Here is a 110,061-nt window from a genome sequence, read left to right as displayed (position 1 = left end):
GGGCGCCGCTCGACTCGCGTCCCGCTCCGCTCCGGTTCAGGTCGATCGTGCTGTTCGTCCTGGGGCTGGCGGCGGTCACGTTCCTGTGGCGGTTCCCGGTGCCGACCGGCAGCTACGTGCCGGTGCTCGGGCTGCCGACGCCGAACTTCCTGCCGCAGTACGTCGCCATGTTCGCGCTCGGGTGCGTGGCCTTCCGGCGCGGCTGGTTCGAGACCCTGCCGGCGCGGGCCGGGCGGCTGGGGCTCGTGGCGGCGGGCGTGTCGAGCGCCGTGCTGCTGCCGCCCGCGTTCATGACGAGCGGCGCGGTGGCCTCGGCGCTGACGGCGGCCTGGGAGTCGGCCTTCGCGGTCAGCCTGGTCATCGGGCTGTCGGTGCTCTTCAGGGAGCGGTTCGCCGAGCAGGGGCCGCGTGGCCGGTTCCTGTCCGACCACGCCTTCACCGTCTACATCATCCACCCGCTCGTGCTCGTCGCCGTCGGCTACGGGCTACGCCGGCTCGACGCGATCGCGATCGTCAAGTTCGCGATCATGGCGGCCGTGGCGCTGCCGCTGTGCTGGGCGCTGGCGTACCTGGTGCGGTCGCTGCCGGGGGCTAAGCGAATTCTCTGATCATGTCGGGAAGCGGGGCGGCCCGGCCGTCGCGCACGCACACGTACGTGATCGTGCCGACGGCCACCAGGTCGCCCTCGCTCCGCATCGTGAACGTCATCGTGATCGAGGTCGTGCCGACCCTGGCCGGCGCGCTCTCCACGGCCAGCACGTCGCCGAGCCGGGCCGGGGCGTGGTGCTCGCACCCGCTCGCCTTGACCACCAGGTCGGCGCCCTCCCGCCGGAGCCGGTCGTAGCCGCCCCTGGCGCCGAGCCAGTCGAGGAAGGCGTCCTCGAAGTATTCGTAGTACCGGGCGGCGTGCATCATGGCCTGCGCGTCGCAATGCCTCGGGCGCACCGGGAGATGGGAGATCACTCCCGGAACCCTACGCCTCGTAGAAGGCGTCGAGCGTTCGGCCGTGGCGCTCCTCGACCGCCTTCCGCTTGATCTTGAGACTGGCCGTCAGCTCGCCCGTCTCCACCGTGAAGTCCTCGGCCAGGATCGCGAACTTCTTGACCGTGGCGTAGCTCGCCTGGTCCGCGTTGACCTGGTCGATGGCCCTCTGGACCTCCTCGCGCATGCGCGGGTGCTCGCGCAGCTTCTCCGGGTCCTCCGGCAGCGACTCCGACCGCGCCCACGGCCCTGCCACGTCCATGTCGAGCGTGATCAGCGCCGTGACGTAGTTGCGCCGGTCGCCGTGCACGAACACGTGCGAGGCGTACGGGCAGGCCGCCTTGATCCGGCCCTCCAGGTACGTCGGCGCGACGTACTTGCCACCCGAGGTCTTGATCAGCTCCTTCTTCCGGTCGGTGATGCGCAGCCGGCCGGCGGAGTCGAGCTCGCCGATGTCGCCCGTGTGCAGCCAGCCGTCCTCCAGCGCGCCGGCCGTCTCTTCCGGCAGCCCGTGGTAGCCGCGCATGATGCCGCGACCGCCGATGAGGATCTCGCCGTCGTCGGCGATGCGGACCTCGGTGCCCGGCAGCGGCGGCCCGACCGTCCCGAACTTCACCGACTCCGGCAGGTTGAGGAAGCTGCCCGCCGACGACTCCGTGAGGCCGTACCCCTCGAGGATCGTCAGGCCCGCCGCGTCGAAGAACTCGGCGATGTCCATGGACAGCGGGGCGGCGCCGGAGATGAAGAAGCGGATCCGGCCGCCGAACCGGTCGCGGAGCTTGGCGAAGACCAGACGGTCGGCCAGGGCGTACTCGACCCTGGTGGTGAGCGGGATGGGCGCCTCGCGCTGCCGGGCGCGGCTGACCCTGATGCCTGTCTGCCGCGCCCAGTTGAAGATGCGCAGCTTGACGCCGCCCTCGCGCCGCACGGTGGCCACCACGGTGTTGTGGATCTTCTCGAAGATGCGCGGCGCGGCGGCCATGAACGTCGGCTTGAGCTCGCCCAGGTTCTCGGCGATCTTGTCGAGGCGGCCGTCGATCGCGGTCGGCACGCCGATGTCGATCATGATGACCTCCAGCAGCTTGCCGAACGAGTGCGACAGCGGCAGCCACAGGAAGTGCAGGTCGGTCCCGGAGAGCAGGTTCAGCCGGCGCACGCCGCCCACGGCGTGGAGCCAGTTGTCATGGGTCAGCTCGACGCCCTTGGGGCGGCCGGTGGTGCCGGAGGTGTAGATGAGCGTGGCCAGGTCGTCCGGGGCGATGGCGTCCACCATGCCGTCGTAGTCGCCGTCTTCTGGGCCGTGGAGAGAGTCGAGCCTGACCACCCAGCCGTCGTCGCTCGGCGTGCCGTCGATGACCACCACGTGGGTGACGTCGGGCAGCTCCTTCTGGACGGATCTGAGCTTGGCGACCTGGTCGTCGTTCTCGGCGATCACGATCGTGCTGCCGGAGTCGGTGATGACGAACGCCGCCTCGGCGGCCGTGTTGGACGGGTAGATCGTGGTCGTGGCCGCCCCCGTGGCCAGCACCGCCAGGTCGGCCAGGATCCATTCGAGCCGGGTCGAGCAGAGGATCGACACGCGCTTTCCGGGCCCGGAGCCCAGTCCGGCCAGGCTCAGGGCCAGCCCGCGCACCTGCTCGCCCACCTCCCGCCATGTCAGCGAGGTCCAGCCGCCGTCCGAGGGAGTTCGGTACGCCTCGGCGTCGGGGGTCGCCGTGATCCGGTCTCGCAGCAGGGACGGAATGCTGGACATGCCTGGCCTCCTGGACGGTGTCTGAGCCCGACTCTAAGAGCAATCCCACGATTTGGGATAGACGTCGGGGTGGACCGCGGCTCGCCCGGCGCCGCCTCAGGGGCGTTTGAAGGCGGACAGGAGCCGGTCGGCCGCGAGCGAGGGGGTCAGCTCGCCCGCGAGGACCTCCCGTTCCACCTCCGCCGTGATCGCCGCCACCTCGGGGTCGTTGCGGAGCTCGGACAGCAGCCGGTCCCGTACCAGCGTCCACGTCCAGCCCACCTGCTGGCGGCGGCGCTTGGCGGCCAGATCGAGCGAGTCCTGGTGGGCCAGCACGTGCCGCCAGAGTTTCTCCAGCCCGTCGCCGGTGAGCCCGCTGCACGTGAGCACCGGCGGGGGGAGCGAGTCGGAGCGGAGCATGCGCAGCGCGCCCGCGAGCTCCCGCGCGGCCTTCCTGGCCGGCAGCTCGTGCTCGCCGTCGGCCTTGTTGACCGCGATGACGTCGGCCAGCTCCAGCACGCCCTTCTTGATCCCCTGGAGCTGGTCGCCGGTGCGGGCCAGCGTGAGCAGCAGGAACGTGTCCACCATGTCGGCCACCGCGGTCTCCGACTGGCCCACGCCGACGGTCTCGACCAGGACGACGTCGAAGCCGGCCGCCTCCACCACGACCATGGCCTCCCTGGTCGCCTTGGCGACGCCGCCGAGCGTGCCGGAGGTGGGCGAGGGGCGGATGAAGGCGGCGGGGTCGGCCGACAGGCGGGCCATGCGGGTCTTGTCACCGAGGATGCTGCCGCCCGTCCTGGTGGATGAGGGGTCCACGGCCAGCACGGCCACCTTGTGGCCGCGCGCGGTCAGCATCGTCCCGAGGGAGTCGATGAACGTGGACTTCCCCACGCCGGGCACGCCGGAGATGCCCACCCTGCACGCGTGGCCGGACAGCGGGGTGAGCTCGACGAGCAGCCGCTGCGCCAGCGCGATGTGGTCGGGCCTGGTCGACTCCACCAGCGTGATCGCGCGGGCGATCCACGTACGGGACCCGGCCCGTACGCCTTGGGCGTAGTCCTCCAGCGAATGCACCCGACTTACTCCTTTTCTTCCCAGTTGATCAGCCTAAGCTCTGACAAGTCTTGACTTTTGCCAGTAGGGTGCTGGAGTTCTAACCTCAGCCGTCACAGGAGTCACTCCCCTCATGCCCAACGTCGAACCCCTCCGCGAGGGCGACCCGGCAACGGTGGGACCCTACCGGCTGGTCGGTCGGCTCGGCGCGGGCGGCCATGGTGTCGTCTATCTCGGCCAGGCCCGCAACGGCACCCCCGTCGCCGTCAAGGTGCTGCGCGAGGGACTCGCCGGGGACGACCGCCTCGCCAGGGAGATCGCCGCCGCGCGCAAGGTCGAGCCGTTCTGCCTCGCGCAGGTGCTCGACGCCTCGACCAGCGGCGGGCCGTACATCGTGTCCGAGTACGTGGACGGGCCCTCGCTCCAGCAGGTGGGCCGGCAGGGCGGGGCGGAGCTGCAGCGGCTCGCCGTGTCCACCGCGACCGCGCTGGACGCCATCCACCAGGCCGGCGTCGTCCACGGGGACTTCAAGCCGTCGAACGTCCTGCTGGGGCCCGACGGGCCGCAGGTCGTGGACTTCGGCATCGCCGGGGCGCTCGGCACAGGCATGAAGGCGACCGGCACCTTCGTCGGCACGCCCGCGTACATGGCGCCCGAGCAGCTCGCCGGGAAGGCTGTGGGGGCCCCGGCCGACGTGTTCGCGTGGGCGTCGGTGATGGTCTTCGCGGCCATGGGGGTGCCGCCGTTCGGCGACGACTCGCTGCCCGCGGTGATCAACCGCATCCTGAAGGACGAGCCGCAGCTGGGCGAGCTGCGGGGGGTGGTGCGCGAGATCATGCTCGCCTGCCTGGCCAAGGATCCTGGCACCCGTCCCGCGATTCGCGACGTGCTGCTCCGGCTGACCGCGCCCTCGCGCCAGCCTGCCGCCTCGCCCCAGAGTCCGGCCCAGCACCAGACCCCGGTCCCGTACCAGACCTCCGACCAGGCTCCGCTCCCGCACCAGGCCTCCGACCAGTCCCCGGCCTCGTACGAGACCCTTGACCAGCCCGCGGCGGGCTGGCACCAGACGCCTGAGCCGGCTCTCGACCAGGACACGCCGCCGCGCCGGGGTCGCGCCCAGGCTCCGGGCGCCGACCTGCCGCGGCGCTTCCCGCCGCGCCAGAGCCCGGCCCAGCCCACGGCCCCGCAGCCCAGCCCGGCCGCGCACTACGGCCAGGAGCCGGCTGGGCACTACGGCCAGGAACCGGCCGGACACTACGCCCAAGAGCCGGCTGGACGCTACAGCCAAGAACCGGCCGCGCACTACAGCCAAGAACCGGCCGCGCACTACGGCCAGGAGCCGGTCGAGCGCTACGCCCAAGAGCCGGTCGGGCGCTATGGCCAGGACCCCGCGGCGTATCACGGCCAGGGTCCGGCGACGTTCCCGCTCGGTGCTCCGGTCGAGGCGCCGGCTCCGGCGGAGTTCGGGCTCACCGCTCCCGTCGAGCGTCCGGCGACCGGTGAGCAGCCGGTGCCCGAGCCGGCCATGGCCCAGCACTCGGCGCTGGTCGGCCTCCTCGCGCCGGGCGAAGCGCCGACCGAGGCACCGCCCAGGGCTCCCGCGCCGCCGCGGCGGTCCGGACGGCGGCGAATAAAGATCGTGCTCATCGCCGGCGTCTCCGGCGTCTGCGTGCTGGCGCTGGCCGCCGCCATCATGTGGCTCACCCCCACGACCCCCACTCCCAAGAACGTCTCGGTCGTGAGCAGCGCGCCCTCGACCTCGGAGGCCGCCGCCTCAACACCGTCGCGGCGGCCGAAGCGGTCGCGTACCCCGGGGCCGAGCCCGCAGAGCGACGGCACCCCGAGCTCGGTGCCGACCGGCGACACCACATCCACGGCGGAGCCCGTCACGGACGGGCAGCTCAGGCTCGTGTACGTCCGCGCGGGCGGCACCAGGAACGGCGACTGCTGGTCCGGAGGCGAGGTGACGCTCCAGGCGCTGGTGCAGCGCACCGGCCGGCCGCTGAACTTCAAGTACACGTGGTACATCGACCGCGCGCAGGTGGGCCGCTCGTCGGCGGTCATCTCGGAGAACGGCCAGCGCTACCTCGCCTCGCCGCAGAACCTCAAGAGCGAAGGGGGCGTCCACCGGGTCACGCTCCGGATCACCTCGCCGATCATCACCCAGCGGACGATCTCCGTCACGATGTGCCAGAGCGGGACTTACTGACGGTTCAGCAGCTGGTCCAGCAGGTCGAGGGCGGCGTCGGCGATCACCGTGCCCGGCGGGAAGATCGCGGCGGCGCCCGCGGCCCGCAGCTCGTCGTGGTCGCCGGGCGGGATGACGCCGCCGACCACGATCATGATGTCGCCGGCGTCGAGGTCGGCCAGCGCCCGGCGCAGCGCGGGCACCAGCGTGAGGTGCCCGGCGGCCAGCGACGACACGCCCACGATGTGCACGTCGGCCTCGACCGCCTGCCTGGCGACCTCTTCCGGCGTCTGGAACAGCGGGCCGACGTCCACGTCGAAGCCCAGGTCGGCGAAGGCCGTGGCGATCACCTTCTGGCCGCGGTCGTGGCCGTCCTGGCCCATCTTCGCCACGAGGATGCGCGGGCGGCGCCCCTCGGCCCGTTCGAAGTCGGCGCAGGCCCGGCGGACGCGCTCGATGTTGTCGGAGTGGCCTGACTCGTCGCGGTACACCCCAGAGATGGTACGTACCGGCTCGGCGTGCCTGCCGAACACCCGCTCGAGGGCGTCGGAGATCTCGCCCACCGTGGCCTTGGCCCTGGCGGCGTCCACGGCCAGTTTGAGCAGGTTGTGGTCCAGGCCCGGCGCCGGGTTGTCGGCGGCCTTGGCGAGCGCGTCGAGCGCCCGCTGCACGGCGTCGGGGTCGCGCTCGGCCCTGAGGCGGGCCAGCTTGTCGAGCTGCTGGGCGCGTACGGCGCTGTTGTCGACCTTGAGCACCTCGATGGCCTCGTCGCTCTCGGCGCGGTACTTGTTGACGCCGATCACGGGCTGGCGCCCGGAGTCGATGCGGGCCTGGGTGCGGGCGGCCGCCTCCTCGATGCGGAGCTTGGGCAGGCCCGCCTCGATGGCTTTGGCCATGCCGCCGGCGGCCTCGACCTCCTGGATGTGGGTCCACGCGCGTTCTGCGAGGTCGTGGGTGAGGCGCTCGACGTAGTAGGAGCCGCCCCACGGGTCGATCACCTTGGTCGTGCCCGACTCCTGCTGGAGGAGGAGCTGGGTGTTGCGGGCGATGCGGGCGGAGAAGTCGGTGGGCAGCGCGAGGGCCTCGTCGAGCGCGTTGGTGTGCAGGGACTGGGTGTGGCCCTGGGTGGCGGCCATGGCCTCGACGCAGGTGCGGGCGACGTTGTTGAAGACGTCCTGCGCGGTCAGCGACCAGCCGGAGGTCTGGGAGTGCGTACGGAGGCTCAGCGACTTCGGATTTTTCGCATTGAATCCGGACACCAGCTTGGCCCATAGCAGCCGGGCGGCGCGGAGCTTGGCGACCTCCATGAAGAAGTTCATGCCGATGCACCAGAAGAACGACAGCCGCGGCGCGAACCTGTCGACGTCCATCCCCGCGGCGACCCCGGCCCGCAGATATTCGACGCCGTCGGCGAGCGTGTAGGCCAGCTCCAGGTCGCACGTCGCGCCGGCCTCCTGGATGTGGTAGCCAGAAATGCTGATGGAGTTGAATTTCGGCATCTTCTCGCTCGTATAAGCAAAAATGTCCGAAATAATCCGCATAGACGGCGTCGGGGGATAAATGTAGGTATTGCGGACCATGAACTCTTTGAGGATGTCGTTCTGAATGGTCCCGGCGAGCTGCTCCGGCGCGACACCCTGCTCCTCGGCCGCCACGATGTACAGCGCGAGGACGGGCAGCACGGCGCCGTTCATGGTCATCGACACCGACATCCTGTCCAGCGGGATGCCGTCGAACAGCTGCCGCATGTCGTAGATCGAGTCGATCGCGACCCCGGCCATGCCCACGTCGCCTGCGACCCGGGGGTGGTCGGAGTCGTATCCCCGGTGCGTGGCCAGGTCGAAGGCCACCGACAGGCCCTTCTGCCCGGCGGCGAGGTTGCGCCGGTAGAAGGCGTTGGACTCCTCCGCCGTGGAGAAGCCCGCGTACTGGCGGATGGTCCAGGGCTGGTTGACGTACATGGTGGGGTACGGGCCGCGCAGGTAGGGGGCCGCGCCGGGGTAGGTGCGCAGGAAGTCGAGCCCCTCGAGGTCGTGGGCGGTGTAGAGCGGCTTGACCCCGATCCCTTCCGGCGTCTCCCACACCTCGCCGGCGTGCTTCGGCTCCGCGGGGCCCTCCTTGGGCAGGGCGTTGAGCGGGATGCCGGAGAAGTCCGGGATCATCGGGTCACCTCCAGGTGGTCGAAGGTCTCGCGGAGCACGGCCAGCGCGTCGCAGCCCGCGTAGAGGTTTCCGTCCACGCCTTCGTACTCCCCCTTCCCCGCCAGCCACACTTTCCTCGCACCGGCCTTGCGCAGTGCGGCGGCGACGGCGGTGGCGTGCTGGGCGTACAGCTTGTCGGCCGAGCACAGGCAAGCCACGGCGGTCCCGCTCACGGCGAACGCGGTGGCGATCTGCTCCGGATCGGCCCCGGGACCGGCGGTCTCGGTGTCGAGCCCGCCCGCCTGGAACAGGTTGGCGGCGAACGAGGCCCGCGCGGTGTGGGCGGCGACGGGCCCGATGGTGGCGAGGAACACCTTGGGCCGCTCGGGCTGCGCGTCGGCCAGATCCCGCAGCTCCTCGAACGCCTCGGCGTACCGGACGCGCGGCAGCCCACCTCCCGTCGTCGCCGCCTGCGGCACGCCCGCCCTGGACGCTTCCCCGGATGCGGCGGCACTTCGCGCGCCCGCCTCCGGCCCGCCGGCTTCCGCCTCGGACGCGCCCCCACCAGCGGCGCCCTGGGCGTCCGGCTCCCAGACGGCATGTGCCCCACCGGCCCCTGCGGCATCACCGGAGGCGGCCGGCGCACCTGCGGGCGGCGCAGCGGCGGAAGGCGGGGCCGGGGGGCCGGCCGAGGCCAGGCCCGAGGTCCCGGCGGGCGACGGTGGGCGGACCGGCTTCTCGTGCACGTTGGGGAACTCGCTCACGCCTGTGATCGGGAACCGGCGGTGGGCGATGTCGTCGTCGCGGCGGGCGCGGGTGGCGGCGATCCGCCCGGAGACCAGTCCCCCGGCCTCCGTGATCCCGCCGGCCGCCTCGATCTCCTGGAACCACGCCCACGCGCGCTCAGCGAGGTCGGCGGTGCGGCGCTCGACGTACCAGGAGCCCCCGGCGGGATCGACGACGTGCCCGAGCCCCGACTCTTCCAGCAGCAGCGACTGCGTGTTGCGGGCGATGCGGCGGGAGAAGGCGTCCGGCAGGCCGAGGCAGGCGTCGAACGGCTGCACCGTGACCGCGTCGGCCCCGCCGACCCCGGCGGCGAAGCAGGCCAGGGTGGTACGCAGCATGTTCACCCAGGGGTCGCGGGCGGTCATCATGGCCGAACTGGTGACCGCGTGCTGCCGCTGCCCGCCGTGCTCGGGCGCCCCGCACACCTCGGCGACCCTGGCCCACAGCCGGCGGGCCGCGCGCAGCTTGGCGATGGTGGCGAACTGGTCGGCGGTGGCGGCGTACCGGAACTCGATCTGCCCTAGCGCTTGCTCAACGGAGAGCCCGCCGCCCGTGAGCGCCCGCAGCTCCGCGACGCCCTGGGCGATCGAGCAGCCCAGCTCCTCGGCGTCGCCGCCGCCCGCGTCGTGGTACGGCGTCGCGTCGACGGTGACGGCCGCGAGCCCGGGGAAGCCTGCGGCACAGCGCAGGGCCAGCTCGACCCCCGCGCCTCCAGCACAGGCAGAGGCCCCCAGGTTGCCCTTCACCGCGGCGCCGCGCCCGAACAGGACCTCGGCGGCCTCGCGTACGTGCCCCCCGGCCTCCAGCACGACCGGGGCCAGGTCGAGATAGACGTCCTTGAGCACCGCGCCCAGCGCGTCCACCGGGATCGCGCCGTCCCCCACCACCAGCCACAGCGACGTGACACCGTTCTCCAGGTCCGCCAGCACGGCCTCGGGGTCGGCCACCGCGTGCCGCTGCCGCACGTCCCAGCCGGCCACGGCCCGGGTCCCGCGCACGTACGGCGGCTCGCCGGGCAGCCCGGGATCGCCGGGCAGGTCGTCCTGGTCGTAGAGCGGCGCGACCGTCACCCCGTCATAGGTGGGGCTGGACAGCGCCTCCTCGGGCGAGCCCGTCTCGATCCCCGATTTGCGCAGGACCTCGACCGCCAGCGCCCGCCAGCCGTCTCTGGAGATGGACGCGAAACCCGCTGCCAGTTCCATGGTCGGATACTAGGCGGAGCTCCGGGAACACGGTAACCCCGGGTCCACCTCAGGCGGCGGGGGCCTCCCACGCCAGCCGCCACGTCTCCGGGCCCACGATCCCGTCGTCCGCGACGCCCTGCTGGCGCTGGAACCTGCGGCACACATCGCGCGACTCCGCGCCGTACGCCCCGTCCACGGTCAGGGCCCAGCCGCGCCGCTTCATCCGCGCCTGCCACGTGCGCACGTCATCGCCCTGCGTCACCGGCGGGTACGTCAGCAGCCGCCCGGGGAACGGCGGCGCGGCCGGCGTGGTCCTCCCGGGACGGGGCGCGCCCCGCCGGATCCACTCGTAGAGCGGCTCGCCTGGGCAGTCGGTCGAGTATCCGTCCCGGTGCCCCTTGATCTCCTTGCCCGCGTTGCCCTCGTCGCGCACGTACTGGACGGCGTCGAGGATCGCGTGCAGCACCCCGTCGGGCGGGCGGACGAGCCCCGAGTTGCCCACCAGCCCGAGCACGGCGTAGTGGCCCGTGTTGAGACCTGGGCCGTTCGCGGCGGGTAAGTGATGCAGGCCGCGCCCCTCGAACACCTTCTTGTGCGGACAGGACACGAACGAGTAGCCGATATCGATCCAGCCGTTGCCGTCCATGTGGAACGTCTGGATGGAGCGCACGAGCGCGACGCACCCGGCGTGGTCGGAGACGATGCCGGGATCGACTCTGCCGCCCGTGTAGTGGACTTTCACTCCGTTGGTGGAGTCGAGCTGGGTGTAGTCGCCACGCGGCGCGCGAGCGTTCCAGTCGCGCCGTAACACCAGGTCGATGGCCACGGTGAGCTCCGAGGGTCGCTGTCGAGACCACCGAGCGTAACGCGGGGGACGCGGACCGGTCCCGAAGATGGGGGATTTTGGCCTAAGGCCGGATCACCCGCTTGTCCGTCACGATCGCCGTGATGAGATCGTGCGGTGTCACGTCGAAGGCCGGGTTCAACGCCCGAGTTCCCTCAGGCGCCACGCGTACACCTCTGACGGCCACGACCTCGTCCGCTCCCCTGTCCTCGATCTCGATGTGCTCGCCGGAGGGGGTGTTCTGGTCGATCGTGGACTCGGGCGCGACCACCACGAACGGCACCCCCGCCCGCTCCGCGCCGAGCGCGAGCGCGTACGAGCCGATCTTGTTGGCGGTGTCGCCGTTGGCGGCGATGCGGTCGGCGCCGATGAGCACCGCGTCCACGTCGCCCCTGGCCAGCAGGTACGGCCCCGCGGAGTCGGCAATGAGCCGGTGCGGCGCGCCCATCCTGGCCAGCTCCCAGGTGGTGAGCCGGGCACCCTGCAGCAGCGGCCGGGTCTCCAGGGCGAGCACCTCGGCCAGCCGCCCGCGCTCGTGCAGCGTCTGCACGACGCCGAGCGCGGTGCCGCGTTCGACGGCGGCCAGCCCGCCGGAGTTGCACACGGTCATGATCCGCAGCCGGTCGCCTTCGAGCAGGTCGGCGCCGCGCTCCCCCATGGCCACGCAGGCGGCGATGTCGTCGTCGCGCACGCGCAGCGCGGCCGCGAGCACCGCCTCGCGGCCTTGGTGCAGGTGGGCGACGGCCTGGCCGACGCCCCACGCGAGGTTGACGGCGGTGGGCCTGGCGGCGCGCAGCCTGGCGATCTGCGCGGCGTCGCCGTCGGCCAGCACGACGCCGAGCGCCCCGGCCACGCCGAGCGCGGGCGCGCCGCGCACGGCCAGCCGCTGGATGGCGTCCACCAGATCGTCCACGGTGTGGATGCGCAGCATCACGCACTTGTCCGGCAGCAGGGTCTGGTCGACGAGCTCGATGGCGCCGTCCACCCAGTCGATGGTCCTCACACCGCAAATGTACGACTCAGCGCTCCGCCAGGACGATCACCGAGTCCCTCGCATGGAGCACGATCGACTCGGACTTGTCCGGGTTGAGAACGATGCCGTAGTGCGGGGGGTTGTTGCGTGCCTGGGCGCTGCGGTAGCCGATGGCGGTCTCGCCCCTGCGCCTGGCGGACTCGACGACCGTGGAGAACGTCACCCGCGTCCCCGTCTCCACGTATGAGCCGGCAGGACGGGGGTAGATCTCCGAGCCGCGCGAGTCGAACAGGTAGCCGAACACGTCGGCCAGGTGCCGGTTCTCGGCGAGCTGGGCGAGGAGCAGGCCGATGACGGTGTCGCTGATCACGATGTCGTCGGCCTCGGTGACCTCGGCCAGGGCGCGGTTGTTCTCGTCGTGCATCTCGCTGACGATCGAGTAGTGCTCGCCGAGCGCGCTCTGCATGTCGCGGAGCTGGAGCAGCGTCATGAGCGTGCGCGTGTCGGAGTGGCGGGGGTCGAAGCGGTCGTCGGAGAGCACGATGACGTGCTGGAAGAGGCCGACGCCGAGCGACTCGAGGGCGTACCTGTCGGTGGTGTCGCAGTCCTTGACGTTCACGGTGAGGTTGCGCAGGCCGGCGAGACCCGTGCCCGCCTTGGGGTGGTCGGCGGCGATCTCCAGGACGGAGCCGGGGGCGACGTAGCCGTCGAGGTAGCGGACGATCTGCTCGGCCCGGCCGTTCCAGTTGAGCAGCAGCGTGCGCTCGGGTTCGGTGGGCGACGCCTCCGCCTCGACGATAGCGGCCTCGTCCAGGGACGGCTTGCCGGCGGCCAGGCGGATGTGGGAGTCGTCGTGCGCGATGACGATGACCTGGTCGTCGGCGTTGACGACGGTGTCCATGGGCGGGTTCAGCACGACGCCGGCCGGCCGGCGCAGGCCGATGACGGAGGCGGTCTGGTACGCGTGCAGCGCCTCGCCGTACGTGATGCCGACGAGCTTCTTGGGGGTGCGCAGGTAGATCTCGCCGCCGTCGAAGTTCAGCAGGTCCATGCAGACGACGGACATGCCGGACTGCCGCGAGGACTGCACGATGAGCCTGGAGGCGGTGTCGTCGGAGTCGACCAGGTGCACGTCCGGGCCGCCGGCCAGGCGGGCGGCGGCGATGTTGCGGCTGGAGGTGAGGCCGGCGACCACCGGCGGGTGCATGCCGCTGCGCTTGGCCAGGGCGAGCAGGATCTTGATGACGTGCGCGTCCGGGTCCTCGCCCTCGGGCGAGAGCACGACGACGGAGCGGGCGGTGGCCAGGTTCATCAGCGCGAGGTCACGCGGCTCGGTGGGCCGCCCCGTGCGGCAGACCAGGCGGGTCCTGCCGAGGTCGCCGACGGCCTCGCGGATGTCCTCCTCCATGGCGAGTTTGTCACGTTCCGCCAGGATGGCGATGACCGAGCCCTTCTGGCTGGCGTGCGCCTTGACCAGCTCGGCCACGATCGTGAACACCTGGTCCGACCAGCCGAGCACCACCGTGTGGCCGGACTCGACGATGCGCGAGCGCCCCCTGCGCAGGCGGTCCACCTTCTGCTTGAGCCCGTTCGACAGCAGGCCCACGAGCATGCTGACGATGAACAGGCCGCCGAGCGAGCCGGCGAACATCACGGCCATGTACGCGGTCGAGCCCTTGTCGCTGGCGACCTTGCTCGGGGTCAGCGCGTGCATGAGCGCGATCCAGAGCACGTGCCCGGGGCCGTTCACGCCGTCCGGCTCGTCGGGCGCGAGCCAGAGCGTGAGCCCCGCCACGATCACGATCAGCGCCAGCGAGACCACGGCCAGCCAGCCGATCAACGAGGCGGTTCCCTTGGACATGGTGTTGTCGAACCAGTAACGCGCCCGTTCACGGAACGTAACCTTCGACACTTTCCCCGATACCTCCGCGTAAGGAGTGATTTAGCCCAGCGATCCAAGGTACCGGTCGATCTTGGTGTGCGCATGGAGACCGGTAACGTATCGGCCATGGCGAGCCCCCTGGCACCTGACGATCCGGCGTCCCTGGGCGGCTACCGTCTCTCCGGCCGGCTCGGGGAGGGCGGGCAGGGCGTGGTCTACCTCGCCCACTCCTCGCATGGCGAACCGGTCGCGATCAAGCTGCTGAGCGCGGGTGACAAGGAGACGCGGGCCAGGCTGGCCCGCGAGCTGGAGGCGCTGGAGGGCATCGCCTCCTTCTGCACGGCGCGGGTGCTCGACGTCTCGACCGGCGGGCCGCGGCCGTTCGTGGTGAGCGAGTACGTGGACGGCCCCTCACTGGCCGAGCGGGTGCGCGAACGCGGCCCTCTGCACGGAGGCGACCTCGAGCGGCTGGCGGTCGGCACGGCCACGGCGCTGGCCGCCATCCACGCGGCCGGGATCGTGCACCGGGACTTCAAGCCGGCCAACGTGCTGCTCGGCCCCGACGGGCCCAGGGTGGTGGACTTCGGGATCGCCCGGGCGGAGGGGGCGGCCACGCTGACGTCCGGCCTGATCGGCACCCCCGCCTACCTGGCGCCCGAGCAGATCAGCGGGTCACCGGCCGCGCCCGCCTCCGACGTGTTCGCCTGGGCCGCGTCGATGCTGTACGCGGCCACGGGCACGAGCCCGTTCGGGGCGGACACCGTGCCCGCCGTGCTGCACCGGGTGCTGCACGCGGAGCCGGACCTGTCGCCGCTGCCGCCACGCCTGCGCGGGCTGATCGCCTCCTGCCTGGCCAAGGACCCCTCCCGCCGCCCCACGGCCCAGCAGCTCATGGTGTCCCTGGTCAACCCCCACACTCCCGGGATCCAGGGCGGCACCACCCCACAGGCCCCAGGAGCCCGGCACGGCGACACTCCACAGGCCGCCTGGGCTCGGGGCGGCCGCCCTCCGGCGGCGCCACGTCACGACCAGCCGGGGCGGCGTCACCAGGAGATGGACACACGGGAGCCTCGGCGCGCCCGGTCGCGAGGCCTGCTCATCGGTGCCTTGGCGGCGGTGACGGCCCTGGCCGCGGCGGCCGTCGCCACGACCCTGCACCTCAACCGCACCCCGACCCCGCCCTCGCAGGAGGACGACCACTCGGCCTCGGCCACCGTGTCCTCCTCGCCGGCCACCGGCACCCCGGCCGTCAAGGCGGATCTCAAGATCCCCGCGTCATTCGCGGGGACGTGGACGGGCCATACCACCAGCACGAATCCCATGGACGCCGACGGCGCGGACAACACCGTGGCGCTGAAGCCCGGGGCGTCCTCCGCGTCGTGGAGCGAGAAGAACCCGCCCGACACCTGCCGTGGGACAATCACGCTGACCAAGGTGGAGGAGGCGCAGCTGACGTTCTCGCTGGGGGCGAACGAGGGCGGCTGCATCGCGGGTACCATCTGGCTCGCCAAGAAGGGCGACACACTGACTTATACGTGGCGGGACGACCCGGGCCTCAACGTCGTCACCCAAACCGGCACGCTCCAAAAGAGCCAGCCTTAAGCTGATTTTTCGACTAAAACCCTTCGACATGTGACGGCTAAAGATTGGATCATTACCGTTATGTCCGTGATTAGGGAGGTGCCGTTCCCCAGCCCGGAGTCTTCTGAACTCCCCATGAACATCTGGATCGACGACGCCGACTCAGCCATCGACGTCATCGACGCCCTGGCGCTGTCACCGTTCGCGACGGGCGCGCAGCCATGGTCCCGCCTGGCCAACCTGGAGCGCGTACGCCCCGACGCCCCGCTCAGCCCCGCCGGCGGGCGCGTCCTGCGTACCGCGCGGGTCGAGGACGGGTCGGAGTCGCGGCTCATCTGCGGCGACGGCTGGACCCTGCGCGTCGTGCGCCACCGCAACCGCACGGCCACCGTCAGCGTGACGGCGGTGAACGAGGATCTGGCCAAGAGCGTGCTGGCGGAGAGCATCGAGGGCGCCGAAGAGGCCATGCCGGAGGTCGACCACGTCGAGATGGGCTTCTGGTGGCGCGGCATGCACGGCGGCACCCGCTCGGAGAAGCCGATCACGGCGCAGGCCTGGGACGAGATCAACAAGAACTACTCGGCGAAGGTCCGCCCGGCCCTCGACAGGCTCATGTCGATCACCCCTGCCGACGTGAACGGCCGCCTCATCCTCCTGCACGGCGAGCCGGGCACCGGCAAGACCACGCTGCTGCGCACGCTCGCCAAGCAGTGGCACGACTGGTGCCAGGTGGACTGCGTGCTCGACCCAGAGCGCCTGTTCAACGAGCCCGGTTACCTGATGGAGGTGGCCGTCGGCTACGACTCGGACGAGGACACGCAGCGCTGGCGGCTGCTCGTCCTGGAGGACTGCGACGAGCTGATCAGCTCGGGCGCCAAGGCCCAGGCGGGCCAGGGCCTGTCGCGCCTGCTCAACCTGACCGACGGCCTGCTCGGCCAGGGCCGCGACGTCCTGGTGGCGATCACCACGAACGAGGACCTCGCCCGCCTCCACCCCGCCGTCGTCCGCCCCGGACGGTGCCTGGCGCAGGTGGAGGTGGGGCCGCTGACCAAGGAGGAGGCCGTCGCGTGGCTCGGCTCGCCGAAGGGGGTGAGCCCGTCGGGGGCGACGCTGGCGCAGCTGTACGCCCTGCGCGCGGGCCGCGAGATCACCTCCCAGCCGGGCGACGACTCCACCGGCCTGTACTTGTGACCCGTCGGCGGCCGCCCGCTACATCACCGGGCGGCCGCCCTCTCATGCGGTCACGGGGGCAGCGTGGTCACGCCGGCGGCGATCCTGGCCGCCGGCACGTGCTTGCGCGGCCCGCGCGCCCCCCGGTGGTCGTACCACTGGGGCTCGCGCACTCCCCCTCGGCGATCCGCACCCGCCGCACCCCGCCGTCCGTGGTCACCCCGGCCGTCTCGCCGAGCAGCCGCACGGCCCCCGAGTCCGCCGGCGCGCGAGCGGCGGTCAGGCAGGGGTTCAGCTGGGCCACCTGCTCCCTGTCGTAGGGCGGCTCCCGGTGGAAGTGCGCCTCCTCGTGCGGGTCGTAGCCGACCCGGCCGGCCGTGCCGAGCTGCGTGAGCGCGTCCGGTGGAGAGGCCCGAGCGGTCGGCGAGCAGCCCCAGCTCAGCACCGACGCAATCGGGCCGGTACGTAAACCATCCGATGTGCGACACGGAGTGCGAAACCACAATATGGCTGGTGCTCACCGTCGATCTGACCCACGTCGCCTTCGCCCGCTTCGCCGTACCCGCCGGCGATTCGTGGACCGGCGAGGAGCGTCAGATCGGGTTCCCCGCCACGCAGCTCGTGGCCTCGTGGACCGCGCGCACCCCACCGGGCTCCTGGATCGAGGTGGCGCTGCGGGCCAGGACCGCGCGGGGCGATCTCACCAAGTGGTACGTCATGGGCCGCTGGTCGGAGCACGGCGATCCGCGCACGTCCGTCCCCGGCCAGGGCGACGAGGACGGGGACGTGGCGGTGGACACGTTCGTGGCCCGGCGGCCGGTGGTGTCGTACCAGGCGCGGGTGGCCTTTCACGGCACGGGCGCCCGCGTGACGGGACTGGGAGTGATGGCCTCGGCCGTGCCGCAGCGGCCGGTCGTGCCCAGCGCCCCCGGCGCGGCGGTTCCGGTGGAGCTGGCGGTGCCCCGGCACTCGCAGTACGCGCACGCCGGGCACCACCCGCGGTGGGACGGTGGCGGCGCCAACTGGTGCAGCCCGACCTCGATGGCCATGGTGCTCGGTTTCTGGGGCCGCGGCCCCGGCCCCGCCGAGCTGGCCTGGGTAGGGGACGGCGACCCGGCGCCTGTGGTGGACCACGCGGCCATGGGCACGTACGACGAGAGCTACCAGGGCACCGGCAACTGGCCGTTCAACGTGGCGTACGCGGGGCGGTACGGGCTGGCCGGGTTCGTGACGCGGCTGCGGTCGGCGGCGGAGCTGGAGGCGTTCGTACGTTCCGGGATCCCGGTGATCACCTCACAGTCGTTCAAAGCACACGAACTGCCCGGCTCCTGCTACTCCACCAACGGCCACATCCTGGTCGTGACCGGCTTCACGGCCGGGGGCGACGTCATCGTGAACGACCCGGCCGCGCCGGACGACACCTCGGTTCGAAGGGTCTATCCGCGGGCAGCGTTCGAGAACGTGTGGTTGAGGAGCTCGGGCAGCGGGGGCATCGCGTACATCCTCCACCCGCCCGAGCATCCCCTTCCTCCATGTACCAACGGCAATTGGTGAGTTGATGAGCATTCGACCGATCGATGTGGCCCGTACCGACGGCGGCCCGCAGTGGGTGGAGGCCGTGGCCACGCCCTCCGGTGTGGAGGTCTGGTGGGACGAGCCGCGCCCGCACGAGGGCGGGCGGCGCTGCGTGGTGCGGCGCCTCCCGGACGGCTCCCGCATGGACGCGTTGCCACCGGGCTGGAACGCGCGCAACCGGGTGATCGAGTACGGCGGCCGCTCATGGCGCCCGCTGCCGGGCGGCGGCCTGGTCTTCACCAACTGGGCGGACCAGCGCCTCTACCGCCTCGACGGCCCCACCCCGGCCGCACACCCGGCTGGTCCCGGCACACCCGCTCCGGCCGCGCGGGCTGATGTCCTCTCGGAGACGAGTGGCACAGCGCAGGCGCCCAGCCCCGCCCATGGGACAGAGGGCGCCACACCGGCGGACGTGGCCGAGCCGTCGGAGAGCGCGGCGCCGGGAGCCGGGGCGGCGGGCGATGCTCGGGCCGGCGTGCCGGTGCCGCTCACCCCGGAGGGCCCGGCACGCTACGCGGACCTCTACCTCCCACCCGGCCGGAACGAGGTGTGGGCCGTGCGCGAGACCGACGACGTGCGCGACCTGGTGGCGGTGCCCCTCGACGGCGGCCCCGCCAGGGTGATCGTCAAAGCCCAGCACTTTCTCATGAATCCCCGTATCTCCCCCGACGGCCGCCATGTCGCCTGGATCGGCTGGGACCACCCGAACATGCCGTGGGACGGCACCGAGCTCTGCGTGGCCCCCCTTAGGGAGGACGGCACGGCGGGCGCGTACCGGGTGGTCGCCGGAGGCCCCGAGGAGTCGGTCGCGCAGGCCGAGTGGCGCGACGGCACGAGCCTGTACGCGGTGACCGACCCCACCGGCTGGTGGAACGTCCACCTCGTCCACCTCGACGGCTCCCCCTCCCGGAACCTCACGCCGATCGAGCAGGAGTTCGGCTCGGCGGCGTGGAAGCCCGGCATGACGTACCTGGCCATCGCGGACACGGGCGAGCTGGCCGTCGTGTACGGCACCCCCGACCACCGCCGCCTGGGCGTGCTGGACCCGGAGACCGGCGGGCTGCGGGAGATCGGCGGCCCGGCCACCTACTGGTCGTCCACCGTGTCGGTCGCGGGCGGCAAGGTGGCGGCCGTGGGGGCGACCCCGTACACGCCGCTGGAAGTGACCCTCATCGACCTCGAGGCCGGCGGCGCGCGCGAGATCGTGTCGCCCCCCAAGCCGCTCCCGGACCGCGACCTGCTCCCCACCCCGGAGGCCGTGACGATCGAGGGCGTGCACGCGCACCTCTACCCTCCGGCCGGCGCCGAGGGCCCCGGCCCGTACGTGATCTTCGTGCACGGCGGCCCGACCGGCAACCTCCCGATCGTGCTCGACCTGGAGATCGCGTACTTCACCAGCAGGGGCATCGGCGTGGCCGTGGTCAACTACGGCGGGTCGACGGGGTACGGCCGGGCCTACCGTGAGCGGCTGCGCCACCAGTGGGGCGTGGTGGACGTACAGGACTGCGCCAGGGTGGCCCGGGGCCTGGTCGAGCTGGGCCGGGCCGACGCCGCGAAGATCGCGATCCGCGGCGGCAGCGCCGGCGGCTGGACCACGGTGGCGGCGCTCGTGCACAGTGACGTGTTCGCGGGCGGGGTCGCGCACTACGCCATCACCGACCCGGAGAGCTGGGCGGCCGAGACGCACGACTTCGAGTCCCGGTACCTGGACGGGCTGGTGGGCCCGCTGCCCGAGACGCGGGACCGCTACACCGAGCGCTCGCCGCTCCTGAACGCCTACCGCGCCTCAGGCCCGTGCCTCATGCTGCACGGCTTGGAGGACGCGATCGTGGACGTGGGCCAGGCCGAGCGGTTCACCGCCGAGCTGGACAAACACGGCAAAGAGTGGGCCTTGCTCACCTACCCCGGCGAGCAGCACGGCTGGCGCAGGGAGGAGACTATCGTCGCGGTGCTGGAGGCCGAGCTGGCCTTCTACGGGCTGATCTTCGACATGGAGACGCCCGAGGTGCCGCCTCTGACACTGAAGGGAAGAGCGTGAAGAGCGTTGCCGAGATCTGCTCGGATCTCATCAGGTTCGACACCACCAATCCGGGCTCGGGCGAGCGCCCGGCCGCCGAGTACGTGGCCACGCTGCTGGCGGACGCGGGCATCGAACCGGTGGTGTTCGAGTCGGCGCCGCGGCGGACCACCGTCGTGGCCAGGATCGACGGCGACTCCCCCGACGCGCTGCTGGTGCACGGCCATCTGGACGTGGTGCCCGCCGACCCGGCCGAGTGGCGGATGCACCCGTTCTCGGGCGAGATCACGGACGGCTGCGTGTACGGGCGGGGCGCGGTCGACATGAAGGGCTCGTGCGCGATGACGCTCGCGACCGTGCTCGGCCTGGCCGCCCGCGGCGTACGCCCGAAGCGCGACCTGGTGGTGGCGTTCCTGGCGGACGAGGAGGCGACGGGCGACTACGGCTCACGGCACGCGGTGACCGAGCACCGGGAGCTGTTCGACGGCGTCACGGAGGCGATCAGCGAGTCGGGTGGCTTCAGCGTGGCCTCCGGCGAGCACCGGGTCTATCCGATCGCGGTCGGCGAGCGCGGCACCGCCTGGATGAAGCTCACCGCGCACGGCGTGGCCGGCCACGGCTCGCGGCCTCCCGTGGACAACCCGGTCGCCACGCTGGTGCACGCGCTGTCGCGGGTGGCCTCCCACCAGTGGCCGGTACGCCTGACGCCGTCGGTCGCGGCGCTCGTCCAGAGCCTGTCCGAGATCATCGGCCGGCCGATCGACCTCGACCGCCTCGACGAGGAGGCCGCCCGGCTCGGCCCGCTGGGCAGCCTGTTCAAGAGCCAGATCCGCAACTCGGCGAACCCGACGATGCTGGACGCGGGATACAAGGTGAACGTCGTCCCCTCGACGGCGCAGGCGCACGTGGACGGGCGCTACATGCCGGGGATGCAGGCGGAGTTCCTGGAGACGATCGACGCGCTGCTCGGGCCGAAGATCACCCGCGAGTTCGTCAACCTGGAGGACGCGCCCGACGCGCCGTACCCCTCGGCGTTCTTCGACACGCTGGCAGGCGCGCTCGTGGCCGAGGACCCGCTCGCCCGGCCGGTGCCGTACGTGATGGCCGGCGGCACGGACGCGAAGTCCTTCGCCAGGATCGGCATCAAGGGGTACGGCTTCGCGCCCCTGATGCTGCGGCCGGATCTGGACTACTTCGGGATGTTCCACGGCAAGGACGAGCGGGTGCCGGTGGAGGGCCTGGAGTTCGGCACCCGCGTCCTCACCCGCCTTCTCGCCTGACCGCCCACCGCCTCATTTCGGCGGGCCGAACCACGTGGTGAGCGCGTCGCCGATGCCGTCGCGCTCACCCGCCCAGGCGACGTAGCCGTCGGGCCGCACGAGCAGCGCGCACGCGGCAGGGCGTGGACCTGGAGGCGGACTTCGCACAGGCCCTGGACATGCTGATCAACGGCCTCGCGGCCGAGGCGGAGCTCTTCGGCGCCCGCCCCAACTAGTGGAACAAAGCATTCCGTTCTGCTATACTGAGGGCACAACGAAAGGGGCTCACCGATGAGCGACATCACCAGCGGCTGGGACGTACTGGACTCCGCACACGAGGCGCTGCGCCGGGTGGCCGGCGCCGTTCCCGCCGCCGCCTGGCACCTCCCGACGCCCTGCTCGGCCTGGGACGTCACGCAGGTGCTCCAGCACGCGGCAGGCGACCAGATCGGCTTCGCCGCCGCGCTCACCGGTGAGCCCGGCCCCGCCTTCAACCCGTTCGACCCGTCGGGCGAGCTGGAGGGGGACCCGGCGGCGTTCACGGAGGACGCGCTGGCCCGCTCGGCCAGGGCGTGGGCCGGCGTCGACCGGGACGCCGCGCAGGTGCCGACGCCGGTGCCGCCGCACAAGATGTCCCCGTGGTCGGGCTCGACGGCGTGCGCGCTCGACGCCGCCGTGCACGCCTGGGACATCGCGGTCGCCACGGGCCAGGCCTCGCCGCTGACGCCGGACCTGGCCCGGCCCCTGCTGAAGGTGGCCCAGGAGATCGTCGAGCCGCTTCGCGCCTGGGGCGCGTACGCCGCCGTGCTGGAGCCCGAGCCGGGAGACGACGACGTGGCGGCGCTCCTGCGCTACCTCGGCCGCGACCCCGGCTGGACCCCCTCCTCGTGAGGGGGCGGGCTCAGGAGAACTTGGTCTTCGGACGCTCCTCGAGCTCGCCGTCCACGTAGATCTCGAGCTTCTCGTTGTAGAACGCGATCAGCCCGGCGATCTTCTCGCTCTCCGGCAGCGGCGTCCGGTACGACCAGGCCAGGTCCTTCTTGCCGTTGACGGTCCAGTATTCCGCCGTGCCCTTGTAGGGGCAGTGGGTGGCCGTGTCGGTGTGCTCCAGCAGGTCGAGCCGTACGTCCGTCTTCGGCAGGTAGTAGCGGGCGGGCAGGCCCGTCTCGAAGAGGATGCGCGGGCTGCGGGAGTCGGCCACGGTCACGCCGTCCACCTCCACCCGCACGTGCCGCGAGCTCGCCAGGATGTCGACCCTGGTGTACGGATCGCGCGGGTGGACGTAGACCTCCTCGTCCTCCTCGAACCAGGCGTCCATGGCGTCCCACTCGAAGCGGACGTGGCCGCGGATCGCCTCCAGCGGCGAGTCGCGGTAGACCAGCGCCGCGTCGGCCGCCTCCGCCGTGCCCGAGGTGACGGTGTGGACGAGGCCGTCACCCCTGCTCGGGGAGTGCTGGCCGGCGCCGGTGGCCTTGAGCGCGGACTCGTCCACGTCTGCCAGCGGGAAGTAGTAGGTGGGGTAGTACGGGACCTCCCACACCAGGAGAGCGGAGGTGGTGTCGGCCACCACCCGGCCGCCGAGATAGGTCCTCACACGCTTGGCCGTGCGCTCTACGCGCACCCGGCCGCGGTTCGTGACATCCATGTTCGCGGCAACCCCGGGAGCAGCGCCACTATTCCGGTCAGCCCACTCCGAACGCGGCCAGCGTCCCCCAGGTCGCCAGCGTCCCGACCACCGCCCCAGCGGCCACCTGAGGCCAGGTGTGGTGCGTGAGGCGTACCCTCGCCCAGCACACCAGCGCCACGACGGCGGCCCCGGCGAGCGCGGTCGGCCAGGCGGGCAGCACGTGGGCGAGCACCACGACCGTGCCCGCGGAGACGGCGGCGTGGAAGGAGATCTTCCAGCGCAGCGTGACCGGGACGGTCACCGCCAGCGCGATCAACATCGCGGTCACGGTGGCGACGAGCAGCGTCGGCGCGCCCATCACGACCAGCAGCCCCAGCGCCACCAGCACGGCCGCCACCGCGGCGAGCAGTGGTCCGGTGCGGCGGGCGCGGTCCACGATGTGGTGCGAGTCGAGGCGGCCCGAACGCACGCCCAGCGCGATCACAGCCGCCGGCACGCCGCCGCAGAACGCCGAGGCCACCAGCCCCCACGCCGCCCCGCCCCACCCCTGGGCGATGAGGCCGACTGCCGGCGGCATGACGATCACCAGAACCTGCGGTGCCAGCAGGTTCGTCACGCGCTTCGCCACCAGATCGGCCGTCATGTCACGAGAGAGTACGCGATCATGGCCTTCCGCTCGCTCATCGACTCCGGCGCACGTTGCCGCCGTGTGGGGCGGGTCCGGCTTCTAACCCTTGCTCACGGCGTTCACGATCCGGGTCGTGGACCGGCCGGGGATGGAGGCCATCTCCCAGCACTCGGCCCCCAGGATGGCGGCCGCGGCGGCGCGGGCGCCCGCGTGCGGGTCGCCCGCCGTGTGCGCGAGCGCCCCCGGACGCATGGGAGCCAGCAGGTCGATGTAGTCCTCGGGCCCGTGTGCCTCGTGCGGCCCTGTGACGATGAACACGCCCGTCACGAAGCGGAGCGCGGCCAGCACCTCGGCCCGCTCCTCCGCGGGGTTGAGCGGACGGCTCGGCCCCTTCCACGCCCGCACCCGCGGATCGTCCTCGACGCCGACCACGAGCGGCAGCCCTCGTTCGGCCACCGACCGCAGGTAGCGCACGTGGCCCACGTGCAGGATGTCGAAGACGCCGGTCACGACCGCGGCCCCCGGCCGGTCGTACGGTTGCACCCAGACGGCCTCGAGGCTGCTCACGCGACCTCCCACGCTTTCCCCCACGGGTCTAGACGACTCGTCGATCGCAGCGTACTCGGTCGGCGTCCCCTGTCGCGCAGGCGACCATGGGCAAGGCCTTTCCTACCTTTTCGCGATAATCTCCGGTGCCCTGTCGGCGCGTCTCATAACGTCGCCGATTTGGGGGAGGTCGCCGTGGCACCGCCGGACTTTCATCGCCTCGACGGAAACGGCTCCAGGGACCTGGTGATCAGCCTGCCGGGTGTTCCGTCGCAGGTGTCCACGGCCAGGGGGCTCGTGACGGCCGCGCTCGGCCGCGACCATCCCCTCTACGACGACGTGGCGCTGCTCACCAGCGAGCTGGCCACGAACGCGATCCTGCACACCAGGTCCGGGGCGGGCGGCTCGTTCACGGTGACCGTGAACAGCTCCGAGACGGCGGTGCGGGTGCTCGTGTCGGACGCCGGGTCGGACGGGCCGCCGTGCGTGTGCCGTACGAGCGCGCAGTCGACCAGCGGGCGCGGCCTGCCGCTGATCGAGGCGCTCAGCCACCGCTGGGGCTTCACCCGCGAGGCCGGCACGACGACGGTCTGGTTCGAGGTGCTGCAGACGCGCGTCCCCGCCGGCGTGGCCGTCAGGGCGTGACGACGCATTTGACGAAGCCCGCGGGACGTTCGGTGAGATAGCCGAAGCCCCGGTCGACGTCGTCAAGGGAGACGGTGTGGGTGACCAGGGGCTCGAGGGTGAGCCGCCGGTCCGCCATTAGCCGCAGGCCTTCGTTCAGCGCCGCCATGACCCGCCGGCGGTCGCCGCTGAAGCCGTTGACGATGGTCACACTGCGATACCAGAGCTCGATGTCCAGCTCCCGCGGGCCGTCCTGGTGGTAGCCGGCCACGCACAGCGTGCCGTGCCGGGTGACCAGGTCGCCCGCCAGTTTCAGGCCGGGGGCCTTGCCGGAGAACTCAATGACCACGTCGAAACCCGCGGCGAAGTCGGCCGCCTCCTCTGGTGCGCGGACCTCGTCGGCGCCCAGAGCCAGCGCCAGGTCCCGCGCGTGCGGCAGCGGATCGACGCCGACCAGCCGGGCAGGTGCGTGGCCGGCCGCCACCTGCACCGCGATGAGCCCCATGAAGCCGAGCCCGACGACGGCGACCCGCTGCCCGGGGGTGAGCGCGCATCGCGAAAGCGCTTCGACGACGCAGGCCAGCGGCTCGCCGAGGGCCGCCAGGCTCGGTACGTTGGCCGGCACGGGAAGCAGCGCCGCGGCGGGGGTGTTCACCATGTCGGCGAAGGCCGGGGAGGCGAAGCCGGTGACCCGGTCGCCCACCGACCAGCCGTGCACCCCGGGCCCGAGCGCCACGACCTCACCGACCAGCTCGTGTCCCAGCCGCAGCGGCCGTGCCCCGTCGTGGCGTGCCCAGGCGGGCCCTTCCGAGGCGCAGACTCCGGACGCCAGGGTCCGTACCCGCACCTCGCCGCCGCCGGGCGGCAGGTCGGCGGCCTCGACGATCTCCGAGTGGCCGGCTGAGACCACCTGCGCGTATCGCACATGTCCTCCTCAAGTCCTACGGCGGGCCAGCTCGACTGCCCCGGCGACCGGTGGGGTGCGCAGCAACGTCGTGGCCACCCCAGGGAGCCGGACCGCCAGCTCCTTCTCGAATGCCGCGAAGAGCGTCGGCTGGGCGACGATCACCCCGCCCGCCGCCACCACGGCACCGGTGTCGGCGCCCCGGCGGGCCAGGCACTGCACCAGGTGGGCCAGCCCCGCGCCACCCCGGCGGATCACCTCCTGCGCCAGAACGGAGCCTTCGGCTGCGGCGGCGAAGACGGCGGGCGCGTGGCCGGCCCACGTCTCCACGCCGCCGTCCCAGCTCATCGCGGCGGCCAGTTCGGGCAGGCCGGGCACGCCGTAAGAGCGCAGCAGGGCCCGGCCGAGCGGTTCGAGCGGGGCACCGCCGTCGGCTCCTGCGAGTACCGCGCGGGCCGCATCGCGGACCAGCGCGGAGCCGGAGCCGTCGTCGCCGAGCACCCAGCCCCACCCGCCGGCCGACAGGCGGGCGGCGGTCTCGCGATGCCTGCCGACAGCCACCGAGCCGGTACCCGCGATCAGGCCGATTCCCGCGGTCAGCCCGGCCGCCGGGACAAGGAGCTCGGCGTCGTTGACCACGGTGACCGGCATGCCGAGGGCCGCCTCCAGCTCGCGTCCCAGCAGGTCACACTGCTCGGGGGTCTCGCAGCCGTGCGCTCCGGCCACGATCCGCACCACTTCGTCGCCGGGTCTCGGCACGGCGGCGACCCGCTGCGCCAGCCAGGTCGCGGCGCCGGACAGCGATCGGGTCTGCCAGCCGGTGCTCGGCACCGTACGGTCTCCGGCGACCTCGCCGGCGGCCAGGTCCAGGAGCCGCATCCGCGTCTTCGTGCCGCCGACGTCGACGCCGATCACGACCCGGCTCATCCGACGGGTTCCTCGATCTTGGTGTCGCTGTTGTGGAAGACGAAGTCCTCGATCTCGACCCCACGCGCCTGGGCCAGGGAGCCCGCCAGGCGCTGCAGCACGGCCTCGGCGAGGAGGACGCGCACCGGGAGCGAGGCCGCGGGCGGGATCGGCACTACGTGCAGGTGAGCAGAGGAGGCGAGGCCGGCCGAGGTGACGCAGAGCGTGTGGTGATCGGCCGCGGCCAGGCTTCTGGCCAGTTCCAGCTCCCGGCCGTCGCCGATGATCACGTGCAGGGTCTCGCCCGCCGACTCCATCTCGCCGTGCAGGTAGTTACGGGTGACCAGGGCGGAGGCGGGCACCCGGCACACCTCGCGCAGCAGCAGGGCGCCGGACTCGGAGACGGCGCGGAACGCCCCGGAGGAGACGACGTCGGCGGCCACCACGCCGGCGGCCTGGCGGGCCACCTCGTCCACCACCGGAGCCAGCGCGGCCTCGTGCCGCTCCAGCTCGGCCCCGATCCCGGTCCACTCCCCCTCGGCCTCGTCCGCCGGCACCCCGAGCAGCGTCCGCGCGATCATGGTGAGCGCGACCAGGGTGCCGGTATAGCCGATGGTGGAGGCGTAGCTGTCGGGCTCGTTGCCCAGGTCGACGCAGTGTTCCACAGCCTCGCTGAGGCGTGAGGGCACGACGTTCACCACCGCTGCCCGGCGACCGGCGGGCAGCAGGTCCAGCGCTTCGACGGTCTCCGCGCTGCGTCCCGATTGCGAGACGCCGAGCACCAGGTCCGCCCCGGTGAACGCGAGGCCGGAACCGGTCTCGCCGGCCAGCTCCCGCCGGGCGAGGATCCCGCCCTCGGCGAGCAGCGCGACCGGCAGGGCGAGCGCCGCGTAGCTGGCTCCGATGCCGACGAAGACGGGGCGTGACGCGGAGGCGAGCACACCGCCTTCCTCGCCGAGCTGGGCCGCGACTCTGGCCGCGACCCGCTCCAGCGCGGCCGGTTGGCCCGCTCGTCCTTCCAGGTAGGGGATTCTCGCCCCGGTCATGTCTTCCTCTCAAGGATCACACCGCTGCCATGTGTCCAGCGGTAATCACAAAAGCCACTTCAATACCACCAGATACCACAACATACCGTGAGGAGGCATGGCTGCGGTTGGTCTGGCGCGGTGTCCTTACCGCATCGACGTGAGGTCCTCGACTGCTGCCACGTGGGGGGCGTGGATCAACCGGCGAACAGCGCGAGACCTATCGATCCGTCAGGAGGTGCCCCCGGTGCCACCTCGCATGAACGAGGTGCGCAGCCGGTAGCGGTCGCCCCGGTACGTGATGGTCGAGACCAGCACGACCCGGCCCAGGGCGTCCGTCATGGACTGGTTCATGATCAGGACGGGATCGCCGGTCTTGAGCTCCAGCGGCTCGGCGAACTCCTCGTCGCAGCCCCTGGCCTCGATGGTGGACTCGGCCACGACCGGCTCGGCGCCCGCCGCGGCCAGCTCCTCCACCAGCGACGCGCGGGTGAAGTCGACGGAGGTGACCCCGGGGACCAGGCCGGCCACCACCCGGGAGGAGTCCACTGCTATCGGCACGCCGTCCAGCATGCGCACCCGTTTGAGGACGAAGAGCTCGGTGCCGGCCGCCACGCCGAACTCGTCCGCCTCGTCCAGGGACGCCTGCTCGATCTTGGCGTGCAGCACTCGGGAGGTGGGTTCCAGGCCCTTGCGGCGGGCCGTCTCGGTGAAGGATTCCAGGGAGTTGGGCCACTCGCGGTCGGAGCGGGCCGCGACGTACCATCCGCGGCCGTGCGAGGAGCGCATGACGCCGCGCTCGACCAGGTGCTGGAGGGCACGCCGGAGCGTCACCCTGCTGATGCCGAGCTGGGCGCAGAGCTCCCGCTCGGCGGGCAGCCGCCGGCCGGCGGGCAGGACGCCCTCCCGCACCCGGCGCTCGATCAGCTCAGCCGCCTGGACCCACAATGGCTCAGGATTGTCCGACGCGAAGAGGGACGTCTGAGAGGACGTGTCCACCCTATCCATGTCCTCCCCTGCCCCCGCTTCTGTCACTGGCGAACATTGTGGCATTCTCATCCCGGATCCGCGCCGGATACCATTATCCATCACAATCTCCGGCCAGACGGTCGAAGGCGGCGTCCAGCCCCGCGTCTACCTGCTGCCTTGACGAGTCCGCGTCGAACCATCGGAGAATCTCCCGGGCTCCCCGCTCGAATGGCACCAGAGCCGAGAAACCTGGAACGAGCTGCTTAATCTTGGAATTGTCATAAATCACCGAGTGCCGGAAATCCTCTTGCAGGACGGTGCCCATCCACTCGATTTCGCGGCCGATGTCCGCGCTGGACCGGTGCACGATGGCCGGTTCGACCCCGGCGGCCCGGGCGAGGCAGAAGTGAATCTCGTCCCAGGTGAGCAGTTCGTCGGAGGTGATGTGCACGCTCTCTCCCACGGCGGCCCGCCGGGCGACGATTCCGGCCAGCCCGCGGGCGAAGTCGCCGGCGTGCGTGAGGTTCCACAGCGAGGTGCCGTCCCCATGCACGATGGCCGGCCTGCCGCGCCGCCAGCGGTCGATGACCGTCCAGCCCGCCAGCGTGGGGAACACCGTCTCGTCATAGACGTGCGCCGCCCGCACGATCGTCGCCGGGAAACCCTCGTACCGGTAGGACCGCTCCAGCTCCTCCTCGCAACGCAGCTTCTGCGCGGGATAGTCGAAGGCGCCCGCACGGCGCGCCGACGACTCCCTGATCGGCAGGAGGGGCGCCGGGCGGGCGTACACCGAGCCGGTCGAGATGAACACGTACTGCCCGGTGCGGCCGCCGTACCGCGCCACGTCCGTGGTGATGTCGGCGGGGGCGTAGCCGACGAAGTTGACGACGGCGTCGAAGGTCTCCGCGCCCAGAGCCGCGTGCATGGACGCGTCGTCGTGCACGTCGGCGGTCAGCCTCCGCACGCCGTCCGGCAGCGGCCGCGAGTTGGTGCGGCCCCTGGTCAGGACCGTCACCTCGAAGCCCTCGGAGGCGAACCGGCGCGCGCAGGCGGCGCTGATCACTCCCGTGCCCCCGAGCAGGAGGACCCGTGGCCCGCTCATGGCGTACCGGCGGGACGCCGGCCGGTCGCGAGCCCGGCCCCGACGAGGAAGTCGTAGCAGGCACGCAGCAGCCCGTACATGTCCTGGCGGGAGCGGTCGGCCTCGACGATGTGCCATTCGACCGAGGGGTTGGCCCGCGCGGCCGCCGCCACGTCGACCGTCCCCTCGCCGAAGGGCACCATGTAGTCGTCCATGCCCGTGGCCGGCCCGTCCTTGAGGTGCGTGAACACCAGGCGGTCGCCGAGCCCGGCGGCCACCCGTGCCGGGTCCAGGCCGGCCGTGGCCACCCAGTACGTGTCCAGCTCCACGACCACCGCCGGGTCCAGCTCGCCGAGCAGGACGTCGTACGCCCGCCGGCCGTCGAACACGTTGACGAACTCGGCGTAGTGGTTGTGGTAGGCGATTCGCATGCCCCGTGCGGCCGCGTTGGCCGCTGCCCGGTTGATCCGCTCGGCCCCCGCGAGGACGCCGCCGAGCGTGGTGAACTCCTCCGGTTCCAGGCTCCACACCAGCGTCGCGACGCCCAGCTCCTGGCAGGTGTCCAGGATGGCCGGCGCGTCGTCTCCGGACGGGAACGGAACGTGCGTGCTGCACACGTCCAGGCCAAGCCGGTCCAGCGCGCCCCGTACGGCCGACGGCGCGTTGCCGTACAGGCTGATCGGCTCGACCGCGGCGTAGCCGATCTCCGCCACGCGTTCCAGCACGCCGAGCAGGTCCTTGGCGGCGTCCTCGTGCAGCGACCACAGCTGCGCCGCGACCGGCGGTGCGACGTGCCCGCTCATGTCGCGGCGCCGATGAACCGGGCATTGCCCAGCGGCCAGCGGGTGGACCAGGAGGCGATCATGTCATCGTCGACGCCCGCCGCCCAGAGCGTGGCCTGCCTGATGAGCTGGCGGAACCACGGATTGCCCCACGCCCGCGCGTCGTGGCCGAGGGCCGTGTAGCACACCCGGCCCGCGCCGTGCTCGCGCACGTAGGCGACCGGCTCGGTCCCTTCGTCTGCCGGCCGCTCGGCCAGCACCTGGACGTCCGGCGCGTAGTCCAGCACGTAGTACTCGTCGTCGATGGCGAAGTCATCCAGGTACCTGGTCACGGGGTGGTCCCCGCGCACCGTGACCTCGATCCGGCCCTCCGAGCCCGCGTCGCCGTGCGACACGTACCGGGAGCCCACCAGTTCATGCGCCGCCCGGTCCGCCGCCAGGCCGCCCGGCCCGAACCCGAACAGGTTGCTCGCGTGCACCGCGACCAGTCCCTTGCCGGCCGCCACGAGCGCCGACAGCGCCTCCTGCTGGGCCGGCTCGAAGGTGACCGATGAGCGGTACAGCACGTAGACGTCGGCCTCGGAGGTGGCCGGCATCGGGTCGACGAACCGGTCGAGGCCGACGGCGCGTGCCGCGGGCAGACCGCCCTCGATCACGATCTCCTGTAGCGCCAGCGCCGCGCCGAGCAGGTCGTGGTGGAGGTCGGTGCCCTCGACGATCACCAGCGCCGACGGCGAGTGTCTCAACTTCATCCGGATACCTTTCCGCAGTCCCCCGGTCCGCTCGTCAGCGTGCCTGCGCGTATTCCTTGGCCATCTGGTCGCCGCCCCCGCTCTTCCACTTCTGCACCGCGGAGGTCAGGCTGGAGGCCGGCTCCCGGCCGAGGAACACCGCGACGATCGCGTCCTGCATCTGCTTGTCCAGGGCGGCGCCCTTGGAGTTGAAGGTCTGCGAGTACAGGTGCGCGGCGGGATCGTCGAGCAGTGTCGGGACCACCTTCTGCTGCCAGTCGTAGTTCAGCTTGTCCACGCCCGGGGCGCCCTGCGGGTTGCACAGCACCTGGGGGCCGCCCGCGATGTAGGCCAGGCCGAGGTCCTGCTCGCGCTGCCCGCGGGTGGTCAGCACGGCCACGCCGTCCTTGACCGTGTAGTCCTCGCCCTTGACCCCGTAGCTCATGACGAACGACTCCCTGGCGCCGAACGGGGCCGAGATGTAGTCGAGCACCTTGAGGAACAGGTCGATCCTCTTCTTGTCGGTCGTCTTCTTGATCATCGTCATCGCGTAGGCGCCGTTGCCGGTCCAGTGCACGGCGTTCCCGCCGTCCTTGCCGAACGGCATCATGATGTCGAACACGAGCTTGTTGTCGTCGGCGACGATGCCGAACGCGCGGTTGCCGTCGTGGACCATCGCGAGCTTGCCCGACCGGAAGAGCGCGTCACGCTGCACCTTGTTGTCGATCAGCGTGGCCGTGTCCGGGTGGAAGACGCCGCTCTTGTACAGCGCGGCCAACTCGGAGACGGCCGGGATGAACGCCTCGTGCTCGTAGGCGGAGACGAAGGTGCCGTCGCTCTTGCGCGTCCACTTGTTGGGCACGCCGAACATCATCATCAGGAAGTTCGCGATGTTGCCGCCGAAGGCGTAGACGCCGGCCTTGGGGTTGGTGACCGCCTTGGCCAGGTCGCGGAACTCCTGGAGGTTCTTCGGCTGCGGGTTGGCGCCCGCCGCCTTGATGACGTCCGTCTTGGTGTAGATCTGCGTGGTGAACACGGGGTCGGACTTGGGCACGCCGTAGATCCGGCCGTTGAGGTAGCCGTTGAGCCAGCCCGCCTCCTGGATGCCGGCCAGGTTGGGGTACTTCTTGACCGCGTCGCCGGCGAGGAACTCGCTCAGGTCGGTGAACTGCGCCTCGGCCAGCTGCGGCAGGCGGGCGATGTTCTGGAACAGCGGCAGGGAGACGAACTCCGGCAGGTCGTCACCGGCGACCAGGGCGGGGAACTTCGTCGTGAAATCGGCGAAGGGCACCTGAACCGGCTTGACGTTGAGGTTGAGCTCCTTGTTCAGAAGCTGCCAGTAGACGTTCTCGCCCAGCGGCGGGGCCGGCTGCCCGAAGGTCATGATCATGACGTTGAAGTCGCTGCCGTCGCCGATCGGCCCCGTCACCGTCGCCGGCCCGTCCATGGGGAAGGACCCGTAGACGTCCATGACGCCCTTCGCGTTGCCCTCCAGCAACGGCTTGGGCTTGTTCGGCGGCACGTACGCCGGCATCGGCGCCGCCTTGCCCGCGTCGCCCGCGCCGGCCGGGCCGCCGCTCCCGCCCTCCGAACCGGAGCCGCACGCGGCGAGCACTCCGCCGACCGGCACGAGCGCCGCGGCCAGACCCGCGCTTCTCAGCAGCGACCTGCGGCTGAAGCCCTTTGAGGTATCCATGATGTGTTCCTTTACGTTTTCCATTAACCCTTGATGGCCCCGGCGAGCATTCCCTTGGACATGTGTTTCGTCAGGAAGGGATAGACACACAGGATCGGCAGCGTGGCGATGGCCACCAGCGCCATCTGCACGGACTGCGCGGGAGGTGCCACGTACCCGGGAATGGCCTGCGCATTGGTCGTGACGTTGTTGTCCAGTACGAACGTGCGCATGACAAGCTGTAGCGGCCACATCTGCGTGTCGTTCAGATACAGCAGCGGGCCGAAATAGTTGTTCCAGTAACCGACCGCGATGAAAAGGCCCACCACCGCGATGACGGCCTTTGAATTGGGCAGCACGATGGACCGGAGAATGCGCCATTCGCCGGCGCCGTCCATGCGCGCCGCGTCGAACAGCTCCTGCGGTATCGCCTGGATGAAACCACGGATGATCACGATGTTGAACGCGCTCACCGCGGTGGGGATGATCAGCGACCAGTACGTGTTGAGCATGCCCAGCTGCTTGACCATCAGGTACACCGGGATCATGCCGGGTGCGAAGAGCAGGGTGAACAGCACGAAGGACAGCAGGCCGCGCTGGAAGAGCGACCCTCTGCGACTCAGACCGTAGGCGGCCAGCACCGTGCACAGGAGGCTGACGGCGGTGCCCACCGTCGTCACTCCGACGCTGATCACGATGGACCGCGACACCTGCGTGCCGTTGAAGATCTGTTTGTAGGCCTCGAAGGAGATCTGCGTCGGCCAGATGACGTAGCCGCCGTTGGCGTCGATCTGCTGCTTGGTCGCCAGGCTCGTGGAGATGACGACGAGGAAGGGGAAGATGACCACGGCGCAGGTGATCGCGATGGCGAGCGCCTTCAGGGCGACGGCGACCGGCTTGGGTTTGCCCAGCCATACGGGACGGGTGTTCATCGCCGGTAAACGCCCTCCTCTCCGAGCCGGTGGGCGAGTTTGTTGGCGGCGAGCACGAGCAGGAGGCTGACAACGCCTTTGAGCAGGCCCGCGGCGGTCGCGGTCCCCCAGTTCCCGTCCACGACGCCGTTGAAGTACGTGAAGGTGTCCAGCACTTCGGCGGCTCCCGGGCCGACCGCGTCCCGCTGGAGCAGAATCTGCTCGAAGCCGACGGTCAGGGCGTCGCCCAGCCGGAGGATCAGCAGCAGCACGATGATCGGCCGCATCCCGGGCAGTGTGACGTGCCAGAACCGCTGCCAGGCGCCCGCGCCGTCGATGGTGGCGGCCTCGTACAGGCCGGCGTTGATGGCCGCGATGGCGGCCAGGAAGATGATCGTCCCCCAGCCCGCGTCCTTCCAGATGGCCTGCGTGGTGAGCAGCAGCTTGAAGGCGTCCGGGTTGGACATGACCTGCAACGGCGTCATCCCGTGCGTGACGAGGAACCTGCTCAGGACACCGTCTCCGCCGAGGATCTGCTGGAACAGCGCGACGATGATCACCCAGGACAGGAAGTGCGGCAGGTAGATCACCGACTGCACGAACTTCTTCACCATCGGCATCGCGATGGTGTTCAGCAGGACCGCCAGCAGGATCGGCACCGGAAAGAAGAGCACGATCTGCAGGAAGGTGATCTGCGCGGTGTTCCACAGCGCGTTCCAGAACGCGGAGTCGGAGAACAGTGAGGTGAAGTTGGCCCAGCCCACCCACTCCGACCCGGTGAAGCCCAGGAAGGGCACGTAGTCCATGAACGCGATCACGCTGCCCAGGAGCGGGACATACGTGAAGAGCAGCAAGATGATCACTGCGGGCGCGACCATGACGAGCAGTGGTGAATCCCGCCAGAGTCTGGCCAGGAACGGCACCTTCCGTGAGGTGCGGAGCTTGGTCTCGGGTGGGGGATTCACCCGAGGCAAGGTCTGATCGACCGCCATGATCACCTCTCCATGGCCTGTGGACCGCTGAGTACGCTCCCGACCAGGTGAAATACCAATGAAGTACCGGGAAGATACCACTTGCGCCAAACTAAGACAACTAGTACCTTCGCCGCCATAAGACGACCTGTCATGCGGTCTGGCAGGCCATCCGATTCGACGGTGGGAACGTGTCATGAACGCCTATTCCTCACTGCTGCCGCGCCCGGCGACGGTCGAGCCGCACCCCGGAATATGTCTTTTAAATGCGGAAATGCCGCTTAAGGTGATCGGGTCGGCCGAGGTGGCGTCACTCGCCCGGCGGTTTCTGTCCGGCCTTCGCCCAGCGGCACAGCCGGAGGCGAGCAGACCTCGAAATACCACTGAGACCGCCCGGCTGGTGGTGGAGGTCTCCGCCGGCCGGCCGCCCGGCGGCTACTCCCTCCAGGTCGCCGAAGAGGGTGTCATCGTGGAAGCAGGCGATCTCGAAGGCGTGGCCGGCGCGCTGACCACTCTCCGCCAGCTTCTCCCCGCGGAGATCTGGCGCAGCGCGGGCGCGCCTCCCGGCGGCTGGACCGTACCGTGCGGCAGGGTGATCGACGCTCCGGCGTACGGCTGGCGCGGCGCGATGCTCGACGTGGCGCGGCACTTCTTCCCCAAGCGCACCGTGCTGCGCTACGTCGACCTGCTGGCCCTTCACCGTTACAACCGGCTCCACCTGCACCTGTCCGACGACCAGGGCTGGCGGGTGGAGAGCCGCCTGCACCCGCGCCTGCACGAGGTCGGCGCCTGGCGCCCGGCCACCAGGCTCGGCCCGGACGGGGTTTCGGACGGCACCCCGCACGGCGGCTACTACACCCTCGACGACCTGGCCGAGATCTCGGCGTACGCGCGTTCCCAGGGGATCGTCGTGGTGCCCGAGATCGACGTGCCCGGCCACACATCCGCGCTGCGCGCCGCCTATCCCGAGCTGGGCCGCCCGGGCGAGGAGCAGGCCGTGCTGGACACCGTCTGGGCGGGCGGGTCCTCGATCAGCCCCACCGGGCCGGTGCTCTCCTTCCTCCGGGACGTGCTCGGCGAGATCCTCGACGCCACCGGCACGCCCTACCTGCACCTCGGCGGAGACGAGTGCGACATGAGCTGGTGGGCCGGGGACCCGGCGATCGCGGCGGAGATGGCGGCGCACGGGTACACCGAGGCCCGCCAGATGCACGGTCACTTCCTGCGTGAGCTGGGCGGTTTTCTCGCCGGGCGCGGCGTGCGCATGGTGGTGTGGGACGAGGCCTTCGTCACCGGCGGCGTGCTGCCCGACACGGTCGTCATGGCCTGGCGCGGCCACGAGGTGGCCGAACGCGCCGCGCGGACCCACGACGTGGTCCGCACCCCGCTGTTCCCCACCTACCTCAATTTCGACCAGTCCGACCTGCCCGAGGAACGGCGTTCGGAAGGCGGCCCGATCACCTTGGCCGACGTGGCCGCCTTCACCCCCGCACCGGCCGGATGGCCGGACGAGCGGCGGTCCCGGGTGCTCGGCGGCCAATGGCAGGTCTGGAGCGAGTGGGTACCCCACGAGCGGCATCTCGACTACCTGGCCTTCCCGCGGGCGTGCGCCCTCGCCGAGGTGCTGTGGAGCGGCGGCATCGCCGACCCCGCCGAGTTCGGGGCGCGCCTGAGGACCCACCTGGCCAGACTGGACGCCCTCGGCGTGGAGTACCGTCCACTCGCCGGGCCTCACCCGTGGCAGACCGGCGGGACGGGCGTCTGGCGGCGCTCCGGGCCCGGACGGATCGAGGAGACCAAGAAGTGGGTCGAGTCGATCTCACGCGAGCCGTGACCATTCCGATGCGAGGAGAGCACAACCGATGACACAGAAGTTCCTCTGGGGCGTGGCCACCTCGTCGTACCAGATCGAGGGGGCCATCGACGAGGACGGGCGAACCCCCTCCATCTGGGACACCTTCTGCGCCACTCCCGGGGCCGTGTCGGGCGGAGACACCGGCGCGGTCGCGTGCGACCACTACCACCGGATGCCGCAGGACGTCGCGCTCATGAAGGAGCTGGGCGTGGACGTGTACCGCTTCTCGCTGGCCTGGCCGCGAGTCCAGCCGGACGGGACGGGCCCCGGCAACCCGGCCGGGATCGCGTTCTACGACCGCCTGGTGGACGAGCTGCTGACGGCCGGCATCCTGCCCTGGGTCACCCTCTACCACTGGGACCTGCCTCAGGCGCTGGAGGACGCCGGCGGCTGGCCGGCCCGCGACACCGCCTACCGGTTCGCCGACTATGCCGGGATCGCCTACGACGCGCTCGGCGACCGGGTCAGCCAGTGGACCACCATGAACGAGCCGTGGTGCTCGGCCATGCTCGGCTACGTGTACGGCCAGCACGCGCCGGGCCGCAAGGACGCCCGCGCCGGTATGGCCGCGATCCACCACCTGCTGCTCGGGCACGGTCTGGCCACGAAGGTCATCCGCGACGGGGCCGCCGGCGCCGGCCGCGACGAGGGCCTGGAGGTAGGCATCACGCTCAACCTCTCGCACAAGATCCCGGCCAGTGACTCGCCCGCCGACCTGGCCGCGACCCGCTGGGACGACGGCATGAGCAACCGGCTCTACCTCGACCCGCTGCTGCGCGGGCAGTACCCCGCCGACATCGCGGGCAAGCTGGCCGACCTGGGCTGCCCGCTCCCGGTGCTGGACGGTGACCTGGAGCTGATCAACCAGCCGGTGGACGTGCTCGGCGTCAACTACTACACCTCGCGGGTCGTGCGGGGCGCGCCGGCCGGGGACAACGGCTGGCCGGCGTCCACGACTGTGGACCGCGACGTCGAACGCACCGCGATGGACTGGGAGGTCACCCCGGAGGCGCTGACCGACCTGCTGCTGCGCCTGGAGCGCGACTACCCCGGCCCCGCCTGGTACATCACCGAGAACGGCGCCGCCTATCCTGACGTCGCCGACGAGAACGGGTACGTGGACGACACCGACCGCGAGCGTTACCTGCGCACCCACATCGACGCCGCACTCGCGGCCCGCGCCAAGGGCGTCAACCTGCAGGGCTACTTCGCCTGGTCGCTGATGGACAACTTCGAGTGGGCCTACGGCTACGACCGCAGGTTCGGCATCGTGCGTGTGGACTACGACACCCAGAGGCGCACCCCGAAGCGGTCAGCGCGCTACTTCGCAGAGCGCATCGCGGCGGAGAAGGGCGCGTAGTGCTCAGCGTCCTGACCAGCCACCTCGGCTACAACGCCGCCGGATCGAAGAAGGCCGTCGTGCTCGCCCGCGGCCCCGCCGAGATCCGGTCGGCGTTCCTCGTCGGCGACGACGGCTCCAGGACGGAGCAGACCACCGGCCCCTTGCGGCGTGTGGACCGGTGGTCGTCCGGGCTGTTCGCCCGGCTGGACTTCGGCCACGTACGCGCCGCGGGCGGGTACCGGGTGGAGGTCGCCACCGACGACGGGACCTTCTCCTCGGCGCCGTTCGAGATAGGAGAGTGCCGGATCCACCACTCGACGCTGTCCGACGTGCTGTACTACTTCAAGGCGGTGCGCTCCAGCGGCGAGATCGAGCGCAAAGACCGGCACGCCCGGTTCTATCTCGACGACTCCGGACGCACGGTGGATGCACGGGGCGGCTGGCTCGACGCCTCGGGCGACCACAGCAAGTTCCTCAGCCACCTCAACTACACCCGGATGATGAACCCGCAGCAGACCCCGCTGTGCGCGTGGGCGTTCCTGGCCGCCCGCGACCACCTGCGCGCGCTCCACCCGGAGCTGTTCCGCACGCTGGGCGCCAGGATGCGCGACGAGGGGCTGTACGGCGCGGACTTCCTGGTGCGGTTCCAGGCCGAGGAGGGCTACTTCTACACGGCCATCTTCGACGCCCTCACCAAGGACCTCACCGAACGGGTGATCAACGCACCGCTGCAGGACAGCGTACGCACCACCCGCTGGCAGGCCGCCTACCGGCAGGGCGGCGGGATGGCCATCGCCGCGCTGGCCAGGGCGGCCACGCAGGACGACCACGGCGACTTCCCACCGGAGGAGTACTTCTCCGCCGCGTATCGGGGATTCCTGCACCTGGAGAAGCACAACGCCGAGTACCTCTACGACGGGCTGGAGTCGGTCATCGACGACTACTGCGCCCTGATGGCCGCCGCCGAGCTGGCCAACGCCGCACAGCACGGGTTCGGCGGCGAGCACCTGGCGGTGTTCGAGGAGGCGGCCGAACGGCGAGCCGCCTCGCTGGCCGGCCGATACACCGATTCCGGGCGGGGGTTCGGTTACCTGCGGGGTGACGTGGAGGGACGTCCGTTCTTCCACGCGGCCGAGCCCGGGCTGCCCGCGGTGGCGCTCATCCGCTTCGCCGAGGTGCTGCCCACGTCGCCGGTGGCGGCCCAGGCGCGCGAGCTGGCCCTCACACTGCTGCGCGACGCGGTCACCCTGGCCGACGAGGTCGCCAACCCCTTCGGCTACCCCCGCCAGTACGTGCAGCCGCTCGGTGCGGCGCCGATGACGAGCTTCTTCTACCCGCACGAGAACGAGACGGGCTACTGGTGGCAGGGGGAGAACGCGGGCATCAGCTCGACCGCGTACGCCGCGCTGCTCGCCGCCGGGCTGCCCGGCTGCCCGCCCGGTCTGCGCGACAGGCTGCACGTGCTGGCCGAGGACCAGGTGCAGTGGATCATCGGGCTCAACCCGTTCGACGCGTCCATGCTCCAGGGAAGGGGCAGGAACAACGTCGAGTACTCCACGGCCTTTCAGAACGTCCCGGGAGGCATCCTGAACGGGATCACCAGCGGCTTCGACGACGAGCACGACATCGCGTTCATGCCGCAGGAGCACCGCACCAGCGGGGAGTCGTGGCGGTGGGCCGAGCAATGGATCCCGCACACCGCGTGGTTCCTGCTTGCCGTGTCGGTGATGCGGTGATGGCAGTGATACGTCCCTTCGAACCGTTCGATCTGCCCGGCATGTACCGCGTGTGTCTCGAAACGGGGGACTCCGGGCGGGATGCGACGCGGCTGTACAAGGACCCTGACCTGCTCGGTCACGTTTACGCCGGGCCGTACCCCATCGCCGATCCCGGCCTCACCTGGGTCGCGTACGACGACCGGGGGTTGCTGGGATACATCGTCGCCACCGCCGACACCGCGTCCTTCGAGCAGTGGCTGGAGGAGGCGTGGTGGCCAGGCCTGCGCGCACGATATCCCCGGCGGCCGGCCGCCGGCCCGGGCGACGGCCCAGAGGACGGCACAGAGGACTGGCGGCGCATCGCCCACATCCACGAGCCACCGCGCACGCCGGCCGGTCTCCTCGAAGCTCACCCGGCCCACCTGCACATCGACATCCTGCCCCGAGGCCAGGGCTCGGGCCTGGGCCGCCGGCTCATCACGACCCTCGTCGACGCCCTGCGCGCCCGTGGCGTGCCCGGCCTGCACCTCGGCGTCGGCAGCGGCAACCCCGGAGCCTTCGCCTTTTATCTGGCCATGGGATTCCACGAGGCACACCGCGCCCCCTGGGGTTCCACGATGACCATGGACCTGCGTGCCTGAGGCCGCAGGGCGCCCTGACGTGGTGCGGCGGTGCCGCTAGAGGTCGAGGCGGCACAGGCCCTCGGCGAGGGCCTTGGTGGTGAGACGGGTACGGCTGTCGCAGCCGAGCTTGGCGAAGATGTGCTCCAGGTGGGTCGTCACCGTGCGGACGCTGACGACGAGCGCGGCGGCGATCTGCGGGTTGGAGTCGCCGGCCGCCACCCGGGTGAGCACGTCCACCTCGCGCCCCGTGAGGTCGTACGGCAGGAGGCACGGCCGCTCGGCCACGATGGCGCCCTGCAGCGCCCCCTGGAACCCGACACCGGCCCTGAGCAGCCGTAACTCGTGCCAGCGGCCGTCATGGCCGAGCCAGAGCCCGTGCCTGCTCAGCTCCCGGGAGTCGATGAACGCCCGGGCGAACGCGGCCACCGCCGGATCGTCCCACAGCGCTGCCGACGCCTCGTGCCCGGGCACCTGGCGCCGGGTCCCCACCCGGTCGAACGCGACCGCCAGGTAGTCCGGCGGCAGCCCCACCGGGTCGATCACGCACCTGGTCAGGTCGGTGACGTGCGCGAGCATCGGGCTGACCGCCGCGACCAGCGCCCCCGTGATCCGCGGGAAGGCGTCTCTCGTGGCCAGGTGCAGCAGCCCCGTGTAGCGGCCCTCGCTCAGGAACAGCGGCGCCGTCAGCCCGGCCCGCCACCCGTAGGGGGCGAGGTGGCGCCGGAAATAGCGCTCGGTGTCCGGCTCGGGCATGCGTACCGGGGCTCGGGTGGCCATGGCCCTGCGGTACGCGTCGAGCCCGGCGTACTCCTCGGCCGCGTCGTGATCGATGCGCCGGTGGCCGTCCGAGACGACGCTGTGGTGGCGACCCGTGGCCGGATCGAAGGCGACGAACTCGTACGCGTCGACCGGGACCACCCGGCGCAGCGCCGCCATCGCCCCGTGCGCGCCGCCGCCACCGCCCGCGACCTGGTAGCCGACCTCGGCGAACGCCCGCAGCTGGCAGACGTCCAGGGTGATCTCGGCCACCGAGCCTTTATATCATTTGCCAATCCTTGAGGTCTTCCTGAAACTTTTTTTCACGAGCGTCCGAATGCTACGGTGAGAGACATGCAGCGCGCCTTCGTCACGACGACGCCGGACACCGTCCCGGCGCGCTGAATCATGCTTCCCGGGCGGACGCCCGGGAGCTGGTCGTTCGCCCTTTCCATGAAAAGGACGATCATGAACGACCACCGCAGACTCGGCCGCGAGCTGGGCATCTTCGACACCGACCCACTGATCGGCTCGGGGCTCCCCTACTACCTCCCCGCGGGCGCCGCCCTGCGCAAGGCCATCGAGGACTACGTCCACGAGCTCGAACGCCGCAACGGCTACCAGCACGTCAACTCGCCCGTGCTCGGCAAACGCGAGCTGTACGAGAGATCGGGCCACTGGGCCCACTACGCGGAGGACATGTTCCCGCCCATGAACGTGGGTGGCGAGGAGTTCGTACTGCGCCCCAGCCTGTGCCCGCACCATGCGCTCATCTACCGCTCGCGCCGGCGCAGTCACCGCGAGCTGCCGCTGCGCCTGGCCGAGCTGGGCGGGCAATACCGCTCGGAGCTGTCGGGCGTCCTGGGCGGCCTCACCAGGGTGCGGGCCATCCAGCTCAACGACGGCCACGTGTTCTGCGCGCCCGAGCAGGCCGCCGCCGAGGTGGCGGCCGCGCTCGACCTGGTCGAGGCCGCGCACGCGCAGCTCGGCATCCGGGCCGCGCGCTATCGGCTCTCGCTGCGCGGCGACGGCGGCAAGTTCGTGGACGACCCGGGCCTGTGGGCGCGCTCCGAGGCGATCCTGCGCGACGTGCTGAAGGAGCGCGGCCGCGACTTCGACGAGGAACGCGGCGAGGGTGCCTTCTACGGCCCCAAGATCGACATCCAGATCGTGGACCCGGCGGGCCGTGAGAGCAGCCTGTCGACCGTCCAGGTGGACTTCTTCCAGCCGGAGCGCTTCGACCTGGGCTACGTCGGGGGTGAGCGCCCCGTCATGGTGCACCGCAGCGTCGTCGGCAGCATCGAGCGCCTGCTCGCGCACCTCATCGAGGTCCACGGGGGCGCGTTCCCCGCCTGGATGGCGCCCGTGCAGGCCGTGGTGCTGCCGCTGTCGGACGCCGAACTGCCCGCCGCCGCGAGCCTGCTGCGGCGCTGCCTGACCGCCGGTCTGCGGGCCGAGCTGGCGCCCGCCGACCGGGGCAGCCTCGGGGCCAGGATCAGGGCGCATCGGCTGGTGCCGTACCAGCTGGTCGTGGGGCCACGCGAGGCGGCGAGCGGCGGGGCGTCGGTACGGCTCCGCGACGGCAGCCAGGCGGGTGACGTGCCCGTGGAGCGGCTTGCGGAGAAATCGCGACCTTCGTTCCAGAACCCGGAATCGAAAGGGTAACGGAGTCTTCCCTCGGCGCGTAATGGACTCGTAAAGTCCGCTGCAACGCCGTGTCGGGGGAGGACGTTTTGACCGAGCTGAGCGACCGCGAGGCTGAGCTTGTTTCCGCTCACGAACAGGAACACCCGGCGCGGGAGCTCAGCGGAGGGCTTCGGCTCGGCGTGTGGATCGTGGGCGGGCTGTTGTCGGCCTATTCGCTGGCGGTGGTGTTCTGGCCGATCGAGGCACTCGAGCACCGGATGACGTTCCTGGCGGCGGCGCTGCCGCTGGTCTTCCTCTGCTACCGGTCGGGCGTGCCGTCGCTCCTGCTCAGGCGCCGCGACAGCTCTCCGGCCGGGAGCCCGCCCGTCAAGGCGCCCCCGGATGGCTCAGACGCTTCGGCGGCCGAGCCGGCGGGGGCGCGGCGCCCGGAACGGCCGACCGCCGCGGACTGGGTGCTGGCGGCGCTCGCGCTGGCCGTGCTCGTCTATCCGCTGCTCGACTTCGAGGCCTTCCGCGAGCGGGGCTCCGGCGCGGCGCTCACGGACCTGGACATCGCGGCGGGCCTGGCGCTGACGGTGCTGCTCCTGGAGGCGGTACGGCGCACCGTCGGCTGGTCCCTGACCATCATCTGCATAATTTTCCTGATTTATGCCTATTACGGCTCATATTTGCCGATTGACTGGACAATCGGCCACCGGGGGTTCGACCTCGAGCAAATCGTGTCGCAGCTCTACACCGGCACCGAGGGCTTCTTCGGCGTCCCCATGCAGGTGGCCGCCAGCTACATCATCCTTTTCACGATTTACGGCGCCGTGCTCGACTACTCGGGCGCCAGCAAGTTCTTCATCGACCTGAGCTTCGCCGCCTTCCGCAAGTCCCGCGCAGCCCCGGGCCGTACCGTCACCACGGCCGGCTTCCTGCTCGGCACCGTGTCGGGATCGGGCGTCGCCACCACGGTCAGTCTGGGCAGCGTCGCGTGGCCGGTGCTGCGCCGGGCGGGCTACCCGAAGGAGCCGGCGGGCGGCATCCTCGCGGCCGGCGGCATCGGCGCCATCCTGTCGCCGCCCACGCTGGGCGCGGCGGCGTTCATCATCGCCGAATACCTCCAGGTCAGCTACCTCGAGGTGCTCCTGTACGCGACGATCCCCACGATCCTGTACTACCTCGGTATCTTCCTGGCCATCGAGATCGACTCGCGCCGCTTCAGCACCCACGCCGTGGAGGTGGACGCGCCCAAGGCGGGCCGCCTGCTGCTGCGCTTCGGCTACCACTTCAGCTCGCTCATCCTCATCATCGTGCTGATGGCACTGGACAGGTCGGCGTTCCAGGCCGTGGTCATCGCCACCGGCATCGCGTTCGTGCTGTCGTTCCTCGACCCGGAGCGCCGGATGGGGCCGAAGCGCGTCGCGCAGGCGCTGGCCAAGGGCGCTCTCGAAGTGCTGCCGGTGACCGCGGTGTGCGCGGCGGCGGGCATCATCGTCGGCATCATCACGCAGACCGGCCTCGGGCTGAACCTCGCCGACATCATCGTGGACGTGGCCGCGGGCAACCTGATCCTGACCACGCTCATGTCCGGCATCGCGGTCATGCTGCTGGGCCTGGCCGTGCCGGTGACCGCCAGCTTCATCATCGCCGCGGTGATCATCGGCCCCGCGCTCTTCGCCCTCGGCGTCACCAAGGCCGAGGCGTACATGTTCGTCTTCTACTACGCGGTGCTGTCGGAGGTGAGCCCGCCCACGGCGCTGTCCGCGGTGGCGGCGGCCGCGATCACCGGCGGCAACACGTACAAGACGATGATGATGACCTGGCGGTACACCCTGCCGGCGTTCCTGGTGCCGTTCGCCTTCGTGCTGACGCCGAACGGGCAGGCGCTGCTCGGCCAGGGGCCGATCGGCACCGTGCTGCTGATGGCCGCCGTCTCGGCGATCGCCGTGGCGGCACTGGCCCTGTCGACCAGTGGGGCCACCGGCGGGCTGAGCCGCTGGCCGGAGCGAGTGCTGGCGGCGGTGGCCGCGGTGCTGCTGCTGTTCCTCGAGCCCATCCCCATCGTCGCCGGCCTGGCCGTCCTGGCCGTGGCCGTGGCCGTGCACCTCGTCAGAACAAGGAGAGTGGACCCAGCGTGAAGCGGATCTTTGCGATACTCACGGCCTTGGTTACGGGGACCGTCCTGACCGCGGGGTGCGGCGGCGGTGGCGCGGGCGGCTCGGGCAATAGGCTTTCGATCGCCACGGGCGGCACGACGGGCGTCTATTACGTCTACGGCGGCGGCCTGGCCAAACAGCTGTCGGCGAACATCGCCAACACCCAGGCCACCGCGTCGGTCACGTCGGCCTCCGTCGAGAACATCAAGCTGCTGGTCTCCGGCAAGGCCGACATCGGTTTCGCCCAGGCCGACACCGCGGCCGACGCGGTCAACGGCAAGGACACGTTCACCTCGAAGCAGCCCGTCAAGGCCATCGCCCGCATCTACGACAACTACGCACACCTCGTGGTCTCGCCCGGCGTCAGCGCGACCAAGGCGGCCGACCTGAAGGGCAAGCGCGTCTCGCTCGGCCCGGCCAACTCCGGCACGCAGGTCGTGGCCAGGCGCGTCCTTCAGTCCGCCGGGATCAACCCGGACACCGACATCACCAAGCAGCAACTGTCGATCACCGAGGCGGTGCAGGCCGTCAAGGACGGCACGATCGACGCGTTCTTCTGGGTCGGCGGCCTGCCCACGGCGGGCATCACCGACCTGGCCACGAGCAAGCCGGACATCAAGATCCTCGACACGAGCGACGTGCTGGCGAAGATGCAGTCCACGTACGGCCAGCAGTACACCTCGCACGACGTGGACCTGTCTCTCTACAAGCTGTCCGGCACGATCAAGACCGTCGTCATCCCGAACGTGCTGCTGGTGCCCGACGAGATGAACGAGCAGCTCGCCTACGACATCACCCGGACCCTGTTCGAGAAGAAGGCCGAGCTGGCGGCCGTGCACCCGGAGGCGAAGAAGCTCGACGTCAAGCTGGCCCAGCAGGTCGCGCCGGTCCAGCTGCACCCCGGTGCGGCCCGCTACTACAAGGAAAAGGCCTGACGAAGCTCCTGGTGGCGCTCGCGGCGATGGCGGCGCTCTGCCCCGGCTCCGGTGCCGGGCGCCTCACCGTGAACGGCCTGCCCGTCGTCTCCGGCGCCTTCTCGATCCTGTACGTGCATTCGATCTACAAGGCGCCCTCCGCGGAGGTGTTCACCGTGGAGGGGCGTCGTTTCACCATGCGGGCGGTCGTGTCGTCCAACGAGAGCGTCCTGGACTACTACGCGCTCGACGGGACGCGTACGCGCACCTCGGACGGCGCGTGGGTGCTGCGCCTCGCCGCGCCCGCCACGTACGAGGAGCTGTCCCTGCTCACCACCTCGATCGGCCGCAGGACCCTCGCCTCGGGCGGCCGCTGCCTGCCCCTCTACCCGGCGAACGGCGCCGCGCAGGTGCGGCTGGCCGTCGAGGCGCGGCCGGACGTGCGGAGCGAGCCCTGCCCGTCGCTCTACAGCCAGTCCTTCTTCTTGAAGACCGTGTACAGCCCCACGGACGTGACGGCCGTAAAGATCAAGGACGTCCAGAAGCCCCACGGCTGGCCCTCGCCCGGATAGGGCACGTTCTGGCCGTAGAAGCCGGTGATCGCGGTGGGGACGGCGATGATCGCGGCCCAGCCCGTGAGCCGTTTCATGATCTCGTTCAGCCGGAATCCCTGCTGGGAGAGCCGGGTCTCGCGGACGTTGGCCAGCATGTCGCGGATCGACTCCACCCATTCGGCCACGCGCAGCACGTGGTCGTAGACGTCGTCGTAGTACGGGATCATCACGGCGTCGGCGATGAGCTCCTGGTCGCGGCGGAGCAGAGTGCCGACCACCTCGCGCATCGGCATCGAGATCTTGCGCAGCCTGGTGGTGTTCTTCCGCAGCTCGTACATCTTGCGCTGCAGCTCCCTGCCGTCCCGCACCCCGCCTTCCTCGAAGAGCGACTCCTCCAGGGCCTCCGCCTGCGCGTCGAGGTCCTGCACCAGGTCGAACTGGCTGTCGACCACGTAGTCGAGCAGGCCGTGCAGCAGGAACGACACGCCGTGCTCGGCCAGGCGGGAGGCGGCGTTCCAGCGCTTGACCACCTCGCCGATGTCGAAGTGGTCACTCTCGCGCACGGTGACCAGGGCGTTTCTGGTGACGAAGACGTTCACCTCGACGGGGTCGAGCCGGCCCTCGTCGAAGTGCACGCCGTAGACCGTGATGAACAAATGGTTGTCGTAGATATCGACCTTTGGCCGCTGATGGTCGGAGAGCACGTCCTCGACCGCCAGCTCGTGCAGCCCCAGCTCCTCGCTGATCACGCCCAGGTCCGCGGGCGAGGGATGACACAGGTCGAACCAGACCGTGTTGCCCTGGTCCCCCACATAGTCGGAGACCTCCTCGATCGGGAACCCTTCCTTCTCGAGGACACCATTCCTATACAGACGTGTGTGCACCTAGACGAGTCTGGCAAATCTTCTCGCGTCACGCACAGCCGCTCCTTCAGGATCGTTGTTGAAATACACGTACACGTCCTGCCAGCCCGCCTCGTGCACGCGTCTCGCCCAGGTCTTCAGCGCGGTGTCGCCGTACGACCAGTGGGCCGGCCCTTCGTGCATGCGAACGTACCCCCACTCGGCGGTGCGCCACAGGGGATTCTGCGGCTTGCCCAGCCGGTCCGCCCAGCACAGGGCGGCCTCGTGCGCGTTGAGGATCTCGCGTATCTCCTCCGTCCACCAGGACTCGTGCCGCGGCTCCACGGCCACCCGCACGCCCGCGGGGAAGCAGCGCAGGCACCGGTCGAGCCTGCCCGGGTCGGCCTTCAGCGTCGGCGGGAGCTGCAGCAGGACGGGCCCGAGCTTGTCCTTCAGCTCCGACGCGCGGCTCATCAGCCGCTCCACCGGCTCCTCGGGATCGGCCAGCCGCTTGATGTGGGTGAGGAACCTGCTGGCCTTGACCGCCATCACGAATCCGGGGGGCGTGCGGTCCCGCCAGGCCGCGAAGATCTCGGGGCTCGGCAGCCGGTAGAACGCGTTGTTGCTCTCGACGGTCGGGAACTCCTCGGCGTAGGTCTCCAGCCAGAGCCGCTGCGGCACGCCCTCCGGATAGAGCACACCGCGCCAGTGCCTGTACTGCCACCCCGAGGTGCCCACCAGCCACGACATGCCTTACGGCTACCCAGCGCGGCGCCGTGCAGTACTGTCGTCCCCTGAGGAGGACGTCGACGTCAAAGGGGACTTCGAGTGGGCGCCAATCACACGCATCCCCCCAGCTCCCGGCGGACGGTGATGGCCGGCCTGGCCGTGCTGGTGCCGCTGGCGGTGGTCACGCTGGCGGCCCTGTTATGGCTCTGGCCGGACGGCACGACGGACATCGGCACCGCGCAGTCCAGCGTGCAGCGCGTGACCGGGACGGTCACCGGCATCCAGCTCAAGCACTGCCCCGCCGTCCCGGATGGCGCGCCCCAGCCGGACCCTGCCACCTGCGGCAACGCCGTGGTGCAGGTCGACGGCGGCCAGGTCGTGACGCTCCGGCTGCCCAGCGGGCCGGGCGCGCAGCGCTTCGCCGCGGGCGACGACGTGATCCTGCTGCGCGGCGCGGACGGGAAATACCAGATCTCCGACCACGACCGGACGGCGCCACTGTGGGTGTTCGGGGCGGCGTTCGCGCTGGCGGTCATCGCCTTCGGCCGCTGGCGCGGGGTGACGGCGCTGGTCGGGCTGGTGGTGACGTTCGTGCTGCTGCTGACGTTCGTCATCCCCGGCATCCTGGAGGGCGAGCCGCCGCTGCTGGTCGCCATCGTGGGGTCGTCGGCGATCATGCTGACCGTGCTCTACCTCACGCACGGCTTCTCGCTGTCCACGTCCGTGGCCGTGCTGGGCACGCTGGCCAGCCTGACGCTCACGGGCGTGCTGTCGTACGGGGCGCTGGGGTTCGCCCGGCTCAACGGCATCACCGACGACAGCGCTCTCGCGCTGGACATGAGCCTGAAGATCGACACGCAGGGGCTGCTGCTGGCGAGCATCATCATCGGCGCGCTGGGGGTGCTCGACGACGTCACGGTCACGCAGGCGGTGACGGTGGCCGAGCTGGCCCACGCCAACCCGTCGTACGGCTTCACCCGCCTCTACCGGGCGGCCGGCCGCATCGGCCGCGCGCACATCGCGTCGGTGATCAACACGATCATCCTGGCGTACGCGGGGGCGTCGCTGCCGCTGCTGCTGCTGTTCAGCATCGGTCAGGAGCCCTTGGGCGAGGTGCTGACGACGCCGGTCGTCGCCCAGGAGATCGTCCGCAGCATCGTCGGCACGGTGGGCCTCATCGCCGCCGTCCCGATCACCACGGCGCTGGCGGCCCTGACGGCCTCCCGCCACCACCCGGAGGACCACCATGCGGAGGAGGAGGCCCACGACGGGGGCTTCTTCGCGCCGCACGACGCCCAGGAAGACCTCTTCACCCCGTCGGAGCGGCCCGCCCGTCACCGCCGCCGTGCCCGTACATAGGGATCAGTAGGCCTCGATGCTGCCGTCCACCCGCAGCTTGCGCCGGGCCCGCTCGTAGAACGTGGTGCCCAGCCGGACGACCTTCGCCGCCCCGGGCCACGCGGCCACCGTGATGACGTCGCCTGGACACAGATGCGCCACCACGGCCCCGTCGACCTCCACCGCCAGCCTCCCGCTGGTGGACAGCACCTCCAGCGTCACGTCCTCGTCGGCGGGCAGCACCAGCGCCCGGTTGAACGCCGAGTGCGCGGCGGCGGGCACCACCAGCACCGCCTCGACCCGGGGCGAGACGATGGGCCCGCCGGCGGAGAAGCTGTAGGCGGTCGAGCCGGTGGACGTCGCCACGATCACCGCGTCGGAGGCGTAGCGCACGAAGTCGCTGCCGGCCGGGGTGACGGAGATCGCCGCCAGCCCCTCGCCCGGGATCCGGACGAGGGCGATGTCGTTGAAGGCGGTCACGTCCGTGCCGTTGATCCGGCTCCTGATCGCCATGCGCGGCTCGATCGTGTACCGGTGGTTGTCGATGGCCGACAGCGTGTCGGCCAGCTCGTCCACGTCGATCTCGGCCAGGAAACCGAGCTTGCCGAGGTTCACGCCCAGGATGGGTGTGGGCCGCCCGGCCAGCAGGCGCATGGTGCGCAGCATGGTCCCGTCGCCCCCGAGCCCGACCAGCAGGTCGGCCCGCTCGACGAGGGCGTCGGCGTCGACGGGCACGGCTGTGCAGTCGATGCGGCCCACCTCCTCGGGCAGCCCGAGGACGGTGACCCCCTTCTCACCGGCCCAGCGGAGGATGGTGTCTATCGCCTTCTTGGAGTCGCGCTGAGGATGCAGCACCAGCCCGACCGTCCCGACCATGCCCATGAGCCCACACTAGGCGAAGTGCCGCCCCGCTGATGGCCGAGGTCAGCGGACGAGGCAGGGACGTTTCGGGTCGAACGTCCAGCCCTTCACCAGGAACTGCATGGCCACGGCGTCGTCGCGGGCGCCGAGACCGTGGCGGAGGTAGAGCTCGTGAGCCTCCGCCAGGGCCGCGCGGTCGAGCTCGACGCCGAGCCCTGGAGCGGTCGGCACGTCGATCGCGCCGTCCCTGATCTGGAACGGCCGGGTCGTGAGCGCCTGCCCGTCCTGCCAGATCCAGTGCGTGTCCAGCGCCGTGATCTCCCCCGGGGCGGCCGCTCCGACGTGCGTGAACATCGCCAGCGAGATGTCGAAGTGGTTGTTGGAGTGCGAGCCCCACGTCAGCCCGAAGTCGTGGCAGATCTGGGCGACGCGGACCGAGCCGGCCATGGTCCAGAAGTGCGGGTCCGCGAGCGGGATGTCCACCGCGTTCGCCCGTACGGCGTGGGCCAGCTCGCGCCAGTCCGTGGCGATCATGTTCGTCGCCGTGGGCAGGCCGGTGGCACGCCTGAACTCAGCCATCGTCTCCCGGCTCGAGAAGCGGCCCTCGGCGCCGCACGGGTCCTCGGCGTAGGCCAGGACGCCGCCCAGCCCTCGGCACAGCCGTACCGCGTCGGCGAGCAGCCAGCCGCCGTTGGGGTCGAGGGTGACGCGCGCGTCGGGGAAGCGGCGGGCCAGCGCCTTGACCGCCTCGATCTCCTCCTCGCCGGCCAGGACCCCGCCCTTGAGCTTGAAGTCGGCGAAGCCGTAGCGCTCCTGCGCGGCCTCGGCCAGCGCGACCACCGCGTCGGGCGTGAGCGCCTCCTTGCGCCGCACCTGGGACCAGCGGTCGTCGCCCGCGTCGTCCACCAGGTAGGGAAGGTCGGTCTTGCCCGGGTCGCCGACGTAGAAGAGGTAGCCCAGCATCGGCACCCGGTCGCGCTGGCGGCCCTCGCCCAGGAGCTCGGCCACGGGCAGCCCGAGGTGCTGGCCGTGCAGGTCGAGCAGGGTGGACTCCAGGCCCGTGACCGCGTGGACGGTCGTGCGCAGGTCGAACGTCTGGGCGCCGCGCCCGCCGGCGTCCCGGTCGGCGAACCGCGCCGCCACCGACCGCAGCAGGCTGCGGTAGCGGGCCACGGGCCGGCCGATCAGCAGTTCGGCCGCCTCCGAGACGGTCCGGCGGATCGCCTCGCCACCGGGCACCTCGCCGAGGCCGGTGCGCCCGTCGGAGTCGGTGGTGATGACGACGTTGCGGGTGAAGAACGGGCCGTGGGCGCCGCTGAGGTTGAGCAGCATGCTGTCGTACCCGGCCACCGGGACGACCTCGACGCGCTGGATGGTGGGGGTCATGGCCTAGCTGATCTTGCTGATGAGGGCGGTCAGTTCGGCGAGCTCACCGTCGGTGAGGTTCTGCAGCGGCGGGCGCACCGGTCCGGCCGGGCGTCCCACGGCGGCCAGGCCCGCCTTGATGATCGACACGGCGTACCCCTTCTGGCGGTCGCGGATGTCCAGATACGGGATCACGAACTCCCTGATCCGCCGGTAGACGGCCTCCCGGTTCTGGGCCCGGACGTCGGCGTAGAAGTCGAGCGCGTACTGCGGCACGAAGTTGAAGATCGCCGAGGAGTAGGTGCTCATGCCGAGCTGGAGCAGCGGCAGCGCGAACGTCTCGGCCGTGGGCAGGCCGCCGATGTAGGCCAGGCGGTCGCCGACGGAGGCGTAGATGCGCGTGAGGTGCTCGATGCTGCCGACGCCGTCCTTGAACCCGACGAGGTTCTCGTTCCGGTCGGCCAGGGCCGCGACGGAGCGGTCGTTCAGGATCGCGTTGGCCCGGCTGTAGACGATGACGCCGAGGTTCGTGGCGCGGCAGACCGCGGAGACGTGCTCGACCAGACCGGCCTGCCCGGCCTCCGTGAGGTACGGGGGCATGAGCAGCAGCCCGTCCGCCCCGGCGGCCTCGGCGGCCTGGGCCTGCGCGACGGCGGTCGCGGTGCCGCCCGTGGCCGGGGCGACGACGGGGACCCTGCCGTTCACCTCGCCGACCGCCACCCGCACCACCTGGTCGATCTCGGCGGCGGTCAGCGAGAACCCCTCGCCCGTGCCCCCCGCGGCGAACAGACCGGCCACCGGGTACGTGCTCAGCCAGGACAGGTGGTCACGGTAACCCGCCTCGTCGAACTGCAGGTCCTCGGTGAAATGAGTGACGGGGAACGACAGCAGGCCACTCTTGAGCTGGGCGGCGAGCTCCTGGGGCGAGAAATTCGGCATGAACGTCCTCTGGTTTACACGCGGCCGTGGGATCCCCCAGCACCGCCGGTAAGGCTGACGCCGTCAGGCTAAGGAGGAGGGTGGATTCCTGTCCAAGTGCGTTTCTGTATCCGACGATACCGACAGGGCATCATGCCTGGGGCTCAGGGAGCAGCTCGAGCACGCGCCACAAGGCCGGGTTGGTCGAGCCGTGGTTCCAGATGACGTGCAGCTCGACCGGCTCGCCCGCGATGCCACCACCTTTTCCCGGGGCGCCGCCGTCCAGCGGATCGCCGCCGCCCCGTACCAGGTCGCAGAAGACGATGCCCTCGATGCCGAGCGAGCGCGCGCTGGCGGGCACCAGCGCCACGCCCCGGCCGGCCGCGACGAGGAGCGCGGCGGTGAGGATCTGATGCACCTGCTGCTCGATCCTGGGGTGGGCGTTGGTGAGGAACCGGACGGTCAGCTCGTGGAAGTAACGCGACTGTACGGGGTTGTAGCTGATGACCGGCAGGCCGTCGAAGTCGTCGGGGGCGAGCGGGCGGTCGAGGGCGGCGAGCGGATGCCCGACGGGCACGACGGCACACAGCGGCTCGCGGAAGACGACCCGGGAGCGCAGCGCGGCGATGTCGAAGGGCGGGCGGGCGAGGCCCATGTCGAGCTCGCCGCGCAGGATGCCGTCGACCTGGCCGGCGGTCACCCGTTCGTGGAGGATGACGTCGATCTCCGGCAGCTCCTCCGCGAGCCGGCGCAGGAGCACGCCGAGCATGCTGATGGCCGAGACCGCGGTGAAGCCGAGCCGTACGGTGCCCGTGGCGCCCTTCGCGATGCGGCGCGCCCGGTCGCCCGCGGTGTCGACGAGCGTGAGCATGCGCCGCGCGTCCTCCAGGAAGCCGCGCCCGGCGTCGGTGAGCACCACGCGGCGGTTGTCGCGTTCCAGGAGGGTCACGCCGATCGTGCGCTCCAGCTTCTGGATGTGGCGGCTCAGCGGCGGCTGCGTCATGCGGAGTCGATCGGCGGCACGGCCGAAATGGAGCTCCTCAGCGACCGCGACAAATGCCCGGATTTGATCGAGTGTAAGCATGATGCCCGCAGAGTATCACCTGATACCGAATTGAGCCTGGACAGGCATCGAGGCAGGTCCATAGTCTCCGGGGACTACAGAGCGGAAACAACCCCGTAACCTCCATAGACGCCGCTCGTATGAAGGAGAGAGTCCATGCCGACATCCCGGACGACCCCCCGCCGCATTCTCGTGGGTGTCATCGGTGCTGCCGCGGCGCTCGCGCTGACCGCGTGCGGCGGTGTCAAGACGACGTCCTCCGGTGGCGGTGACGGGAAATATCCGACGGGCAACATCGAGTTCAGCGTCGGCGCGTCCGCGGGCGGCTCGACCGACCTCATCACCCGGGCGCTGGCCCAGGGCATGAGCAAGGATCTCGGCGTCTCCGCGCCGGTGCTCAACAAGCCTGGCGCGAACGGCGCGCTCAACGCCAAGGAACTCCAGTCCGCGAAGCCCGACGGCTACAAGATCGCCATCCAGAACGCCTCCCTCTTCACCATCACGCCGCTCACGGTGTCGCCCGCCGAGGCCACGAAGATCGACTCGTTCGACGTCATCACCGGCGTCTCGCGCGACGACTACGTCATGGCGACCAACACCCAGTCCGGCTACAAGTCCATCGAGGACATGAAGAAGGCGGGCAAGACCATCCGCTACGGCACGACCGGCGTCGGCACGGGCGCCCAGCTCGCCTCCGCGCTGACGTTCAAGACCGCCGGCATCGAGGCGACGGCCGTGCCCTTCGACGGCGGCGCCCCCGCGCTGACCGCTCTGCTGGGCAACCAGGTCGACGTCTCGACCATGCAGATCGGTGAGGCCATCGAGAACATCAAGGCCGGCAAGCTCGTCCCGCTCGCGGTCTTCTCCGACAAGCGCATCCCGTACCTGCCGGACGTCAAGACGGCCAAGGAGCAGGGCTTCGACGTCCTGGTCACCCAGTACCGCTTCCTGACCGCGCCCAAGGGCACGCCCGAGGACGTCAAGACCCGCCTGCTCGACGCGGCCAAGAAGACGTTCGCCACGCCGGAGTACAAGAAGTTCAACGAGGACAACTCGCTCACCCCGATGGAGGTCTCCCCGCAGGAGGTGCTCACCTCCTTGCAGAAGGACACCGCCACCTACAAGGAGCAGCTGAGCAAGTACGGCATCAGCCTGGCCGGATAGTTCCCCGGACACTTCCAAGGAGCGAGCATGTCCATGTCTGACCCTCTCGAGGAGGTCGCCGGCATCGCCGACGAGACCCGGCCGCCGCACGCCGGCCCCGTCTCGCAGGTCGCGGCGGCCCTGGCGGCGCTGGCCGTCGGCGTCGCCGGGGCGATCGGATCCCTCGCGCTCGGGCTCGGCCGCCTCACCCAGCCGGGCCCCGGCCTGTGGCCGTTCGCCATCAGCGTCGTCATCGTCGTGCTGTCGGCGACGCTCGTCGTCACCGGCCGCGGGCTCGAGGACGCCGAGCGGTTCTCGAAGGCGAGCCTGCTCACCGGGATCGGCCTGGTGACGCTCATCCTGCTCGCCGTGCTGCTGCCGCTGATCGGCTTCGAGATCCCCTCGCTGCTGCTGGTCTTCGTCTGGCTGCGCTGGCTGGGCAAGGAGTCGTGGCGCTCCTCCATCGTGGTCAGCGTCGCGACCGTGGCCGCGTTCTACCTGCTCTTCGTCGTGCTGCTCCAGGTCCCGCTCCCGCGTCTCATCTGAGAAAGCCACATGGACATCTCCCCCATCCTCAACGGCTTCGGCGTCGTCCTGGAGCCGGCCAACCTGCTCTACTGCCTCATCGGCGTCATCATCGGCATGCTCATCGGCGTGCTGCCGGGGCTCGGCCCCGGCGCGACGATCGCCATCCTGCTGCCGATCACGTACGGCATCGGGCCGGTCTCGGCGATCATCATGCTGGCGGGCATCTTCTACGGCGCCCAGTACGGCGGCACCATCACCTCGGTCCTGCTCCGCCTCCCCGGCGAGGCGTCCTCCGTCGTCACCGTCTTCGACGGGTTCGCGCTGGCCAGACAGGGCAAGGCCGGCACCGCGCTGGGCATCGCCGCCATCGGGTCCTTCATCGGCGGAACCGTCTCGATCATCGGCCTGACGGTCCTCGCGCCGGTGGTGGCCGGCTTCGCGCTCGACTTCGGGCCGCCCGAGTACGCGGCCCTCGGCGTGCTCGGCGTGCTGCTGATCTCCTCGGTGGGCAACGGCAACAAGCTCAAGGCGATCATCGCGGCCTGCGTCGGCCTGTTCATCGCGACCGTGGGCCGCGACACCTTCACGGGTGCCGAGCGGTTCACCTTCGACAGCCTGAACCTGGCCGAGGGCATCGACTTCATCCCGATCGCCATGGGCCTGTTCGGCCTCAGCGAGATCCTCTACAACCTCGAGGAGCGGCACAACCAGGTGCACGCGCCGGCCAAGGTCGGCAACGTGTGGCCGTCGCGCCAGGACCTGCGCCAGTCCAGGGGCGCGATCGGGCGCGGCTCGCTCATCGGTTTCATCCTGGGCGTGCTGCCCGGCGGCGGGGCCGTGCTGTCGTCCTTGGCGGCGTACGCGTTCGAGAAGCGGCGCGCCAAGCAGCCGGAGCGCTTCGGGCAGGGCGCCGTCGAGGGCGTGGCCGCGCCGGAGACCGCCAACAACGCCGCCGCCACGTCGTCGTTCATCCCGCTGCTGACCCTCGGCATCCCGGCGAACGCGACCATGGCCCTGATGTTCGGGGCGCTGCTCATCCAGGGCATCCAGCCGGGGCCGCAGCTCGTCACCGAGCACCCCGACGTCTTCTGGGGCGTCATCAACTCGATGTACATCGGCAACATCCTGCTGCTCATCATGAGCATCCCGATGGTCGGCGTCTTCGTGAAGATCCTGCGCGTACGCCCCGCGATCCTGGCCCCGATCACGGTGCTCATCACGCTGCTCGGCGCCTACACCGTGAACAACCAGGTCTACGACATCTTCCTGGTCATCGCCTTCGGCCTGCTCGGCTACCTGATGAAGAAGTTCGGCTTCGAGCCGGGGCCGCTGGTGCTGGCGTTCGTGCTCGGCTCGATGATCGAGAACTCGTCGCGGCAGGCGCTGCTCATCTTCGGCGGCGACCCGACCGGCTTCTTCACCCGCCCCATCTCGGGAACGGTGCTGGCCCTGGTCGTGCTCGTAGCGTTCCTGCCACTGATCCGCAAAGCCGTGCGCCGTAAGACCTCCGCTCCAGTCGAGGCTCCAGTTGAGGAGAAGACGTCATGACGATCCTCGTCGGTTACCTGCCCACGCCTGAGGGTGATGCCGCGGTCGACGCGGGCCTGCGCGAGGGCGCGCTGCGCTCCGAGCGCGTGATCATCGTGAACTCGCCGCGCCGCGGTGCGCCCGTCGACGAGCACAAGATCGACGACAAAGCCTCCTCCGCGCTGCTCGCCCGCGCGCGGGCCGCGGGCGTGGACGCGGAGGTACGCCAGCCGCTCCACGACGACGACCTCCCGGAGACGTTCGAGGCGCTCATCGAGGAGACCGGCGGGACGCTCATCGTCATCGGGCTGCGGCATCGGTCGCTGGTGGGCAAGTTCATTCTCGGCAGCGAGGCGCAGCGCATCCTCATGGAGGCCAGCGTCCCGGTCCTCACGGTCAAGGCGGCGCAGTGAGCGCGCGTGACGGCGGGCGCATCAGCCGGGTCACCGTCACCCCGGTCGCCTTCCATGACCCTCCGCTGCTCAACGTCGTCGGCGTGCACCAGCCGTTCGTACTGCGCACGATCGTCCAGGTGCACACCGACTCGGGGCTGGTGGGGCTGGGCGAGACATACGCCGACCAGGCCCACCTCGACCGCCTCGACGCCGTCGCCGCGGCCCTGCCCGGCCTGGACGTGTTCGACGCCCACGGGCTCCGGCGCGTCGCCGAGGAGACGCTCGGCGCGTCCACCGGCGGCGCGGGCGCCAGCTTCGGCGGCATGCTGGAGGTCTCCAGCGCCGTCGACACCGTGGCCTCCCCCTTCGAGGTGGCACTGCTCGACCTGCAGGGCAAGGTGCTCGGCCGCCCGGTGAGCGACCTGCTCGGCGGCGCCGTACGCGAGCGGGTGCCGTTCTCCGCGTACCTCTTCTACAAGTGGGCCGGCCACCCCGGCCAGGACGAGGACTCGTGGGGACAGGGCCTCACGCCCGACGAGATGGTGGCCCAGGCCCGGCGGATGGTCGCCGACTACGGCTTCACCGCCATCAAGCTCAAGGGCGGCGTCTTCGAGCCCGGCCACGAGGTCGAGACCGTCGAGGCGCTGGCCGCCGCCTTCCCCGGCCATGCGCTGCGCATCGACCCCAACTGCGCCTGGACGGTGGAGACCTCCATCAAGGTGGCGCACCGGCTGGCCGGCGTCCTGGAGTATCTCGAGGATCCGACGCCCGGCATCGACGGCATGGCGGCGGTCGCCCGGCACACCGACCTCCCGCTCGCCACGAACATGTGTGTCATCGCCTTCGAGCACCTCAAGCCCGCCGTCGCGGCCGACGCCGTACAGGTCGTCCTGTCGGACCACCACCTGTGGGGCGGGCTGCGGCGCTCGGCACTGCTGGGGGGCATCTGCGAGACGTTCGGCATGGGGCTGTCGATGCACTCGAACTCCCACCTCGGTGTGAGCCTCGCCGCGATGACCCACCTGGCGGCCGCCACCCCCAACCTCACCTACGCCTGCGACACCCACTATCCGTGGAAGACCGAGGAGGTCATCAAGCCCGGGGCGCTGGAGTTCCGCGACGGAAGCGTGGCCGTGCCCACCGGCCCCGGCCTCGGTGTGGAGCTGGACGAGGACGCTCTGGGGGCGCTGCACGAGCAGTATGTGCGGTGCGGGCAGCGCGGGCGTGAGGACACGGCCTACATGCGCACGGTGGTCCCGGACTTCACCCCCAACACCTCCCGCTGGTAACCCGCTCGGGCCCTACGGGGCCTGGAGCCGGGCTCGGGAGTTGGACAGGTGGAGCCGCATCGCGGCACGTGCCGCCGCCGCGTCCTGGTCGGCGATGGCCCGGAAGATGTTCTCGTGTTCCAGCGTCACCCTGGTGAAGTGCGTCGCGTTCGACACCGTGTACGCGTGCTCCAACCGCGTGCGCGGCAGCATGATCACCATCGGCCCGAACGACGCCAGCAGGTCGGAGTAGAACCGGTTGCCCGAGGCGAGCGCGATCTTGAGGTGGAACTGGAAGTCGGCCTCGACGGCGCCGCTGGGCTGCTCACCAGAGCGCCCGAGATCGACCAGGGCCCGTTCGATGGCCTTGAGCTGCAGGTCGGTACGGCGCTCCGCGGCAAGCCCAGCCGACTCCGACTCGACGCCGATCCGGAAGTCGATCATGTCGAGCACGTCGCGGTGCGTGCGGATCTGCGAGGCCTCGACGGAGAAGGCCGTGGAGGCGGGCAGGGCCAGCACGAACGAGCCACGGCCCTGGAAGGTCTCGACGAGGCCGGCCGCCTGGAGCCGCGAGATGGCCTCGCGGACCACCGTGCGGCTCACGCCGAACTCCTCGACGAGCGAGGACTCGGTCGGCAACTTCTGGCCGGGCTCGATCTCGCCGGCGAGGATGCGCGACTTGAGCCGTTCGACGAGCTCATGCGCGAGCCCGCGCCCGCTGTCGCGATCGAGCCTCTGATCTGGCGGCACGGATCACAACCTATCCGGCGGCGGCACCGAACTCGACCCCGCCGGACCGCCGGGCCGCGGCCGGGTCGCCGAGGCTCGGAACTCGACCTGGTCGAGCCGCCATCCCACGGCCTCGCCGGCAAGGCTGAGGCCGAGGCCCGGACGGTCGGGCACGAGCATGCGCCCTCCCTCGATCTCAAGCCGCTCGTTGAACAGTGGCGAGAGCCACTCGATGTGCTCCACCCACGACTCGCTCGGGTAGGCGGCGGCCAGGTGGACGTGGATCTCCATCACGAAGTGCGGGGCGACCTGCAGGTGCGCGTGATCGGCCAGCGCCATGACCTTGAGATAGGGCGTGATGCCGCCGACGCGCGGCACGTCGGGCTGGAGGTAGTCGGCGGCGCGGAGGTCGATGAGGCGCACGAGGTCGGGGACGCTGGAGAGCATCTCGCCGGTGGCGATCGGCGTGTCGAGAGCAACCGCCAGCTGCGCATGCCCCTCGGCGTCATAGGCGTCCAACGGCTCCTCGATCCACACGAGCCCGAACTCCTCCACCGCCCGCCCGAACCGCAACGCCGTCACACGATCCCACTGCTGATTGGCATCCACCATCAACGGAACACCATCCCCGAGATGCTCCCTGACCGCCGCCAACCGCCGCAGATCCTCCCTCATGTCCGGCTGACCCACCTTGATCTTGATCCCGCCGATGCCATCCCGGAGAGACCGCTCCGACTTCTCTTTGATCTCCTCGATCGGCGCCTGGAGATAGCCGCCGGACGTGTTGTACGTCCGCACCGAGTCGCGATAGGCCCCCAGCAACTTCGCCAGCGGCAGCCCGGCGCGCTTCGCCTTCAGATCCCACAGCGCGACATCGACCGCCGCCAGCGCCTGCGTCGCCACCCCGGAACGGCCCACCGACGCGCCCGCCCACAGCAGCACGTCGTACACCTTGCCGATGTCGGAGGGATCCTGGCCGAGGAGGTTCTCCCCGACCTCCTTGGCATGGGCGAACTGGGCACGGCAGCCCGCGCGGGTCGTGTAGGAGAACCCGAGCCCCGCCAAACCGTCACGGGTCACGACCTCACAGGTCAGGACGTCGATCTGCGACAGGGGCCGCTGGCGCCCCGTGGCGACCTTGGCGTCGCTCACCGCGTACGCGAGCGGCACGGCGTAGTGGCCGAACCGTACCGACTCGATGCGGTCGCCCACCGGTCAGGCCTTCCCGAACTCGACGCTGTCGACGGTCCACTTGCGGCACTGCTCGCTGAGCGTGAAGCCGAGCCCGGGCCGGTCGGGCACGAGCATGCGGCCGTCGCGGGTCTCGAGCCGCTCGTTGAACAGCGGGTTGAGCCATTCGAAGTGCTCGACCCAGGGCTCGCGCGGGTAGGCGGCGGCCAGGTGGAGGTGGATCTCCATGGCGAAATGGGGTGCCAGCTGCAGGCCCGCATGGTCGGCGAGGGTGGCCAGGCGCAGGAAGGGCGTGATGCCGCCGACGCGCGGGGCGTCCGGCTGGATGATGTCGGCTGCGCGCGCCTCGATGAGGCGGACATGCTCGGCGACGCTGGAGAGCATTTCGCCGGTGGCGATCGGCGTGTCGAGAGCAACCGCCAACTGCGCATGCCCCTCGGCGTCATAGGCGTCCAACGGCTCCTCGATCCACACGAGCCCGAACTCCTCCACCGCCCGCCCGAACCGCAACGCCGTCGCACGATCCCACTGCTGATTGGCATCCACCATCAACGGAACACCATCCCCGAGATGCTCCCTGACCGCCGCCAACCGCCGCAGATCCTCCCTCGTGTCCGGCTGACCCACCTTGATCTTGATCCCGCCGATGCCGTCCTCGAGCGACCGGCTCGCACGCGCCTTGACCTCCTCGATCGGCGCGTGCAGGAAGCCGCCCGAGGTGTTGTACGTCCGCACCGAGTCGCGATAGGCGCCCAGCAACTTCGCCAGCGGCAGCCCCGCCCGCTTCGCCTTCAGATCCCACAGCGCGACATCGACCGCCGCCAGCGCCTGCGTCGCCACCCCGGAACGGCCCACCGACGCGCCCGCCCACAGCAGCACGTCGTACACCTTGCCGATGTCGGAGGGATCCTGACCGAGGAGGTTCTCCCCGACCTCCTTGGCATGGGCGTACTGCGCCGGACCGCCTGCCCTCTTGGAGTAGCTGAATCCGGTGCCCTGATGGCCCTGCTCTGTCGCGATCTCGGCGAAGAGGAAGACTATCTCGGTCATCGGCTTCTGCCGGCCGGTGAGGACCTTGGCGTCGCTGACGGGGACGTCCAGCGGGAGCGTGACGGAGGAGAGCGAGACGTGGCGGATGCGGTCGGCGGCCATGGCGGTCCAAGGAGGTCGAGTAGTGGATGTTGTCAGTCATCATACGATGCCATCATTCGTATGACAACCTTCGAGCCGTGACGGCGCCTCAGCGGATCTCCGATACCGTCGAGCCATGCGGCTTCATGTGGGATGCGCGATGTGGGCTCACGCGCGCTGGCCAGGTCGTTTCGTGCCCGACCAGCTCCCTCCAGGTGAGCGCCTGCGCTCCTACGCGACCTGGTGCGACGCCGTGGAAGGCAACACGACCTTCTACGCGACCCCGGCAAGGAGCACGGTCGACTCCTGGGCCCGCCAGACCGCCCCGGATTTCCGCTTCGTGGTCAAGCTCCCCAAGACCATCACTCACGAGCGCCGCCTCACCGGCATCGACGAGGACCTTCGCTCCTTCCTGGACGCGATCGAGCCGCTGGGGCCCCGGGCCCACGCCCTCTGGGTGCAGCTTCCCGGCTCGTTCACGCCGGCCGACGTCGGCGTCCTGGCCGCCTTCCTCCGCCGGCTCCCTCGCTCGCACAGGTACGCCGTCGAGGTGCGCCACCGCGCGTTCTTCGAGGACGAGCGGTCCGAACGGCTCCTGGAACGCGTCCTGGCGGCCGTGGACGCCGAGTGGGTCCCGTTCGACACGACGACCCTCTTCCAGAGCCCGCCGGCCAGTGACGCCGAACGCGACGCGTGGACCAAGAAACCCCGCGTCCCCCGCCGCACTCGCGCCCTCACGGCCCACCCGATCGTCCGCTACCTGGGCCGGGACGCGGAGTCCCGCACGATCGAGGGCTGGCAGACCTGGCTCGACACGGTCACGGAGTGGCTGAGGGAGGGCCGCTCCCCCACGTTCTTCCTCCACACGCCCGACAACGCCGACGCGCCGAGGCTGGCCCGCGCGTTCCACGAGGCGGTACGCGCCCGCCTCCCGGACCTGGTGCCCCTCCCCGAGCCTCAGCCGATAGACCCGTTGACCCTCTTCTAGCCGTCCCGATCAGGACATTCCCGACTTTCCCCCGAAACAGGTAAATGTCCTAGCCTCTCCGCGTACCAGCCTCGTCACCTCGGAGATGTCGATCGAGGCGGCAAGCTCGGCGTGCAGCAGGCCATAGCCGGCTGAGATGCCTTCTTCTGCCCTTCGACGGTTAGGTGTGCCGGCGGACGTTCATCCAGCCCCCTCAGCAAGGCATCGTGCCCACCAACCCACCGGGCGCGGCGGTGTCCTCGTCGCCCTGCCCGTGACCCGAGGACCGCGTCCCCGGTGGTGGCCCCTGTTGAAGCGCGGTGGCGAACGCCCATGCCCCGGGCGCCGGGCCATGGCGTCGCGGAGCCTATGGTGGATTGAGAGAGCGCCATCAAGCCAAATCGGCGTTGCAGAGGAGGCTGGGATGAGGGAGCACTTCGTCTGGGTGACGACGCGCCGCATCAAGCCGGGCGCGTTGGAGGCATTCGAAAGGGCATGGCGCCCGGACCCGTACCCGGAGGGTCTTCGCCAGGCCTACGCGTACTGGTCCGAGGACGGACGGGAGATCACCGGGGTGTCGTTCTGGGACTCGAAGGAGGCTTGCGACTCCTGGCGTGCATCGGAGGGCGAGGCCCACCGGCGTGAAGTCATGGCGCCTTACATCCTCGAGGAGCGCGAAGGCTTCTACCGCGGCCGCGAGCTCGGCGTCCCCGTACGGTAGGTCGCAGGCCTCGGGCCCTTGCATCAGCGAGGATAAGGAGGCTTCGACTCCGGCGGCCCGTCGGCGGGCGAGCCCGGCGCGATCAACCCGGTCTCGTAGGCGAGCACGACCGCCTGGACCCGGTCCCTGAGGCCGAGTTTGGACAGGATGCGCGCGACATGAGTCTTCACCGTCGTCGGGCTGAGGCTCAGCCGGTCAGCGAGCTCGGCGTTGCTCAGCCCGGTGGCGAGCAGGCGCAACACCTCCAGTTCGCGGGGTGTCAGCTCCGACAGGTCCCGGTGCACGGCTGCTCTGGTCTCGTCGCGCCGGGCGAAGCGCTCGACCAGGCGGCGGGTGATCGTCGGCGCGAGCAGGGCGTCACTTGCGCGCACCAGGCGCACCGCGGCCACCAGGTGCTCGGGTGTGACGTCCTTGAGCAGGAACCCACTGGCCCCCGCGGTGAGTGCGGCGTAGACGTAGTGGTCGAGATCGTACGTGGTCAAAATGAGGACGCGGGACTCGTTCGCGCCTTCTGCCATGATCTGCCGGGTGGCTTCGAGGCCGTCCATCAGCGGCATCCGGATGTCCATGAGCACGACGTCAGGTCGAGTACGCCGGACGGCGGCGACGGCTTCGCCTCCGTTGGCCGCCTCAGCCGCCACCTCGATGCCGCCGGCGGCGAGGATCATCCCGAACCCGCTGCGTACCAGCGCTTGGTCGTCGGCGATGACCACGCGCATAGGCCTGTTCACGTGGTGGTCCACGGAACCCGCGCCTTGATCTCGTAGCCGCCGCCGCTCCGCGGCCCGGCCCGCAAGGTGCCGCCGTAGAGCGCGAGCCGCTCCCGCAACCCGATCAGGCCCCGGCCCTGGCCGTCTCCGGCGCGCGCCGTCCGCCCACCGCCGGTGTCAGTGACCTCGATCTCCAGCCAGTCGCCGCGGTGGCCGATCGAGACGGACGCCGCCGCACCGGCCGCGTGCTTGATCGTGTTGGTCAGCGCCTCCTGAACGACGCGGTACGCGGCCAGGTCCACCCCTGGCGGCAGCGGGCAGGGCGGCGGAGAGATCTCGATGCTGACCGGCACTCCGGCTGCGCGAACCCGTTCGATCAACGAGTCGAGCTGGTCGAGCCCCGGTTGCGGTTCGAGCCCGTCCGAGTTGCTGCCCGCCCGCTCGCTCTCCGGCCCGGCGAGCAGGCCCATGACGTGACGTAGTTCGGCCATGGCGGCCCGGCCGCCGGCTTCGACCGCCAGCATGGCCTGCTTCGACTGGGCCGGGGCCGTGTCCATCACTGTGCGCGCCGCTCCGGCCTGGATCACCATCACATTCACATTGTGGGTGACGACATCGTGGAGTTCGCCGGCGATCCGGGAGCGCTCCTCCTGGACGGCCTTGCGCATGGCCTCCTCCTGAGCGCGCTGTAGTTCGGCGAATCGACGGCGGCCGGCGTCGAGTTGTCGCCGCCAGGCGCGGACGAAACCGGCGGCGACTCCGGCGCTCATGAGTACCACGAACGGCCCCAGCCAACTCGGCAACGCCGGGACGGAGTCCTGGAAGGCGGCGCCTGCCAGCACGGTGGCGAGGACGAGTCCGCCGAGGGCCGGCACCCGGTGACGGCTGTGGGCCACGGCGCCGTAGGCGGCGATGGCGAACGTCAGCACCGTGATCCACGTCGCGTCGTCGTGGGTGGCCAGCGCCGCGGCCAGCACCGTCCAGAAGGTGATCAGTGGGTACAGGCGCCGCACCGCCAGCGGCAGCGCTGTCAGAACCACGAGGAGCGGAAGCGGGCCCGGATCCTCCTGGCCGCCGGCGGGGGTGACGGGCCGTTCCGGGCGGCCGTGCGGGGCGTCGGTGCTTCGTGGCTGGGGAGAGGGCCGCAGTTGCAAGGGCTCCAACAGGGAGGGCGGCTGCCCGTCGACGCGATGGCGATCGTCTATGGTCCCCGCCGTCGCGGCCACTGCGACCACGGTCAAGACGATCGCGAGCAGCAGGTCGGCGAGAAGCGACCGGCGCGAGAGTCGGGCGGGTTTCCGCACGGGGCGCAGCGCATCCAGCCCGAACTGCCACCATCCACGTCCTTTGCTTGCTGTCACTGGTGCATTGTCCCGAGCGCACGGCATGTCCCACATCAGCCCCGGTGACCGGGTCCGGCCTCCGCCAGGAGTACATCGCAGGGATGACACGGCGGAGGGGTCCTCCCCGAGAGGGGGTCGAAATCGGCGTGACAGCCGACGCGGACGGATCTCGCCGGCCCCTAGCGTCGTTGCCGCCACCGGCCACCCGCGAAAGCACGTCGAGGCGGCCGCCCCCATCAGAGAGGACAGTTCATGCGTCATGTGATCGAACGGGAACCAACACCCGGCCCGGCCTCAGGTCACGGCGCCGGCGCGGGCAGACCGGCGACGCCCCGCCGGATCCGCCGAGGAGCCACCGCCGTTGCGGCCCTGCTCGGCTTCGTGGCCGCCACCTCCTGCGCGTCCGCGTCGGCGTCCAGTTCGGTCGTGTCCGGCGCCCCCTCACGCCAACCGTCGCCCGGCTCCACCTCGTCTGTCCCCGCCGATCCGACGTCCACCCGCGCCGGCACGCCGTACCTCCCCAAACCGACCGGATCCCAGCCGGTCGGCACCACCTCCTTGTACCTCAAGGACACCTCCCGCGCCGACCCCTGGGTTCCCAGCGTGAAGGCGAGGGAACTCATGGTCTCCTTGTGGTATCCGGCGAAATCCCGCAGCGGCAAGCGGGCCCCGTACATGACGGCAAAGGAGTCGGAGCTCATCCTGAAAGGCGGAGAGGTCACCGGTGTGCCGTACGACGCGCTGAGCAGAACGCGGACCAACGCCTTCAGCGACGCCGAACCGGCCGGACGTAAGCACAGCTTGCCCCTGGTGTTGCTCTCCCCCGGCTTCACCGAGCCCCGCAGCTCGCTCACCGCCCTGGCCGAGGAGCTGGCGAGCAGGGGCTATGTGGTGGCCGGAATCGAGCACACCTATGAGAGCCTGGCCACGACCTTCCCTGACGGCCGGGTCACCACGTGTGTCGCGTGTGAGGCAGTCAAAGGCCAGGAGTTCTGGAACAAGGTGGGCCAGAGCCGAGCGGCCGACGTCTCCTTCGTGCTCGACGAACTGACCGGCGCGCACCCCGCGTGGAAGGGCGCCTCGCTGATCGCCCCGTCCCGGATCGGGATGGCCGGTCACTCGGCGGGAGGCGCGAGCACCATCGCCGCCATGCTGAAGGACACCCGCGTGCGCGCCGGGCTCAACATGGACGGCACCACGTTCGCCCCGATCCCGGAAAGCGGGCTGTCGCGACCGTTCCTCTTCCTGGGCGCGCAGGCCATGCACAGCCCGGGCGGAAAGGACACCACGTGGGATCGTGACTGGGTACAGCTGACGGGATGGAAGCGCTGGCTCGTGGTGGCAGGGGCAGAGCATGTCTCCTTCACCGACACCGCGCTGCTGGTGGAGCAGCTCGGGGTCTACCGCAATCGCGGCCTGTCCGGAGAGCGCGCCGTCGAGATCACCCGCAGCCACGTTCGGGCCTTCTTCGACCTGCACCTGCGCCACAAGCCCCAGCCCCTGCTGGACAAGCCGTCAACCCGCTACCCCGAGGTCAAAAGGTGTGACATCGAGCAGAAGATCTGCGCTTAGATCGCCTGGATCGTCACCTTCCTTCAGCAGGGCTCGTGAACGGCCGGCCGGCGTGCGGCAATGAGGCCGGACGTCACCCGTTGCCCAGCGACACTTCGTCCAGCGGCAGGGACCGCAGGAAGTCCTCGGCGTCGAAGATCTCTCCGGCAGTGACGACGCCGGTGGCGCGGCCGCGGCCGGCCAGGATCCGTTCGGTGGCCTCCACCACGATCGGCGCGGTGATGGCGTAGATGTCGCGGCCTCGCACCGCCACCCGCCGCTGCTCGTCCCCGCGGCGGACGACGACCTCGACCAGGAAGACCTGGGCCGATCGGCCGCCGGCGTCAGCCGCCTGCGGGCCCTTGGTCTCCGGGTCGCCGAGGTCCTTCAGCGGGGCGACGTTCAGGAAGGCGTTGATCCGCGCGGTGTCCAGGTGATGGGAGATGGTGACCACGTCGCTGTTGGAGAACTGCCCGACGACGTCCTGGGTCCCGAACGGCTCGGGGAATGTCCAGGTCCCCCTCGGCGGCGGCTCGTCGCCCGCGAGGACCTGCAGGTGGTGCTCCGAGAAGACCACCCGCCGCCCGGCCCGGCGCTCGGCGGCCAGCAGGGTGCCCCGGGTCGGGTGCCAGCTGTCCAGGGCCACCGCGATCGAGATCTCGTCGGCCGCCGGCCAGTCACCGATCGCGACGGTGGCGAGCAGGTCGCCCAGCGCGCCGTAGAACGCCATCACCGGCGCCACCACGATGCCTGCCTCCTTCACCCGCGGATCATCCCGGTAGGTGTCGAAGGTGTCGATCGCGACCAGGGTCTCGCCGGTGACGTCCAGGTAGTGGATCCCGGCCCGCAGCGCTGCCTCGATCAGCGGCGGCGCGGTGTCGCCGAACGGCCCCGCGCAGTTGATCACCGCGGCCGCGCCGGCGAGCGCGCGGTCGAGCGAGGCCGGGACGTCGACCGAGGCGATCCTCCACTCCACACCAGGGTGGGCTGCGGCGGCCGCCTCCAGCTTCGCCGCGTCCCGCCCGGACAGCACCGGCGTCCAACCGCGCTCCAGCAGCTCCGCCGTCACGAACCGGGCGGTGTGCCCGTAGGCACCGAACACCGCGACCACCGGCTTCGCGCGTCCGCCGTCGGGGCGGTCATTTGTCTCCATCATCAGGTCTCCTCCAGCCATAAGGACTCGTTCCAATCCTGCTGAGGGGTGCCGCCGGGGGCCAGCTGCCGCGACGTCAACCTGCGCTAGATTCCCGTCATGCGCGCCCATCGCGTCGTCATGGCCGTCACCGACGGCATGCCGATCTTCGAAGCAGCCGTCCCGTGTCAGGTCTTCGGCGTCGACCGGCCGCACCTGGCCGATCCGTGGTACGAGTTCTCGGTGGTCCCGGCCGGGAATGCGCCCGTGCGGCTGCGCCCGGGATTCACCCTCGCCCCGGACCGCCACGGATGGGATCTGGAATCGACGGACACCCTCGTCGTCCCGGCCTGCACGAATGTGCACGACGACCCGCCGGCGGAGTTGGTGGACATCGTTCGGGAGGCGTATCAGCGCGGGATCCGGATCTTGTCCATCTGCTCCGGTGCCTTCGTCCTGGCCGCCGCCGGGGTGCTCGACGGGCGCCGGGCCACCACCCACTGGCTGTACGCGGAGGAGCTGAGCCGCCGCTATCCCGCCGTCCGGGTCGATCCGTCCGTGCTCTACGTGGAGGACACCAACGTGATCACCTCCGCGGGGACAGTGGCCGGCATCGACGCCTGCCTGCACGTGGTGCGGGTCGACCACGGCGCCGCGGTGGCCGCCGAGCTGGCCCGCCGCCTGGTCACTCCGCCGCACCGGGACGGCGGGCAGGCCCAGTACCACCGCCCGGCCTCGCCGGTGGTCCGCGACGGCTGGCTGGCCCCTCTGCTGGACTGGGCCGGCGAGCACCTGCATCTGCCGCTGTCCACCGCCGACCTGGCCGCCCAGGCCAATGTCAGCGTGCGCACCGTCGAGCGCCGGTTCGCCGAGGCGCTCGGGATGTCGCCGCTGCGCTGGCTGCTGCAGCAGCGCGTACGCCGGGCCCAGCAGTTCCTGGAGACCAGCGACCAGCCGATCGGATGGATCGCCGCCACGTGCGGGTTCGGCGGGCCGGCCAGCCTGCGGGCGCACTTCGCCCGGATCGTCGGGGTGTCGCCCACCGCCTACCGGCGGACGTTCAACGAACGGACCGGCGAGGCGCGGATCGCCAGCTGACCGGGCCGACCAGGACCGCCGGCGACGGAAGGCACCCGCATGTACACCTACGTCGTGCGGCCCCTCCTGATCGGCGCCCGTCCGGGAGAGTCGTGGGCTCTCGTACGGGGCGATGTCGATCTGGTCGGCGACCCGGACAGCGGTGTCCCATCGTGGACCGCGATGTGGCGCTCGAAGCGGCTGATGTGCGCCCGCATGTAGGTGGAGATCCGGGCCAGGTCCTCGGCGGGCAGTCCGGCCTCGGTGGCGAGCCGTGTCCAGGCAGTACGCCGGCCCTTCCTCGGCGGCGAGGGCAGTGCCGCGGTCGTTCATGGCCTTGGCCTGCTCGAGGGTGACACCGTGCTTGTGGGAGAGCATCCGGGAGGTCGGGACGTTCTCGCCGCGCGGCCGGCTGGGGTCGAGTTGATCACCTCGACGTTGTCGGCGTACTCGTTCTGGGCGGGTGCCTTGTTTCAACCGAGTGCGTCTCGATGACGATGGGTCCCGCCATCGCGCGACGACGAAGCAGGCCCTGACGAGTGTTGCGCGGACCCCGAAACCCAACGGCTCTCCTCGGCGCGGCCAGGGGGATCTCACACTTGCCGCCTGGCAGGTACAGTCGCCGTGACGGCGCCTCCAGCCTTCGTGAGAGTTGGCACAGAGGGGTCCATCGCTCGTGATAGTGTTCTTCACGCAAGGCCGGGCGGAACCAAAACCTAAAAGTTCCGCCAAGGACTTGACGGGACGTAGCGCAGCTTGGTAGCGCACCTGACTGGGGGTCAGGGGGTCGCAGGTTCAAATCCTGTCGTCCCGACATTTCGGATATCACCCGATCATCGAGTTGCGATGATCGGGTTTTACTATTCTGTGACGGTGCCGGCTCTCACATCTGAGCACCGATATTGATCTGCGGGCCGCCGTGCGGGAGTAGATCCGGCCAGTCGAGGGGCGCGGGCACAGAATGATAGGCGGGGGGGCAGATCGAGATCGCGAATAGTCGCTGATGGTCGATGGAGTTTCGTCTCAGAGCAGGCAAAAGGCCCGCCTTCCTGGAGTTACTCCAAGATTGACGGGCCCCGCCCGACCGCCGGGCCGAGAGTCTGCTTAATCGTGATCTATTCCTAGGTCCGTGTCCATGTCAAAGGCGTCCCCGCCGGGATGGGTCACGGGGTGCCCGAGGTCGGTTTCCAGGTCAAATCCGGCCTGTCCAGCGGCGGAGGCGAGCTCCGCCTCCTCCCTACGGTGGACGGCGTCCTCATGGTGGTGGTGAATACGCTCGGCGAGCTCGTGAAGGGGCCCGTGATGCTGCTGGTGGCTGTCGTCCGGCACGGCGTCGCTCATAACCCGTCATCGTCGGCGAGACCGCGCCGGGACGCAACAAACGGCACGTGAACAGACAGCCCGTCGGGTTGCCCTCCCTGTCCATGGCGGATCGGGGAACGAAGCAGGCTCACGTCTTCCGACCGCCCTCGGCGACGGCTGGGGGAACGTTCTGGTTGAGTCGAAAGAGGTTATCGGGATCCCAGGCCCGCTTGATTTCGGCCAGCCGGTCGTAGTTGTCGCCGTAGGCTCTGCGGACCCCCTCGGGCCCCTCGTCTGCGAGGTGGTTGACCTCCACCCCGGTAGCCCATGACCGTGTCGCCGCCCATAGCTGGTCGGCCCAGTCGATGTGCCTCTGCGGGTTCTCGTCGTCCGCCGACCAGGCCGCCCCGATTTCCAGACAGTAGGACGCTTCCCGGTGCCGGAAGGCGGTGGCGTCGGCCGCGACTCCGGCCACGGCACCACCCATCGGCAGGAGAAGCACACCGTTCTCCGGCGAGCTGAGCCTACCGCCGAAATCGATCACGGCTCCGATCAGTTCCTCCGTTATCGGACCGCCCAGATGAGAGCGCATGTGATAGGGCGTGGACTGCCCCTGTGCGTCGAACATGTGCTGGAGGACCTCGAACGAGGTCGGTTCGGCCAGGTCGGCGAACGGCTTGCCGAACCCACGCACCGGCGCGAGCTCGCGCTCCCCGTCGGAGACGGGTCCGACGTAACACATCGCCAGCGCGAGCACAGGCTTTCCGTGCAGTTCCTGGGGAACGAAAGGCGCCGGTGGAGCGGCGAGGATCGCAGGCGCCACATTGACTTCATCGGGAGCGTTTCGGCCGTACTGGGCGAGGAAGCGGAGCACCTCGGCGGCGTCGTCCAACCGGTGCAGGACCAGCCCGCCGAGCAGCCGGTCGACCGGGTGCAGGCGCAAGGTCAACTCGAGGACTACCCCGAGATTGCCGCCGCCCCCGCGCAGGCCCCAGTACAGGTCCTGATTCTCGTCGGCACTCGCCCGGACGATCCTCCCCGAAGCGGTGAGGACGTCGGCAGCGACGAGGTTGTCGCAGGCAAGCCCGAAGACTCGCGCGAACCACCCGTTACCCCCTCCAAGCGTCAGCCCGGCGACGCCCACATCGGCCACGTGCCCGCCGACCGGCACGAGCCCGTGCCGCGCGGTTGCTGAGGTGAGCTCACCCCACCGGACGCCCGGGCCGACCCTGGCCGTCCGCTGCTCCGCGTCGACGACGATCTGCTTCATCGGGCCCAGGTCCAGGACCAGCCCGCCCTCGGTCGTCGAGAAGCCGGGGAAGCTGTGCCCGCCGCCGCGGACGGCGACTTCGAGGCCGGTATCGCGTGCGGCCGCCAGCGCCGAGACGGCATCGCCCCGGGTCTGGCAGCGTGCGATGGCAGCGGGTTTGCGGTCGATCAGTTGGTTCCAAACGCGGCGGGCCGATTCGTAGTCGGCGGCCTCGGGCAGGATCACCTCGCCGTCGAAGCCTTCAGCCAACGTGCGTAACGCGTTCTCAGGGTTCACGTCCCCCTCCGATGCTTGAAGATGCGCCTTGGGGAGCTCCACGGCGGCCTGAGCACTGGCGGCGTTATCGCCGTAGTGCGTTTCTGGGATGTCGATGGAAGCCACTCGAATGGCCATCGCGATATCAGGGATTTCCCCGTCGGTGAGGAGAGGGACTTGTAGCCCTGAGCGGGGTGGCTGGGAGCTACGAAGCCGATTTCGACCATGAATCTTCTCCGAAGGGGCGCCTTGGGCAGGACCGTCCACGTGGACATCGCTGTGGATCAGCTCGTCGTTCCGCCGAAGCTGTCACTCGAGATCGAACGCTCGTCCTTGATCGGGGTTCGGCAAGAGGCAGCGCGGCCGGCTGGCGCCCCGGCGCGCCGCGGGCCGCCGCAGGCGGGCGCTTTGGACCACGCCACCAAGCTGAGCTACGTCCCGGTCGTGTGTCGTCGCCCGACGGGGGGCGGAACGGCATAGCCTTGGCGCAATCGAAGGTTTACACGTGTACTGAGAGCGGAGGTGGTCGGGTTGGGGCGGAAGCCGACCATCGATCGGCGGGAGCTGGCCAGACTGGTTGCCGAGGGGATGAGCGTGCAGGACCTCGCCGTGCACTTCGGGGTCAGCGAGTCCGGGGTGCTGCAGGCCAAGCGGGCCGCCGGGCTGGCCAAGCCGATGCTGGACCACAGCCGCGCCGTCCCGTGGAAGCTGGCGCGCGTGCACGCCCAGTCCGGGCCCGCCACCAATCTTCGCAACCTGTCGGCGGCCGCTCAGGGGAAGCCGCCCGCGGCCGAGCGGTTGAACACGGCTCTGCGGTGGGCTCAGCGGCTCGTGGACGAGGGGCTCGACGTGCGGTACGACGCGGCTGAAGGGTTCAGTGAGGTCCCGGCGCCACCAGGCGGCTCACATGTCGCAGCCGTGCTGGCCGCGGCGATGAAGGCGCTCGAAGCTCGCTGAGGCGGCTGGTTTCGACCAGCCGATTCGAGGGCAGTCGCTGGTCTCGACACAGAGACCGGAGGCGAACATCATGACCACCTTAATGTGGGTGGCCGTCGTCGTGGTCGCGGTGGTGGCGCTCGCCGCAGTCGTATATCTCGTGCTACGGCAACAGCAGCGTCGCACCCATCTCCGCGAACGTTTCGGCCCGGAGTACGAGCGCATAGTCGCGGAACACGATAACCGCCGCGAGGCCGAGCAGGAGCTGCTCGACAGGGAGCGGCGGCATGCCGAGCTCGACATCCACCCCCTGACTGAGGATTCCCGTGATACCTACGCGAACCGGTGGACCGAGGTGCAGGAGCGCTTCGTGGACGCCCCCGGGTTCGCGGTGACCGAGGCCGATCAGCTGGTCACGGCGGTCATGGCGGAACGGGGCTACCCGACGCAGGACTTCGAGGAGCGGCTGTCCACCCTGTCGGTGGGGCACGCGGCCACTCTCGACCATTACAGGACGGCTCACGAGATCAGCGGGCGGGCGGCGAGGAAAGAGGCCTCGACGGAGGATCTGCGGCAGGCCATGGTGCACTACCGCGCGCTGTTCGAGGAGCTGCTCCACGAGACTTCGCGAGGACGGTGAAAGAGACCATGGGCATCCCCACTCCCAGTAGTGGCGGCGAGGAACATCCCCGTGTCCCCCCGACGACGGATGAGCACTCGCGCCACGAATACCCGGACGATGACGGGCGTTCCCACGGCTACCCGGACGATGACGAGCGTCCCCACGGCGACGAGCTCGCCGGCGACGACTCTCCCCGTGCGGCAACCGACGACGAGCTGGAGGCGCGGAGTCCGCGCGCCGACGACGAGTACGCGGCAGCCGTGCCCGGTGCCGTGACGGCCCCCGAGGCCGAGCACGACGCCTCGTACCGCGCCCCGTACGCCGCAACCGGCGGCGACATGCTCGCGGACCCGGACCAGGAGCCGGTGGCGTCCGATGAGGCTCCCGCGCACGCCGCCCCCGAGGACGTCGTCCTGTTCGATCAGGACCCGGACCAGGTGCAGGCCCGCTGGCGCGACCTGCAGACGGCGTTCGTCGACGACCCCGGCGAGGCCGTGCGGCGCGCCGACGGCCTGGTCGGCGAGGTCGTGGAGTCCCTCACCAGCAGCCTCACCAGCCGTACGGACGCCCTGCGTGCCCGCTGGAAGGACGCTGACGCCTCCGACACCGAGCAGCTGCGCCTGGCGCTACGCGACTACAGGAGCGTCCTGGAGAGCCTGCTCACCCTTTCCGGAACAAGGAGGTGACATGACATGCTCGCGGTAGTCGCAGCGATCATCTTCGGACTGGGGTTCCTGCTCGACCTGGTCGGCGTGAGGATCCCCGGCGGTTTCTCCGGCATGACGTTCGCGTTGCTGGGGCTGACACTGCTGGCCCTGCACCAGGCAGGCATCGGTACGGCCAGCATCCGCAGCGGATACGGCAACTGGCGCGGACGAGCCCGCCGATAACCCCAGAAAATAGCCCCGAAAAGATAACCCCCAAAAGGAGCGGGAGGCCGCCGGAAGGCGGTCTCCCGCGAAGCGTCACTCCTTGCCCGGGAAGCGCATGATGACGGTGCTGCCGTCCTCCCCGGCGCGCAGGGTCAGCTCGGTCGACAGCAGACGGGCCACCCACAGTCCCATCCCACCCACGGCCCCCGGCATGGGGCCCGGTTTCCACGTGCCCCCGTCGTGCACCGCCACGACCAGGTCTCCGTTCACCAGCCAGGTACGCATGAAGGCGTGGTCCGCTCCGTGGGTGACGGCGTTGGTCGCCACCTCGTTGACCGCGATGACGAAGTCGCCGACGGCCTCCTCGGGCATTCCGGCGGAGCGGGCCTCGTCCTCAGCGAACTGCCGGACCTGCGGCAGGTCCGGCAGCCGGAAGTGAAGCTCTTTCACGGGCGCGCCGGGCGGCGGGCTCATGTAGCCCGACTGAGGCTCTACGTCCTCGTTCACCCGGCGACCTTCTTCTCAACCGACCAGCTCAGTGCGCAGCTGGTCCAGAACCTTGCGGAGGATACGTGAGACGTGCATCTGGGAGATCCCGAACTCGGCCGCGATCTCGGCCTGCGTCATGTTGCCGAAGAACCTCAGCAGCAGGATGTGCTTCTCGCGGGACGGGAGCGCGTCGATGAGCGGCTTGACGGCCTCCCTGTCGACCATGGTGCTCAGCGTGTCGTCGTCCTCGGGGATGACGTCGCCGAGAGAGGCGGCGTCGTCGTCGGTGCCGAGCGGCGCGTCGAGCGACAGGGTGCTGTACGCCGCGGAGGCGTCGAGTGTCAGCAGGACGTCCTCCTCGGTGATGTTCATCTTGGCGGCCAGCTCCGCCACGGTCGGCGATCTGCCGAGGTCCTGGCTGAGGTCGGCGACCAGCCGGTTGAGCTCCGAACGGCGCTCCTGGTAGAGGCGCGGCACCCGGATGGCCCACGTGCGGTCCCGGAAGTGGCGCTTGACCTCGCCGGTCATCGTCACGACCGCGTAACCCCTGAACGCGTGGCCGAGGGTGGGGTCGAAGCCGTTGACGGCCTTCATCAGGCCAACATACGCGGCCTGGAGGAGATCCTCCAACGGCTCGCCGCGGTAGCGGTATCGCCTGGCGATCTCCATGGCGAGCGGCCTGTGCATCTCGACGATGCGTTCGCGCAGGCGCTCCCTCAGGCTGTCGGGGGTGTCTTCCCTGACCATCTCGGCCAGGAGCTCTTCAGCTGTCATCTCCTCGAGGACGTATTCCTGCACAGCCATCGCTGCTCCTCATTATGGATCGCAGGCGGCCTCCCCCAGCAGGAAAAGCCCAGGCAGAGGCACGCCTCGCTCTACTTCCGAGACGAAAGCCCGCTGCTGGACTCCGCAACTAGTGTCCCCCGTATCACCGGAAGTATTCCTCCTATGTTCGGTGACAGTAGGGTTGCCCCGTGACAATGCCGGAGAACGGTGAGGGGTCCGTGGCGGCCCTGAGCCTCACGTCGTCGACGGTGGACGAGATCACCGTGATCCGGGTCGACGGCGTGCTCGACGCCACGACCCGGGAGCAGTTCGCCGATTACCTGTCCATGGCCGGCTCCAACCTGATCCTTGACCTGGCCGGCGTGACGTTCATGGACTCGCGGGCGCTCGGGCTCATCGTCCACCACTGGCAGACGAGCCTGGCCTCGGGCGCGAAGTTCGCGCTCATCGGGGTCGAATACTCCAAGTCCAGAGTGATGTGGATCACCGGGCTGGCGCAGCGGCTGCCGCTCTACGACACACTCGACGACGCGCTGGCCGCCATCGGCTGAGCCACGCCTGAAAAGGCCTACCTGAAGAGCATCAGCGCTTCGACTTGCGCTGGTGCTCATCGACCAGAAGCCTCGCCAGGTCGGCCACCTTGACCTGGTGGTGCTGGGAGATCCTGCGCAGCTCCTCGAACGCGGCCTCGGCGGTGCATCCGCTGGTCTGCATGATGATGCCCTTGGCCTGGTCGATCACCGACCGTCCGGCGAGGGCCTCCTGGAGCTGGGCGGCGTCGGTGCGCACCTCGTCGAACTCCCACATGTTCGCCATCGCCACGCCGACCTGCTCGGTCAGCATGTCGGCCAGCGAGTGGGCGCCCTGCGGGGAGAACGCTCCCGGGCGTACCGAATAGAGGCCGATCAGCAGCAGGGCGGGCGCCACGTCGATGGGGACGACGAGTACGGAGCGCACGCCCCAGCGGGTGGCCAGCGCCTCATAGCGGGGCCAGCGGGTCTCGCTGAGCACGTCGGTCACACCGGCGCGGCCGCCGCTCTGTCTCGCCTCGATGGACGGGCCCTCGCCGAGCTCTCGTTCGCCTTCGACGAGCATGATGAGCTCGCTGTGCGAGCCGGAGACCAGCACCCGGTGGTCGCGCCAGTGCTCCGCCGAGGCTCCCGAGCAGCCCGGGACTCCGGCGGCCAGCGCCGTGGTGAGGCCGCGCAGCACACTTTCCGTCGAGGTGTCCTCACCCAACCGGCCCAGTGTGGCGAGGTCACGGGCGAGACCGGGGGTGATCATCGCAGTGGATTCCATAACAAGAAGCCCCTACCCGATATGGCTACTGATATCCCATGTGACGTAGCGTCAGAGGGTGACCATGCCGGACCTCGAACAAGCGCTGGACGCGTTGGCCGGGCGCGTGTCCTCGTTGCGTGAGGCGAGGACGGCCTATCCCGCCGACCTCGCGCCCACCCTCGACGCCGCCCTCGCCGAGCTCGACACCGCTGCGGAGCTGCTGGCCGAGGCCCGGGAGGCGCTGCAGAAGGCGCCCAAGCGGCCCGGCGGCAAGAAGGACGGCTCCCAGCGGGAGCTGAAGCTGCTGCGCCAGGTGTTCCGAGCCTTCCCCGTGCCGGTCATCGTGCTGGACGGCGGCGGCGTGGTCAGGCGGATCAACCCCGAGACCTCGCAGATGCTCGGCAGCCCCGACGGCTACCTGGTGGGCCGGTCGTTCCCGCTGCTGGTGGACGTGTCGCGGCGGGCGGCGTTCAGGTCCCATCTGACGGCGGTGCTGCAGACCGGGCAGCCGTCGGCGTTCGAGACCCGGCTGGCTCACCAGGGGCGTACGCACCGCGTACAGCTGGCTTTGACCAGGCTGACCATGCCGGGGGAGCCGCAGCAGATGGTCGCGGCGGTGGCGCTGCCGGTCGAGGTGCGGTTGCCCGAGCCGGGCGGGCGGCGGCCCGAGCAGTCCGACGGCGCGCTGCTGATGGCGGCGGCCAAGCGGCAGGACCTGCTGGCCAAGATGGCCAATCTGCTGCTTGACGAGGAGTCGCTGCTGCGCCCGGTGGCGCTGCCGAGGGCGACGCGGCTGCTGGCGGCCCAGTGGGCGGACTGGGTGATCGCCGACATGGTCCGTGGCGGGCTGCCGCACCGCTCCATCGTGGTGGCGCCGAAGAACCAGCCGCTGGGCGAGCTCGTACGCCAGGTGGAGTCCGCCGACCCGGGGGGCAGCCAGGTCGTGACGCAGGTGCTGGAACGCGGCTCCGGCGTGGTGCAGGAGATGCTGGACGACGAGACGCTGCTCGGCTTCTGCGCGGAGGGGCCGCTGCTGACGGCGATGGGCGCGGGCTCGATGCTGTGCGTGCCGATCGGCACCACCGACGGCGTGCTGACGCTGGTGCGCACGCACGACCGGCAGCCGTTCACGCTGGCCGACCTGGCCGTCATGCAGGAGGTCGGGCTGCAGCTCGGCCTGGCGGTACGCGCCCAGACCAGCTTCCAGAGCCGTTCGAGGGCCGCGGACGCGCTCTCGGCGAGCGTGGCGCCGCGCAATCTGCCGGACGTGCCCGGCTACGAGGCGGCGGCCGTCTACCACCCGGGATCGTCGGTGGGCGCCGAGTTCTACGACGTCTTCCCCGTGTCGGGCGGATGGGGGTTCGCGCTGGGCGGCGCCGCGGGCAAGGGCGAGGAGGCGGCCTCGGTCAGCGCGATGGTACGCGGCGGCCTGCGGGTGCTCAGCGTCTGGGAGTCCGACCCCGACCTGGCGATGCGCAAGGTCAACGAGGCCCTGGTCACGCAGGGCACCGGCATGTTCGTGATGGCCGTCGCGGGCTTCGTGAAGGGGCGCGAGATCAGGCTGTCGTCCGCCGGGCACCACCCCGCCGCGCTGCTGCAGGCCGACGGCGGCGTGCGCTTCGCCTCGGGTGGCGGCGTGCCGCTGGGCATCGCGCTCGAGGCGGAGACCGGGGTGGAGCGGCTGATGCTCGCCTCGGGCGAGACGCTGGTGCTGTATTCGGAGGGGCTGATCTCCTCCAGGAACGAGCGCGGCGAGCCTTACGGCGAGGAGCGCCTGGCCGACGTGCTCGGCCGGTGCGCGGGCCAGTCGCCCTCCACCGTGGTCAAGACGGTGGAGGCCGACCGGCACGCGTTCTCGGGCGGCCAGGTGTGGGACGAGATCGTGATCTTCGCGCTCCGGGGTGTCTGACGTGCACAGTCAGAGTGTCTGATCTGCAGGGGTTTGCGATCGGCTCAAACCTGGGTATGGTCGTAGGCGTAGATCGATGTGCCTAAGACGCAGGCACACCTTCCAGGCTTTCCACGCTGAGGTGTGCCATGAATATCGCGATCGTCGCCGCTGCCGGAGGCATCCGGAGTCACCACATCCTTTCCGTCGCACGCGAGCTGGGTCGCGGGCACCATGTCACCGTCTTCTCCCGTCGTGACAGCGCTGAGGGCAAGCCCAAGACGCGGGTGGCCCCGGGGGTCACGCTGGAGCAGATCGATGTGGGTCCCGCCGTGGAGCTCGCGGACGACGACGTCGTGCCGTTCCTGAACGACGTCGGCGAACACCTGATGAAGCGATGGAGCCAGGACCGGCCCGACGTGATCCACGCGCACTCGTGGACGGGTGGGCTGGCCGCCGTGGCGGGCGCCCACGACCTCGGGGTGCCGGTCACGCAGACGTTCCACACCGTCGACACCTCTCACAAGGATCTTGAGCTGGCGCTCGGCCGCCGGGCCGACGCGGTCATCGCCGGCTCGGGCGACGAGGAGTCGGCCCTGATCAGGCTCGGCGTGCCGCGCTGCAACATCGCCGTCGTCCCGTACGGCGTCGACACCGAGCGCTTCCAGCGCCGCGGCGCGGTGGCCACGCGGGGCACACGCAAGCGGCTGCTGCACGTCGGCCCCCTCTCGACGGAGCGCGGCGCGCACACCATCGTGCGGGCGCTGCAGGGGCTCGGCGACGTCGAGCTGGTCATCGCGGGCGGGCCGGAGCTCGAGGACCTCGAGGACGACAGGGACGCCCGCCGCCTGCGCGCCCTGGCCGAGCAACTCGGCGTCGCCGACCGGGTGACGCTGCTCGGCCAGGTCAAGCGGCCCGCCGTGCCGAAGCTGATGCGCAGCGCGGACGCCGTGGTGTCGGTGCCGCGCGAGGCCGCGACGGGGATCGTCGCGCTGGAGGCGATGGCCTGCGGCGTACCGGTGATCGCCTCGGCCGTCGGCGCGCACCTCGACTCCATCGTCGACGGCGTCACCGGGCTGCTGGTGCCGCCCGACCGGCCGGCGCGCACCGCCCGGCTGGTCCGCGAGCTGCTGTGTGACCCGACCCTGCGCACCGCGCTCGGCTACGCGGGGGCCGACCGGGCGCGCTCGCGCTACTCCTGGGAGCGGGTGAGCCAGGAGCTCGTACGGGTCTACGAGGCGGCCTGCGCCTGATCCCGCCTTGAGGGGCTGGCCGGCGCGGCGGTGCGCTTCATCTCAGAGGCGGCGGCGCCGGCCAAGCACCCGGATTCCGCGAACAGCCGTTACCAGAGTGACATCTTTGCTTCCATTGACCACATGACTACACGCAGTCAGATCCTGGTGACGCTCACGCTCCTGGGCGTCGCCGCGCTCCCCCAGACCGCGCAGGCACAGACGCCGGGCTGGGGCGCCCCGGTCCTCGTGGAGAACTTCGACGGCTCCACGCTCGACACCGGCAAGTGGATGATCTACCACTCCCCCCAGGCCCGTCGAAACCCCCGTACCGGGAAGGCGACCACGGTCGCGAACGGCGTGCTGCGCCTCAAGGGCGGCATGTACGGCGGCAAGGACCTGTCGGGCGGCGTGGCCACCCGGCTCGCGCAGCGGTACGGAAGGTGGGAGGTCAGGTTCAGGGCCGAGGCGGGGGCCGGGTACACCCCCGTGGCGCTGCTGTGGCCGACCGCGCAGGGCGAGAACGACGACTACGCCGAGGTGGACTTCGCCGAGATCGTGGACCCGGAGCGGCAGGGCGGCGGGATCTTCGTGCACGGCGGGCACGGCCGGGCCCTGCGGCAGCTGCGGGCCGACTTCACCAAGTGGCACACGGTGGCGGTGGACTGGCTGCCGGGGCGGCTGACGTTCTGGCTGGACGGCAAGAGGCTCTGGGACTACCGGGGCGCGTACGTGCCTCAGGGACGCGAGATGGGACTCGCGCTCCAGAACGACGTCGTGTGCGAGCCTCGGTGCCGTGACTCCGCCACGCCGGACACCGTGTCCATGTACGTGGACTGGGTCAAGGTCTACAGAGCCGCGCGGCCTTGAGACCGAGGTGCACGGCCAGGCGGTCGTCACCGTCCGACAGGTCCCTGTGCGTGAGGCGCTCGGCCTTGCCCAGCCGGTAGTAGAGCGTCTGGCGGTGGATGCCGAGCTCGGCGGCCGCCTTCTGGGCGTGGCCGCCGTGGTCGAGGTAGACCTCCACGGTCTCGGCCAGCTCGGCGTCCAGGGCCGCGGTCTCGGCCGCCAGCTCGCGCAGGTCCGCCTGGCCGAGCCTGGCGAGCAGACGGTGCACGCCCAGGTCCTCCCAGCGGGCGATGGGGGCGTACCGTGGGAAGTGCTCGGCGACGCGCAGCGCGTGGCGGGCCTCGCGCCAGCTCAGCCAGGCGTCGGCCGGGTCGGGCCTGGGGGCGCCGATCCCGGCGGCGGTGCCGTACGCGCTCTGGAGGGTCTGCGCGACCTCGCCCGCGAGGTGGGCCGGGGTGAGCAGGGCGACGGGCGAGCCGGTGCGGGCCAGGACGCCGCGCGGGAGCGTCCACAAGGCGGCGACGCGCTCGGCCGACTCGCGTACGGCGACCGCCGCGACCGGGCCCGGCAGCTCGATGGACGCGCTCGCGCGTTCCGCCGGGTCGGCCGAGAACAGGGCGAGCAGGCCCCGGCCGAGGTCCTGCCTGCTCCTGGCCTCCTGGGCGAGCGCGGCGGCGGCCCTGGCCACCAGCGGCGCGACGGAGTCGAGGGCCGTGAGCGAGCCCGAGTCGAGCAGCCACAGGTAGCCGTAGGTGACCTCGCCGTGGCGCAGCGGCCAGCACACTCTGGCGAGGACCCCCAGCTCGGCGTCGGCGGGGATCCGGACCGGGCCCGTGGCCTTGGCGATGCCGTAGCGCTCGAAGTAGTCGCGTACCTCGCCGGTGGCGCGCCTGCGCAGGATCGACTCCTGGCGGACCGTGTCGATGTCGCCGTGCTGCGCCCCGTAGGCCAGCAGCCGGAACGAGCGGTCCTCCAGCGTCACGGACGCCCCCAGCCGGGCGGCGATCTCGTCGACGATCTCTTGCAGGTCTGCCGAGTTGTGCATTTGTATGACAGCCTGCCACACCCGGCGTTACGCACGTCGATGGCCCCCTCTGAGCTGCGTTTTTAAACTTGAGGCATGCTGGGTCAAGTGCTCCTCGCCGCGTCAGGGAGCGGCGTCGTACGCCGTGCCGTGTCGGGCTTTCCGGTCACCAGGAAGGTGGTCGAGCGGTTCGTCGCGGGGGAAACCGTTCAGGAAGCCCGCGACGCCATCGAGCGGCTGCGCGACGCGAAGCTGGCCGTCACCGTCGACCACCTCGGCGAGGAGACGCGCGACGCGCGGGCCGCCGAGGCCACCACGGACGCCTACCTCACGCTGCTCCAGGCCCTGCGGCCGCTCGAGCTCGGGACCCGGGGCGAGGTGTCGGTGAAGCTGTCGGCCGTCGGGCAGCGGCTCGACGACGCGATGGCGCTCGAGCACGCCCGCGAGATCTGCGCCGGCGCGGCGGCCAACGGCTCGACCGTCACGCTCGACATGGAGGACCACACCACCGTCGACTCGACGCTGTCCATCCTGCGCAAGCTGCGCGAGGACTACCCGTCGACGGGCGTGGCGATCCAGGCGTACCTGTTCCGCAGCGAGGACGACTGCCGCGACCTGGCCGCGGAGGGCTCCAGGGTGCGCCTGGTCAAGGGCGCCTACCGCGAGCCCGCCTCCGTGGCCCACCAGGGCAGGAGCGCCGTGGACAAGGCGTACGTGCGATGCCTGCGGATCCTCATGGCGGGGAAGGGATACCCCATGGTGGCGACGCACGACGATCGCATGATCGCGATCACGGAGCTGCTCGCCGACCGGTTCGGGCGGACGATCGGCGACCACGAGTTCCAGATGCTCTACGGAATCCGGACCGACCTGCAGGAGTCCCTGGCCGGGGCCGGCCACACGGTCCGCGTCTACGTCCCCTACGGCGACGACTGGTACGGCTACTTCATGCGCCGCCTCGCGGAGCGCCCCGCCAACGTCGCCTTCTTCCTTCGTGCCCTTGGGGGTAAGTAATGGATGCCATCAGCAACGTCCCCGTTCCCGCCAACGAGCGCATCTACGGGTACGCGCCGGGCAGCGCCGAGCGGTCCGCGCTGGAAGACCGCATCAAGGAGCTGGCCGGGTCGTCGGTCGACCTGACCATGACCATCGGCGGCGAGCAGCGTCTGGGCGGCGGCGCCCCCATCGACGTGGTGCAGCCGCACAACCACGCCTCCGTCCTGGGCCGTACCAACGACGCTACGGCCCAGGACGTGCAGGACGCCATCGACTCAGCGCTGCGGGCGGCTCCCGCGTGGCGGTCGCTGTCGTTCGACGAGCGGGCGGCGGTCTTCCTCAAGGCCGCGGACCTGCTGTCCGGGCCCTGGCGGGCGACGCTCAACGCGGCGACCATGCTGGGCCAGTCGAAGTCGGCGCAGCAGGCGGAGATCGACTCGGCCTGCGAGCTGATCGACTTCCTGCGGTTCAACGTGGCGTACGCGCGTCAGCTCTACGCCGACCAGCCGATCTCGTCGCCCGGCGTGTGGAACAGGATGGAGTACCGGCCGCTCGAGGGCTTCGTGCTCGCGATCACGCCGTTCAACTTCACCGCCATCGCCGGAAATTTGCCGACTTCCGCAGCTTTGATGGGAAATGTCGTCGTCTGGAAGCCGTCGCCCACCCAGCAGTTCGCCGCGCACTTCACCATGCGACTGCTGGAGGAGGCAGGGCTGCCCCCTGGCGTGATCAACATGGTCACCGGCAACGGGCAGGCCGTCTCCGACGTGGCGCTCGCGCACCCAGCGCTGGCCGGGATCCACTTCACCGGCTCGACCGCGACGTTCCAGCACCTGTGGAGCACGGTCGGCCAGAACATCGCCTCCTACCACGGCTACCCGCGCCTCGTCGGCGAGACCGGCGGCAAGGACTTCGTGCTGGCCCACCCGTCCGCCGATCCGGCGGTGCTCTCGACGGCGCTGATCAGGGGCGCGTTCGAGTACCAGGGGCAGAAGTGCTCGGCGGCCTCGCGGGCGTACGTGCCGCGCTCGGTCTGGAACCGGATGCGCGACGACTTCGTCTCGGTGGCCGAGTCGCTGAGCGTGGGCGACGTGTCGGGCGACCTGTCGACGTTCATGGGCGGGGTCATCGACGCCCGGGCGTTCGCCAAGCACAAGGAGGCCATCGACCGGGCGCGGGCGGCCGCGAACATCGACGTCCTCACCGGCTCGTACGACGACAGCGTCGGATACTTCGTGAAGCCGACCATCCTGGAGTGCGCCGACCCGGCCGACGAGATCTTCGTCAAGGAGTACTTCGGTCCCATCCTGGGCGTGCACGTCTATGAGGACCGCGACTTCGACACGGTGCTCGACCAGATGGAGGGCATCGCGCCGTACGCGCTGACCGGGTCGATCATCGCCCAGGACCGGTACGCCATCGCGTCCGCGTCCGAGCGGCTGCGCTTCGCGGCGGGCAACTTCTACGTCAACGACAAGCCGACGGGCGCGGTCGTGGGCCAGCAGCCGTTCGGCGGCGCCCGCGCCTCGGGCACCAACGACAAGGCGGGCTCGATCTTCAACCTGATCCGCTGGGTGAACGCCCGCACGATCAAGGAGACGTTCGTGCCGCCGACCGACCACCGTTACCCGCACATGGGCTGATTTTTCCGCCCATTCCGCGCCAAGAGCCCCCGGTCCTGCCCCGGGGGCTCTTGGCGTAATTTGCAATATTCGTGTCGTTGACGCCACTACGGGCCTGCGATCAGCATGAAGGCATGCAGCGACGAGTCCTGATCGTCGTCTTCCCCGGCTTCCAGCTGCTCGACATGGCCGGTCCCGCGGACGTGTTCGCGACGGCGGACCTGCTGGTGCCCGAGGGTGGATACCAGATCGAGGTGGCGGCCGTGGGCGGCGGCGCCGTGTCCGCGGGGAACGGCGTCACCGTCACGGCCTCGGCGCTCGGCGAGGTCGCGGGGCCGATCGACACGCTGCTGGTGGCGGGCGGGCTGTCCGTGCCCGAGCGGCTGGCGGACCGGGAGCTCGTCGGGCACATCGCCGGGCTGGCGACAGGCGCCCGGCGGGTCGCGTCCGTGTGCAACGGCGCGTTCCTCCTTGCCGAGGCCGGGCTGCTGGACCACCGGCGGGTCACCACGCACTGGCTCGCGGCCCGGGACCTGGACACCCGCTATGAGCGCGTCGAGGTGGACGCCGACCCGCTCTACATCGAGGACGGCGACATCTGGACCTCGGCGGGTGTGCTGTCCGGCGTGGACCTCGCGCTCGCGCTGGTGGCCAGGGACCACGGCCACGCGCTGGCCAGGGACGTCGCCCGCGGCCTCGTGGTGTATCTGCACAGGCCGGGCGGGCAGAGCCAGTTCAGCACGCCGATGCGGTCCATGACGCCGCGCAGCGAGCCGCTGAGGGAGCTCCAGGCGTACATCGACGCGAACCCCGCCGCCGACCTGAGCGTGCCCGCGCTCGCCGTGCGGGCCGGGATGAGCGAGCGCCACTTCTCCCGCGTCTTCACCGAGCAGACCGGCCTGTCACCCGGCCGGTACGTCGAGCGCAGCCGGGCCGAGGCCGCCAGGCGGCTCCTGGAGGTCACCGGCCATCCACTGGACAGGGTGGCCAGGGAGTCGGGGCTCGGCACGCCGGAGACCCTCTACCGCGTCTTCCGCCGCCACTGGCGGATCTCACCTGGCGACCACCGTCGCGGGTTCCGATCGAAGGAGAAGTAGCCATGCAGGTGGCCATCCCCCTCTATCCCCGGTTCACCGCGCTCGACGCGGTCGGGCCGTACACGGTGCTGGCGTTCGCGCCGGACTGGACGGTCACGTTCGTCGCGGCCGAGGCCGGGCCGGTGACCGACGACCAGGGCACGCTCACCCTCACCGCCACGGCCTCGTACGCGGACCTGCCCCGCCCTGACGTGATCGTGGTCCCGGGCGGTCCGGGGACGTTCGACGCCATGACCGACGAGGCGCTGCTGGGCTGGGTCCGGCAGGCTCACGAGCACACCCGGTGGACGACCTCGGTGTGCAGCGGCTCCTTCGTCCTGGCGGCCGCCGGGCTGCTGGAGGGGCTGAAGGCGACCACCCACTGGGCCATCCTCGACATGCTGCGGCAGTACGGGGCCGAGCCGGTGAACGAGCGGGTCGTCAGCGAGGGCAAGGTCGTGACCGCGGCCGGGGTGTCGTCCGGGATCGACATGGCGCTGACGCTGCTGGCCCAGGCGACTGACGTGACGACGGCGCAGGCCGTGCAGCTGGCCATCGAGTACGACCCGCAGCCGCCGTTCAACGCGGGGTCGCCGAAGACGGCTCCGGAGGGGCTGTCCGAGCTCGCGCTCAAGCTCATCAACTGACGTCGTCCGGCGTCTCCCGGCCGGCCCCCACCGGGAGCACGTCGAAGTGGATGACCACGTGCCCGATCGACGGATCGCGGAGGGCGGGCGACTCCCCCTCCCTGCGGTCCGACAGCGCCCGGTACCTCTCCAGCACCTCGAACACCTCCTCCCGCAGCCCGGTCGTCTCCTCCGGCGTGAGCCGCAGCGACCTCCGCCCGAAGCCGCTCGCCCGCACCCATTCCTCGGGCGCCGTCTCCTCCTCTTCGCGCCACCGGGCCAGCTCCGCGCCCCGCTGGCGCACCAGGTCGTCGAGCAGGACCCCCAGCGCTCTCGCCGTCTCGGGGTCGGGATCCGGCTCGCCGTAGGTGAAGCCCCCGGGCGTGATGCGCCAGTACTTCTCCTTGCCGCGCCCCATCCCCCGCACCACCTCGATCATTTCGTGCCTGGCCAGCTCTCTGAGGTGGTAGCTGGTCGCGCCGGTGTTCTGGCCCAGCAGCGCGGCGAGCCTGGTGGCCGTGGAGGGCCCGTGCTCGTCCAGCAGCTCGTAGATCCGCAGCCGCAGCGGGTGGGCGAAGGACTTCAGGGCGTTCGCGTCGAGCGTCCGGGCGGAAAAGCTCTTGCTCTGCATGCTGTGCAAGCCTATCTTTGCAAAGGAATCTATGCACACTTTCCCTTACACACTATCGGAGCAGAGCAGTGGGGCGTTCGTTCGGTTTTCTCTGGTCATCCACCGCGCTGTCGAACCTGGCCGACGGCGTGCTGAAGGTCGGGGCGCCGCTGCTGGCCGTGTCGATGACCCGTTCCCCCACCCTGGTGTCGCTGGTGGGAGCCGCCGCGACGGCGCCGTGGCTGCTGTTCGCGCTGCACGCGGGGGCGATCGCCGACCGGGCCGACCGCCGCCGCGTCATGGTCCTGGCCAACGCCGCCCGCACGGTGATCCTGTCCGTCGCGGGCCTGCTGGCGCTCCTCGGCCTGCTCGACCTGTGGGTGCTGCTGGCGGCCGTGCTCATGGCCGGCGTGGCCGAGGTCTTCGCCGACACCTCCGCACAGTCGATCCTGCCCATGACCGTGCCCCAGGACCACCTCACCAGGGCCAACGGCCGCGTCTCCACCGCCCAGATGATCGGCAACGACTTCGTCGGCGCCCCGCTGGCAGGCCTGCTCGTGGTCGCGCTCCCCGCCGTGCTCTTCGGCGCCCCGGCCCTCCTGTACGGCGCCGCGGGCCTGCTGCTGCTGGGCATGCGTGGCACGTACCGCCTGAGCCATGGCCCGGGAGACAGGAGGCCGCTGCGCCGGGACATCGGCGAGGCGCTGCGCTACCTCTGGTCGCACCGGGTGCTGCGGAGCCTGGCCATCACCGCCGGGATGCTCAACCTCGCCAACGCCGCCTACTTCGCCGTCTTCGTGCTCTGGACCGTTGGCGACGGGTCGCACATCGGGCTGGAGCCTCGCGAGTACGGCCTGATGATGACCGCCTTCGCCGTCGGGGCGGTGTTCGGGTCCCTGCTGTCGGGGCGGGCCTCGGGGATCTTCGGCGAGGTCCGCACGCTGGTGGGCTCGTGGCTGACCAGCAGCCTGCTGCTCCTGGTGCCGGTCGTCGTGCCGTCACCGTGGACGCTCTACCCGACCGCCGTCCTGTGGGGCGTGGTGGGCGCGGCGGGCAACGTCCTGGTGATCTCGACCCGGCAGCGGCTGATCCCGGCCGAGTTGCTGGGCCGTGTCAATTCGGCATACCGCCTCGTCGGCATGGCCGGGATGCCGCTCGGGGCGGCTCTGGGGGGCGTGGTGGCCGAGTTCGCGGGGCTTGGCACCGTCCTCGTGGGCGCTACTGGAGTATGTTTGGTGGGTGTCGGACTGGTGTGGCGCGCTTTGTCTGATCGAATTTCTAGGCCGTTGACCAGCACACCCACACTTTCCGACATATCCGGATCACGTTAGGCACCCTACGGCCTGTGCTGAAGTGACATGATTATCCCCGAGCATGAGGGGATGGTATGCGGGAGATCGGCGGACGGTACCTCCTGAACGAGGAGGCCGGTCGTGGGGGTATGGGCGTCGTCTGGCGTGCGTTCGATCAGCTCCTCCACCGTACGGTGGCGCTTAAGGAGCTGACCTTGGCCGGTGAGGCCGAGATGGTGCGCCGCCGGGTGCTGCGTGAGGCCAGGATGGCTGCCGGCCTGACGCACCCGAACATCGTCACGGTGCATGACCTGATCGAAGAGGGCGGCAAGCTCTGGATCGTGATGGAGTATCTCGACGGGCTCTCGTTGCACCAGTTGCTCTCCCAGGTGGGCACATTACCCGCCCAGTCGGTTGCCGCGATCGGGCAGCACCTGCTCGCCGCGCTGCGCACCGCGCACAAGGCCGGGGTGCTCCACCGCGACGTGAAGCCCGCCAACGTCATGCTGACCGGCGACCGGGTGGTACTCACCGACTTCGGCATAGCGACCGCCGAAGGTGACATCCGGATGACGACGTCCCGGCGGCTGCGCGGCACGCCCGCCTTCATGGCGCCCGAGCGGCTGCACGGAGGCCCGGCCAGCAAGGAGGCCGACATGTGGTCCTTCGGCGCCACCCTCTACAGCGCCGTCGAGGGCCAGCCGCCCTACCCCGGGCAGGACGCGGCGACGGTGCTCGGGATGGCGCGCAGCGGCCCCTACCCACCGCCCCGGCGGGCCGGGGTGATGCGTCCGCTGATCGAGGGCCTGCTCCACCACGACCCGGTGCGGCGCTACACGCCTGAGCAGACGGCGGGGTTACTCGCCGGCATGCGCGCCAGCGCCTACCAGGCGGCCATCTGACCCACGCCGCGGGAGTGGCCGGTGCCGTACGGTACGGTGCCTGCAGCCGAGCACCGGCGGTACGCCGCGGCGGCACCTGCACGCCCGCCCGCTCAGCCCTTCAGCGCTCGGAGCGACGAGGACGTCCGCACAGTCGCAGGCGGGTGTCGGCCCATGAGCCTGGTCAGCGCTCGGCGAACTATCGGGACGCACTCATGCTTGCTGACCGGTCTCGACGATGAGCGTGTAATCGACGCCCGTGTGGAAGTCTCCGGAGGACCCGCGGATGAGCAGCGTGTGACGGCCGAGCTTCAGCGCGGGGAGGCGCACCCAGAGACCACAAGCGTAGGACGTGCTCGTTCCCTCCTCACCGGTCACGGGATTGCCCGCCGCACCCGTCACGACGACGTTCTCCTCTTCCAGGCGTTCCGGCGTGACCGCCTTGCCGTCAAGGGTGGCCTTGCCTTTCGCCGTGGCCATGAACTCCTTGCACTGCACGTCGGTGCCAGTGAGATTCACCAGTGGGACGACCACCGGCCGCCCCACGGGAATCCTGCATGTCCGCCGCAAGGTGCCGCCAAAGGTCCCGGCGAGGAACCACACGTCCTCCGGCTGATTCCGATCGCAGAACTCACCCGTCGCGTCCGTCACGGGGTTCGTGTTCTCGCCTTCAGAAGCCGCCCACGTCCACCAGCGTCCCTGGATGGACGTCGCCGCGGCGGCCGCCGGCTTCGTGGACACGATCCCGGACGGGCCGCTCTCCCTGGCCGCTCCACAACCGGCCAAGAGACCGAGGACCAGCAGAAGCGGTATGGCGGATCTTGGGGGCATCAGTGAATCATAGACAGGAGGGCCGCTTCCTGTGGCAGTGCTGGCCGGCCGTCAGCTCCCGGGAATCACGAACGTCTTCGGCTTCATCGGGATCGGCCTGAGCCCGAACGTGATCACGCTCGGGGCTCTCCTGGCCTGCAACGGGTTCGTCGTCACGCTCTGGAACGTCCTGACCGCCGGCCTCCGGCAGCACATCGTGCCCTCCGAGATGCTCGGCTGGGGGCTGATCCCGCTCGGGGCATGCGTCCCGGCGGGTTCCCTCGACGGCGGGTCTGGCGTCTACTCCTTCTTGGCGCGAGCCTCGGCCTCCGCCGCGTCCATGGCCGCCGCCTCCTCCGGGGTGGGCGCGGTGCCGCCCAGGTGGGCGGGCTGCCACCAGACGCCCGGCGGCACCTCCGGGTAGTTGCGCTGCGCCCGGTCCACCAGGTCCGACAGCCGGGTGTGCAGATCGGCCACGTGGTCGTTGACGTTGTCGCCGCGCTTGGGGTGCATCGGCTCCCCCACCAGGATGGTGAGCGGGATGTGCCGTTGCGTGAGCTTGCGGGGCCGGCCCTTGGTCCAGAAGCGCTGGCTGCCCCACAGCGACACCGGGATGACGGGCGTGTTGGTGGCCTGGGCCATGCGGATGGCGCCGTTCTTGATCTCCTTGACGGTGAACGAGCGGCTGATGGTCGCCTCCGCGAAGACGCCCACGACCTCCCCCGCCTTCAGCATGCGCAGAGCCGTGGCGTACGAGCCCGCCCCCGCCCCGCGATCGACGGGGATGTGGTGCATGCCGCGCATCAGCGGCCCCGAGATCCGGTGGTCGAACACGTCCTGCTTGGCCATGAACCGCACCAGCCGGCGGGACGGCAACGCGGCGAACCCGGCGAAGATGAAGTCGAGGTAGCTGATGTGGTTGCTCACCAGCACCGCTCCCCCGGTCTGCGGCACGTGCTCCGTCCCCTCCATGTGGAAGCGGACGTCGAGCATGCGAAACAGGGTCCGCGCGGCGGCGATCACCGGCGGGTACACGATCTCAGCCATGAGCAGACGGTAGCCTACTCAGGCAGGTGTCACGGTAGTCGGGAGCCGGACCATCCCCCGGACGTTGCCGTGCGAGGTGCGCCGGATGCCCTCCTCGTCGATCTCGTACGAGGGCGAGACCGCCTTCGTCAGCTCCTCCAGCGCCACCCGCGCCTCCAGCCGGGCCAGCGGGCCGCCGAGGCAGTAGTGGCGGCCGACGCCGAAGCTGATGGCCCTCGACGTGTCCCTGCCGAGATCGTAGACATTGGGGTCGGGGAAGACCGACTCGTCCCGGTTGGCGGATCCGATCACGATCCACACCTTGGCGTCGGCGGGCACGAGTACGCCGTACCACTCGGTTGGCGAGGTGAGGCGGCGGGCGAGGCCGTGCGCCGGGGTGTCGTAGCGCAGCGTCTCCTCCGCCCACTGCGCGATGGCCCCGCCGAAGGCGGCGGCGCGCTGGTCGGGGTTGCGCCACGCCCAGTACCAGGCGGCGCCGAGCAGGTGGGTGGTGGTCTCCGAGCCCGCCCCGAGCAGCAGGAACACGAACGCCACGATCTCCTCGACGCTCAGCTCGCCGTCGGCGGCGAGCGCCGAGACGAGGTCGTCGCGGGGCGTGGCCTGGCGGTCGGCGACGATCGAGGCGTAGTAGTCGCCGAGCGACAGGATGCTCTTGAGCCCGTCCTCCGCCATCTTCCCGCCCGGGTCGTACCTGACCAGCGCGTCGGAATTGCGGCGTACGCCGGCCCGCTCGGACGGCGGCACGCCCATCAGCTCGGAGATCACGTCGAGCGGCAGCTTGGCCGCGAAGTCGCGGGCGAAGTCGAACGTCCCGCGCTCGAGGCCCTCCTCGATGTAGCCCCGGGCGATCTGCCTGATCATGGGCTCGAGCGCGGCCACCCGGCGCGGGGTGAAGGCACGCGAGACGATGGCCCGCATGCGGGTGTGCTCCGGCGGGTCCATGGCGATGAACGACAAGTAGGTGCGCGCCTGCGGACCCCACGCGCCCGGGTCGAGCATGGGGCCGTGGTCGCTGGACAGGAGCGCGCTGTCGCCGAGCGCGGCGGACACGTCGGCGTGCCGCGACAGCGCCCAGAAGCCGAGCTCGGCGTTGTGATAGATCGGCGCTTCCCTGCGTAACCGCGCGTAGACGGGATACGGGTCGTCGTTGACCAGCGGGTCGTAGGGGTTGTAGACGACATCCACCCCGACCACGCTACGACGCTTGCGCCCTGATGGAAATGGGCAGATCTTCACACCATGAAGAAGCTCATCAACACGGCCGACTCCGTCGTTGAGGACGCACTGAACGGCATGGCCGCGGCCCACCCCTCGCTGCGGATCCGCGACCGGGTGGTCTACCGGGCCGAGGGCCCGCGGGCCGGGAAGGTCGGCCTGGTCTCGGGCGGGGGCTCGGGGCACGAGCCGCTGCACGCCGGTTTCGTCGGGTACGGCATGCTCGACGCCGCCTGCCCCGGTGAGATCTTCACCTCGCCGGTCCCCGACCAGATCATCGACGCCACCAGGGCGGTCGACGGCGGCGCGGGGGTCCTGCACATCGTCAAGAACTACACCGGCGACGTGCTGAACTTCGAGATGGCCGCCGAGGTGGCCGAGGACGTCGAGGTGGCGAGCGTGCTGGTCGACGACGACGTGGCCGTGCAGGACTCCCTCTACACGGCGGGCCGCCGCGGCACCGGGGCGACGGTGTTCGTGGAGAAGGCGGCGGGCGCGCTGGCCGAGCAGGGAGCGCCGCTGGCCCAGGTCGCGCTGGTGGCGGGCGAGGTCGACGAGCGCAGCAGGTCGTTCGGCATCGCGCTGACATCGTGTACGACGCCGCATGTGGGCAAGCCGACGTTCGACCTGCCGGAGACGGACGTGGAGCTGGGCATCGGCATCCACGGCGAGCCGGGCCGGGCCCGCGTGCCGATGGTGTCGGCGCGCGAGCTGGCCGGGGTCGCCATGGAGGCGATCCACGGCGATCTGCCGCTCCGGGGCGACCTGCTGGTCATGGTGAACGGCATGGGCTCGACCCCTCTCATGGAGCTGTACGTGGTCTTCGCCGAGGTGGCGGCGTTCGTCAAGGGCAAGGGGGCCCGGGTGGCGCGCTCTCTGGTGGGCAATTACGTGACGAGCCTGGACATGCAGGGCTTCTCCGTGTCGATCTGCCTGCTCGACGACACGCTGACCCGCCTGTGGGACGCGCCGGTCGAGACGCCGGGGCTGCGCTGGGGGCGCTGATGGACGCCGAGGTGTTCGTGGCCTGGTTCGAGGAGGCGGCCAGGCTGGTGCACAGGGACCGCGACCGGCTCACCCAGCTGGACGCGGCGATCGGCGACGCCGACCACGGCACGAACCTCGACCGCGGCCTCACCGAGGTCCGCGCGGCGCTGGCCGGGTCGCCGCCCGATTCGCCGGGGCAGGTGCTGGCCCTGGCGGGCGCGACGCTGATCCGCCGTGTCGGGGGCGCCTCGGGGCCGCTGTACGGGTCCGTGTTCCGGCAGATGGCCAAGTCGCTGGAGTCGCCGGTGACGCTGGCCGCGTTCGCGGCGTCCTTCGAGGACGGGGTGGTGGCGCTCGAACGGCTGGGCAAGGCCGCGCTGGGTGACAAGACCATGGTGGACGCGCTGGCTCCGGCCTCGCGGGCGCTTGCCCTGGCCGTACGTGACGGGGTGGGGGTGCGGGAGGCGTTCGAGCTGGCGGCCAAGGCGGCCGAGGAGGGGGCGAAGGCGACGATTCCGATGCAGGCGCGGAAGGGGCGGGCCAGCTATCTGGGCGAGCGCAGCATCGGGCACGAGGATCCGGGGGCGGCGTCGGCGGCCCTGTTCATGACGGCCCTGGCCGAGGTGGTGGCGTGATGGCCGCCCCCGGCGCCGGAAGCGCGGTCTCTGCCGAGACTGGCGGCGTGTGATGGTGGGCCTGGTGCTCGTCGCGCACAGTGCGGGGCTGGCGGCCGAGGCGGCGGCGCTGGCTCGCGGGATCGCCGGTGCCGGCACGCCGGTGGCGGCCGCCGGTGGCACCGCGGACGGCGGGCTGGGCACGAGCGTGGACCTCATCGAGGCGGCGCTGCGCAGCGTCGACCAGGGGGACGGGGTGGTGCTCATCCCCGACCTGGGCAGCTCGGTGCTGACCGCCCGCCTGCTGGAGGAGGACGGGCGGGTGGTGGTGGCGGACGTGCCGTTCGTGGAGGGGGCCATCGCGGCGGCGGTGGCGGCGGGCGCGGGTGTGCCGCTCTCCGACGTGCTGGAGGCGGCCGAGGAGGCCCGCACCTACCGCAAGCTCTGAAGCTCAGCCGAGGAGGCCGCACCTGTCGCGAGCTCTGGAGCTCAGTGGCCTTTGAAGGCCTCCTCCAGCCACCAGGAGCCGTGCTCCCCCGTGACCTTGGCGTGCACCAGGAGCGGCCGGTCGCGCGGCCCGTCGAGCCATTCGGCCACGCCCGCCAGGTCGGACGGCTCGGTGACCGTCACGGCGGCGAAGCCGTGGCCCCGGGCGATGGCGGCGAGGTCGGCGGGCGGGAACGTGACCGTGCCGAGCGGGTGCCCGTGCGGCCCGAAATGGTGGACCTCCGCCCCGTACGCCTCGTCGTCGTACACCACGATCACCATCGGGAGGCCGAGCCGGACGACGGTCTCCAGCTCCGCGATGCCCATGAGGGCGCCGCCGTCGCCGAGCGCGGCCACCGGCAGCCGGTCCGGCCGGGCCACCGCGGCGCCGATCGCCGTCGCCAGCCCGAGCCCGATCGACTGGAACGCCTGTGTGAAGCAGAATCCACCCTCATCCGGGACATCGAGGAACATCGACGGATATCCCATGAAATTTCCGGAATCGATGGCGATGATGCGCTCCCGCGGCAGGAGGTCGTCCAGCCCGATGGTGAGCGTCCTGGGGTCGATCCGCCCGCCGCCGCTCTCGTCCTCGTACGGCACGTCCCGCCAGCGCCTCTCGGCCCGGACGCGCCGCGCGATCTCGTCCGACCGGTACCCCTGACGTGGGGTGAGGCCGGTGGCCAGGGCCTTGGCGACGGCGGCCACGTCGCCCTCCACGCCCAGGTCGGCGGGCACATGGGTCTTGAAGGCCACCGGGTCGAGGTCCACCTTGACCACTTTGGCGCCCGGCTGGATCAGCGTGCCGTGGCGGGTGGTCCACATGTTCAGCGCGCATCCCCACGCGACGACCAGGTCGGCGTCGCGGATGAGTTCGGCGGTCAGGGGCGTCGCGAAGCCGCCGCTCACGTCGAGGTCCCATGGGCTGCCGCGGAAGAGGCCCTTCGCGACCGCCGAGGTGGCCAGCAGGGCGCCCGTGAGGCCGGCGAGCTCCTCCAGCTCCCGCCGCGCGTGCCGGGCGCCGCGCCCGGCGATGAACACCGGCCGCCGGGCCGAGCCCAGCAACCGCGCCAGCTCCGCCACCCCGGACCGAGACGAGGGGACGGCGGCGGCAGACCCGGCGCGGTCCGCGCCGGGCTCCACGGGGCCGTCGAAGGGGGCGGCCTGGACGTCGAGGGGGAGGTTCAGCAGGACCGTGCGCCGCTCCTCCATGGCCACCCGGTACGCCTCCGCCGCCCGCGACACCGCCTCCTCCGGCGAGGTGACCCGCATCGCCACCGCTCCCACCGCTGTGGCCAGCGCGGCCTGGTCGATGTGGAAGTTGGACTGGACCTCCGTGGCCTCTCCGGCGAGCACGATCAGCGGCGTGCGGCTCTTGGCCGCCTCGGTGAGGCCGGTCATGGCGTTCGTGAGCCCCGGCCCCTGGTGCACCGACACGACGCCGACCCCGCCGCTCATGCGCGCGTACGCGTCGGCCATGGTGGCGGCCCCGCCCTCGTGGCGGGCGGCGACGAAGCGCACCCCGCAGGCCACGAGGGCGTTCGTGACGTGGAAGTTGCCGCTGCCGACCACCCCGAAGGCGGTCTCGACGCCGCAGGCGGCAAGGGCCCGGCCCACGGCCTCCGCGACGATCAACGCTCCACCAGGGCCAGCACGCGTACGGGGCTGCCGGAGCCGCCCACGATGGGCAGCGGCGGCGCGACCACGACGGCGCCGGTCACGGGCAGCCGGTCCAGGTTGCACAGTTGGGTGAGGCCGTACTTGCCCGCCCCCAGCAGGTAGGAGTGGCACGGGAAGGCCGGGTCGAAGGAGTGGGCGGCGCCCGCGTCGGTGCCGACGGTCTCGACGCCGATGCCGACGATGGGCGTGGAGGAGGCCAGCCACGAGGCGCACTCCACCGACATGCCGGGCGTGTGGGGGCCGGTGGCGTCGGCGTTCAGGAAGGCGGCCTGGTCGCCGGCCCGGGAGTCCCACCCGGTCCGGTAGAGCAGCCAGCCGCCGTCGGGCAGCGGCCCGTTGGCGCGCTCCCACTCCTGGACGTGGTCGATCTGGAGGAGGAAGTCGGGGTCCTTGGCCGCCTCGGCCGAGAAGTCGAGCACGACGGCGGGCGCGATGAGGCTGCGCGCGGGCACCTGGGAGACGTCCTGCCCATCGCGGCCGGTGATCCAGTGGATGGGGGCGTCGAAGTGGGTGCCGCTGTGCTCGCCTGTGTGGATGTCGTTCCAGTACCAGGCGGGGCCGCGGTCGTCGTAGCGGCTGATCTCCTCCAGGCGGAACGGGATCGTGTTGCCGAACGGCTCGGGCAACTGGAGGATCGGCGTCTCGGACGAGAGGGGCGCGGTGAGGTCGATCACCTCGATCGCCCCGCTGCGCACGCTCTCCACGAAACTCTGCAACACCGACATGTCATCCTCCTAGGTGGGCTGTGCGCATCCTCCTACGCACGCCCCACCAGTGCAAACATCATCAGCCCTTGAGCCCGCTGAAGCTCATCGTGGCCACGAAGTGGCGCTGCGCCAGCACGAACGCGGCCACCAGCGGCAGCACCGCCACCACGTTCCCGGCCATCAGCGCCGACCACTCGGTGTGCCGGGCCCCGGCGAACGTGGCGAGCCCGAGCTGCAGCGTTTGACGCGCTCGCCGGGCTGAGCCCGACGATTCTGGCCTGTGCCGCTGTCGTTCACGCGGCGACACTTCCTTGGCTTCCTGCTTCGACGGGTCGTGCCGGGTTCGCGCCCGGCCTTACCGGCCCTCCACAGGCGTTTTGCCTCTCCGCCCGTCCGGCGGCGAGGATATTGAGCGCGGCGTTGATGTCCCGGTCGTGGGCCGCACCGCAGGAGCAGGTCCACTCCCGCACCGACAGGGGCATGTCCTGCCGTACGGCTCCACATACCGAGCACAGCTTGCTACTCGGGAACCAGCGACTGACCTTGACGAAGGTCTTGCCGTACAGGCGCGCCTTGTACTCCAGCATGGCCACGAACGACGACCAGCCCGCATCATGCACGCTCTTGGCCAGCCGGGTGCGCGCCAATCCCTTGACCGCCAGGTCCTCCACATACACCGCTTGGTTCTCGCGGATGATCTGTGTGGAGAGCTGGTGGTGGAACTCGCGCCGCGTGTCGGCGACCTTGGCGTGCTGCCGGGCGACCACAAGCCGGGCCTTGGCCCGGTTCTTGGAATCTTTCTCCTTGCGGGACAGGGCCTTCTGCGCCCGCTTGAGTTTCTTCTCCGCCCGCCGCAGGAACCGGGGCGAATCGATCTTCCGCCCGTCCGACAGGACAGCGAAGTGTCCAAGACCCAGGTCGATCCCGCTCTCGATCCGGCTTTCCGGCAGGGGTGAGGCGCTGACCTCCACGACGATAGACGCGAAATACCGGCCCGCCGCATCTTTGATCACGCTCACGCTGGATGGCTCGGAGGGCAGCTCCCGCGACCAGCGCACCGCCACGTCTCCGATCTTCGGCAGGCGCAGCTTCCCGCCCGGCGTGATCGAGAATCGGGCGTTGCGGGTGAACCGGATCGCCTGCCGGTTGTCCTTGCGGGACCGGAACCGGGGAGCGCCCAGCTTCGGGCCTTTCCGTTTGCCTGACAACGAGGCGAAGAAGTTGCGGAACGCCCTCGTGCAGTCGGCCAGCGCCTGCTGGAGCACCACCGCCGACACCTCGCCCAGCCACACCCGGTCGGGGTGCTTCTTCGCCTCGGTGATGACCTGCCGGGACAGGTCGGCGTCGGTGACGAACGGCAGGCCGGCCTCATGTGCGTCGTTGCGCAGCCGCAGCGCGTTTTCGTCCTGCACGCTCATTTGGTTTTCGTGACCAAGTTCCGCCACCAGGTCTTCAACGGCGAGCACCTGACACGGCTGGAAGAGATCATGAGGGATGTGTGCGCCGACTTCGAGACCGAACTGCGTGAGTTCAACGGCGACAACAATCACGTCCACCTGCTGGTGAACTTCCCACCCAAGATCGCCCTGTCCAAGCTCGTCAACTCGTTGAAAGGGGTGTCCTCGCGGCGGATGCGCCAGGAGTTCCCCGAACTGGCCGCCCACTACTACCGGGCAAACAAGCTGTGGTCGGGCTCCTACTTCGCCGGGTAGGTAGGCGGCGCTCCCATCAGTGTCCTGCGCCAGTACATCGAGCAGCAGAACCGGCCGGTCTGAGCGGGGTGGACGCATTCCTGCTCTCTTGTCCAGAGTTTGACGCACAAAAGCGTCAGGCCTTGGTCCACTCCGCGCATCCGCCGGTCAGGAACGCCTTGTCCGTGGCGTCGATGGTGACGCTGGCCGGTCCCTTCGGCATGCCGGTCGCGATGATCTCGCCGGTCGCGCTGCGCAGCCTGGCCCAGTAGCACATGCTGAATCCCCCGGTGGGACCGGTCGTGCGGTAGGTGCCCGGCTGGATGTCCGTGCCCACGACGAGCGTGCGCAGCGAGGCCGGATTGATGGCGGGGCCGGTGCTGGTCCCGGTGCTGGTCCCGGCGCTGGGCTGGCCGCTCTGCCCCGGCTGTGTCTGGCCGGGCTGCGTCTGGCCGGGCTGTGTCTGGCCGGGCTGCGTCTGACCAGGCTGAGACTGACCAGGCTGAGACTGGCCGGGCACGGGCTGGCCGGTCTGAGACGGTCCAGCCTGAGACGGCCCGGTCTGAGACGGTGACGGCTCGGTGGGGCCCGTGACCTCCGGCTCCGTGGGCTGGGTGTCCTCGACCGTGACCGTGACCTGGGGCGTGGACTCGTCCGACGACGTCGTGGAGTCGCCGGACCCCACGGAGACACCCAGCAGGAATCCGAGCAGTGCGGCGAGCCCGGCGACGAGGACGATGATCGGCGGACTGCTCGTCGCGCGCGGATATTCAGGAGGGGGCGGCCCGTACGTCACGGACCAAGCGTGCCATCACTGTCAACGGTGGAGATAGTCGACGAGCGACGCCTTCTCCGTCTCCAGTTCCTCGATCGCGCTCTTGACCACGTCGCCGATGCTCACGATGCCCACGAGCCGGCCGTTCTCGACCACGGGCATGTGCCTGAACCGATGCGTGGTCATGGTCCGCCGCAGCGACTCGACGTTCTCGCCCGGCCCCACCGTGTGCACCTCCGTCGTCATGATCGCCGACACCGGGCCGTCCAGGATCGCGGAGCCGCGATCGTTGAGACGGCGTACGACGTCGCGCTCGGACACGATGCCTTCAATGGTGGAGCCGTCCGTGGAGACCACCACGGCTCCGATGTTGCGCTCCGCGAGCGTGGTCAGCAATTCGCGCACTGTGGCCCCTGGCGTCACGGTCGCGACGTCGCTGCCCTTGGCGCGGAGGATCGTCCCGATGAGCATCTGCACCACCTCTGCCCCTCAGTCTTCCAAGCCTGGGTCCAGGCAAACAATCCCCTAGGGACGGAGTCAAGGGGGCCCCGGTGTAACGGGGCGATCACGTTTCGTACCTGACTGACAAGATGTGACCTGCGTCTCATACCTTTCGCGCAAATTCCCATGAAGTCATCGACTACTAGATAACCCGTCAGTAGGGTTGCGACTCATCCGTAGGCGGCGGAGGTGGTCATGGCGGTAATTCGCGCGCGGACGGGCGGCCGATGACCCTGTCCGGATATGTCGGACGCCGGGCCGGGTCGGCGCTCGGCCAGGTCGGCGAGCTGTTCGTCATCGTCCTGGAGGCGTTACGCAGGAGCTGGGACGTCAAGCGCTGGTGGTGGGAGTTCGTCGAGCAGTGCTGGTTCCTCGCGCGCGTCACCAGCGTGCCCGTTCTGCTGGTCGCCCTGCCGCTGGGCGCCACCGTGGCGCTGCAGGTGGGCGAGCTGGCCAGGCAGCTGGGCGCCAGCTCCGCCACGGGCAGCGCGGTCTTCGTCGGGCTGATCCGCGAGGTGGCGCCGCTGGCCAGCGCGCTGCTGATCGCCGGGGCCGGCGGCAGCGCGATGACCTCCGACATCGGCGCGCGCCACATCCGCGACGAGCTGAGCGCGATGGAGGTCATGTCGATCAACCCGATCCACCGCCTGGTCACGCCGCGCATGTGGGCGGCCAGCACGATCGCGGTGTGCCTGTGCCCGCTGGTCATCCTGGCCGGCGCGACCGGCGGCTACTTCTTCAACGTGATCGTCCAGGGCGTCACCCCGGGTGCGTACTTCGACGGCGCGTTCTCCCTTGTCGTCGCCTCCGACCTGTACGTGACGCTGTTCAAGGCGTGGATCTTCGGGTTCATCGCGGCGGCCGTCGCCTGTTACAAGGGCATGACCTGCGCGACCAGCCCGGTCGGCGTGGGGCGGGCGGTCAACCAGGCGACCGTGGTCACGTTCATGCTGGTGTTCACGTTCAACTACGTGATCTCGGCCGTCTACTTCCTCGCCTACCCGCCGAGGTCGCTGTGATGGTGACACGGACGGCTGGTCTCAGGCTCGCCCTGCGTGGGCGGGACGTCGCGGAGCGGTTCGCGACGCTGGCCGACTGGCCGCTGTTCGTGTGGAAGGTGCTGTTCTACTCCGTACGCGACGTCATCCTGCGGCTCAAGTTCTTCAAGGTCGTCCTCAGGCAGGTCAGCGACGTCGTGGTGGGCGTCGGGGCGACCGTCATCGGCGGCGGCATGGTCTTCGTGGTGTTCACGATGGCCTTCGTCGTGGGCGCGACCGTGGGCCTGCAGGGCTACCAGGGGCTGCAGGCGATCGGCGCGGAGTCGTTCATGGGCCTGGTGGGCAGCTTCGCGAACGTCCGGGAGATCACCCCGATCATCGCGGCCACGGCGCTGGCGGCGCAGGTGGGCTCGTCGTTCACGGCGGAGCTGGGCGCGATGCGGATCGCGGAGGAGATCGACGCGCTGGAGGTGATGGGCATCAACGCCTTCACCTACCTGATCTGCACCAGGGTCGTGGCCGCGCTGCTGGCGCTGACGCCCATCTACCTGATCGCGCTCTTCGCCAGCTTCTTCGCCACCCGGATGATGTGCACGGTCCTGTTCGGCCTGGCGCCTGGGGTGTACGACTACTACTTCTACCTGTACCTGCCGGTCAGCGACATCGTGTTCAGCGTCGCCAAGGTCGCTGTTTTCGCCTTCGCGGTCATCGTCATCCACTGCTACCACGGCTTCCACGCCACCGGCGGCCCGGTGGGCGTGGGCGTGGCGGCGGGCCGCGCCATCCGCCAGTCGATCGTCACGATCGTGCTGCTCAACCTGCTGCTGTCGTACCTGTTCTGGGGCGGCGGCGGCAACATACCGCTGACGGGGTGAGCCGGTGACCCGATTCCAACTCCCCCTCGCCGCCCGGGTGGGCATCGCGCTCGCCGTGCTCGTCGTCCTGGCGGCGGCCACGCTGTACGTGGTCCGCACCGCCACCGAGATCAGCGGGACCAGGATCGACGCCGTGTTCGCCCGCGCGGGGCAGGGCCTGGACGCGGGCTCCCCCGTCAAGATCCGCGGCATCAAGGTCGGCGAGGTGACCGGTCTGTCGCTCGACGTCAAGGGCAAGGCCGTGGTCACCATGCACGTCGACCCCGGCGTCAAGGTGCCGCAGTCCACGGTCGCCGCGGTCGAGCCCGCGTCGGTGTTCGGCCCCAAGTTCCTCAACCTCAAGCCCGGCTCCGGCGAGACCACCGGCCCGTACCTGTCCAGCGGCGCCGTCATCACCGCCACCGAGGGCCCGCTGGACCTGTCCGACACGCTCGGCGCCGCCTACCGCGGCCTGAACGCCGTCGATCCGAGCGAGGTCACGGTCATCGTGCACACCCTGGCCAAGGGCCTGGACGGCGAGGGCGAGAACATGCGCGAGCTGATCGGCGACGCCGGCACGCTCGTCGGCGTCGCGCACCGGCAGCGCGAGCGGGCCAGGCAGTTCCTGCACGACGCCGCCTTGCTCGGCACGACTCTGCAGGACAAGGGCGACGATCTCGTCGCGATCTCCTCCGACGTCAACGTCATCACCCCCGACCTGCTCGCGCGGGCCGACAAGGTACGCGCACTGCTGCAGGAGGTCACCTCCATCTCCGAGCTGGGCGCGCACGGGCTGGCCAAGCACCGGCAGGACCTGCGGGCCGGCGTGCACTCCGGCGAGCGGGTGGCCGCGCTCATCTACGCCCAGCTCGGCCTGGCCGGGGACGGCGTACGCGGCCTGAACAGGCTGGTGGACCTGCTCAACGAGCTGATCGAGGCGCCGGGCCCGGGCAACAGCCGTCAGCTCCAGGTGGAGGCGTTCGTCGCGACCGACATCTGCGAGCTGGTCGTCGGCGCGTGCGGCCCGACCGACGGGAGGCGCTGACATGCGGCGCGCCTGGACGTTCGCCCGGTTCCTGCTCTTCATCGGCCTGTGCGTGACGCTGATCGCGGTGATCGCCGTGCAGATCGCCAGGGTGAGCACGGGCGGCGGCTACGACCTGGTCGCCGTGTTCGACGACGTGTCGGGGCTGGTCGAGGGCGACCAGGTGAAGATCGCCGGAGCGCCCGTCGGTCAGGTGGACTCCATCAAGGTGGTGGACGGCCGGGCCGAGGTGACCATGGAGGTGCAGGAGGGGATCACCGTGCCGGCGGACACCGAGGCCGCCATCCGCTGGCGCAACGCCGTCGGCCAGCGCGTGGTCTACCTGTTGCCCGGCACCGCGCCCGGCAAGCTCCCGCCGGGGTCGCGCATCACCCGTACCTCCTCCGTCGTGGACATCGGCCAGCTGGTCAGCGACCTCGGCCCGCTCACCCGCAGCCTCGACCCCGACCAGATCAACCAGCTCCTCACCGCGGCCGCCAAGTCGCTCAACGGCAACGAGCAGAACATCCCGAGGCTGCTCGACAACGTCAACGCCATCACGACCACGGTCAACGAGCGTAAGAAGACCATCGAGCAGCTCCTGAAGGACTACGCGACCGTCACCGACGTGGTCGCCCGGCGCGACAAGCAGATCGAGGAGCTCGTCGACAACCTCGTCACGCTCTCCGAGGCGTTCGCCGACAACCGGCAGCTGATCGACCAGGCTCTGGTGGAGCTGTCCACGACCGTCCACACCTCCAACGAGGTGCTCGGCAAGAACGCCGACGAGCTCGGCCGCCTGGTCGACAACCTGTCCGGGCTGACCGGCGGCATCAGGCGGCACGTGGGCGAGATCGACAAGACGGTCAGCACGTTCCAGCCGCTGTTCGCGCGGGCGTACCAGACCGTGGACCGCGGCCACTACTTCGTCACCGCGGTCCCGTGCGTGGCGCTGAGCGCCGCACCCTGCCCGTACGGGATGCAGGCGCCGCCCCCGCTGCGCAACACCAGGGTCCAGAGTACGAAGGACCTCCAGAAGCTGCTGGTGGGCGAGTGATGGCGCTCAAATCCTTCCGCGACCGCAACAGGATCGCCGTGGGCCTGGTGTCGATGGCCACGCTGGCCGCGATCCTCGTCGCCACGTTCCTGGTGGGCAACCTGGGGCTGCTGGAGAGCGGCTACTACATGTCCGGCGTGTTCGTGGACTCCGGCGGGCTGCGTACCGGCAACGACGTCCGGGTCGCCGGGGTGCGCGTCGGCAAGGTCACCGAGGTGCGCGCCGACTACACGCAGGGGTACGTGATCGTCACCTGGAAGGTGGACGACGGCGTGCGGCTCGGCCGCGGCACCCGGGCCGACATCGCCCTGTCCAACCTGCTCGGCGGCCGGTACGTCAAGCTCACCGGCGCCGTCTCGGCCCCGTACATGGACCAGTTGCCCGAGAGCCGGCGGCGCATCCCCGTGGCGCGGACCGGCGTGCCCACCCTCATCAACGACGCCATCAAGGACGCGACCCGGCTGGTCCAGCGTCTCGACACCGACGCCGTGGACGACCTGCTCACCGAGCTCGACAAGGTCGACCTCGGCAAGCGCGGCCGCATCACCCGCCTGCTGCGCAACATCGGCGACCTGTCGGACACGATCAGCAAGAGCCAGCCGCAGCTGCAACGGCTCGTCGACAACGGCACCAGGATCATGAACGTCCTGGAGAAGAAGGACAAGCAGCTCGGGCGGCTCATCGACGCCATCGAGATCATGCTGGCCGAGCTGCGTGCGCGCCGCAACGAGCTGCGCACGCTGCTGGGCGACGGCAGCGACCTGGTACGCAGCACCACCCGGCTGATCAACGAGCACGAGAAGACCCTCATCCAGGTGCTCGACGACAACGCGGCCATCACGACGCGGCTGAGCGACAGCGACAAGCAGCTCAACTCGCTCCTCGCGTGGGCAGGCCCGACGTTCTCCGGCCTGTCCACGATGGGCGGCCAGGGCCCGTGGCTCGAGGCCATAGCCACGGGCCTCGGCCCCGTCAACCCGGAGGTGCTCGGCGCCATCAAGAAGGACAGGAAGAGCGACCAATGAGACGACTGGTGGCGGTCCTGCTGCTCGGGGTGTTGCTGACATCGGGGTGCACGGTGCTGGGCGAGGAGCCGTACCGGCTGGTGGCGATCTTCCACAAGGCGCCCGCCCTGTACGAGCAGGCGCGGGTGAAGGTGATGGGCCTCGACGCCGGATATGTCGACAAAATCCGCATTGATGGGGATAAAGTGCGCGTTGACCTGCTGGTCGATCGGCAGGTGCCGCTCCCGGCCGGCGTGAAGGCCGTGGTCGCGCCACAGAACACGCTCGGCGAGCGGAACGTCGTCCTCTATCCTCCCTGGAAGCCCGGCGACCAGAAGGTCACGCCGGGGAGCACGATCCCGCTGGAGCGGACGGACCTGCCGGTGGAGATCGACGACGCGCTCGACGCGTTCACCAAGCTCACCGACGCGCTCGACGACAAGAAGCTGGGCTCCGTGGCGAGCACCCTGGCCGACGGGGTCAGGGGGCGCGGCAAGACCATCAACAACGCCATCGCCGACACCTCCCAGCTGACCGGCACCCTGGCCAAGCAGGACCAGCAGCTCGTCGATCTGGCCAAGGGGCTGAACCGGCTGGCCACCAGCCTCAACAAGCGCGAGAGCCAGGTGACGGGCGCGATCGACTCCTTCGCCGAGGCCAGCGCGATCCTGGCGGAGGAGCGGCAGCGGCTGCGCACGTTCATCTCGGGCATGGCGGACTTCGTGCGGCGCGGTGACGTGATCATCGAGCAGTACTCCGAACGCCTCCCGCAGGCCGCGAGCACACTGGCCGAGCTGGTGCTGACGGTACGCGCCAACAGCGCGTCCATGGCGCAGGCGGTCAAGGGCGCGGCCGACTTCGCCGACGTGCTCATCGACTCGTGGGACAGGAAGCAGCACGTGCTGAAGATCCGCGTCGTGCTCAACGCGATGACCAGGGCGTGGCTGACGCCGCTGTTCGACGCGCTGAACCTGGGCGACGTGCCGTGCCTGCCGGCCAAGCTGAGCAACTGCCCCTTCCAGCAGCAGGGGAGGCAGCGATGAGGGCCCGCCTGCTGGCCGCCGTGCTGGCGCTGGCGATGTCGCTCTCTGGGACGGCGTCGTGCTCGCTGCAGACGCTCGGCGCGACCACCGGGGACATGACCCTGTACGCGGCCTTCGACGACGTGCAGAGCCTGGTGGCCGGGCACAGCGTGCAGATCTCCGACGTGCGGGTGGGCACGGTCACCGACATCCGGCTGGAGGGCTACCGGGCCAAGGTGACGATGTCGATCCAGTCCGCGCACCGGGTGCCCGTGGGCAGCACGGCCACCGTGGCCAAGACGTCGGTGCTGGGTGAGAACTACGTCCTGCTCTCGCCGCCCGCGGGCAGGGACCTGGCCACGGGGCCGTACCTGAAGGACGGCGCCACCATCTCCGAGACGTCGGTCGAGCCGGACATCGAGCAGGTCACCGCGAAGGCGGGGCCGCTCATCGAGGCGCTCGGCGCCCAGGACGTGAACGCCATCCTGGACGCCGCCTCCACCGCCTTCGGCGGGAAGGGCGACGACGTCAACAAGCTGATCAAGCAGACGGCCGAGGTGACCGACGCCTACGCCGCGGCCCGCAAGGACATAGGCACCAGCATCGACGCGCTGGCCCGGCTGGGCGACGACCTCGCCAAGGGCAGCGGCGAGCTGGACCGGCTGCCGGGCACGCTGGCCTCGGCCACCGCGCGCATCGCGCACGGGCGCAAGCACGTGAAGAAGGCGATCGTCGCGCTGACGAAGCTGGCCAAGGAGGCCAACCTCACCGTCTACCCCCGGCACGCCGCCCGGCTCAGGAAGCTGCTCCTGGAGCTGGAGGCCATCTCGTCGGCCATGCAGCGGGGCAAGGAGGACCTGAAGACGCTGGTGGCCAGGCTCCAGAAGTTCATCGACGCGCCGCCGATCACGGTCAACGGGCAGGTGCTGATCTACCTCTGGCTGAAGGGCGTTCTGATGCCCCAGAGATCGTCAGGGAACGACACGCTGCTGCCGAACCGGGTCGAGGACTTCCGCCTGCTGCTGGAGCCGCCGCGATGAGAAACCGGATTTATCTGAATTTAGGGTTCTTTGTCGCCCTGGGTGTCGTCATGACCGTCTGGGCGTTCAGCACGATCATCCGGCTCGACGCCATCGAGCGGCCGTACCGGGTGTCGGCCGAGTTCGTCTCGTCGCCCGGCCTCATCCGGGGGTTCGACGTGGCGTACCTGGGGGTGCGGGTCGGCAAGATCGGCGACGTGCGGCTGGCGCCCGGCAAGATCGTCGTGGGTCTCGACATCGACAAGGAGGTCCGGCTGCCGAAGGGCCTCACGGCGGAGGTGCGGCGCAAGTCGGCCATCGGCGAGCCGTACGTGGAGCTCTCACCGCCCGCCACCGGCGTGACCGGTCCCTCGCTCGCGGCCGGTGACACGATCCCGCTGGCCAAGACGTCGGTGCCGCTCGACTACAAGAAGCTGTTCGAGGGCGTGGGCAAACTGCTGAACGCGGTGCCGCCGGAGGACGCCAAGACGATCACGCACGAGCTGGCCGTGGCCCTGGACGGGCGGGCCCCGGCGATCAGGAACATCATCGACGACGCCCACTCGCTGACCGGCACGCTGGCGGACAACGCCGACGTGCTCGACTCCCTGTCGGTGCAGCTCACCCACCTCACCCACACACTTGCCGGGAAGCGGGGCGAGCTGGCCTCGGGCATCACGGACCTCCGCACGGTCACGGGGACGCTGCGCGACTCCCGCGCCGACCTGAACACCTTCCTCGACCAAGGGCCGGGGGTGTTCGCCCGGCTCGACACGGCGATCAAGAAGTCGCGGCCGGGATTCTCGTGCCTGCTGACGGCGGCGGGACTGCCGCACCAGCCGGTGTTCTCACCGGAGACCGAGCGGAACGTGCACCACCTGCTCAGCATCGTGCCGACCGCGCTCAGCCTGTCGAACGACATCAGCCACCGGACCGGCGACACCGTTTACGGGAGGACGGCGTTCATCTTCAGCGTGCCGGGCGGGCCGACCCCCGCCGAGGAGTACGCGAGCGCCATCGCCCCGCCCACCGTGCCCGCGCTGCGCTCCTGCCCCGCCCCCTCCCACGACTCGGGCGACTCCCGCGACTCCCCTGAGGACGATCAGCGGGACGCCGCCGGACCGGCGGACACCCCCTCGCCCGCCGCGTCCGCTCGCCCGGTGGCCAAGGACACCGAGAAACCGAACAAGAGCCCCGAGGCCACCGCGTCGCCCAGCGCCGTGGCGGCCACCGACCCCGCGTCCCCCATCCCGCTGAACACCACTCCCCTGATTGCCGGGATATTCCTCGCCGTGGTGGCCAGCGGTGGGATCGTGGGCTGGATCGCGACGGGCCGGGCCGCCCGCCGTCGTAAGGAGTCTTCATGACCACCAAGCAGGACCTCGCCGAGGAAGCCCGCACCGAGGAGGCCCAGCCCGACGCGGCCCCCGCCGACACCGCTGCCCCCGCCACGACGGAACCGTCGGCCGAACCGGCGGACGCGACCTCCGAGGGCGAGCAAGCGACGGACGGCGAGGAGCCGGCCGTGGTGGGTTCGGGGTCCGGCGAAGGGGCGGTCAAGAGCCGGGGGCGGGTCACGCGGGCCAGGATCCTCGGGACGCTGGCGGCGATGCTGGTGGCCGCGCTCGCCGCCACCGCCGTCCTGCAGTGGATCTCCGCCACCCAGGCCGAGGACGCGCGGGCCAAGCTCGAGACCGAGCGGGCGCTGCGGCTGGAGGTGTCCGGGGCGGCGAGCGCGTTCAGCAAGGCCCTGCTCAGTTACGACTACCAGAACCTCCAGACCACCCGCTCGACCCTCGCCGCCCAGGCCACGGGCGACTTCCTGGCCACCTACGACGCGGCGTTCGGCGGCGCGATGGCGCAGGTCATCGTCAAGCTCAAGGCCGTCTCGCAGGCCACGGTACGCGAGGTCTACCTGGCCGACGTGGACGAGGCCACCGCGCACGCCATCGTCGTCGTCGACCAGCAGGTGAACACTTCTGAGGCGATCCGCTCCGTCAAGGACTCGCACCTTAAGATCAGTCTTGTGAAGGAGAAGGGGAGCTGGAAGATCCATGACGTGACCGTGCTCGGCGCGGCCTCGGAGGACCAGTACAACCTCACCGCCGACAACAAGAAGAAGGACTGACCATCGGCCCATTAGCGATGGGTGGCCGCCCCGACGAGGTGCGCGCCCCGGAGGACTGGCTCACCGAGGTGGAGATGGATCGGGCCGGCCGGTTCCGGTTCGCGGCGGATCGAGCGAGCTACGTCGCCGCCCACCTGCTCGTGCGGTTCTGCGCCGCCGCCGTGCTCGGCACCGAGCCGTACAAGGTGACGCTGCTGCAACGCTGCGAGCTGCACGGTCCAGGGCACGGCAAGCCGTACATCGAGGAGGCGCCCGAGCTGGGCGTCAGCTTCAGCCACACGCGCGGCTACGTGTGCGCGGCGGCCGGGCCCGGCAAGGTCGGCGTGGACGCCGAGCACGTGCCGCCAGGGCCGCTGGACCTGTCGCTCGCCGACCGGGTCTGCACCCCGCGCGAGCGCGCGCTGGTCGCCGGCAACGACGAGCTGATCAGGCACTGGACGCGCAAGGAGGCGCTGATCAAGCGCGGCGAGCTGACGCTCGACACGCTGCACGCGGGCGGCGACGACCTGGCGGGCCGCCACCTGCTGGAGTGGAGCGCCGGTCCCGACATCAGGGTGGCCGTCGTCACGGACACCCCTGCCAGAAGGGTGCCGATCCCCGGATAAGCCGGAGGGGGTCAGCGGCGACGGGTCGGGGTGGGGTCGAGGAAGACCTGGCTGACTCCCGGGAAGCTTTTTCGCAGCCGGCGGTCCACCTCGTCGCAGGCGATCTCCACACCGGCCACACTCGCCTCGTCCCGGAAGTCGATCTTCGCGGCCACCAGGATGGAGCCGGGCCCGATCATCATGGTGAGCAGCTCGACCACGTCCTCCACCTCCGGCTGGGCCAGCAGCACGGCCCGGATGCCGGTCTCGGTCTGCGGGGACGCGGCCTGGCCGATGAGCAGCGACAGGTTCGACCTGATCAGGGTGAGCGCCACCACGAGCAGGAGCAGGCCGATCACGACCGAAGCCCCGCCGTCCCAGAGCGGCGAGCCCGACAGCTGCGACCCGGCCAGCCCCACGGTCGCGATGAGCAGGCCCACCAGGGCGGCCGCGTCCTCGAACAGCACGGCCTTCAGCGCGGTGTCGGAGGTGATCTGCACGAACCGTACCGGATGGAACTGGTAGCGCGCCGCCTGGACGCGCAGCTGGGAGTACGCCTTTGCCAACGAGACGCCTTCCATGACGAACGCGACGGCCAGCACGATGTACGAGGGAGTGAGGTTCGACAGCTTCTCGCCGTGGCTGATCTCGTGCAGGCCGTGCGTGATCGAGAACCCTGCGCCGCCCACCAGCGTCGCCACGGCCGCCATCATCGCCCAGAAGAACCCGGCCTTGCCATGCCCGAACGGATGCCTCCGGTCGGCGGGCCGCCCTCCACGACGCACCGCCACCAGCAGCAGGAGTTCGGTCACGGTGTCGGCGGCCGAGTGAGCGGCCTCCGACAGCATGGCCGCCGAGCCGCCGATGAGGCCCGCGACGAGCTTGGCCAGCGCGATCGTCAGGTTGGCCGCGCCGGCGACCAGAACGGTCCCCAGGCTCTCCGCCGGCTCCCGCTGCTCCATAGGGCTCCACTTTACGTGCGCTACATTGGGGATCATGAGCGCGCCTCGCTGGCTTTCACCCGCCGAACAGCGTGCCTGGCGCACGCATCTGGCGCTGCACAAGCTCCTCATGCACCGCCTGGATCGCGAGCTTCAAGCGCATCAGCTCTCGCTGAACGA

110 protein-coding genes, 1 tRNA gene and 1 pseudogene (2 of these 112 cut by a window edge) are annotated in these 110,061 nt (G+C 70.5%); 58 read left to right on the top strand and 54 right to left on the bottom strand.

Annotation, left to right across the window (positions count from 1 at the left end):
- Positions 1-608, top strand: the 3' portion of a protein-coding gene (locus tag ACQPWU_RS20855) for an acyltransferase family protein (protein WP_433442452.1). 475 nt of this gene lie to the left of the window's left edge; the window shows 608 of its 1,083 coding nt (coding positions 476-1,083); the start codon falls outside the window, past its left edge; it ends in the stop codon at positions 606-608.
- Here the strand turns inward: ACQPWU_RS20855 and ACQPWU_RS20850 are convergent.
- From ACQPWU_RS20850 to meaB, 3 genes are all read right to left on the bottom strand, one after another.
- Positions 592-945, bottom strand: coding sequence for an acyl-CoA thioesterase (locus ACQPWU_RS20850; protein WP_433442450.1), 354 nt, complete (start codon positions 943-945; stop codon positions 592-594). The genes ACQPWU_RS20855 and ACQPWU_RS20850 overlap by 17 nt on opposite strands.
- A gap of 28 nt (positions 946-973) precedes the next feature.
- Entirely contained in the window at positions 974-2,734 is a 1,761-nt protein-coding gene (locus ACQPWU_RS20845; protein WP_433442448.1) for an AMP-dependent synthetase/ligase, read from the bottom strand.
- A 96-nt stretch (positions 2,735-2,830) separates the two neighbouring features.
- Positions 2,831-3,790, bottom strand: coding sequence for a methylmalonyl Co-A mutase-associated GTPase MeaB (meaB, locus tag ACQPWU_RS20840; protein ID WP_433442446.1), 960 nt, complete (start codon positions 3,788-3,790; stop codon positions 2,831-2,833).
- Positions 3,791-3,902: 112 nt separating this feature from the next.
- Between meaB and ACQPWU_RS20835 the strand changes: the two genes are divergently transcribed.
- Positions 3,903-5,978, top strand: coding sequence for a serine/threonine protein kinase (locus tag ACQPWU_RS20835; RefSeq protein ID WP_433442444.1), 2,076 nt, complete (start codon positions 3,903-3,905; stop codon positions 5,976-5,978).
- Here ACQPWU_RS20835 and scpA read toward each other — a convergent pair.
- From scpA to ACQPWU_RS20810, 5 genes are all read right to left on the bottom strand, one after another.
- Positions 5,972-8,119 carry a methylmalonyl-CoA mutase gene (gene scpA, locus ACQPWU_RS20830; RefSeq protein WP_433442442.1) on the bottom strand — a complete coding sequence of 716 codons (2,148 nt, stop codon included), beginning with the start codon at positions 8,117-8,119 and terminating at the stop codon, positions 5,972-5,974. The genes ACQPWU_RS20835 and scpA overlap by 7 nt on opposite strands.
- On the bottom strand, positions 8,116-10,086 hold the full coding sequence (locus ACQPWU_RS20825) for a methylmalonyl-CoA mutase family protein (protein ID WP_433442440.1): 1,971 nt from the start codon (positions 10,084-10,086) through the stop codon (positions 8,116-8,118). Before ACQPWU_RS20825 ends, scpA begins: the two co-directional genes overlap by 4 nt.
- Before the next feature lie 49 nt (positions 10,087-10,135).
- Positions 10,136-10,894: a peptidoglycan recognition protein family protein gene (locus tag ACQPWU_RS20820; protein WP_433442438.1), complete on the bottom strand. Its 759-nt coding sequence runs from the start codon at positions 10,892-10,894 to the stop codon at positions 10,136-10,138.
- A gap of 82 nt (positions 10,895-10,976) precedes the next feature.
- Entirely contained in the window at positions 10,977-11,915 is a 939-nt protein-coding gene (mtnA, locus tag ACQPWU_RS20815) for an S-methyl-5-thioribose-1-phosphate isomerase (protein WP_433442436.1), read from the bottom strand.
- Positions 11,916-11,931: 16 nt separating this feature from the next.
- Positions 11,932-13,797, bottom strand: a complete 1,866-nt coding sequence (locus ACQPWU_RS20810; RefSeq protein ID WP_433442434.1) for a CASTOR/POLLUX-related putative ion channel — start codon at positions 13,795-13,797, stop codon at positions 11,932-11,934.
- A gap of 96 nt (positions 13,798-13,893) precedes the next feature.
- Between ACQPWU_RS20810 and ACQPWU_RS20805 the strand changes: the two genes are divergently transcribed.
- Both ACQPWU_RS20805 and ACQPWU_RS20800 read left to right on the top strand, forming a co-directional pair.
- Positions 13,894-15,369 (top strand): serine/threonine-protein kinase, encoded by a 1,476-nt coding sequence (locus ACQPWU_RS20805; protein WP_433442432.1) that lies wholly within the window; start codon positions 13,894-13,896, stop codon positions 15,367-15,369.
- Between the two features lie 60 nt (positions 15,370-15,429).
- Positions 15,430-16,539: a DUF5925 domain-containing protein gene (locus ACQPWU_RS20800; protein ID WP_433442430.1), complete on the top strand. Its 1,110-nt coding sequence runs from the start codon at positions 15,430-15,432 to the stop codon at positions 16,537-16,539.
- A gap of 67 nt (positions 16,540-16,606) precedes the next feature.
- On the opposite strand, the gene ACQPWU_RS20795 is transcribed toward ACQPWU_RS20800, so the two are convergent.
- Positions 16,607-16,963, bottom strand: coding sequence for a hypothetical protein (locus ACQPWU_RS20795; RefSeq protein WP_433442428.1), 357 nt, complete (start codon positions 16,961-16,963; stop codon positions 16,607-16,609).
- Between the two features lie 68 nt (positions 16,964-17,031).
- On the opposite strand from ACQPWU_RS20795, the gene ACQPWU_RS20790 reads away from it, so the two are divergent.
- From ACQPWU_RS20790 to ACQPWU_RS20780, 3 genes are read left to right on the top strand one after another with little or no spacing between them, the layout of a single operon-like run.
- Complete coding sequence (locus ACQPWU_RS20790) at positions 17,032-18,072, top strand: C39 family peptidase (protein WP_433442426.1); 1,041 nt, start codon at positions 17,032-17,034, stop codon at positions 18,070-18,072.
- A 4-nt stretch (positions 18,073-18,076) separates the two neighbouring features.
- Complete coding sequence (locus tag ACQPWU_RS20785) at positions 18,077-20,131, top strand: prolyl oligopeptidase family serine peptidase (protein ID WP_433442424.1); 2,055 nt, start codon at positions 18,077-18,079, stop codon at positions 20,129-20,131.
- Complete coding sequence (locus ACQPWU_RS20780; protein WP_433442422.1) at positions 20,128-21,390, top strand: M20/M25/M40 family metallo-hydrolase; 1,263 nt, start codon at positions 20,128-20,130, stop codon at positions 21,388-21,390. The genes ACQPWU_RS20785 and ACQPWU_RS20780 overlap by 4 nt, the downstream gene beginning before the upstream one ends.
- Before the next feature lie 12 nt (positions 21,391-21,402).
- Here ACQPWU_RS20780 and ACQPWU_RS20775 read toward each other — a convergent pair whose 3' ends face one another.
- Positions 21,403-21,489: a hypothetical protein gene (locus ACQPWU_RS20775; protein WP_433445257.1), complete on the bottom strand. Its 87-nt coding sequence runs from the start codon at positions 21,487-21,489 to the stop codon at positions 21,403-21,405.
- A 171-nt stretch (positions 21,490-21,660) separates the two neighbouring features.
- Here ACQPWU_RS20775 and ACQPWU_RS20770 point away from each other — a divergent pair, with 171 nt between their 5' ends.
- Positions 21,661-22,260, top strand: a complete 600-nt coding sequence (locus tag ACQPWU_RS20770) for a TIGR03086 family metal-binding protein (RefSeq protein WP_433442420.1) — start codon at positions 21,661-21,663, stop codon at positions 22,258-22,260.
- A 10-nt stretch (positions 22,261-22,270) separates the two neighbouring features.
- Here the strand turns inward: ACQPWU_RS20770 and ACQPWU_RS20765 are convergent, their stop codons facing one another.
- The 3 genes from ACQPWU_RS20765 to ACQPWU_RS20755 form a co-directional block, all read right to left on the bottom strand.
- Positions 22,271-23,014: a DUF427 domain-containing protein gene (locus ACQPWU_RS20765; RefSeq protein ID WP_433442418.1), complete on the bottom strand. Its 744-nt coding sequence runs from the start codon at positions 23,012-23,014 to the stop codon at positions 22,271-22,273.
- Positions 23,015-23,051: 37 nt separating this feature from the next.
- Positions 23,052-23,639, bottom strand: coding sequence for a hypothetical protein (locus tag ACQPWU_RS20760; RefSeq protein WP_433442416.1), 588 nt, complete (start codon positions 23,637-23,639; stop codon positions 23,052-23,054).
- A gap of 84 nt (positions 23,640-23,723) precedes the next feature.
- Positions 23,724-24,191, bottom strand: coding sequence for an adenylyltransferase/cytidyltransferase family protein (locus ACQPWU_RS20755; protein WP_433442414.1), 468 nt, complete (start codon positions 24,189-24,191; stop codon positions 23,724-23,726).
- Positions 24,192-24,365: 174 nt separating this feature from the next.
- Between ACQPWU_RS20755 and ACQPWU_RS20750 the strand changes: the two genes are divergently transcribed.
- On the top strand, positions 24,366-24,815 hold the full coding sequence (locus ACQPWU_RS20750; RefSeq protein WP_433442412.1) for an ATP-binding protein: 450 nt from the start codon (positions 24,366-24,368) through the stop codon (positions 24,813-24,815).
- On the opposite strand, the gene ACQPWU_RS20745 is transcribed toward ACQPWU_RS20750, so the two are convergent.
- The 10 genes from ACQPWU_RS20745 to ACQPWU_RS20700 all read right to left on the bottom strand — a co-directional run bounded on the left by ACQPWU_RS20745 (position 24,805) and on the right by ACQPWU_RS20700 (position 34,770).
- Positions 24,805-25,719, bottom strand: a complete 915-nt coding sequence (locus ACQPWU_RS20745; protein WP_433442410.1) for an alcohol dehydrogenase catalytic domain-containing protein — start codon at positions 25,717-25,719, stop codon at positions 24,805-24,807. The genes ACQPWU_RS20750 and ACQPWU_RS20745 overlap by 11 nt on opposite strands.
- Positions 25,720-25,728: 9 nt before the next feature.
- A complete protein-coding gene (locus ACQPWU_RS20740) occupies positions 25,729-26,625 on the bottom strand; it encodes an N-acetylglucosamine kinase (protein WP_433442408.1) in 897 nt (298 codons plus the stop codon).
- On the bottom strand, positions 26,622-27,650 hold the full coding sequence (locus tag ACQPWU_RS20735; RefSeq protein WP_433442406.1) for an SIS domain-containing protein: 1,029 nt from the start codon (positions 27,648-27,650) through the stop codon (positions 26,622-26,624). Before ACQPWU_RS20735 ends, ACQPWU_RS20740 begins: the two co-directional genes overlap by 4 nt.
- A gap of 210 nt (positions 27,651-27,860) precedes the next feature.
- A complete protein-coding gene (locus tag ACQPWU_RS20730) occupies positions 27,861-28,637 on the bottom strand; it encodes a GntR family transcriptional regulator (protein ID WP_433442404.1) in 777 nt (258 codons plus the stop codon).
- A gap of 73 nt (positions 28,638-28,710) precedes the next feature.
- Entirely contained in the window at positions 28,711-29,700 is a 990-nt protein-coding gene (locus tag ACQPWU_RS20725; RefSeq protein ID WP_433442402.1) for an NAD-dependent epimerase/dehydratase family protein, read from the bottom strand.
- Complete coding sequence (locus ACQPWU_RS20720) at positions 29,697-30,482, bottom strand: sugar phosphate isomerase/epimerase family protein (RefSeq protein WP_433442400.1); 786 nt, start codon at positions 30,480-30,482, stop codon at positions 29,697-29,699. Before ACQPWU_RS20720 ends, ACQPWU_RS20725 begins: the two co-directional genes overlap by 4 nt.
- Entirely contained in the window at positions 30,479-31,213 is a 735-nt protein-coding gene (locus ACQPWU_RS20715; protein ID WP_433442398.1) for a ThuA domain-containing protein, read from the bottom strand. The genes ACQPWU_RS20720 and ACQPWU_RS20715 overlap by 4 nt, the downstream gene beginning before the upstream one ends.
- 34 nt (positions 31,214-31,247) lie before the next feature.
- A complete protein-coding gene (locus ACQPWU_RS20710; protein WP_433442396.1) occupies positions 31,248-32,888 on the bottom strand; it encodes a hypothetical protein in 1,641 nt (546 codons plus the stop codon).
- 23 nt (positions 32,889-32,911) lie between these two features.
- Entirely contained in the window at positions 32,912-33,799 is an 888-nt protein-coding gene (locus ACQPWU_RS20705; protein ID WP_433442394.1) for a carbohydrate ABC transporter permease, read from the bottom strand.
- Positions 33,796-34,770 (bottom strand): ABC transporter permease, encoded by a 975-nt coding sequence (locus tag ACQPWU_RS20700; RefSeq protein WP_433442392.1) that lies wholly within the window; start codon positions 34,768-34,770, stop codon positions 33,796-33,798. Before ACQPWU_RS20700 ends, ACQPWU_RS20705 begins: the two co-directional genes overlap by 4 nt.
- 175 nt (positions 34,771-34,945) lie before the next feature.
- Here ACQPWU_RS20700 and ACQPWU_RS20695 point away from each other — a divergent pair, with 175 nt between their 5' ends.
- The 4 genes from ACQPWU_RS20695 to ACQPWU_RS20680 are packed head-to-tail and all read left to right on the top strand — an operon-like array spanning position 34,946 to position 40,305.
- Positions 34,946-36,583 (top strand): beta-N-acetylhexosaminidase, encoded by a 1,638-nt coding sequence (locus tag ACQPWU_RS20695; RefSeq protein WP_433442390.1) that lies wholly within the window; start codon positions 34,946-34,948, stop codon positions 36,581-36,583.
- A 28-nt stretch (positions 36,584-36,611) separates the two neighbouring features.
- Positions 36,612-37,964, top strand: coding sequence for a GH1 family beta-glucosidase (locus ACQPWU_RS20690; RefSeq protein ID WP_433442388.1), 1,353 nt, complete (start codon positions 36,612-36,614; stop codon positions 37,962-37,964).
- On the top strand, positions 37,964-39,682 hold the full coding sequence (locus ACQPWU_RS20685; RefSeq protein ID WP_433442386.1) for a glycoside hydrolase family 9 protein: 1,719 nt from the start codon (positions 37,964-37,966) through the stop codon (positions 39,680-39,682). Before ACQPWU_RS20690 ends, ACQPWU_RS20685 begins: the two co-directional genes overlap by 1 nt.
- Positions 39,682-40,305: a GNAT family N-acetyltransferase gene (locus ACQPWU_RS20680; RefSeq protein WP_433442384.1), complete on the top strand. Its 624-nt coding sequence runs from the start codon at positions 39,682-39,684 to the stop codon at positions 40,303-40,305. Before ACQPWU_RS20685 ends, ACQPWU_RS20680 begins: the two co-directional genes overlap by 1 nt.
- A 36-nt stretch (positions 40,306-40,341) precedes the next feature.
- Here ACQPWU_RS20680 and ACQPWU_RS20675 read toward each other — a convergent pair whose 3' ends face one another.
- Complete coding sequence (locus ACQPWU_RS20675; protein ID WP_433442382.1) at positions 40,342-41,316, bottom strand: response regulator transcription factor; 975 nt, start codon at positions 41,314-41,316, stop codon at positions 40,342-40,344.
- A 135-nt stretch (positions 41,317-41,451) separates the two neighbouring features.
- Here ACQPWU_RS20675 and thrS point away from each other — a divergent pair, with 135 nt between their 5' ends.
- From thrS to ACQPWU_RS20655, 4 genes are all read left to right on the top strand, one after another.
- A complete protein-coding gene (gene thrS, locus ACQPWU_RS20670; RefSeq protein ID WP_433442380.1) occupies positions 41,452-42,708 on the top strand; it encodes a threonine--tRNA ligase in 1,257 nt (418 codons plus the stop codon).
- Between the two features lie 68 nt (positions 42,709-42,776).
- Positions 42,777-44,813, top strand: a complete 2,037-nt coding sequence (locus tag ACQPWU_RS20665; protein ID WP_433442378.1) for a TRAP transporter permease — start codon at positions 42,777-42,779, stop codon at positions 44,811-44,813.
- Entirely contained in the window at positions 44,810-45,766 is a 957-nt protein-coding gene (locus ACQPWU_RS20660) for a TAXI family TRAP transporter solute-binding subunit (protein WP_433442376.1), read from the top strand. The genes ACQPWU_RS20665 and ACQPWU_RS20660 overlap by 4 nt, the downstream gene beginning before the upstream one ends.
- Before the next feature lie 11 nt (positions 45,767-45,777).
- A complete protein-coding gene (locus ACQPWU_RS20655; protein ID WP_433442374.1) occupies positions 45,778-46,317 on the top strand; it encodes a DUF1850 domain-containing protein in 540 nt (179 codons plus the stop codon).
- Here ACQPWU_RS20655 and ACQPWU_RS20650 read toward each other — a convergent pair.
- Positions 46,212-47,183, bottom strand: coding sequence for a magnesium transporter CorA family protein (locus tag ACQPWU_RS20650; protein ID WP_433442372.1), 972 nt, complete (start codon positions 47,181-47,183; stop codon positions 46,212-46,214). The two genes, ACQPWU_RS20655 and ACQPWU_RS20650, sit on opposite strands and share 106 nt — an antisense overlap.
- Entirely contained in the window at positions 47,184-47,891 is a 708-nt protein-coding gene (locus ACQPWU_RS20645; protein WP_433442370.1) for a DUF72 domain-containing protein, read from the bottom strand. It lies immediately after the preceding gene.
- Positions 47,892-47,969: 78 nt separating this feature from the next.
- Between ACQPWU_RS20645 and ACQPWU_RS20640 the strand changes: the two genes are divergently transcribed.
- A complete protein-coding gene (locus ACQPWU_RS20640; RefSeq protein ID WP_433442368.1) occupies positions 47,970-49,229 on the top strand; it encodes a YibE/F family protein in 1,260 nt (419 codons plus the stop codon).
- Positions 49,230-49,232: 3 nt separating this feature from the next.
- Here the strand turns inward: ACQPWU_RS20640 and ACQPWU_RS20635 are convergent, their stop codons facing one another.
- The 4 genes from ACQPWU_RS20635 to ACQPWU_RS20620 form a co-directional block, all read right to left on the bottom strand.
- A complete protein-coding gene (locus tag ACQPWU_RS20635; protein WP_433442366.1) occupies positions 49,233-50,090 on the bottom strand; it encodes an NAD(+)/NADH kinase in 858 nt (285 codons plus the stop codon).
- A 42-nt stretch (positions 50,091-50,132) separates the two neighbouring features.
- The gene (locus ACQPWU_RS20630) at positions 50,133-51,455 is read right to left on the bottom strand and encodes an enolase C-terminal domain-like protein (protein WP_433442364.1); all 1,323 of its coding nucleotides are present in this window, start codon (positions 51,453-51,455) and stop codon (positions 50,133-50,135) included.
- A 3-nt stretch (positions 51,456-51,458) separates the two neighbouring features.
- Positions 51,459-52,373 (bottom strand): 5-dehydro-4-deoxyglucarate dehydratase, encoded by a 915-nt coding sequence (gene kdgD, locus ACQPWU_RS20625; protein ID WP_433442362.1) that lies wholly within the window; start codon positions 52,371-52,373, stop codon positions 51,459-51,461.
- Between the two features lie 130 nt (positions 52,374-52,503).
- Entirely contained in the window at positions 52,504-53,436 is a 933-nt protein-coding gene (locus tag ACQPWU_RS20620; RefSeq protein ID WP_433442360.1) for a LysR substrate-binding domain-containing protein, read from the bottom strand.
- 135 nt (positions 53,437-53,571) lie between these two features.
- On the opposite strand from ACQPWU_RS20620, the gene ACQPWU_RS20615 reads away from it, so the two are divergent.
- Genes ACQPWU_RS20615 through ACQPWU_RS20595 form a run of 5 tightly spaced genes read left to right on the top strand, consistent with a single transcriptional unit; the run spans position 53,572 to position 58,297 of the window.
- Complete coding sequence (locus ACQPWU_RS20615; protein WP_433442357.1) at positions 53,572-54,579, top strand: tripartite tricarboxylate transporter substrate binding protein; 1,008 nt, start codon at positions 53,572-53,574, stop codon at positions 54,577-54,579.
- Between the two features lie 33 nt (positions 54,580-54,612).
- A complete protein-coding gene (locus ACQPWU_RS20610; protein ID WP_433442355.1) occupies positions 54,613-55,104 on the top strand; it encodes a tripartite tricarboxylate transporter TctB family protein in 492 nt (163 codons plus the stop codon).
- Positions 55,105-55,113: 9 nt separating this feature from the next.
- Complete coding sequence (locus ACQPWU_RS20605) at positions 55,114-56,634, top strand: tripartite tricarboxylate transporter permease (RefSeq protein WP_433442353.1); 1,521 nt, start codon at positions 55,114-55,116, stop codon at positions 56,632-56,634.
- Positions 56,631-57,026: a universal stress protein gene (locus ACQPWU_RS20600; protein WP_433442351.1), complete on the top strand. Its 396-nt coding sequence runs from the start codon at positions 56,631-56,633 to the stop codon at positions 57,024-57,026. The genes ACQPWU_RS20605 and ACQPWU_RS20600 overlap by 4 nt, the downstream gene beginning before the upstream one ends.
- The gene (locus tag ACQPWU_RS20595) at positions 57,023-58,297 is read left to right on the top strand and encodes a glucarate dehydratase family protein (protein ID WP_433442349.1); all 1,275 of its coding nucleotides are present in this window, start codon (positions 57,023-57,025) and stop codon (positions 58,295-58,297) included. The genes ACQPWU_RS20600 and ACQPWU_RS20595 overlap by 4 nt, the downstream gene beginning before the upstream one ends.
- A gap of 12 nt (positions 58,298-58,309) precedes the next feature.
- Here the strand turns inward: ACQPWU_RS20595 and ACQPWU_RS20590 are convergent, their stop codons facing one another.
- Genes ACQPWU_RS20590 through ACQPWU_RS20580 form a run of 3 tightly spaced genes read right to left on the bottom strand, consistent with a single transcriptional unit; the run spans position 58,310 to position 61,348 of the window.
- On the bottom strand, positions 58,310-59,026 hold the full coding sequence (locus tag ACQPWU_RS20590; RefSeq protein ID WP_433442347.1) for a FadR/GntR family transcriptional regulator: 717 nt from the start codon (positions 59,024-59,026) through the stop codon (positions 58,310-58,312).
- Positions 59,027-59,029: 3 nt separating this feature from the next.
- Complete coding sequence (locus tag ACQPWU_RS20585) at positions 59,030-60,217, bottom strand: L-talarate/galactarate dehydratase (protein WP_433442345.1); 1,188 nt, start codon at positions 60,215-60,217, stop codon at positions 59,030-59,032.
- A 3-nt stretch (positions 60,218-60,220) separates the two neighbouring features.
- The gene (locus ACQPWU_RS20580; protein ID WP_433442343.1) at positions 60,221-61,348 is read right to left on the bottom strand and encodes an L-talarate/galactarate dehydratase; all 1,128 of its coding nucleotides are present in this window, start codon (positions 61,346-61,348) and stop codon (positions 60,221-60,223) included.
- A gap of 115 nt (positions 61,349-61,463) precedes the next feature.
- Here ACQPWU_RS20580 and ACQPWU_RS20575 point away from each other — a divergent pair, with 115 nt between their 5' ends.
- Both ACQPWU_RS20575 and ACQPWU_RS20570 read left to right on the top strand, forming a co-directional pair.
- The gene (locus ACQPWU_RS20575) at positions 61,464-62,315 is read left to right on the top strand and encodes a DUF72 domain-containing protein (protein WP_433442341.1); all 852 of its coding nucleotides are present in this window, start codon (positions 61,464-61,466) and stop codon (positions 62,313-62,315) included.
- Positions 62,316-62,718: 403 nt separating this feature from the next.
- Positions 62,719-63,015 carry an antibiotic biosynthesis monooxygenase gene (locus tag ACQPWU_RS20570; protein ID WP_360696797.1) on the top strand — a complete coding sequence of 99 codons (297 nt, stop codon included), beginning with the start codon at positions 62,719-62,721 and terminating at the stop codon, positions 63,013-63,015.
- Between the two features lie 23 nt (positions 63,016-63,038).
- On the opposite strand, the gene ACQPWU_RS20565 is transcribed toward ACQPWU_RS20570, so the two are convergent.
- The 3 genes from ACQPWU_RS20565 to ACQPWU_RS20555 all read right to left on the bottom strand — a co-directional run bounded on the left by ACQPWU_RS20565 (position 63,039) and on the right by ACQPWU_RS20555 (position 65,691).
- Entirely contained in the window at positions 63,039-63,734 is a 696-nt protein-coding gene (locus tag ACQPWU_RS20565; protein WP_433445255.1) for a response regulator, read from the bottom strand.
- An 8-nt stretch (positions 63,735-63,742) separates the two neighbouring features.
- Positions 63,743-65,086 (bottom strand): sensor histidine kinase, encoded by a 1,344-nt coding sequence (locus ACQPWU_RS20560; RefSeq protein WP_433442339.1) that lies wholly within the window; start codon positions 65,084-65,086, stop codon positions 63,743-63,745.
- A gap of 281 nt (positions 65,087-65,367) precedes the next feature.
- Positions 65,368-65,691, bottom strand: coding sequence for a hypothetical protein (locus tag ACQPWU_RS20555; protein ID WP_433442337.1), 324 nt, complete (start codon positions 65,689-65,691; stop codon positions 65,368-65,370).
- Here ACQPWU_RS20555 and ACQPWU_RS20550 point away from each other — a divergent pair.
- Entirely contained in the window at positions 65,690-66,640 is a 951-nt protein-coding gene (locus ACQPWU_RS20550; RefSeq protein ID WP_433442335.1) for an alpha/beta hydrolase family protein, read from the top strand. The two genes, ACQPWU_RS20555 and ACQPWU_RS20550, sit on opposite strands and share 2 nt — an antisense overlap.
- Before the next feature lie 73 nt (positions 66,641-66,713).
- Here the strand turns inward: ACQPWU_RS20550 and ACQPWU_RS20545 are convergent, their stop codons facing one another.
- Positions 66,714-67,775: a saccharopine dehydrogenase family protein gene (locus ACQPWU_RS20545; RefSeq protein WP_433442333.1), complete on the bottom strand. Its 1,062-nt coding sequence runs from the start codon at positions 67,773-67,775 to the stop codon at positions 66,714-66,716.
- A gap of 96 nt (positions 67,776-67,871) precedes the next feature.
- On the opposite strand from ACQPWU_RS20545, the gene ACQPWU_RS20540 reads away from it, so the two are divergent.
- The 3 genes from ACQPWU_RS20540 to ACQPWU_RS20530 all read left to right on the top strand — a co-directional run bounded on the left by ACQPWU_RS20540 (position 67,872) and on the right by ACQPWU_RS20530 (position 69,642).
- Complete coding sequence (locus tag ACQPWU_RS20540) at positions 67,872-68,849, top strand: helix-turn-helix domain-containing protein (protein ID WP_433442331.1); 978 nt, start codon at positions 67,872-67,874, stop codon at positions 68,847-68,849.
- A gap of 39 nt (positions 68,850-68,888) precedes the next feature.
- A complete protein-coding gene (locus ACQPWU_RS20535) occupies positions 68,889-69,050 on the top strand; it encodes a hypothetical protein (RefSeq protein WP_433442329.1) in 162 nt (53 codons plus the stop codon).
- Between the two features lie 518 nt (positions 69,051-69,568).
- Positions 69,569-69,642, top strand: a tRNA-Pro gene (locus ACQPWU_RS20530).
- 290 nt (positions 69,643-69,932) lie between these two features.
- Here the strand turns inward: ACQPWU_RS20530 and ACQPWU_RS20525 are convergent.
- Together ACQPWU_RS20525 and ACQPWU_RS20520 are read right to left on the bottom strand one after the other, a co-directional pair.
- Positions 69,933-70,169 carry a hypothetical protein gene (locus tag ACQPWU_RS20525; protein ID WP_433442327.1) on the bottom strand — a complete coding sequence of 79 codons (237 nt, stop codon included), beginning with the start codon at positions 70,167-70,169 and terminating at the stop codon, positions 69,933-69,935.
- Between the two features lie 109 nt (positions 70,170-70,278).
- A complete protein-coding gene (locus tag ACQPWU_RS20520; protein WP_433442325.1) occupies positions 70,279-71,793 on the bottom strand; it encodes an FAD-binding oxidoreductase in 1,515 nt (504 codons plus the stop codon).
- Positions 71,794-72,177: 384 nt separating this feature from the next.
- Between ACQPWU_RS20520 and ACQPWU_RS20515 the strand changes: the two genes are divergently transcribed.
- The 4 genes from ACQPWU_RS20515 to ACQPWU_RS20500 all read left to right on the top strand — a co-directional run bounded on the left by ACQPWU_RS20515 (position 72,178) and on the right by ACQPWU_RS20500 (position 74,103).
- On the top strand, positions 72,178-72,612 hold the full coding sequence (locus ACQPWU_RS20515) for a hypothetical protein (protein WP_433442323.1): 435 nt from the start codon (positions 72,178-72,180) through the stop codon (positions 72,610-72,612).
- A 70-nt stretch (positions 72,613-72,682) separates the two neighbouring features.
- Positions 72,683-73,231 (top strand): hypothetical protein, encoded by a 549-nt coding sequence (locus tag ACQPWU_RS20510; protein ID WP_433442321.1) that lies wholly within the window; start codon positions 72,683-72,685, stop codon positions 73,229-73,231.
- A complete protein-coding gene (locus ACQPWU_RS20505; RefSeq protein WP_433442319.1) occupies positions 73,228-73,899 on the top strand; it encodes a hypothetical protein in 672 nt (223 codons plus the stop codon). Before ACQPWU_RS20510 ends, ACQPWU_RS20505 begins: the two co-directional genes overlap by 4 nt.
- A gap of 6 nt (positions 73,900-73,905) precedes the next feature.
- Positions 73,906-74,103 carry a hypothetical protein gene (locus ACQPWU_RS20500; protein ID WP_433442317.1) on the top strand — a complete coding sequence of 66 codons (198 nt, stop codon included), beginning with the start codon at positions 73,906-73,908 and terminating at the stop codon, positions 74,101-74,103.
- A 75-nt stretch (positions 74,104-74,178) separates the two neighbouring features.
- Here the strand turns inward: ACQPWU_RS20500 and ACQPWU_RS20495 are convergent, their stop codons facing one another.
- The gene (locus ACQPWU_RS20495) at positions 74,179-74,592 is read right to left on the bottom strand and encodes an ATP-binding protein (RefSeq protein ID WP_433442315.1); all 414 of its coding nucleotides are present in this window, start codon (positions 74,590-74,592) and stop codon (positions 74,179-74,181) included.
- A gap of 15 nt (positions 74,593-74,607) precedes the next feature.
- Positions 74,608-75,378, bottom strand: a complete 771-nt coding sequence (locus ACQPWU_RS20490; protein ID WP_433442313.1) for a SigB/SigF/SigG family RNA polymerase sigma factor — start codon at positions 75,376-75,378, stop codon at positions 74,608-74,610.
- Between the two features lie 176 nt (positions 75,379-75,554).
- On the opposite strand from ACQPWU_RS20490, the gene ACQPWU_RS20485 reads away from it, so the two are divergent.
- Complete coding sequence (locus tag ACQPWU_RS20485) at positions 75,555-75,911, top strand: STAS domain-containing protein (protein WP_433445254.1); 357 nt, start codon at positions 75,555-75,557, stop codon at positions 75,909-75,911.
- A gap of 31 nt (positions 75,912-75,942) precedes the next feature.
- Here the strand turns inward: ACQPWU_RS20485 and ACQPWU_RS20480 are convergent, their stop codons facing one another.
- Positions 75,943-76,659, bottom strand: coding sequence for an ANTAR domain-containing response regulator (locus tag ACQPWU_RS20480; protein ID WP_433442311.1), 717 nt, complete (start codon positions 76,657-76,659; stop codon positions 75,943-75,945).
- 64 nt (positions 76,660-76,723) lie between these two features.
- On the opposite strand from ACQPWU_RS20480, the gene ACQPWU_RS20475 reads away from it, so the two are divergent.
- From ACQPWU_RS20475 to ACQPWU_RS20465, 3 genes are all read left to right on the top strand, one after another.
- Positions 76,724-78,550, top strand: a complete 1,827-nt coding sequence (locus ACQPWU_RS20475) for a SpoIIE family protein phosphatase (RefSeq protein WP_433445253.1) — start codon at positions 76,724-76,726, stop codon at positions 78,548-78,550.
- Positions 78,551-78,678: 128 nt separating this feature from the next.
- Entirely contained in the window at positions 78,679-79,782 is a 1,104-nt protein-coding gene (locus ACQPWU_RS20470) for a glycosyltransferase (protein WP_433442309.1), read from the top strand.
- Between the two features lie 123 nt (positions 79,783-79,905).
- Positions 79,906-80,631 (top strand): glycoside hydrolase family 16 protein, encoded by a 726-nt coding sequence (locus ACQPWU_RS20465; protein ID WP_433442307.1) that lies wholly within the window; start codon positions 79,906-79,908, stop codon positions 80,629-80,631.
- On the opposite strand, the gene ACQPWU_RS20460 is transcribed toward ACQPWU_RS20465, so the two are convergent.
- Entirely contained in the window at positions 80,603-81,655 is a 1,053-nt protein-coding gene (locus tag ACQPWU_RS20460; protein WP_433442305.1) for a PucR family transcriptional regulator, read from the bottom strand. The two genes, ACQPWU_RS20465 and ACQPWU_RS20460, sit on opposite strands and share 29 nt — an antisense overlap.
- Positions 81,656-81,730: 75 nt before the next feature.
- Between ACQPWU_RS20460 and ACQPWU_RS20455 the strand changes: the two genes are divergently transcribed.
- The 4 genes from ACQPWU_RS20455 to ACQPWU_RS20440 all read left to right on the top strand — a co-directional run bounded on the left by ACQPWU_RS20455 (position 81,731) and on the right by ACQPWU_RS20440 (position 85,975).
- Positions 81,731-82,648 (top strand): proline dehydrogenase family protein, encoded by a 918-nt coding sequence (locus tag ACQPWU_RS20455; RefSeq protein WP_433442303.1) that lies wholly within the window; start codon positions 81,731-81,733, stop codon positions 82,646-82,648.
- Positions 82,648-84,273, top strand: coding sequence for an L-glutamate gamma-semialdehyde dehydrogenase (gene pruA, locus ACQPWU_RS20450; protein ID WP_433442301.1), 1,626 nt, complete (start codon positions 82,648-82,650; stop codon positions 84,271-84,273). Before ACQPWU_RS20455 ends, pruA begins: the two co-directional genes overlap by 1 nt.
- A gap of 113 nt (positions 84,274-84,386) precedes the next feature.
- Positions 84,387-85,349 carry a GlxA family transcriptional regulator gene (locus tag ACQPWU_RS20445; RefSeq protein ID WP_433442299.1) on the top strand — a complete coding sequence of 321 codons (963 nt, stop codon included), beginning with the start codon at positions 84,387-84,389 and terminating at the stop codon, positions 85,347-85,349.
- 2 nt (positions 85,350-85,351) lie between these two features.
- Complete coding sequence (locus ACQPWU_RS20440; RefSeq protein ID WP_433442297.1) at positions 85,352-85,975, top strand: DJ-1/PfpI family protein; 624 nt, start codon at positions 85,352-85,354, stop codon at positions 85,973-85,975.
- Here ACQPWU_RS20440 and ACQPWU_RS20435 read toward each other — a convergent pair.
- The gene (locus tag ACQPWU_RS20435) at positions 85,968-86,585 is read right to left on the bottom strand and encodes an ArsR/SmtB family transcription factor (RefSeq protein ID WP_433442295.1); all 618 of its coding nucleotides are present in this window, start codon (positions 86,583-86,585) and stop codon (positions 85,968-85,970) included. The genes ACQPWU_RS20440 and ACQPWU_RS20435 overlap by 8 nt on opposite strands.
- Before the next feature lie 68 nt (positions 86,586-86,653).
- Between ACQPWU_RS20435 and ACQPWU_RS20430 the strand changes: the two genes are divergently transcribed.
- Together ACQPWU_RS20430 and ACQPWU_RS20425 are read left to right on the top strand one after the other, a co-directional pair.
- Positions 86,654-87,895, top strand: coding sequence for an MFS transporter (locus ACQPWU_RS20430; RefSeq protein WP_433442293.1), 1,242 nt, complete (start codon positions 86,654-86,656; stop codon positions 87,893-87,895).
- Between the two features lie 56 nt (positions 87,896-87,951).
- On the top strand, positions 87,952-88,758 hold the full coding sequence (locus ACQPWU_RS20425; protein ID WP_344984951.1) for a serine/threonine-protein kinase: 807 nt from the start codon (positions 87,952-87,954) through the stop codon (positions 88,756-88,758).
- 192 nt (positions 88,759-88,950) lie between these two features.
- On the opposite strand, the gene ACQPWU_RS20420 is transcribed toward ACQPWU_RS20425, so the two are convergent.
- From ACQPWU_RS20420 to ACQPWU_RS20410, 3 genes are all read right to left on the bottom strand, one after another.
- On the bottom strand, positions 88,951-89,568 hold the full coding sequence (locus tag ACQPWU_RS20420) for a signal protein (protein WP_433442291.1): 618 nt from the start codon (positions 89,566-89,568) through the stop codon (positions 88,951-88,953).
- A gap of 279 nt (positions 89,569-89,847) precedes the next feature.
- The gene (locus ACQPWU_RS20415; protein ID WP_433442289.1) at positions 89,848-90,594 is read right to left on the bottom strand and encodes a lysophospholipid acyltransferase family protein; all 747 of its coding nucleotides are present in this window, start codon (positions 90,592-90,594) and stop codon (positions 89,848-89,850) included.
- Between the two features lie 18 nt (positions 90,595-90,612).
- Positions 90,613-91,779 (bottom strand): cytochrome P450, encoded by a 1,167-nt coding sequence (locus ACQPWU_RS20410; RefSeq protein ID WP_433442287.1) that lies wholly within the window; start codon positions 91,777-91,779, stop codon positions 90,613-90,615.
- Positions 91,780-91,833: 54 nt separating this feature from the next.
- Between ACQPWU_RS20410 and dhaK the strand changes: the two genes are divergently transcribed.
- From dhaK to ACQPWU_RS20395, 3 genes are read left to right on the top strand one after another with little or no spacing between them, the layout of a single operon-like run.
- Positions 91,834-92,814: a dihydroxyacetone kinase subunit DhaK gene (gene dhaK, locus ACQPWU_RS20405; protein WP_433442285.1), complete on the top strand. Its 981-nt coding sequence runs from the start codon at positions 91,834-91,836 to the stop codon at positions 92,812-92,814.
- A complete protein-coding gene (dhaL, locus tag ACQPWU_RS20400; protein WP_433442283.1) occupies positions 92,814-93,431 on the top strand; it encodes a dihydroxyacetone kinase subunit DhaL in 618 nt (205 codons plus the stop codon). The genes dhaK and dhaL overlap by 1 nt, the downstream gene beginning before the upstream one ends.
- A 52-nt stretch (positions 93,432-93,483) precedes the next feature.
- Positions 93,484-93,858, top strand: a complete 375-nt coding sequence (locus ACQPWU_RS20395) for a phosphoenolpyruvate--protein phosphotransferase (RefSeq protein WP_360697827.1) — start codon at positions 93,484-93,486, stop codon at positions 93,856-93,858.
- A 41-nt stretch (positions 93,859-93,899) separates the two neighbouring features.
- Here ACQPWU_RS20395 and ACQPWU_RS20390 read toward each other — a convergent pair whose 3' ends face one another.
- The 4 genes from ACQPWU_RS20390 to ACQPWU_RS20375 all read right to left on the bottom strand — a co-directional run bounded on the left by ACQPWU_RS20390 (position 93,900) and on the right by ACQPWU_RS20375 (position 97,731).
- Positions 93,900-95,531 carry a thiamine pyrophosphate-binding protein gene (locus ACQPWU_RS20390; protein WP_433442281.1) on the bottom strand — a complete coding sequence of 544 codons (1,632 nt, stop codon included), beginning with the start codon at positions 95,529-95,531 and terminating at the stop codon, positions 93,900-93,902.
- Positions 95,528-96,301 carry a cyclase family protein gene (locus tag ACQPWU_RS20385; protein ID WP_360697822.1) on the bottom strand — a complete coding sequence of 258 codons (774 nt, stop codon included), beginning with the start codon at positions 96,299-96,301 and terminating at the stop codon, positions 95,528-95,530. Before ACQPWU_RS20385 ends, ACQPWU_RS20390 begins: the two co-directional genes overlap by 4 nt.
- Positions 96,302-96,362: 61 nt before the next feature.
- Positions 96,363-96,590 carry a hypothetical protein gene (locus ACQPWU_RS20380; protein ID WP_433442278.1) on the bottom strand — a complete coding sequence of 76 codons (228 nt, stop codon included), beginning with the start codon at positions 96,588-96,590 and terminating at the stop codon, positions 96,363-96,365.
- A complete protein-coding gene (locus ACQPWU_RS20375; protein WP_433445252.1) occupies positions 96,577-97,731 on the bottom strand; it encodes an RNA-guided endonuclease InsQ/TnpB family protein in 1,155 nt (384 codons plus the stop codon). The genes ACQPWU_RS20380 and ACQPWU_RS20375 overlap by 14 nt, the downstream gene beginning before the upstream one ends.
- Here ACQPWU_RS20375 and tnpA point away from each other — a divergent pair.
- A pseudogene (tnpA, locus tag ACQPWU_RS20370) lies at positions 97,654-97,992 on the top strand (IS200/IS605 family transposase); the annotation flags it as partial. The gene ACQPWU_RS20375 and the pseudogene tnpA overlap by 78 nt on opposite strands.
- Positions 97,993-98,110: 118 nt before the next feature.
- On the opposite strand, the gene ACQPWU_RS20365 reads toward tnpA, so the two are convergent.
- Positions 98,111-98,770, bottom strand: a complete 660-nt coding sequence (locus tag ACQPWU_RS20365) for a hypothetical protein (protein WP_433442276.1) — start codon at positions 98,768-98,770, stop codon at positions 98,111-98,113.
- A 21-nt stretch (positions 98,771-98,791) separates the two neighbouring features.
- Positions 98,792-99,220, bottom strand: a complete 429-nt coding sequence (locus ACQPWU_RS20360; RefSeq protein WP_433442274.1) for a CBS domain-containing protein — start codon at positions 99,218-99,220, stop codon at positions 98,792-98,794.
- A gap of 257 nt (positions 99,221-99,477) precedes the next feature.
- On the opposite strand from ACQPWU_RS20360, the gene ACQPWU_RS20355 reads away from it, so the two are divergent.
- From ACQPWU_RS20355 to ACQPWU_RS20310, 10 genes are read left to right on the top strand one after another with little or no spacing between them, the layout of a single operon-like run.
- Entirely contained in the window at positions 99,478-100,269 is a 792-nt protein-coding gene (locus ACQPWU_RS20355) for an MlaE family ABC transporter permease (RefSeq protein WP_360704816.1), read from the top strand.
- A complete protein-coding gene (locus ACQPWU_RS20350; RefSeq protein ID WP_433442271.1) occupies positions 100,269-101,123 on the top strand; it encodes an ABC transporter permease in 855 nt (284 codons plus the stop codon). The genes ACQPWU_RS20355 and ACQPWU_RS20350 overlap by 1 nt, the downstream gene beginning before the upstream one ends.
- Before the next feature lie 4 nt (positions 101,124-101,127).
- The gene (locus ACQPWU_RS20345) at positions 101,128-102,147 is read left to right on the top strand and encodes an MlaD family protein (protein ID WP_433442269.1); all 1,020 of its coding nucleotides are present in this window, start codon (positions 101,128-101,130) and stop codon (positions 102,145-102,147) included.
- A 1-nt stretch (position 102,148) separates the two neighbouring features.
- The gene (locus ACQPWU_RS20340) at positions 102,149-103,183 is read left to right on the top strand and encodes an MCE family protein (RefSeq protein ID WP_433442267.1); all 1,035 of its coding nucleotides are present in this window, start codon (positions 102,149-102,151) and stop codon (positions 103,181-103,183) included.
- Positions 103,183-104,208, top strand: coding sequence for an MlaD family protein (locus ACQPWU_RS20335; protein WP_433442265.1), 1,026 nt, complete (start codon positions 103,183-103,185; stop codon positions 104,206-104,208). The genes ACQPWU_RS20340 and ACQPWU_RS20335 overlap by 1 nt, the downstream gene beginning before the upstream one ends.
- Entirely contained in the window at positions 104,205-105,230 is a 1,026-nt protein-coding gene (locus tag ACQPWU_RS20330; protein WP_433442263.1) for an MCE family protein, read from the top strand. The genes ACQPWU_RS20335 and ACQPWU_RS20330 overlap by 4 nt, the downstream gene beginning before the upstream one ends.
- Entirely contained in the window at positions 105,227-106,249 is a 1,023-nt protein-coding gene (locus ACQPWU_RS20325) for an MCE family protein (protein ID WP_433442261.1), read from the top strand. Before ACQPWU_RS20330 ends, ACQPWU_RS20325 begins: the two co-directional genes overlap by 4 nt.
- Positions 106,246-107,595 carry an MCE family protein gene (locus ACQPWU_RS20320; RefSeq protein ID WP_433442259.1) on the top strand — a complete coding sequence of 450 codons (1,350 nt, stop codon included), beginning with the start codon at positions 106,246-106,248 and terminating at the stop codon, positions 107,593-107,595. Before ACQPWU_RS20325 ends, ACQPWU_RS20320 begins: the two co-directional genes overlap by 4 nt.
- Entirely contained in the window at positions 107,592-108,356 is a 765-nt protein-coding gene (locus ACQPWU_RS20315; RefSeq protein WP_433442257.1) for a hypothetical protein, read from the top strand. Before ACQPWU_RS20320 ends, ACQPWU_RS20315 begins: the two co-directional genes overlap by 4 nt.
- Positions 108,357-108,373: 17 nt before the next feature.
- The gene (locus ACQPWU_RS20310) at positions 108,374-108,961 is read left to right on the top strand and encodes a 4'-phosphopantetheinyl transferase family protein (protein WP_433442255.1); all 588 of its coding nucleotides are present in this window, start codon (positions 108,374-108,376) and stop codon (positions 108,959-108,961) included.
- Between the two features lie 11 nt (positions 108,962-108,972).
- Here ACQPWU_RS20310 and ACQPWU_RS20305 read toward each other — a convergent pair whose 3' ends face one another.
- Positions 108,973-109,902 carry a cation diffusion facilitator family transporter gene (locus ACQPWU_RS20305; protein WP_433442253.1) on the bottom strand — a complete coding sequence of 310 codons (930 nt, stop codon included), beginning with the start codon at positions 109,900-109,902 and terminating at the stop codon, positions 108,973-108,975.
- Positions 109,903-109,936: 34 nt separating this feature from the next.
- Here ACQPWU_RS20305 and ACQPWU_RS20300 point away from each other — a divergent pair, with 34 nt between their 5' ends.
- Positions 109,937-110,061, top strand: partial view of a MarR family winged helix-turn-helix transcriptional regulator gene (locus ACQPWU_RS20300; protein WP_433442251.1) — the 5' portion only. It continues 334 nt past the right edge of the window; only the first 125 of its 459 coding nucleotides appear in the window; its start codon is at positions 109,937-109,939; its stop codon lies beyond the right edge, outside the window.

Origin of the sequence: Nonomuraea sp. CA-141351 (assembly GCF_050944675.1) — a bacterium.
In the GTDB taxonomy this organism is placed as follows: Bacteria; Actinomycetota; Actinomycetes; order Streptosporangiales; family Streptosporangiaceae; genus Nonomuraea.
The sequence above is the reverse complement of the archived record's forward strand: the minus strand, read 5'-3'. Positions and strand labels throughout refer to the sequence as shown.

What these genes read in the sequence shown, in the direction of transcription:
- ACQPWU_RS20610 (WP_433442355.1), top strand. Translation starts at nt 54,613, where the DNA reads ATGTCTGACCCTCTCGAGGAGGTCGCCGGCATCGCCGACGAGACCCGG.
- ACQPWU_RS20320 (WP_433442259.1), top strand. Translation starts at nt 106,246, where the DNA reads ATGAGAAACCGGATTTATCTGAATTTAGGGTTCTTTGTCGCCCTGGGT.
- ACQPWU_RS20770 (WP_433442420.1), top strand. Translation starts at nt 21,661, where the DNA reads ATGAGCGACATCACCAGCGGCTGGGACGTACTGGACTCCGCACACGAG.
- ACQPWU_RS20510 (WP_433442321.1), top strand. Translation starts at nt 72,683, where the DNA reads ATGACCACCTTAATGTGGGTGGCCGTCGTCGTGGTCGCGGTGGTGGCG.
- ACQPWU_RS20460 (WP_433442305.1), bottom strand. Translation starts at nt 81,655, where the DNA reads ATGCACAACTCGGCAGACCTGCAAGAGATCGTCGACGAGATCGCCGCC.
- ACQPWU_RS20475 (WP_433445253.1), top strand. Translation starts at nt 76,724, where the DNA reads ATGCCGGACCTCGAACAAGCGCTGGACGCGTTGGCCGGGCGCGTGTCC.
- ACQPWU_RS20645 (WP_433442370.1), bottom strand. Translation starts at nt 47,891, where the DNA reads ATGTCGTGGCTGGTGGGCACCTCGGGGTGGCAGTACAGGCACTGGCGC.
- ACQPWU_RS20580 (WP_433442343.1), bottom strand. Translation starts at nt 61,348, where the DNA reads ATGGCCGCCGACCGCATCCGCCACGTCTCGCTCTCCTCCGTCACGCTC.
- ACQPWU_RS20735 (WP_433442406.1), bottom strand. Translation starts at nt 27,650, where the DNA reads ATGACCGGGGCGAGAATCCCCTACCTGGAAGGACGAGCGGGCCAACCG.
- ACQPWU_RS20765 (WP_433442418.1), bottom strand. Translation starts at nt 23,014, where the DNA reads ATGGATGTCACGAACCGCGGCCGGGTGCGCGTAGAGCGCACGGCCAAG.
- ACQPWU_RS20710 (WP_433442396.1), bottom strand. Translation starts at nt 32,888, where the DNA reads ATGGATACCTCAAAGGGCTTCAGCCGCAGGTCGCTGCTGAGAAGCGCG.
- ACQPWU_RS20760 (WP_433442416.1), bottom strand. Translation starts at nt 23,639, where the DNA reads ATGACGGCCGATCTGGTGGCGAAGCGCGTGACGAACCTGCTGGCACCG.
- ACQPWU_RS20330 (WP_433442263.1), top strand. Translation starts at nt 104,205, where the DNA reads ATGAGACGACTGGTGGCGGTCCTGCTGCTCGGGGTGTTGCTGACATCG.
- ACQPWU_RS20335 (WP_433442265.1), top strand. Translation starts at nt 103,183, where the DNA reads ATGGCGCTCAAATCCTTCCGCGACCGCAACAGGATCGCCGTGGGCCTG.
- thrS (WP_433442380.1), top strand. Translation starts at nt 41,452, where the DNA reads ATGCTTCCCGGGCGGACGCCCGGGAGCTGGTCGTTCGCCCTTTCCATG.
- ACQPWU_RS20535 (WP_433442329.1), top strand. Translation starts at nt 68,889, where the DNA reads ATGTACACCTACGTCGTGCGGCCCCTCCTGATCGGCGCCCGTCCGGGA.
- ACQPWU_RS20600 (WP_433442351.1), top strand. Translation starts at nt 56,631, where the DNA reads ATGACGATCCTCGTCGGTTACCTGCCCACGCCTGAGGGTGATGCCGCG.
- ACQPWU_RS20445 (WP_433442299.1), top strand. Translation starts at nt 84,387, where the DNA reads ATGCAGCGACGAGTCCTGATCGTCGTCTTCCCCGGCTTCCAGCTGCTC.
- kdgD (WP_433442362.1), bottom strand. Translation starts at nt 52,373, where the DNA reads ATGCCGAATTTCTCGCCCCAGGAGCTCGCCGCCCAGCTCAAGAGTGGC.
- ACQPWU_RS20415 (WP_433442289.1), bottom strand. Translation starts at nt 90,594, where the DNA reads ATGGCTGAGATCGTGTACCCGCCGGTGATCGCCGCCGCGCGGACCCTG.
- ACQPWU_RS20420 (WP_433442291.1), bottom strand. Translation starts at nt 89,568, where the DNA reads ATGCCCCCAAGATCCGCCATACCGCTTCTGCTGGTCCTCGGTCTCTTG.
- ACQPWU_RS20465 (WP_433442307.1), top strand. Translation starts at nt 79,906, where the DNA reads ATGACTACACGCAGTCAGATCCTGGTGACGCTCACGCTCCTGGGCGTC.
- dhaL (WP_433442283.1), top strand. Translation starts at nt 92,814, where the DNA reads ATGGACGCCGAGGTGTTCGTGGCCTGGTTCGAGGAGGCGGCCAGGCTG.
- pruA (WP_433442301.1), top strand. Translation starts at nt 82,648, where the DNA reads ATGGATGCCATCAGCAACGTCCCCGTTCCCGCCAACGAGCGCATCTAC.
- dhaK (WP_433442285.1), top strand. Translation starts at nt 91,834, where the DNA reads ATGAAGAAGCTCATCAACACGGCCGACTCCGTCGTTGAGGACGCACTG.
- ACQPWU_RS20605 (WP_433442353.1), top strand. Translation starts at nt 55,114, where the DNA reads ATGGACATCTCCCCCATCCTCAACGGCTTCGGCGTCGTCCTGGAGCCG.
- ACQPWU_RS20690 (WP_433442388.1), top strand. Translation starts at nt 36,612, where the DNA reads ATGACACAGAAGTTCCTCTGGGGCGTGGCCACCTCGTCGTACCAGATC.
- ACQPWU_RS20485 (WP_433445254.1), top strand. Translation starts at nt 75,555, where the DNA reads ATGCCGGAGAACGGTGAGGGGTCCGTGGCGGCCCTGAGCCTCACGTCG.
- ACQPWU_RS20615 (WP_433442357.1), top strand. Translation starts at nt 53,572, where the DNA reads ATGCCGACATCCCGGACGACCCCCCGCCGCATTCTCGTGGGTGTCATC.
- ACQPWU_RS20705 (WP_433442394.1), bottom strand. Translation starts at nt 33,799, where the DNA reads ATGAACACCCGTCCCGTATGGCTGGGCAAACCCAAGCCGGTCGCCGTC.
- ACQPWU_RS20355 (WP_360704816.1), top strand. Translation starts at nt 99,478, where the DNA reads ATGACCCTGTCCGGATATGTCGGACGCCGGGCCGGGTCGGCGCTCGGC.
- ACQPWU_RS20470 (WP_433442309.1), top strand. Translation starts at nt 78,679, where the DNA reads ATGAATATCGCGATCGTCGCCGCTGCCGGAGGCATCCGGAGTCACCAC.
- ACQPWU_RS20550 (WP_433442335.1), top strand. Translation starts at nt 65,690, where the DNA reads ATGGTCTCCTTGTGGTATCCGGCGAAATCCCGCAGCGGCAAGCGGGCC.
- ACQPWU_RS20325 (WP_433442261.1), top strand. Translation starts at nt 105,227, where the DNA reads ATGAGGGCCCGCCTGCTGGCCGCCGTGCTGGCGCTGGCGATGTCGCTC.
- ACQPWU_RS20480 (WP_433442311.1), bottom strand. Translation starts at nt 76,659, where the DNA reads ATGGAATCCACTGCGATGATCACCCCCGGTCTCGCCCGTGACCTCGCC.
- ACQPWU_RS20310 (WP_433442255.1), top strand. Translation starts at nt 108,374, where the DNA reads ATGGGTGGCCGCCCCGACGAGGTGCGCGCCCCGGAGGACTGGCTCACC.
- ACQPWU_RS20575 (WP_433442341.1), top strand. Translation starts at nt 61,464, where the DNA reads ATGCGGCTTCATGTGGGATGCGCGATGTGGGCTCACGCGCGCTGGCCA.
- ACQPWU_RS20395 (WP_360697827.1), top strand. Translation starts at nt 93,484, where the DNA reads ATGGTGGGCCTGGTGCTCGTCGCGCACAGTGCGGGGCTGGCGGCCGAG.
- ACQPWU_RS20635 (WP_433442366.1), bottom strand. Translation starts at nt 50,090, where the DNA reads ATGGGCATGGTCGGGACGGTCGGGCTGGTGCTGCATCCTCAGCGCGAC.
- ACQPWU_RS20350 (WP_433442271.1), top strand. Translation starts at nt 100,269, where the DNA reads ATGGTGACACGGACGGCTGGTCTCAGGCTCGCCCTGCGTGGGCGGGAC.
- ACQPWU_RS20525 (WP_433442327.1), bottom strand. Translation starts at nt 70,169, where the DNA reads ATGAGCGACGCCGTGCCGGACGACAGCCACCAGCAGCATCACGGGCCC.
- ACQPWU_RS20490 (WP_433442313.1), bottom strand. Translation starts at nt 75,378, where the DNA reads ATGGCTGTGCAGGAATACGTCCTCGAGGAGATGACAGCTGAAGAGCTC.
- ACQPWU_RS20455 (WP_433442303.1), top strand. Translation starts at nt 81,731, where the DNA reads ATGCTGGGTCAAGTGCTCCTCGCCGCGTCAGGGAGCGGCGTCGTACGC.
- ACQPWU_RS20695 (WP_433442390.1), top strand. Translation starts at nt 34,946, where the DNA reads ATGAACGCCTATTCCTCACTGCTGCCGCGCCCGGCGACGGTCGAGCCG.
- ACQPWU_RS20435 (WP_433442295.1), bottom strand. Translation starts at nt 86,585, where the DNA reads ATGCAGAGCAAGAGCTTTTCCGCCCGGACGCTCGACGCGAACGCCCTG.
- ACQPWU_RS20785 (WP_433442424.1), top strand. Translation starts at nt 18,077, where the DNA reads ATGAGCATTCGACCGATCGATGTGGCCCGTACCGACGGCGGCCCGCAG.
- ACQPWU_RS20730 (WP_433442404.1), bottom strand. Translation starts at nt 28,637, where the DNA reads ATGGATAGGGTGGACACGTCCTCTCAGACGTCCCTCTTCGCGTCGGAC.
- ACQPWU_RS20545 (WP_433442333.1), bottom strand. Translation starts at nt 67,775, where the DNA reads ATGATGGAGACAAATGACCGCCCCGACGGCGGACGCGCGAAGCCGGTG.
- ACQPWU_RS20315 (WP_433442257.1), top strand. Translation starts at nt 107,592, where the DNA reads ATGACCACCAAGCAGGACCTCGCCGAGGAAGCCCGCACCGAGGAGGCC.
- ACQPWU_RS20620 (WP_433442360.1), bottom strand. Translation starts at nt 53,436, where the DNA reads ATGCTTACACTCGATCAAATCCGGGCATTTGTCGCGGTCGCTGAGGAG.
- ACQPWU_RS20500 (WP_433442317.1), top strand. Translation starts at nt 73,906, where the DNA reads ATGCTCGCGGTAGTCGCAGCGATCATCTTCGGACTGGGGTTCCTGCTC.
- ACQPWU_RS20540 (WP_433442331.1), top strand. Translation starts at nt 67,872, where the DNA reads ATGCGCGCCCATCGCGTCGTCATGGCCGTCACCGACGGCATGCCGATC.
- ACQPWU_RS20425 (WP_344984951.1), top strand. Translation starts at nt 87,952, where the DNA reads ATGCGGGAGATCGGCGGACGGTACCTCCTGAACGAGGAGGCCGGTCGT.
- ACQPWU_RS20570 (WP_360696797.1), top strand. Translation starts at nt 62,719, where the DNA reads ATGAGGGAGCACTTCGTCTGGGTGACGACGCGCCGCATCAAGCCGGGC.
- ACQPWU_RS20360 (WP_433442274.1), bottom strand. Translation starts at nt 99,220, where the DNA reads ATGCTCATCGGGACGATCCTCCGCGCCAAGGGCAGCGACGTCGCGACC.
- ACQPWU_RS20700 (WP_433442392.1), bottom strand. Translation starts at nt 34,770, where the DNA reads ATGGCGGTCGATCAGACCTTGCCTCGGGTGAATCCCCCACCCGAGACC.
- ACQPWU_RS20740 (WP_433442408.1), bottom strand. Translation starts at nt 26,625, where the DNA reads ATGAGCCGGGTCGTGATCGGCGTCGACGTCGGCGGCACGAAGACGCGG.
- ACQPWU_RS20720 (WP_433442400.1), bottom strand. Translation starts at nt 30,482, where the DNA reads ATGAGCGGGCACGTCGCACCGCCGGTCGCGGCGCAGCTGTGGTCGCTG.
- ACQPWU_RS20680 (WP_433442384.1), top strand. Translation starts at nt 39,682, where the DNA reads ATGGCAGTGATACGTCCCTTCGAACCGTTCGATCTGCCCGGCATGTAC.
- ACQPWU_RS20555 (WP_433442337.1), bottom strand. Translation starts at nt 65,691, where the DNA reads ATGAGTTCCCTCGCCTTCACGCTGGGAACCCAGGGGTCGGCGCGGGAG.
- ACQPWU_RS20715 (WP_433442398.1), bottom strand. Translation starts at nt 31,213, where the DNA reads ATGAAGTTGAGACACTCGCCGTCGGCGCTGGTGATCGTCGAGGGCACC.
- scpA (WP_433442442.1), bottom strand. Translation starts at nt 8,119, where the DNA reads ATGATCCCGGACTTCTCCGGCATCCCGCTCAACGCCCTGCCCAAGGAG.
- ACQPWU_RS20845 (WP_433442448.1), bottom strand. Translation starts at nt 2,734, where the DNA reads ATGTCCAGCATTCCGTCCCTGCTGCGAGACCGGATCACGGCGACCCCC.
- ACQPWU_RS20520 (WP_433442325.1), bottom strand. Translation starts at nt 71,793, where the DNA reads ATGGCCATTCGAGTGGCTTCCATCGACATCCCAGAAACGCACTACGGC.
- ACQPWU_RS20630 (WP_433442364.1), bottom strand. Translation starts at nt 51,455, where the DNA reads ATGACCCCCACCATCCAGCGCGTCGAGGTCGTCCCGGTGGCCGGGTAC.
- ACQPWU_RS20305 (WP_433442253.1), bottom strand. Translation starts at nt 109,902, where the DNA reads ATGGAGCAGCGGGAGCCGGCGGAGAGCCTGGGGACCGTTCTGGTCGCC.
- ACQPWU_RS20340 (WP_433442267.1), top strand. Translation starts at nt 102,149, where the DNA reads ATGCGGCGCGCCTGGACGTTCGCCCGGTTCCTGCTCTTCATCGGCCTG.
- ACQPWU_RS20440 (WP_433442297.1), top strand. Translation starts at nt 85,352, where the DNA reads ATGCAGGTGGCCATCCCCCTCTATCCCCGGTTCACCGCGCTCGACGCG.
- ACQPWU_RS20825 (WP_433442440.1), bottom strand. Translation starts at nt 10,086, where the DNA reads ATGGAACTGGCAGCGGGTTTCGCGTCCATCTCCAGAGACGGCTGGCGG.
- ACQPWU_RS20805 (WP_433442432.1), top strand. Translation starts at nt 13,894, where the DNA reads ATGGCGAGCCCCCTGGCACCTGACGATCCGGCGTCCCTGGGCGGCTAC.
- ACQPWU_RS20725 (WP_433442402.1), bottom strand. Translation starts at nt 29,700, where the DNA reads ATGAGCGGGCCACGGGTCCTCCTGCTCGGGGGCACGGGAGTGATCAGC.
- ACQPWU_RS20800 (WP_433442430.1), top strand. Translation starts at nt 15,430, where the DNA reads ATGTCCGTGATTAGGGAGGTGCCGTTCCCCAGCCCGGAGTCTTCTGAA.
- ACQPWU_RS20565 (WP_433445255.1), bottom strand. Translation starts at nt 63,734, where the DNA reads ATGCGCGTGGTCATCGCCGACGACCAAGCGCTGGTACGCAGCGGGTTC.
- ACQPWU_RS20835 (WP_433442444.1), top strand. Translation starts at nt 3,903, where the DNA reads ATGCCCAACGTCGAACCCCTCCGCGAGGGCGACCCGGCAACGGTGGGA.
- ACQPWU_RS20385 (WP_360697822.1), bottom strand. Translation starts at nt 96,301, where the DNA reads ATGTCGGTGTTGCAGAGTTTCGTGGAGAGCGTGCGCAGCGGGGCGATC.